This window comes from Serratia sp. JSRIV002, assembly GCF_019968725.1.
GTDB lineage: Bacteria > Pseudomonadota > Gammaproteobacteria > Enterobacterales > Enterobacteriaceae > Chania > Chania fonticola_B.
Genome location: NZ_CP074143.1, coordinates 5,517,915 through 5,630,214, shown reverse-complemented (window position 1 = coordinate 5,630,214; position 112,300 = coordinate 5,517,915). Strand labels below are relative to the sequence as shown.

The following is a 112,300-nucleotide window of genomic DNA, read 5'->3' as shown; positions in this document are numbered from 1 at the left end:
TATGACCGATACCGCTCAGGGTATAGGCTTCGCTGTGGTGGCCGAACCAGGACAGGGCAAACAGCGTCATGTTAGCCACCGAGTGCTCGTAACCGGAAGCGATAAACGCCAGCAAACACCACCAGATGGCGATGAATTTGGCCGCGCCTTCAACGCGCAGTGCCATCCAGATCGCCAGGCAAACCAGCCAGTTACACAGCACGCCTTTGAAGAACAGCACTTCTGCCGGGGCGGTGGTTTTGGCCAGCGCCACGGTATGCACCAGGCTGGTATCCATCGGCAGCAGGCTACCGCCGCCGTAATAATACATCAGCGCGACCAGCACCGAACCGAGCAGGTTACCCAACCAGGTTTGTGGCAGCACGGCCCACATCTGGCGGTGCTTGATGGTACCGGCTTTGACGCCCAGCATCAGAAACATGGTGTGGCCAGTGAACAGCTCTGAACCGGCGATAATCACCAGCGTCAGTGCGATCCCGAAGGTGGCACCCATGACCAACGGACGGATAGACGGATCCACCAGGTTGCCGAGGGTAAAGATCAGGATGATGCCAAGGCCGACATAGGCCCCGGCCATAGCGGAACTGATCCAGAAGCCGAGCGGACTCTCTTTGGCCAGTTTGACGATGCGTGCCGCGTTGGCAGCACATTTGTTGATGGTGTCGGTGAACATAAATTTCCCTGGGAAGTAATAAAAATTGGTGCCGTGCCCCTTGGTTAACCTTAACCAAGGGGCATCGTGTTTTATTGCATTGCCACCTGAACCAGGCCGTCGACTACCCGGCTGGTGAAGCTGGCCACGGAGTGGCTCTCATCTTCCAGACAGAAACCGTCGCGCAGGCGGAAATGCTGTTTTTTCAGCGGGCTGGCGACCCACAATTCACCCTGATGCTCGGCAATCAGGCCGCGAGAAAGCACGCTGGCCTGGGCAAACGGGTCGATATTGCTGATGGCAAACAGCCGTTCGTCGGCATAGGGGCGGAATATCGCCACCTGCTGGGTACCGATCAGCGCACACACGCCGGTCGCGGGCAGAATATCGGCGATGGGGCAAACGGTGATCCACTGGCTCATGCGTTGTTCTCCTCGGTTTCCAGCAAGGTGACGGGAATGCGTTCATCCGGGCGAGCTGGGCGATGTTGCTCGCGCTCGGCCACGACCTGCACGTTAGGATCGCGCTGGCTGTTGTTAATAAAGTGAGCGAAACGCACCTGCGATGCAGGATTTTCGACAGTTGCTTTCCATTCGCAGATCACTGCTTCGCGCAGGCGGGCAATTTCGGTTTCCAGCTGTGCGTTGATGCCCAGCTTGTCGTCGATAATCACCTTGCGCAGATAATCGATGCCGCCTTCCAGACTTTCCAGCCAGACCGAGGTACGCTGCAGCTTATCGCCGGTGCGGATGTAGAACATCATGAAACGGTCGAGGTAACGCATCAGCGTTTCGTTGTCGAGATCGGCGGCCAGCAAATCGGCATGGCGTGGTTTCATCCCGCCGTTGCCACAGACGTACAGGTTCCAGCCGTTCTCGGTGGCAATAATGCCGACGTCTTTCCCCTGCGCCTCGGCACACTCGCGGGTACAGCCGGAAACGCCAAACTTCATCTTGTGCGGGGTACGGATGCCTTTGTAACGGTGTTCAAGCTGCACGCCGAAGCCAACGCTGTCACCCACGCCATAACGGCACCAGGTGCTGCCGACGCAGGTTTTCGCCATCCGCAGCGCTTTGGCGTAGGCGTGGCCGGTTTCGAAACCGGCGGCGATCAGCTTGCTCCAGATGGCGGGCAGATCGTCTTTCTGCGCACCGAACATGCCGATACGCATCGAGCCGGTCATCTTGGTGTACAGGTTGTATTCTTTGGCAATCTGGCCGACGGCGATCAGACCTTCCGGCGTGATTTCACCACCGGCAGAGCGTGGGATCACCGAGTAAGTGCCGTCTTTCTGGATGTTGCCCAGGAAGTTGTCGTTGGTGTCTTGCAGCGGCGTGTGCTGCGGTTTGAGCACATACTCGTTCCAGCAGGAGGCCAGCAGTGAACCGACGGTCGGTTTACACACTTCGCAGCCGTAACCCTTACCGTATTTCGCCAACAGCTCGTCGAAGGTCTTGATGCCTTCAACCCGGATCAGGTGGTACAGCTCCTGGCGGGAATAGGCAAAGTGTTCGCATAGGTGATGGTTAACCTCGATGCCCTGTTTGCTCAGTTCGGCATTCAGCACCTGGGTGATCAGTGGAATACAGCCGCCGCAGCCGGTACCGGCCTTGGTCTCGGACTTGATCGCCGCCACGGTATGGCAGCCCATATTCACCGCTTTGATGATATCGCCCTTGCTGACGTCGAAGCAGGAACAGATCTGTGCGGTTTCTGGCAGCGAATCTACGCCGATGGCAGGCTTGCTGCCGGCATGGGCTGGCAGGATCAGGCTGTCCGGGTTTTCCGGCAGTTCGATATTATTCAGTGCTAGCTGCAGCAGGTTGCCGTAGTCGCTGGTATCGCCGACCAACACCGCGCCGAGCAACGTTTTGTTGTCCGCGCTGACGACCAGACGCTTGTAAACCTCTTTGCTTTCATCCAGATAGACGTAGCTGCGGGCGCCTTCGGTACGCGCATGCGCATCGCCAATGCCCCCAACATCGACCCCCAGCAGCTTCAGTTTGGCGCTCATATCGGCACCCTGGAAGCTGTTTTCACGGCTCAGCAGATGGTCGGCGGTGACCTGAGCCATCTTGTAGCCCGGCGCGACCAAGCCGAAAGTGCGCTGCTGCCAGGAGGCGCATTCGCCAATGGCGTAAACGTCCGGATCGGAGGTCTGGCAGTTATCGTTAATCGCAATGCCACCGCGTGGGGCGGTAGCCAGCCCGCATTGGTGAGCCAGTTTGTCCTGCGGGCGGATGCCGGTGGAGAAGACGATAAAGTCGACTTCCAGCTCGCTGCCGTCGGCAAAGTGCATGGTTTTGCGTGCGCTTTTGCCGCCGTTGATAATTTCGGTGGTGTTCTTGCCGGTGTGGACTTTGACACCCATGCGCTCGATCTTGCGGCGCAGCTGGTCGCCGCCCATTGGATCGAGCTGTTCTGCCATCAACATCGGCGCGAACTCGATCACGTGGGTTTCCACGCCCAGGCTTTTCAGTGCGCCAGCCGCTTCCAGGCCGAGCAGGCCACCGCCTACTACCGCGCCACGTTTACTGCGGCGGGCGCAGGATTCGATAGCGTTGAGATCTTCAATGGTGCGGTAAACGAAGCAGTCCTGAGTCTCTGAACCTTTGATCGGCGGGATCCACGGGTAGGAGCCGGTCGCCATGATCAGCTTGTCGTAATACACCGTGCGGCCGGTATTGGAGTGGATCACTTTCTCTGCGCGGTTAATGGTGATCGCGCGCTCGCCTACCAGCACTTTGACGCCCTGTTTTTCGTAGAAGCCTTCGCGGACCAGCGAAAGCTCTTCGGCAGTGTGGTGGGAGAAATAGGAGGAGAGATGCACGCGGTCGTAGGCGATGCGTGGCTCTTCACAAAAGATGGTGATGTCGAACTGGTCTTTGTCTGCCTTTTCCAGCAGATCTTCGATAAAGCGGTGGCCGACCATGCCGTTGCCGATAACCGCGAGTTGGACTCTGCTCATTATTGCCTCAAAATTCTGATTTCCTGGATGTACCTTATTCCTCCCAGAAGGCAATTTATTGATACAGGTCAAGCTAGCCCCTATATACCTCTAAGGTGGTATATCTATGATTTTTATCGATATTTGATAAGTTGCGGTTTTTACTCAACTTTAGCTGAATCGAGCCAGTTAATGGAAAAAATACTCCTTGGGGAGTAGCGAAAGGGGAGAGGCACCAAGCGGCGATTTTGTCAGCTCGTCATTGCCCAGTATGATGAAAGAAATGGTGAGCCGAGCAGAGGAAAAAAATGGCGAACAATCCGGTCAAGTTTATCGATAACCTGCGCCTGAGCGGGCATGAAGGGCTATGGCAACTGGCTATTGAGCAGGGGCGGATCGCGCATATCATTCCACAGCCTGAGGGGCTGGAGTGGCGCAGCGACGTGTTGGATGCCGAAGGCGGGCTGGCGCTGCCGCCGTTTATCGAGCCGCATATCCACCTGGATACCACGCAAACCGCCGGGCAGCCCGCATGGAACCAGTCCGGCACGCTGTTTGAAGGTATTGAGCGCTGGGCGGAGCGTAAAGCACTGCTCACCCATGAGGACGTGAAACAGCGCGCCTGGCAGACGCTGAAATGGCAAATCGCCAACGGCGTGCAGCATGTGCGCACCCATGTCGACGTCTCCGATCCTACGCTGACCGCGCTGCGCGCCATGCTGGAGGTCAAGCAGGAGGTCGCTCCTTGGATCACGCTGCAGATCGTGGCCTTCCCTCAGGAAGGGATCATGTCGTATCCCAATGGGGAAGCCCTGCTGGAGGAGGGGTTACGGCTCGGGGCGGATGTGGTCGGGGCTATCCCGCATTTTGAATTCACCCGCGAATACGGCGTAGAGTCGCTGCACAAGGCCTTTGCTCTGGCACAGAAATACGATCGGCTGGTGGACGTGCACTGCGACGAGATTGACGACGAGCAGTCCCGTTTTGTGGAGACCGTGGCCGCGCTGGCATTGAAGCTGGAGATGGGCGCCAAGGTCACCGCCAGCCACACCACCGCGATGCATTCCTACAATGGGGCCTATACCTCAAGGCTGTTCCGGCTGCTGAAAATGTCCGGTATCAACTTCGTGGCCAACCCGTTGGTGAATATTCACCTGCAAGGGCGTTTCGATACCTATCCTAAACGGCGTGGCATCACACGGGTGAAGGAGATGCTGGAGGCGGGCATCAACGTCTGCTTTGGTCATGACGACGTGTTTGACCCCTGGTATCCGCTGGGCACCGCCAATATGTTGCAGGTGCTGCATATGGGGCTCCACGTCTGCCAACTGATGGGTTATGGCCAGATCGATGACGGTTTGAATCTGATCACCACCCACAGCGCACGAACTTTGAACCTGACGGATTACGGTTTGCGTGCAGGCAATAGTGCCGATTTGGTGATCTTACCCGCAGACAGCGTTTTTGACGCAGTACGCCGCCAGACGCCGGTACGCTATTCGATCCGTGCGGGTGCGGTCATCGCGGCCACCCAGCCTGCGCAAACCACGCTGTATCTGGAGCAGGAAGAGCAGGTCGACTTCAGGCGTTAGACATAAAAAAAGGGTTCTGCGTTGGCAGAACCCTGATGGGGAAAACTAGCAACAGTTAGTGCGTGGTATGCCCATGGTTACGGTGCTTGGTCACAAAACCGAGCAGCAGACACATCACAAACACGGCCAGATACAGGCCGTTGGCCGTAGTCAGTGCGGCATGGACCCCGCTGCTGGCAACGATCGGGCCGGTGACCACGAAGGTCAGCATGGTACCGATGGTGCCGCAGGTCAGGATAAAGTTGACCAGTTTCGGTGAGGAAACCTTGGTTTGCTGCGAACCGAGTGTGATCAGCGTGGTGTAGATCGCGCTGGAGACGAAGCCCAGAGCCATGATGTAGTAGCTCAGGTACTCAGGATTATCGGTGCTGATAAACAGGTACATGGCACCCGTTGCCAGCGCGGCCAGCACGGTGACGATGCGTTGCAGGTCAAAGAAGCGCAGCACGAAGCTGAACACCCACATACCGATCATGTAAGAAGTCCAGAAGTTGCTGACTACCTTGCCCGCCTGATCGATATTCATGCCGAAGGTTTTGGTGGCGTATTCCGGCACCCATTGGATAAAGCCCAACTGGCCAAGGATGTAGCACAGCGCGGCGATAGCCAGGAACAGCACGCCGATGCCCCATTTCTCTTTCACCACCGGCTCGCTGCTTTTCTCCCCTTTGTCACCCAGAACCGGGAACTCGGAACACAGCGTCAGCACGAAGATGGCCAGGTACAGCACCCCAATGCAGGCGTAAACCCAGTACCAGCCAATGCTGCGCGCCAGCAGCATTGCGGCGATGATTGGGAAGATCATCCCGGCCATGCTGAAGAAGGAGTCGGTAAACAGCAAGCGTGAACCACGTTGGCGGCCCGCATACATATGGGTGATCAGGAAGGTGCCGATCGACATGGTGATACCGCTGACCACACCGAGCACAAACATGCACAGCGAGAACAGGGTCAGGCTTTTGCCCACCATCAGCCCGGCGATGGCCAGCAGCATCAGGATAAAGCCAAAGATCAGCTGACGTTTCAGCGGAATGATTTCCATCAGCCAGGCATTGAGGAAGATTGAAATCAAAATACCCGCGTTAAGGAAGGTAAAGGTATTGCTCATGCTGGAAACCGGCAGATTGAAATACTCTGCGATGTTTCCCATCACCATCCCTGTGACGATCACTAATGCACCGGTCAGCGCATAAGAGAAGAAGCTGATCCAGGTTAGCCGGATGCGGTTGCTGTCATTCATGTATATAGGCCTGATTATCTTTGTTGTGGTTTATACCCGTGGGCTGTCAGGACGTAACCTGAGATCCCTGGGGTTTAAAGCTGGCATAAGGCCGCAGGTTTTTCCTGCTAAAAACTGGAAAAGATCCCGATCAGGCCACCAGGAGGCGGATCCTAGCATAGACAACGGGAGTTTATGTGACGAGCATCGATTTTTTGATGCAAGGGATGAAAGGTTTTTAGATTTTTATGTGATCAGCTACCGGGTGTGGCGATCGAATCGCGCTGGATGATGGTCGGCTCAAAGCTCACCGGTGCGGTCAGTGGATCTATCAGCAGACGAGCGGCATATTGCGCCATTTCGGTAATAGGGAAATGCACGCTGGTGAGCGCCGGGCGGACAAAAGGCGCTCGCTCGCCGCTGTCATAGCAGATCAATGAGATATCCTGCGGTACACGCAGATGCCGTTCATTAATCGCCAGCAAGGCACCAATCGCCATTTCTTCGTTGCAGCAGTAGATCGCCGTAGGCAGCGCTTTGCTGCGCAGCAACTGGTCAGCGCACTGGTAGCCGCTTTCCAGGTCATAGACCCCTTCCGGGCAGCCCAGCGGTTGCAGGTTGGCGGCCTGCATCGCATTGAGGAACCCTTGTAACCGCTGTTGGCTGGAGGCTCGTTGGGCTGGGCCACTGATACAGGCAATGCGCCGATGGCCGGCATCGATGAGCTGCTGGGTAGCAAGCTGGCTGGCATAAACGTGATCGAAGGTGACACAGCGATCTTCCAGGCCAGGGACCAGGCGATCCAGCAGCACAAAGGAGCGCTGTTCGGCCGCCAACTGACGCAGCCGATCGTCGTTGAGGCAGCGCACGTGGAGGATCACTCCGTCGCAACGCAGGCTGAACAGGCGTTGGATCGCCAGCAGTTCATTTTCCGCACTGTTGCGGCCTTGGGTTACCAGCAGCTGTTTACCGTTGGACTCGGCTTCGGTTTGGACGAAATCCATCAGGGCACCAAAGAAGCCCCCTCGGTATGAGGTGGTGACCAGGCCCAAGGTATTGCTTTGGCTGGATGCCAACGCCCTGGCCGCGGGGTTGGGGGTATAGCCCAGTTCGGCCACCGCCCGTTTGACCTTCTCGCGGGTGAGCGCTTTGACCTTGTTGTCGCCGTTGACCACGCGTGACACAGTCGCGCGGGATACGCCCGCTATCGCTGCGACATCTTCCAGTGTCACCATTTTACTGCTCCTGATTACGGGCTTATCTCCCCACTTGATCAGATTACAGGAGATAAGTGGGTCCGGCGAGCCGAACCCAATGTTGATGGTTATGCGTTAAACTGCGGCAAATAGGCTTTATTCACCTCCAGCACTTCTTCCAGCAGCGGCTGGGCAATTTGGGCGTTGGCGACCAGAGGATTGGTGACCAGTGCCAGCAGCCCACTGCGGCGATCGCCATGCACGGCGGCCTCTATCGTCAGGCGTTCATAGGCTTTAACCTGCTGGGTCAGCGCATGCATCGAATCCGGCAGTTGGCCAAACGTCAGCGGATGGGCACCCTGAGCATCGACGATACAGTTGGTTTCTATCACAGCATCGTCTGGCAAACCGCGAATAGCGCCACGATTTGCGGTATTGACCACTAATTGCGTACCGAGATTATTGTGAATGGCACGGATCAGCTCTAACGCCACTTCGGAATAGAAGGAACCACCACGGAAACTGAGCTGCTCGGGCTTGCTGTCGAGATGTGGGTCTGCATACAGCTCGAACAATTCCTTCTCTACTTTCATCACCTGTTCGGCACGGGTACCGCGTTCGGCTGCGGCGGAAATCTCCTCTGCCAGCATCTCTTTGGTCTGGTAGAAATAGCGGTGATAAGGGCAGGGGATCGCCCCTACGGCGCGCAGGAACTCTGGTGGCCAAGGCTCTTCCTTGATGTTGTTCATGGTCAGCGCGGCACCGTCACACAGCATGTCGAGTACCTTGTCGGTCACGTCCTTGCCGTTTTGCAGCACCTGGTGGACCCACACCATGTGGTTCAACCCGGCAAATTGCAGCTGTACCTCGGCGTAAGGGGCCTGCAGCATATTGGCGATCATGTGATGCATGCTGATCGGCACGTTACACAGGCCGATAATTTTCGCCTTGGTATAACGCGAAACGGCTTCGGTCACGATACCAGCCGGGTTGGTAAAGTTGATGATCCAGGCATCGGGTGCCAGTTGTTCTACCTTGCGGGCGATATTCAGCATCACCGGAATGGTGCGCAGCGCCTTGGCAAAGCCGCCAACGCCGGTAGTTTCCTGGCCGATCAGTTGGTATTTCAGGCCCAGGCGCTCGTCGGCTGCCCTGGCAGGCAACTGACCCACGCGGAACTGGGTGAGAACGAAACTGGCACCGCGAATGGCCTCGTCCAGATCGAAATGCACGCTGACCTTCACCTGCTCCAGGCCGTTACGGGCCAGCATACGCTGGGTTAATGCGGCAATGATCTCGACCTTCTCCCGGCCAGGCTCAACGTCCACCAACGCCAGTTCGGTCACCGGCAACTCTTCAATTCGCAGGATCAGGCCTTCCACCAGCTCCGGCGTGTAGCTGCTACCGCCGCCAATAATGGCGATTTTTAATGCGCTCATGAGCGGGACTCCGATTGTACCTGACGGCGATAAAGTTCGATCATGTCGTCGGCCAGATCCTGAATGACCATGGCGTTCATCAAGTGATCCTGTGCGTGTACGGTGATCAGGGTGATGGCCAGTTTGCCGCAGCCTTCGTCCATGCCGATCAGTTGGGTTTGAATGCGGTGGGCCTGTTTCACCGCCTGCTTGGATTCGGCCATATGCTCGGCGGAACCGGTGAAATCACCGGCACGGGCCTGTTGCAAAGCCATCAGCGCGCTGCTGCGGGCGCTACCGGCAAATACCAGCAGCTCCATAATGGTGCTTTCAAAATCCTGGCTGACTTCAGCCATCAGTTCAGTCACGTTATCTCTCCTGTTACTGTGCGGTGGCGGCGTTGCTGGCTTCACGTTCAGCCTCGGCCTGCTCGTGTTCCTGCGCCAGTAGTTGTTTTTCATACACCTTGAAGAACGGCAGCCAGATCGCCAGGTCAATCACCATCAGCACCAGCACCAATACGGCGGCACGGATATCCCAGGAGGCGGAGATCATCGCTCCCAGCGGTGCCGGGGCGGTCCAGGGGGCCATCGCCACCATTTTCTCCACCATGTCCCAGTGCAGGGCGAAATAAGCCAGAGTGGCGTTAACCATCGGCACCACAATCAATGGGATAAACAGCGTTGGGTTCATCACCACCGGCGAACCGAACAGCAGCGGTTCATTGATATTGAAGGCCGCCGGGACCACGCTTAGCTTGCCGATGGTGCGTAGATGAATGGAACGGCTGCGCAGATAAAGGAAGGCCAACACCAGCGTGGAGCCTGAGCCGCCGATACAGACATAGAATGACCAAAATGGCGCGGTCAGCGTTTGGGTCATGGCTGCACCGTTGGCGACCAGCGCGGCGTTAGTGGCCAGGTTAGCCATAAAGATCGGATTCAGCAGGCCGGTCACGATGTTGTCGCCGTGAATACCGGCAAACCACAGCAGGTTGGCAATCAGCACCGCCAAAAGGATGGCTGGCAGCGTATCGCCGACGGAAATCAGCGGCTGGAACACCTGCATAATCGCAGCGGGCAGCAGCAGTTGGAATTCGCTCTGCATCAGGAGGCTGATGGGGTAGACCGTCAACAGAATGCCAACCACTGGGTACAGCAGTTCAAACGAGCGGGCAATGGCAGGGGGAACCTGCTCTGGCATGCGAATGGTGATGTTGTACTTTTTCAGCAGGCGGATCAGTTCGACCGACCAAATGGCGCAGATCAGAGCGGTGAATACCCCCTGGCCACCCAGAAAATCGAGGGACATCTTGTTGTCGACCTGTGGCGCGGAGGCCAGCAGGAATGCCATCAGCGACAGCAGCGCAGCGGTCAGCGCATCCATTTTGTAGTGCTTTGCCAGACTGTAGGCGGTACCAATAGAGACAAATACGCTCATCAACCCCATGGTCATAAAGAACGGCATGGTGATGGTGTCCCAGTGCTTCTTGGCGAACCCTAACCAGGCTTGCCCAAAGCTGGAGGTGGTGGTCGCGTCAAACGGCGGGTTGGCGACGATCAGCATGATACTGCCGACGATCAAAAATGGCATAGCGCTGATAAAACCGTCACGAATGGCAATAATATGGCGCTGGCTACCGATCCGGCCAGCCAGTGGCGCGATATGGCTTTCGACCACGCGCATCAGGGAAGCGTATAGGCTCATAGGGTTCTCCGCGGCGTCAGGCGATCAGGCTGAGGGCTTGGTCTAATACCTTGTCACCGCGCAGGGTGCCGTAATCCATCATGTCGATGACGGCAACCGGCAGGCCATGCGGCCCGGCAAGCTGGCTGAAGCGGGCCAGTTCGTACTTTACCTGTGGCCCCAACAGCACCACGCTGGCAGTTGGCAACTCAGCTTCGAAATCCGCAGCCGGTACCGCCACAATCTCCACGGCCAGTTCGCGCTTTTGCGCTTCGGTTTGCATGCGTTTGACCAGCATGCTGGTGGACATCCCCGCGGCACAGCACAGCACTATCTTTTTCATCATTGCTCTCCAGTATTATTATGGTTATCAGCGCAAATGAGAGCGCTCTCATTTATTTAGCCTAGCTGGATTGCAGAACCAAACCGGGATTTGTGTCGCAAAAACCGATGAAGGGCGAAAATCGGCAAATAATGCGTGATCGGCTTGGCAAAAATCAGTACGGGGATCATACTGTCGGCAGGAAAAAACCGAGCGCACTCAGAAACGTCCGGCAATTGAGTAAATATAGGTAAATGGCTGGCGCTGCCGGGCGCAGCTCTTTAGAATCAAAGCGCTTTCCGTTGTTTGTATCTCAAAGAAAGGACCCGTTCATGTTCAAACGTACTTTAGTGACCTTCGTTGCGCTGTGTTCACTGACAGCCATGGCACCCGCCGCATTAGCCGCCGGTGAAACCCACGTCATGCTGACCACCTCGGCAGGGAATATCGAATTGGCGCTCGACAGTCAGAAGGCACCGGTCTCAACCAAGAACTTCATTGACTACGTGAACAGCGGTTACTACAACAACACCGTTTTCCACCGCGTGATCCCTGGTTTCATGGTTCAGGGTGGCGGTTTTACTGCGGATATGCAGCAGAAAACCACCAATGCACCGATCAAAAACGAAGCCGACAACGGCCTGCGTAACCTGCGTGGCACCATTTCCATGGCGCGTACCGCCGATAAAGACAGCGCCACCAGCCAGTTCTTCCTGAACGTGGCAGACAATGCGTTCCTCGATCATGGCCAGCGTGATTTTGGCTACGCGGTATTTGGCAAAATCGTTAAAGGTATGGACGTAGTAGATAAAATCTCCCAGGTACCCACTGGCAACGTCGGTCCTTACCAGAATGTCCCGAGTAAACCTATCGTGATCCTGTCGGCCAAAGTGCTGCCATAAATCACCCAAGCCGGTCTCTAGCTGGGGGCCGGCCTGCTTTTCCCTCCTGAATGTTTGCCTGCATCACTGTTTTTTTCGATCCCACGTGATTTAATTGCCCGCCTAAAACCAGACCGGATACCCGGCACTTTTTTGATCGCCCCCGTTGTTCAGGATGAGCCGTTTTTATGTACGAATTTAACCAGGTGTTACTGCTGCTACAGCAGATGTGCGTGTATCTCGTCATTGCCTATCTGCTGAGCAAGACGCCGCTGTTTATTCCGTTGATGCAGGTGACCATTCGCCTGCCGCACAAGTTGCTGTGCTACGTCATTTTCTCGGTGTTCTGCATTATGGGCACCTATTTTGGCCTGCATATTCAAGACTCCATCGCCAATACCCGCGCTATCGGTGCCGTGTTGGGCGGGCTGCTGGGTGGGCCCTCCGTCGGTTTCCTGGTTGGCCTAACGGGCGGCTTGCATCGTTATACATTGGGGGGCATGACAGACGTCGCCTGTGCGATCTCCACGGTGGCCGAAGGTCTGGTTGGCGGTATTGTGCACAGCATTGCCATGCGGCGCGGGCGTATCGATCTGCTGTTCAACCCGCTGTTTGTCGCCGGGATTGCGTTGGTGGCAGAAGTGCTGCAAATGGCGATTATCCTGATCGTCGCGCGTCCGTTCCCCGAAGCGGTGCTGCTGGTGGAGCACATCGTCCTGCCGATGCTGATCGCCAATACCATCGGTGCCGCCATGTTTATGCAGATCCTGCTTGATCGGCGGGCGATGTTTGAGAAATACACCAGCGCCTTCTCCTCCAAGGCGTTGAAGATTGCCGAACGTACCGAGGGTATTCTGCGCCAGGGGTTTGACCAGGAAAACAGCATGAAGGTGGCGCGGGTGGTCTATCAGGAGCTGGGTATCGGCGCCGTGGCGATCACCGATCGTGACAAGCTGCTGGCCTTTATCGGCATTGGTGACGACCACCATCTGCCGGGCACGCCGATCTCCTCGGTCCACTCCCATCGCGCCATCGATAACAACGAGGTGGTGTATGCCGACGGCAATGAGCTGTCTTACTGCTGCTCCATCAACGGCAATTGCAAACTAGGTTCGACACTGGTGATCCCGCTGCGTGGTGAAAACCAGCGAGTGATTGGCACCATCAAACTGTATGAACCCAAGACCAAGCTGTTTAGCACCATCAACCGCACGCTGGGGGAAGGGATTGCCAGCCTGCTGTCGGCGCAAATCATGGCCGGGCAATATGAGCGCCATAAACAGCTGCTGGCCCAGTCGGAAATCAAACTGCTGCATGCGCAGGTGAACCCGCATTTCCTGTTCAACGCCCTGAATACGCTGGTGGCGGTGATCCGCCGCGATGGCGACCGGGCCTGCGAACTGGTGCAGTATCTGTCGACCTTTTTCCGTAAAAACCTCAAGCGCTCCGACGATGAGGTGAGCCTGGCGGACGAGATCGAACATGTGAACGCCTATCTGCAGATCGAAAAGGCCCGTTTTGCCGATCGGCTGGAGATCACCGTTTCGCTGCCGGAAGAGTTGCTGGCAGTGCGTTTACCGGCGTTCTCGCTGCAGCCGATTGTGGAAAATGCCATTAAGCACGGTACTTCCCATCTGTTGGGGATTGGCCGTGTCGATATTGGTGCTCGTCTGGAGGGCGATCACTTGCTGTTGCAGGTGACGGATAACGCCGGGCTGTTCCGTCAGCAGACTGGTGGCAGCGGGTTGGGGATGAACCTGGTCGATCGGCGTATCCGCGTGCGCTATGGTGAAGATTATGGCGTGCAGGTCACCTGCGAACCTGAAGCCTATACTTGCATCACCCTTAACGTTCCCTTGGCGAGGGCTGCTTGATGTTGAACGTACTGATTGTCGATGACGAGCCCTTTGCCCGCGATAACCTGCGCCACCTGCTGGAAGAGGAAGAGGGCATTACCATTATTGGTGAATGCGCCAATGCCATTGAGGCCATCAGCCAAATCCACCGCTTGCAACCGGACGTGGTATTCCTGGACATCCAGATGCCGCGTATCAGCGGATTGGAAATGGTTGGCATGCTCGATCCGAACCGTATGCCCTACATCGTGTTTCTGACGGCCTATGACGAATACGCAGTGCAGGCCTTTGAGCAGCATGCGTTTGATTACCTGCTGAAACCGGCGGAGCCGAATCGGCTGAATAAAACCCTGCAGCGCCTGCATCAGCGCCGTGCTCCGCAGAATATTGCGGCGTTGGATGAAAGCGCGGGCTACCTGAAATACATTCCCTGCACCGGCCACAGCCGGATTTACCTGCTGCGTTTCGACGAGGTGATCGCTATCCGCTCACGCTCGACCGGGGTGTATGTGGTACGCAATGACGGCATGGAGTGTTTTACCGAACTGACGCTTCGCACGTTGGAAAGCCGCACGCCATTGGTGCGCTGCCACCGGCAATATCTGGTGAACCTTGAGCAGGTCAAAGAGATCCGTTTTGAAGAAAGTGGCACGGCGGAAATGATTATGTCGGTGGGGGAGCCGGTACCGGTCAGCCGCCGTTATCTCAAATCGCTGAAAGAAGAGCTGGGGTTACGCGGATAACGTTAAGCGACTCGGTTTGGCATGAGAGACTCTAATGTGCCACAGATTGACTCCTACGATTGATGTCGGTTCCGCATCAGCTCCCTCTTACTAAAGGAAGGGCTGGTTGCACGTCCCGCGATACGGTTTGGCATGAGGGACCCTAATGTGCCACAGATTGACTCCTACGATTGATATCGGCTCCGCATCAGCTCCCTCTCCCTAAAGGAAGGACTGGTTGCACGTCCCGCTATACGGTTTGGCATGAGGGACCCTAACGTGCCACAGATTAACTCCTACGATTGATATCGGCTCTGCATCAGCTCCCTCTCACAAAAGGAAGGACTGGGTGCACGTCCCGCGATACGGTTTGGCATGAGGGACCCTAATGTGCCGCAGATTGACTCCTACGATTGATATCGGCTTGAAGAGTTTGTTGAGGTGACCTCTTTCACTTGCAAAAGAGCAGGGGCTAATAGCTCCCTCTCCCTGTGGGAGAGATACCGTCTTGTCGGCTATCCGGCAAGCGGTATTTCCGCATTAAATGTCTTTCCTGATTTCACCACACCATAGGCCAGTTGCAGCAACTTTCGCATCGCCGCACACACTCTTTCTTTGCCCGACTTCCCACGCAACTTCAGCCTTTCTGTTAAGTCTTTAACCACAACATTGTATTGGCCTGCCACTACCGCGGGCATGTATAACGCACTTCGCAGCTCACCGTGCCCCACTTTCGATAACCGGCTTTTCCCTTTAAACATCCCCGACTCACATCGCTGTGGATTCAGTCCTGCGTACGCTACCAGGGCCTTGCTACTGGTGAACCGACGCAGGTTTCCTGCGAAGGCCAGCAGGCTGGAGCTCAGCATCTCTCCCACTCCAGGGATACTTTTTAGCAACTCGCTGTCCCGTTTCAGGTCAGGGTTATCATCGATGTGCTGACTGATTTTCTTTTTCGTTTCTCGTATCAGTTCATCCAACGTGGCGATGTGCTCATTGAGTGAAGGGACGATGACTGCTTCGGCCACCTCCAGGCGATTTTCTTCCATCTGACGCATCTCTTCCAGGTTCTTAAGATGCCTGACCAACGCGGTCAACTGGCGCTCGCTCAACGGGGCTGGGAACCACGGGGCAGGCTGATGCAGTGCGCAGTAGCGGGCTATCATCGCTGCATCGCTTTTGTCCGTTTTGTTCCGGGCCAGTTCTGTATTGCCGAAGGAATGGATACACGCCGGGTTCATCAGACTGACGTGGTAGTTGTTGTCTGCCAGATAAGTGGCCAGTTCCGTGCTGTAGCTCCCGGTGGCTTCCATACAGACATGACAGTCGCCAAAGCGGCTCAACCAGGCTGCGAACTCGCGGCATCCAGAAGGGGTATTGGCAAACTTTTTGGTTTTATACTTCTGATTGTCCAGCAGTACGGCGACATCAAATTTGTGTTTAGCGATATCAACGCCGACAGGGGTTCTACGCATTATGGCACTCCATAACCATGTCTGAAATTTATCGCCGGACCATCCTTATATGTAGGTGCTCATAGGCACAGGATACCGTTCGGTCTACAAGGCGACAGGGAAATAGACAGCCGGGGCACAATCTCTCCCACGGGCTCATAGGCACTAGGGTTAGGGGGAGCTCACCGGCTATCTCCCGATGATCAGTCGGGGATCTTCTCCGCTAAGGCGGAGAAGATCAAGACATAAGGGTTGGGGTGAGGGGCCCTTTTGTTTGTCCTTGACGGGTTTACGTCTCGCTTATAGCCTTGATGTTATCAACGGGCGCATTCGCGCCGTACAGGGTTATAGGAACAGAAAATGAGCGAAGCACGGATTATTGCCAAAGCGATGAAAGACGGGAAACCGGCGCAGGAACTGGTCATTTTGCCTGCCCTGGCTAACCGCCACGGGTTGATCACCGGGGCGACCGGTACGGGCAAAACGGTCACCCTGCAAAAGATGGCGGAGCAGTTCTCGCGCATCGGCATTCCGGTATTCCTGGCGGACGTTAAAGGCGATCTGTCGGGCATTGCGGCCGAAGGTGTTCCCTCCGAGAAGTTGCAGGCGCGGTTGGCGGCAATTGGCGTTACCGACTGGCAACCCCAAGCCTGTTCAATGATCCCTTGGGATATTTTTGGTGAAAAGGGCCATCCTATCCGCGCCACTATTTCCGATCTTGGCCCGCTGCTGCTAGGCCGCCTGTTGGATCTGAATGAGGTGCAGAGCGGCGTGTTGCAGTTGGTGTTCAAGATCGCCGATGACAACGCCTTACTGTTGCTGGATATGAAAGACCTGCGTGCGATGGTGCAGTACGTCGGGGATAACGCCAAACAGTTCCAAACCCAGTACGGCAACATCTCTTCGGCCTCGATCGGGGCGATCCAGCGTGGTTTGCTGACGCTGGAACAGCAGGGTGCCAATCAGTTCTTTGGTGAGCCGATGTTGGATATCAACGATCTGATGAGAACCGATGCCAACGGGCACGGCATCATCAACCTGCTGGCGGCGGATAAGCTGATTAACCAGCCGAAGCTGTATGCGGTGTTTTTGCTGTGGCTACTGGCGGAGCTGTTTGAGCATTTGCCGGAAGTGGGCGATCCGGAACAGCCAAAGCTGGTGTTTTTCTTCGACGAAGCCCACCTGCTGTTTAACGATGCGCCACCGGCATTGCTGACCAAAATTGAACAGGTGGTGCGCCTGATCCGTTCCAAAGGTGTGGGCATCTACTTTGTCACCCAGAATCCGTTGGATATCCCGGACAGTGTCTTGGGCCAGCTGGGTAACCGTGTCCAGCACGCGCTGCGGGCCTTTACACCACGCGATCAGAAAGCGGTGAAGGCGGCGGCACAAACCATGCGCGCCAATCCAGACTTTGATGCGGAAACGGCAATCACTGAGCTAGGCGTGGGCGAGGCACTAGTCTCCTTCCTGGATGAGAAAGGGCGGCCGAACGTGGTGGAGCGTGCGATGGTGATCGCTCCGGAATCGAAAATGGGCATGCTGGGGGCCGAAGGGATGAACAGCGCCATCAATAAATCCCCGCTCTACGGACGTTATGAGGATATGGTGGATCGTGAATCTGCCTATGAAAAACTGGCCGCAGGTGGTTTTGCCACTGTGGGTACGCCGCAGCCTGGGCAACCGGCTCAGAAACCGGCCGCAGGGCAGGAAAGCGGCGGTGGCTTGATGGGCGGCTTGAACGAGATCCTGTTTGGTTCCACTGGTCCACGCGGCGGTAAACACGACGGCATCGTACAGACCGCCGCCAAGAGCATGGCGCGCGATCTGGGCCGCCAGATCCTGCGCGGCGTTTTAGGCTCGATCATGGGGGGCCGCAAAAAGTAGGCCTGTGAACTCTAACCTAGGGGCGCTGCATGCAGCGTCCGTTTAGCTTTGCCAGCGGTTTCAGAGTTGGCGGACTTTATTAATCTTCCTGTGAAACTCACTCGCTGTTGCTGAACTATATGCGTTTATCTTCAGTGGGGTAAGTGACACTATTATCAATCCTTTCATATTTGGCCGGGATTACCGCAGTAATAGTGAAGTGAATGCCTACTATGTTCTGCATATTGATCTTATCCAGCGTTTCAGCAGTCATAATACGCAATCCATTGATCTGGGGATCACCAATTATTTCCTCAAGCAGAACTTTGGTGCACGTTTGCAGCGCAACGATATTTATCTGAAATTGAGTAACCCATTACTCAATGAGCTGTTTGGCCGTCCCCTAGCCAAACAGTTTTCCATTCCCCAACCCGAAGAGCGAAACGTTTTCAAATATGACTACCAAGGCTAATAATCTCGTGGAGGCTCAGTTACAGCAGCGCATTGATACTTTTACTGACAATTCACAGCGCTTACGCCGCCGACAACGTTATGTGGAGCTTGGCCGGTTGTTGGTGTCGCTAGTTTTGCTGGCGCCGATCAGCGGTCTGTGGTCAGACCCAAAACAGGGTTTTTGGTGGGGGTTGTTGGGTATGGGGGCCGGGATATTCGTTGCCTTGGTGATCTGGCACCGTCGGTTGGCGGCTCAATTACAGCACTGCCTCACTTTGGTTACTCTAAATCAAGAGAGCCTGGCTCGCGTTAGGCGGGACTTTTCGGTGCTGCTACCTTGCCCTGCCAACCTCGCCGACTCTTTCAGTGAGCAAGACCGGGATCTGAATCTGTATGGACATGCATCACTTGGACAACTCCTGTTCAACCTGTCCACCAGCTTAGGCGATAAGCGGCTGGCCGAGTGGCTGAGCCGGGGAAGTCCGATGCTCGAACAACATCAACTAGCGGTTCGGGAACTGGCTCCTCAGTTGGACTTACGCCAGCGGCTGTATGCTTACGCACGGGACCAGCAAAATATGGCTGGTCATCGGCTAGAGCAGTTCCGAGCCTGGGCAACGGATACTTCAGAACCTCTTGTAACGCCAATTAAGCAACGGATCGGTTGGCTTCTAAACGTTATATTCATTATCTGTCTGCTACTGGTGGTGAGCAAACTCGTGGCCGTATGGATCCTCGCCTTGCCGCTCTTGTTGAATCTGGTGTTTCTTGGTTTTAACGCTCAACGGTTTAGGCACTGTTTCGAACAGGCAGATTTGCAATCCGAGGCATTGAACAGCTTGTCACGAATAGTCGAACTCATCGGTAGCGACGAGTTTCAGTCTCAACCTTTACAGCAGATCCGTGAGTCGTTATTGCAGTCGCCGCAACGGCCAGGGGCCGCTCTGCGCCAGTTGTCGGCCATAGTGCATCATTCGCGACTACGTTTTAATCCGGTGCCCTATATGTTCCTGCAGCTCTGCTTGTTGTGGGATTTTCATGTGGCTTTCAAACTACAGCAGTGGCGTAGACAGTTCGCTGTGCATGTGGCCGATTGGTTGGAAGCTATCTCGCATTTTGAAGCCATTAGCGCCTTAGCCAATTTGAGCTTCGAAAACCCGACCTGGGGCTTCCCCGTTTGTAGCAAGGAGCCTGGGATGTCTGCCCGCCAAGCTGTTCACCCGTTGCTACCACCTGGCATAGCGGTAGCCAATGATATTGTGTTGGCTCCCGCACAGGTGACTATTATTACCGGTTCTAATATGTCGGGTAAAACCACCTACATGCGCACGCTGGGTCTCAACCTTAAACTGGCCATGGCCGGGGGGCCTGTGGCCTGTGCTGAAATGCGTTTCCCTCCCTGCGAGTTATATACGGCTATCTCCAGCCGTGATTCGTTGGAGCAGGGGATATCGTACTTTATGAGTGAGGTCGTGCAGATCAAGCACGTGCTGGAAGGTGTCGAACAATGTCATCTACAGCCAGTATTTCTGCTGGATGAACTGCTTAAGGGAACGAATGAACGGGAGCGCAACCTCGCCATTGTTGCACTACTTAAAAAGCTCTGCACCCAACAAGCGATGGGGCTGATGACGACACATAATGTCGCCCTTGCGACGCATCCAGAGCTGCAATCGTTATGTAAAACCATCTATTTTGAGGAGGATATAGATGAACAACTGCCGGAAAAAGTGGTGTTCAACTACCGCCTCAAAGAGGGAGTCTCCACTCAGACCAATGCCCTAAAATTGCTAAGAATGCTGGGTGTAAGTCTATATGATTAAGTATCCCTGTGAGGACCTTCAGTATTGCACTGCGACCGCAGAATATGCTGAGCAGGTCGTTGGCTTGTTGGGCAACATCGATCCGCACACCCAACGTTATATATATGGTCCCAAGGGGCAGCGCAATGCTTACTTGAAGCATGCCTTTCGCTGTGACCTAGGATATTTCGGCTATTCAAGACATCGTCTAGCGCTCCTTGGAAACCGTTGCATCGGTATGGTTGCCGCTTTTGAACGGCGGGAGCACTGGCTGTTGGATATTTACACTCTGAGATCACTTTTTCATGTCTATCCTCTGTTTCAAGCTTTGAAGTGTCTATATCGGCTGTTGGTCTCCACCGCAGCCAGTCCTAAACCACACCGAGGTATTTACTTTCTTTACAATTTTTCCATCGACCAGACATTGGCCGGTCAAGGGGTAGGTTCTTGGTTATTGCAGCAGGAAATTATTCGGGCACGACAACGTGGTTGCCATTACATTGAATTGGATGTTGCTACGACTAATCACCGGGCCATCCGCTTCTATGAACACAATGGTTTCGTGGTCAGTCAACACATTACCAATCGACACTGTATAAAGGGATTTCATTTCGATGAGTATTGGCGCATGTCTCTTGGGCTATAGTCTGAAGCCTACTTACCGTTTGTGGGCCAGAAGCTAGTCGAGAGGTGCTCGGGGACCTCCAGCCTCGTAATCAACTATCGCAGAGAGTTCGAATGTGGCTATAGGTGTAACGGCGAAGTATCGCTGATTGAGTCCGCTGGGCTCACATTTCGCAGGCAGTGTCTGCGAAATGTTGCCTCAGAGAATTCATTCGACTTCGCAGTATTAACCAAAGGCTTTCCGTTGTCTTGGTCGGCTGATGCGAACCATTGCCGGTTAAAACCCTGCTGGGTGTGAGCTTGGATGACTGAATGTTACATTTGCGTTATCAGGTATTAAATCAACACCTTAAGCCCATGTTTCAGGACCACGGTAAGTAACTTCAACGACAGGCCACTGGGGCGTTTTGCGCCGCTTTCCCATTTTTGGACTGTAGAAACGCTGGTGTTCAGATAACGGGCAAAGACTGGCTGGCTGACATTGAGCTTTTCTCGCAATGCTTTGATTTCAAGTGGTTGAAGATCTTTGACGCTGCTGATGCAGGCTTGATCGAAGCTACGCATCGTCTCCTGCGGGATGGCATCGACGCTGAATAACCCAGAAGCTGCACTATGGATGGCTTCAAACGCAGGACTTTTGAATTTACTTTTTACGGTCATGACAAATCTCCACCAGCTCTTTATTTGTAATCAATGCCATAATCTTTTCATCTGCAAGTACCGCATAGTACTTTGCTAACTCTCGAAATCCAGCAAGTTCACGTTTATCGATGTTGGCCATATCCTGTTTAGCATACAGGAACGTGTAAAACCAATGCACTCCGCCTTTGGCTAATATTATGGCGCGATCACGATTCTCCCTTAGGCGCTTCTTGTATACTCCGCCTCCGAGGTCATCGGCCTTCCCTTCTATCACTGCGTCAATAGCCCGGCATAATTCCCTATCTTTGATGCCATGAGATTCGGCCGTTTTGGCAAACCATTTGGTTTTAAATACGCGCATTAGGTTGACATCCTGTTACCTTAACTATAGCACTTAGTGCTAAATTACTCTCTTTTTTGGCTGATTCAACGTTTTCAAATCAGCAAAACTGTCCGTCTTTATGGAGTACTGTTCGTACGTGGCTATAGGTGTAATGGCGAAGGTTAGATAAACTCGGCTATCTAGCTATTTGATACGGGCGACCGTAACGATCCTTCATACTAAGTTCATTTAAACATGCTGCTGCTGATCGATAACTACGACTCTTTTACCTACAACCTCTATCAGTACTTCTGCGAACTGGGTGCAGAAGTGCTGGTGAAGCGTAACGATGAACTGCAACTGGCCGATATTGAGCGGCTGGCACCGCAACATCTGGTGATCTCCCCTGGCCCCTGTACGCCGAACGAGGCGGGCATCTCGCTGGCCGCGATCCGCCATTTTGCCGGCAAGTTGCCGATCCTTGGGGTTTGCCTTGGGCATCAGGCGTTGGGCCAGGCGTTTGGCGCCGACGTGGTTCGCGCTCGAGAGGTGATGCACGGCAAAACCTCAGCTATCCGCCATCAAAATCTCGGCGTGTTCAAGGGATTGAATAATCCACTGACCGTCACCCGCTACCATTCACTGATCCTGGACGCGGCGACGTTGCCGGAGTGCTTTGAGGTGACCGCCTGGAGCGAACGTGACGGCGAACGGGATGAGATCATGGGGATCCGCCACCGGACGCTGGCGCTGGAAGGCGTACAGTTCCATCCAGAGAGCATTCTCAGCGAACAGGGGCACCAACTGCTGGGTAATTTCCTTGGAAGTTAGCCGTTAGTGGTTTTTTAAGCTTGCCCTTGATTGGTTTTTTATGCATATTTTGTGATTATATTTTCACTTGATAGTTAGCCGCCTGGAGCCAGTAATGACCGAAAAAACCGCAGTTACCCGCAGCACCTTTGATCAGGTTATCCTGCCTGTTTATGCACCCGCCCAGTTTGTGCCGGTGAAGGGCAAGGGGAGCCGCGTATGGGACCAGCAGGGGAAAGAGTATATCGACTTCTCTGGTGGCATCGCGGTGACTGCGTTGGGGCACTGCCATCCGGCACTGGTTGAGGCTCTAAAGCAGCAGGGCGAAACCTTGTGGCATACCAGCAACGTATTCACCAATGAGCCCGCGCTGCGCCTGGCCAGTAAATTGATCGCTGCCACCTTCGCCGACCGGGTGTTTTTCGCCAACTCGGGTGCGGAGGCTAACGAAGCGGCTTTCAAGCTCGCTCGTCATTACGCCATCACCCGTCATAGCCCGTATAAAACCAAGATTATCGCGTTTAATAACGCTTTCCATGGCCGTACGCTGTTCACCGTTTCCGTGGGCGGGCAGCCAAAATATTCCGACGGCTTTGGGCCGAAACCGGCCGATATCGTGCATGTACCTTTCAACGATCTGGCCGCGGTGAAAGCGGTGATGGACGATCACACCTGTGCGGTAGTGATGGAGCCTATTCAGGGTGAAGGGGGCATTACCGCCGCCGATCCTGTCTTCCTCAAGGGCGTACGTGAACTTTGCGACCAACATCAGGCGCTGCTGGTGTTTGATGAAGTGCAAAGCGGTATGGGCCGTAGCGGCAAGCTGTTTACCTATATGCATTACGGCATTACGCCAGACATCCTCACCACCGCCAAAGCGCTGGGCGGCGGTTTCCCGGTGAGCGCGATGCTGACCACCGAAGAGATCGCCTCGGTGATGCAGGTTGGCACCCACGGCACCACCTACGGCGGCAACCCACTGGCCTGTGCAGTGGCAGAGGCAGCGTTGGACGTGATCAACACGCCAGAGGTGCTAAGCGGGATTGAGCAGCGTCGTGGGCTGTTTGTTCAGGCTTTGCAGGAGATCGGTAAGAAATACGATGTGTTCAGCGATATTCGTGGCATGGGGCTGTTGATTGGCGCGGAACTGAAGGCGGGCTATCACGGCAAAGCGCGTGATTTCCTCACTGCCGCTGCTGCACGTGGTTTGATGATCCTCAATGCCGGGCCAAATGTGATCCGTTTTGCCCCTTCGTTGGTGGTTGAGCTGAAAGATATCGACGAGGGCATGGCGCTGTTCGAATTGGCCGTACAGGATGTGATTAACGGCTGATCAAGTTAGCGGGGCTGCGGTCCCGCTAGTCTCAGCTTTCCCGCAATTTGCGCTTCAGCCAGATCCCATGATGTGGGCGCTGGCGCCATGCCAATGACGAAATGGTATGCATCACGGTCAGGTGAGAAAGGATCCGCCTCAAGTGGCGTTCCATCTCGGTGATCGGCATATCTGGATGCAGGTCCGGCGGCTGCATGATGCTGTTGCTGGTACTCGGGCCGTCATATTCCAACCGCTGCTGACAGCTCTGTAAGGCGATCTCACAGGTTTGCAGATACTCCTGAGCCAGCTTTGGCGTCAGCATATAGTGCTCGCGCGCCAGAATGGTCATCGCATTCAGGTGTTCAACAATAAACTGGTTATGGGTGATCCACAGCCGCATATCAGCCAGATAATTCGATTCAAACCCCGGTTCCTGCATCGCCTGATTGAGGGAGGTAAACAGGGCGTTATGCGCCTGATTGACCTGCATGCGTGTGTAGGCCAGTTCGCTGGGGTCGGGTTCCTGTTCTTCCAGCAATAAACGCAGTGCAGTCTGATCGTGCTCCAGAGCCTGATGGGCGTTTTTACGCAGCATGCCGCTCTGCCACTGCGGCCATAGCCAGATCGTGCCACCAAACACCAGTACGCAGCCGATAAGGGTATCGATCAGGCGGGGGACCAGGAAATGGGTACCGTTCAGCGCCAGGAGCTGCAAGGTGTAGACGGCGGTCACGGTGAAGCCCATCACCGCCAGCCCGTAGTTTTTCCGCAGGATCAGATAGGCCGCCAGGGTGATGGCCAACATGATGCTCAGCGTCACGTTCTCCGGCATCTGTAGTTGCAACAGTCCAGCGGCAATCACCAGCCCGGCCAACGTGCCGAGGGCACGGTGCTGGATCCTCACCCGCGTGGCGTTATAGCCGTTTTGGCTGACCAGCATGATGGTCAGCAAGATCCAGTAGGGTTTTGGCAGATTGAACAGCATGCCAAGGCTGCTGCCTGCCGCCAGAATGACCCCCAGTCTGGCGGCGTTACGCAAGGCGTTGGATTTGAACGATAGATAGCTCACCACTGCAGGCCAGAACGGCAGGCGTGACTGATTGGCCATCAGATTACGGCGGTAAAGTGGGTGCTGAGTGCGCAGCAGGCGTGCGATGCGACTGAAGTGGTAATAGCAGAACTGGCCAACCGGATTATCGGCGTGCTGTGAGGCCACTTTTTCCAGCGCCGCCAGCTCATTCTTCATGCTGAAACGCGAAGAGTGCCGATGATAGAGAATATCGTCGGCCACCACCCGCAGGCGCGTGGCGATCACCTGGGCGTTGCGGCGGATGATCGCTTCGGCCTGGCTTTGCTCCACCAGCTTTTGCACTTCTTCCGGCAGATGCAGGCTGACGGTGATGTGCTCTTGCAAATCGAGCGCCACCTGAAACGTACGCCGCAGGCGCTTTTGCTCCAGGTTATTGGCATGGGGCAGGAAATTAAGCTGTTGGTATAGCAGACTGATCAGATCCATGACTTTCTGCTGGCGTTGCAACAGCGGCGGCAGGGCAGTTTCAGGATCGGTATGCTGCGTCAGTAATGAGTATTTGGCTTCAAAATAGTCGGCCAGCTGCATATACAGCTGGCTTAGAGATTCGCGCATCGGCTGCTCTTTCCACAGCTTGAACCAGGCCCAGGTAAACAGCCCGTACCAGGCGGTGCCGACGATATACAGCAAAGGGGCATGCCAGATTGGCACGGTGCCTACCATGCTGAGGGAAAAGATGGCGGCGACCAATGCGGCTGGTAGCAGGCGTGCGTGCAGCGGGCTGATCTCACCGCTGACGCCGAGCAACAGCGCCATTGCCAGCATCAGCAAGGGTAACGGCAGATCCCACAGCAGGGCTTGTTGCAGCAGAAGGCTGCTGAGTGCGAACAGGGAGCCGCCTACGACCAGGCGTTTGAAAAAGCGTTTGTGCGGCGTATCCAGCCCGGCAATGTTGCAGCAGGCGGGCACCAACGAGAACAGCATGCCGAGTTGCAGGTTGCCAATCAGTAAACCAAACGCCACCGGCAGGCACAACACCAGCGTTTGCCGCAGTGCGTAGTTGACTTCCGGGTGGTAGATCAGGCGGCGCCACATGGTTGGCTATTCAGCAGGTAAAGAAACGGCGCATTGCTGCACCGTTTCCCTGGGGATTAACGCGTACCGTACACGACAATGGTTTTGCCGTGCGCGGAGATCAGGTTTTGATCTTCGAGCATTTTCAAAATACGACCGACGGTTTCACGTGAGCAACCGACGATTTGGCCAATTTCCTGGCGGGTGATTTTGATCTGCATGCCGTCTGGGTGAGTCATGGCATCAGGCTGTTTTGCCAGGTTCAGCAAGGTCTGTGCAATGCGGCCGGTTACGTCAAGGAAGGCGAGGTTACCCACTTTCTCTGAGGTGACTTGCAGGCGGTTAGCCATCTGTGCGGACAGGCGCATCAGGATATCCGGGTTAACCTGGATCAACTGGCGGAATTTCTTGTAGGAAATTTCAGCCACTTCACAGGCGGTTTTGGCCCGTACCCAGGCGCTACGCTCCTGGCCTTCTTCAAATAATCCTAGCTCGCCGATGAAATCCCCCTGGTTAAGGTAGGACAGGATCATCTCTTTGCCTTCTTCATCTTTAATCAGCACCGCGACGGAGCCTTTGACGATGTAGTAAAGCGTTTCGGCCTTTTCACCTTGGTGAATAAGCGTACTCTTCGATGGATATTTGTGGATATGGCAATGAGACAGGAACCATTCGAGAGTCGGGTCTGTTTGCGGTTTGCCGAGAACCATTCGCTGTTATCCTCTGTTGTTATCGCTGCCTTGTATCACAGGGGTCAGAGTTCCCTGTAAAACGTGCTTATAGCCCGGTGTTTTAATTGTGGCTATCAACAGGTTTTGAGGCGTGTTATAGAAATACGCTTGTGCTCTAGCATATTAACTTGCAGGGAGAGCTGCAAGCTACATTCTGTTAACAAACCAATATAGGGGCCTTTCCTTGGACATATCCCTGAAATCGGTGACCTGGAAAGAGTTATTGCGGCTCTGTTTGTAGCACAGAGTGAGGCGGGTGTCTTGTGTTGTCTCGCTTCAGCATGATTAGCGTCAGGTTACGTTGCCAGAATGTATGCGAAAGCGTACCCTGTTTTTAAGAAATTAACCGGAGTGTGTAACATGCAGGCAAGAGTTAAGTGGGTAGAAGGGCTGACATTCCTGGGTGAGTCTGCGTCTGGTCACCAGGTTTTGATGGATGGCAACGCTGGCGATAAAGCGCCAAGCCCGATGGAAATGGTGTTGATGTCCGTCGGCGGCTGTAGCGCCATCGACGTAGTGTCGATCCTGCAAAAAGGGCGTAACGATGTGCGTGACTGTGAGGTAAAACTGACCTCCGAGCGTCGTGAAGAAGCACCGCGTCTGTTTACCCATATCAATCTGCATTTTATCGTCACCGGCAAAGGGCTGACCGATAAGATCGTCGAGCGTGCGGTGGATCTTTCCGCCGAGAAATACTGCTCCGTCTCCTTGATGCTGGGTAAAGCCGCCAGCATTACCCACAGCTTCGAAATCCGCGAAGTGGCCTGATCCTACCAAGGGTAGCGCAGGCAGTGGGCACGCAATAAATCAAGAAATCGCCGTGCCGTCACGGTTAGCGGCGATTTCTGTGAATACAGCACGCAATATTGCGCTTGTGGCAACGTGTCGATAGGCAATGCCACCAGCCGACGCTGCAAATAGAACGGTGCACTCATCGCCCGCGCCACGATAGTCAAATAATCCGCCTCCAGCACCATATTCAAGCCACAGGTCACAGAGTCCGAGCGAATGGGCGAACGACTCAATTGCTGATAGAAGGTGCCTAACACCGCACGCAACTGCTGGTAGTAACCCATATCGGTTTCCGGTAATAACCACTTGGCCTCACGCAATTCGTCCAACGAGGTGGCCTGCGCCAGTGGGTGCCCCTGGCGTGCGATAATGCAAAAAGAGGCGTTGAACAGCGGTTCACGCACCAGATCCTCCAGCGGAAGTTCCGGGCTGACGGTACCCACGGCAAAATCCAGGCGGCCTTCGCGCAATGCTGGCAGTAGCGTAGAAAGCTGCGCCTCGCGGATCAGCAGATTGGCCTGTGGAAACGGCTGTTTGAAGGCCTCGACCAGTTCCGGTAATACCGTCAGGGCGAGTAGCGAAGAGCAACCAATGGCGACGTTACCTTGCGAATGCTGATTCAACTGCTGGATCTCGTCGGCGGCGCGCTGCAATTCCTCCAGGATCAACTGCATTCGCAGGGCGAAGGCGCGGCCGGTTTCGGTCAGCGTCATTCCCTGACTGCTGCGATTGATCAACTGGGTTTCCAGGATCTGTTCCAGTTCACGGATGGTGCGGCTCACCGCCGGTTGAGATTGCTCAAGCGCGCGTGCCGCCCCGCGAATACTGCCGCTGCGGATCACCTGCTGGAAGACTTTCAACTGTTGTAACTTCGGTAAATAGCGCATTCCCCACCCTATCAATAAAAAGCATCACCCCTTACAAAATTGTATCTTATGCCGCTCGGCAAAAGGCGATAATTTCAGCATGTTGCTGTAAGTGACTGTTATTAAAACTATAAAGTGACCTGGATCACATTATTAAACTACGCCCCTCACGCTGGTGGGCAGCCTGGGTGATAACTTAAAGGAATATCGGCGATGAAAAATCGTTCGCTAATGATTTTTTTGCTGTTTGTGGGCTATGTCGTGGTGTACATCGATAAAACCGTGATGGGTTTTGCGCTGTTACCTATCGAACGCGAGTTCAATCTACAGCCGGAACAACTGGGCTACATTACCGGGATGTTTTTCCTGGCGTATTCCCTGTTCCAGATACCGGCGGGCTGGCTCAATGACCGCTTTGGCTTTAAGAAAGTGCTGTGCAGTTCGTTACTGCTGCTGGGGGGATTCGCCCTGTGCTTCGGCATTCTGGGGTTCGGCCTGGGCCTGCTGGTGACGTTCCGCTTCCTGTCCGGCATTGGCCACTCCGGCTATCCGTGTTCCTGCGCCAAGGCGGTGGTGGCGAATTTCCCACTGGAACAGCGCACCTTCGCGCAGTCCATTCTGCTGTCCTCCGCCGGGTTGGCGATGACCGTCGGGCCGCTGGTCGCGGTCTATTGCCTGGATCACATCGGCTGGCGTGGGTCGTTCTCTGCGCTTGGCCTGTTGGCATTCGTGATTGCCGCCTGCATCTTGTGGCTGGTTCCCAATCCACCACAGGCAGCATCCGCCAAAGCTGGGGCAGCCGCTGCCAACTATAAGGCCTTGCTGAAAAACCCAATTGTGTTGCTGCTGTTTGTGGCGATCTTCTGTATCAACATCCCGTCGTACGGCCTGATGGCCTGGCTGCCGAAATTCCTGGTACAGCAGCGCGGAATGCCGCTTGACGTCTCCAGCATGGTGGTGGCCGCCGGCGGTCTGGGGATCTGGATCTCCTCACTCGGCACCGGCTGGCTGGTCGGGCGCTACCTGCAAGGGCATGAGCCGTGGGTGATCTTCTTCAGTTCCCTGCTCAGCGCCTTGTGCATCTGGCTGGTGTTTACCAGCGAATCGGCGCTCACGGCCAGCCTGTTCTTGTTCCTGGGTTATATCTTCCTGATGGCCTCGTTCGTCACGGTGTTTACCTTGCCTATGAAGCGCTTGCCTACGGAAGTGATGGGGGCAGCGATGGGGCTGATTAACACCGGCGGCACCTTGGGTGGCTTTGTGGCCCCTATTGCCATGGGGTATCTGATCACCATCAGCCACAACTACATGACGACGTTTATCTTTTTGGCATTGGCTATGGTGGTTTCCGGGCTGGTGATCCTGCCATTGGCGGGTAGAGCACGCCAACCGGCACTGAATTAAGGAGTATGAACATGAACATTGAACAGCTGATTGACGGTGTGGAACAACAGGTATTGCAGTGGCGGCGTCATATACATGCGAATCCTGAGTTGTCATTTCAAGAGGCGCAGACGGCAGCTTACATAGCCGGACAACTAGCCAGCCTTGGTCCGTTGAAGATCACCCGTCCTACGCCGAATAGCGTGGTTGCCGAATTACAGGGCGCAGCGCCGGGGCCGTGCTATGCCTTGCGCGCCGATATTGACGCCTTGCCGATCCAGGAGGAAAGCGACGAGCCTTTCTGCTCGACCCGGCCAGGGGTGATGCATGCCTGCGGCCATGATGCCCACAGCGCGATGTTGCTGGGCGCGGCCAGCGTGTTGTGCCAGTTGCAGGCGCAGCTGCAAGGCTCGGTGCGTTTTATCTTCCAGCATGCCGAAGAAGTGCCACCGGGCGGAGCCCAACAGCTGGTAGACCTGGGTGTTCTGGATGGCGTGAAGATGATCTTCGGCCTGCATGTCATGCCCAACTTCCCGACCGGTGAGGTGGGCTTGAAGCAGGGCGTGTTCAGTGGCTCCAGCGATAACTTCGACATCGTGCTGCAGGGTAAGGGTGGACATGGCTCGATGCCGCATCTGTGTATCGATCCGGTGCCGATTGGTGCGGAGATCGTTAGCGCATTACAGCAGATCGTGGCACGTAAACTTGATCCGTTAAATGCCCCGGTGTTGACGGTGGCAACCTTCCAGGCAGGAGACAGCTATAACGTCATTCCAGACACTGCCCGGTTGGCAGGAACGTTACGTACTCATAATCAGGAAGTCCGTGATCGGGTGCCGCTGTTGGTAGAGCAAACCGTTGCTGGGATCAGCCAGGCGCACGGTGCCAGCTACAAGGTTGACTGGACGCGTGGCTATACCATCGGTAATAACCACCCTGATGCCTGCGTTATTGCGCGCGAGGTGGTGGCCGAAGCCGTGGGGCCACAGGCGTTGCGGGAATTGACTACCGCGATGTTTGGCAGCGAAGATTTCTCCTCCTATCAGGAGAAAGTGCCGGGGTGCTTCCTGTTTATCGGCAGCGGTAACGAGGCGATCGGTGCCACCTACGGCGTGCATAATCCCCGTTTTAAACTGGACGAGGCGGCGATGCAGATTGGGGTGAAACTGCACGTCGGTTTTATCCGCCATCTGTTGATGCATTAACAACGGTGGGCGCGGAGATTAGCCGCGCCCGATAACTTATTCGATCTTCTTGCCTTCCATCAACCGCTGCACCAGCGGTGCCATAATCAGTTCCATTGCCAGCCCCATCTTGCCACCCGGTACCACCAGCGTATTGATATGCGAGATAAACGATCCTTGCAGCATTGCCAGCAGGTAGGGGAAATCGATCTGATCCAGGCCCCGGAAGTGGATCACCACCAAGCTTTCGTCGAGTGAGGGGATTGCCTTGGCGGCAAACGGGTTGGAGGTATCTACCGTCGGGACGCGTTGGAAGTTGATATGGGTGCGCGAGAACTGTGGCGTGATGTAGCTGATGTAATCCTCCATCGAACGGACTACCGAGTCCATCACCGCCTCACGGGAATGGCCACGCTCGCCGGTATCGCGGATCAGCTTCTGGATCCACTCCAGGTTGACGATCGGCACCACGCCGACCAGCAGATCGACATGTTTGGCTACGTCGATCTGATCGGCCACTACGCCGCCGTGCAGCCCTTCGTAGAACAGGACATCCGTGGGGGCGGGCAGTGGCTCCCAAGGCGTGAACGTGCCAGGAACCTGGTTGTAAGGCACCGCCTCGTCGTAGGTATGCAGATATTTACGTGAGCGGCCGGTGCCGTTCTTGCCGTATTCGATAAAGCTTTGCTCAAGCAGGCCAAAGTCGTTGGCTTCCGGGCCGAAGTAGCTGATATGGCGCCCCATATCGCGGGCTTTACGAATTGCCGCATCCATTTCCGGCCGGGTGTAACGGTGGAAGCTGTCGCCTTCCAGCTGGGCGGCGCGCAGGTTTAGCTGCTGAAAAATCTTGCGGAACGCCAGGCTGGTGGTGGTGGTGCCGGCTCCGCTGGAACCGGTCACCGCGATAACGGGATGTTTGGCAGACATGGTCGAGGGTCACTCCGTATTAAATGCGCAGGCTCAGAATGAGATTTTTAGTATGGCTGATACCCTTTCGCCCAAGGCGAAATTGTGCGCGTTGGTTTGCAATACTGCATTGTTACCTGATTTTTTCCCTCAGTCATAGCGCGCAATAAGACTAAATTTCCTCCTGCCCGGCGCGGATCTGCCCGCGAGGCATGATGTTGACGGTTTCATGTAGTTCTGACCACACCAGCACCACTTCGCCGCTTTTCAACTGGCGGCGCACGTCGTCGACCTTCTGTTCCAGCGAACGTTCGTGCTCGCCGTAGTCGGTTCCTTCGCGTAATACAAAGGATTCGATCAGGCTGTTGAGAGTCTCTTGTTCAATTTCTTGCCAGGGAATAATCACTTGGTGGGTTCCAAAAAAGAAGAAAGCCAGGCCGGGATTCGTTGCTCCAGCCACATTTGTGGTTTTTTCAAGGTGCCGCCGACAAAACCGACGTGGCCACCGCACTCCGTCAGCTGATATTCGATATTAGGCGGCAGGCTGGCGAGATCGGGTATCACCGCATCGGTCATAAACGGATCGTCTTTAGCGTGAATGATCAGCAGTGGCGTGGTGATCTGCGGCAACAGCGGTAGGGCGCTGCAACGGCGATAGTAATCGACCGCGTCGCTGAAGCCGTGAATGCGCGAGGTGATCACATCATCAAACTCACGAATGCGCCGCAGCTTGTTCAGTTGCGACAGATCCAACGGCAAGGTGCCTGGATAGTGCAGCAGCTTGCGGGTGGCATTTTGCTTGAGTTGGCCCAATAGGTAGCGCTGATAAACGCGGGAGAATCCCTGCTCCATGCGGATTGAGCATGGCTCCAGCATCAGCGGGGCAGAAACGACCACTGCCGCTTGTAGCAGGCTGTCATTGCCCTGCTGGGCCAGATAATAGGCCAGCATATTGCCGCCAAGGGAAATCCCAACCGCTGCCGTTGGCACTTCGCCAAAGCTGTCACGCAACCAGCGCAGGAAGAAGCGGGCATCTTCCGTTTCGCCGGAATGATAGATGCGTTGCTTACGGTTAGGCACGCCGCTGCAACCACGGAAATGCATCACCACGCCCAACCAACCTTGCTCGCGCCAGGCATTAAGCAGCCCATGTGCGTAAGGGCTGTAGAAATTACCCTCTAATCCATGGAACAGCACCACGCGCGGTTTATCGCGCGCCAGTTGCGGATCTTCACTCCAGGCCAGATCGACGAAATCGCCGTCCGGCAACTCCAGCCGCTGCCAATGGGGTTGTAGCCGTATGCGGCGGCGCACCAGCCGTGGCAGCAGGGTTTGCAGGTGTGGATTACTGGCCCCGGTCAGAGGGCGAAAGGATTCATACATAATGAATAAAATTCTTGTTGGCGGCTATTGTGTGATCCGAACCGCACTGTTAGCTTCAAACACATGTATTAGCAATCATACTGCAAAAAAGTCATTTGGGTGAGGAGCACCCGCTTCATGGAACTGAGTTTATTTCTTTCGATGCTAGGCTTCCTGTGGGTGGCCGCGATCACCCCTGGCCCCAATAATATGTTGCTCACCACCTCAGGGGCCAATTTCGGCTTTATGCGTTCATTATGGCTGATGATCGGCATCATGCTGGGTATGCAAAGTATCTTGGTGCTGGTGGCATTTGGCGTTGGTGGGTTGATCCTGATTTATCCTTCATTGCACCTGATCCTGAAAATCCTCGGTAGCCTTTATCTGTTGTGGCTGGCGTGGAAAGTGGCGACGGCGGCCTATGAAAAGCTGGAAACCGACGCGCCGCCACCAAAGCCGGTGCGCCTGTACCAAGGCTGGCTGTTGCAATTCCTCAACCCCAAGGCCTGGCTGATGGCGCTTGGGGCAGTGGCGAGCTTTAGCCTGGCGGGAGATAAATACAACCACTCGATTCTGGCCATCGCCTTCGGTATCTTTGCCGTCAACATCGTTGCCGGGATCATCTGGTTGGGTTTTGGTACGGTGATTGGCCGCCTGCTGCGCAGCAAGAAAGCCTGGATAATCTTTAACGTGTCGATGGGGTTGTTAACCGCCGCCTGTGTATTACTGATTTGGCATTGAGGGAACGCTGATGAACGAAAACTATTTCCATGTGGATGCCTTTATCGGCGAGGGACTGCGGGGCAACCCGGCCGGTGTCTGCCTGCTGCCACAACCGCTGGAGGCAGCGCAGATGCAGGCCATCGCCAATGAACTGAACCTGCCGGAAACCAGCTTTGTCTGGCAGGATGGCGACATGTATGCGATCCGCTGGTTCACGCCGACGCGGGAAGTGGATCTGTGCGGGCATGCTACTTTGGCTTCGGCGCACGTGTTGTTAAACGTGGTCAACCCGGGGTTGAGCGATATCCGTTTCCGTTCCGCCAGCGGTGAACTGTATGTCAAACGTGATGCGGCCGACGGTGAACGGCTGATCCTGGATTTCCCTTCTCGCCCACCACAGAAAATTGCTGAACCGCCACAGTTGGCTGCTTTGCTCGGTGTGCAACCGCAGGAAGTGTGGCGAGCCCAGTCGCTGATGGCGGTATTGGCCGATGAATCGCAGGTCAGGGCGGTGCAGCCTGCGATCGCCGAGCTGATCGACCATCTCGGTTGCGGCGTGATCGTCACGGCTCCGGGTGATGAGGTGGATTTTGTCTCGCGCTATTTCTCAATGGATCGCAGCGAAGATCCGGTCACCGGCTCCGCCCATTGCATACTGATGCCTTACTGGACGGCGCGCCTTGGCCGCCACGTATTGCATGCTAAGCAGCTGTCATCACGCGGCGGCGAGTTGTTCTGCGAGCAGCAAGGAGAACGTACGTTGCTGGGTGGCTACGCGCGCATCTTCTTGCGTGGTTCTCTTTCAGGTTGAACTCCGTTCCAGCAGTTGCCAATCCAGCACGTCGTGGCAAGGGGGCAACTGCTGGCCCTGAATTTTCTCCAGCAGCAACTGCACGCTACGCACGCCGAACTGATGCATGGGCTGTACGATGGTGGTTAGCGGCGGAGTGGTGATGCTGCCAAACGGTACACCGTCAAATCCCATCACCGCGATATCTTCTGGAATACGCAAGCCCTGCTGGTGCAAGGCACTCATCGCGCCTCCGGCAATTACATCCGAAATGGCAAATACCGCATCTGGCCGTGGCCCGTCTGCCAGCAAATCACTCATCGCCTTGGCTCCAGCGGCGTAATCCAGCCCTTCGACGTATTCCACCCGGCAATAGTCCAGCCCCAGCTCGGCCAACGCCTGCCGGTAGCCCTGTTCCCGCTGCTGTGAATACAGATAACGCATATCGCCGTTGAGCAACGCGATCCGCTGGCGGCCTTTGGCTGCCAGGTGCTGCACACCGGCCATGGCGGCCCGGTGATTATCGATGGTGACGGAGGAGGCGCGGAATTGGGTATCCCCTTCGCCGCATTGCACCCAGGGGAAATCACCGATCATGGCGGTCAGCCCCGGCAAACAGCTGATGGCATCCATGGTGATCACGCCGTCGACTACCTTGCCACTTAGCAGGCTGAGGTAAGCGGATTCACGGGTGGGGTTGGATTCCGAGTTACACAGCAAAATATGGTAACCGTGGCGTTCGGCTTCTTCTTCGATACCGCGTACCACCAGGGAGCAAAAGGGGTTGGTGATATTGGACACCAGCACCAGCAGCATCCCGCTGCGGGCAGTGCGCAACTGGCGTGCCAGCAGGTTGGGTTGATAGTCACATGCGCGGATCGCCGCCAGGACCTTATCGCGAGTGGCTGGTTTGACGATCTGTTGGCCGTTCAACACCCGTGAGACGGTGGCCGCTGAGACGCCAGCGATTTTCGCCACCTTTGCTATCGACATGGTTTGCTTTTCCTTCTGCCCTTTTGCCTCGCACAGTATGCGGCAAAAAGTACGATCACTACGAAGAGTTTGTGACAGCGATTACAAATTCATCTTCTCCCTACTTTTAATCATATCAATCCGGTTGCCGAAAAAAAGAAATCGATTACATTTTATTTATTGCAAAATGAAATCGATTACATTTCAAATTTAGACCGAAATTACCCCGAATGGCGACGCAATAGGAGGTGGCAGATGGAGATACAGCTTCAGTTAGCGCAAGCAGAGGATCGCAGCGAGATTGCCGCTTTGATCCATTGCTCAACTAATGCTTGGTATCAGCGCCACGGGCTGGGCAACATCTTCTATGCCGGGCCGGAAAGCTGTGGACTGTTTGTTGATGTTTACCAGCAGTTGGATAACGGCTACCACTGGATTGCGCGCGATCAACAAGGGGCGATCTGTGGCTCCTGTTTCTTCCACCCACGTGAAACTCATTTGGGGTTGGGCATCATGAATGTTCATCCCGATTATTTTGGCCGCAGGATTGCCAGCCGTTTGTTGGCCAAGGCCGATGAACTGGCGGGTGGCTTACCGGTTCGTTTGCTTTCCAGCGCGCTGAACCTGGATTCCTATTCGCTCTACCAGCGTGGGGGATTTACCCCGTATGCCCTCTATCAGGATATGGCGATCCCGGTGCCGAGCCAGGGATTTGCTTACCCACGCCTGACTCGCGGCCAGGTACGGGCAGCCCGGCTTGACGACCTACCCGCCATCCTGGAGTTGGAGCGCGAAATACTGGGCATCGAACGTCAGCGCGATATCGATTACTTCCTCAATGACACCAGTGGACTGTGGCGGGTTGCCGTCTGGGAGTTGGACGATCGCATCGGCGGTTATCTGGCCTCGGTGGCGCATCCGGCCTCCCGTATGTTGGGGCCGGGGTGCTGCCATAGCGAAGAGATCGCCCTGGAGTTACTTGGCTGGATGCTCGATCGCCATCATCGCGGTACGACACCGGTGGTATTGGTACCCGCAGAGCGTTCCGCGCTTAGCCAGGTTTTGCTGCGCTGGGGAGGGCGAATTTGTGAATTACATGTCGCGCAGGTGAAAGGCCAGGCGCAACAACCCGGCGGCGTGGTGATGCCGTCCTTTTTGCCGGAAAGCGGTTAGCACCGGCGTCATTGCCGTAATAACCAACCAACACCGATGGGGGAGTTATGCAAACAGATAGCCTGGCCCAGGGGGCCAAAAGCACCACGTTCAAATGGGTGGTGCCACGATTGGCACTGATGATGTTCCTGCAGTTTTTTGTCTGGGGAGCCTGGTACGTCACGCTCGGCGTGGTGATGGGCAAATATGGTCTGGCCGCGATCATAGGCGATGCCTATTCCACCGGGCCAATTGCCTCCATCCTGTCGCCTTTTGTGTTGGGTATGGTGGTCGATCGCTTCTTTGCCTCGCAAAAAGTGTTGGCCGTGCTGCACCTGATTGGGGCTGGCCTGCTGTGGATGATGCCTGGATTCTTTGCCGAAGGGCAGGGCAGCGGCCTGCTGTGGATTATCTTCGGTTATATGCTGTGCTACATGCCCACCATTGCCCTGAGCAATAACGTGGCGTTTTACAGCCTGAGTAACAGCGAGAAAGCCTTCCCGGTAGTGCGGGCGTTCGGCACCTTTGGTTGGATTGTCGCCGGACTGATTGTCGGCACCAGCGGCCTGTCGGACAGTACCGATATCTTCATGCTGGCTGCCGTAGCTTCGTTGGTATTGGCGATTTACAGCTTTACGCTGCCGCATACCCCTGCACCGGAGCGCGGCAAGCCAGTAAAAATGCGCGATCTGCTGTGTGCGGATGCTTTCGCAATGCTCAAGCAGCGCCATTTCCTGGTATTTATCATCTGTGCCACGCTGATCTCCATCCCGTTGGCGGCGTATTACGCCTATGCCGCGCCGTTCGTTGCCGCGGCCGGTTTCACCAACGTGGGTGGCGTGATGTCGCTGGGGCAAATGTCTGAGCTGTTATTCATGCTGCTGATCCCGTTCCTGTTTGCCCGGTTGGGGATCAAGTACATGCTGATGATCGGCATGCTTTCCTGGTTCCTGCGCTATGTGATGTTTGCACTGGGCATTACCGAAGAAATGCGCTGGATGATCTACCTCGGCATCATCCTGCATGGCATGTGCTATGACTTCTTCTTCGTTATCGGCTTTATCTATACCGATAAAGTGGCGGGCGACAAAGTGAAAGGCCAGGCACAAAGCCTGCTGGTGCTGTTCACCTACGGCATCGGTATGTTGATTGGTTCGCAGATCAGCGGTGCGCTGTTTAACCATATGGTGACGGCGGACGGCGCTGCGGCGTTGCCGCAATGGCAGCACTTCTGGTGGTACCCGGCCTTCGGCGCATTAGCGATCGCCGCGCTGTTCTTCTTCACCTTCAACTACCGGGATGTTCCAGCAGGGGAGAAACGTGATGGCTGATTTGCGGGTGCTGGTGGTGGGCTGCGGCAATATGGGGGCATCCCATGCCGAGGCTTACCACGCTATGGAAGGGGTGACAATCTGCGGGCTGGTGGCACGGGGTGAATCGCGTGAGCTGCTCAATCAACGTTTGGGGGGCGGTTATCCCACTTTTAGTGACTTTGAGTTGGCGCTGGCGCAAACCCGGCCTGATGCCGTGTGCCTGACCACTTATCCGGATACCCACGAAGCCTACGCCTTGGCGGCGCTGGCGGCGGGATGTCATCTGTTTATCGAAAAGCCGCTCGCCACCACGGTAGCAGGGGCCGAAAGGGTGATTGCTGCTGCTCATCAGGCACAACGACAGGTGGTGGTGGGCTATATCCTGCGCCATCACCCCTCCTGGCAGCAGTTTGTGGAGCTCGCTCGGGGTTTGGGTAAGCCCTTGGTGATGCGGATGAACCTCAACCAGCAAAGCCACGGGCAGATGTGGAATGTGCATCGCAACCTGATGCAGTCACTGTCGCCAATTGTCGATTGCGGCGTACATTATCTGGACGTGATGTGCCAGATGGCCCAGGCCGAACCGATCAGCGTGAGCGCTATCGGCGCCCGGCTGAGCGATGACCTGCCGCAGGGGATGTATAACTACGGCCAGCTACAGGTGCGTTTTGCCGATGGCTCGGTCGGTTGGTACGAAGCTGGCTGGGGGCCGATGGTCAGTGAAACGGCCTACTTTGTGAAAGACGTCATTGGGCCGCGTGGCGCGGTTTCGATCGTAGTCCATCATCAGGAAAGGGCTTCTGACGATGTGGGGGGGCATACCAAAACCGAATCATTGCGGGTGCATTACGCCGAATTAGACGATGAGAACCGCTTTAAGCAGCCGGATCGCTGGATCGACTGCCAGGATGAGCCAGATCATTTGGCGCTCTGCCTGAGTGAACAGCGTTACTTTTTACGGGCAATTCGTGAGGGCCTGGATCTCGATCAGCATCTTCAGGATGCATTGAACAGCTTACGGGTGGTGCTGGCGGCGGACGAAGCGGTTCGCAGCCAACGTACGGTGATATTAGGGAGAGAAGCATGAAGACGATGCAGGGGCCAGGGCTGTTTCTGGCGCAGTTTATCGCCGAGCAGGCCCCGTTTAATACGCTGGATGGCTTGGCGGAGTGGGCTGCCGGGCTGGGCTTCACCAATATCCAGATCCCCACGTTGGAGCCAGCCATTTTCGATTTGGCGCTGGCGGCGCGTAGCCAGGATTATTGCGATGAGATCGTCGCCCGGCTTGGGCGGCACGGTATTCGCATCAGCGAGCTGTCGACGCATTTGCAAGGACAACTGGTCGCCGTCCATCCAGCCTACGATCTGGCCTTTGACGGTTTTGCTCCGTCAGAAATCCGGGGCAAACCTCAGCAGCGGCAGGCCTGGGCAACGGAACAGTTATTGCTGGCGGCGCAGGCTTCGCAGCGCTTGGGGCTAACTGCCCATGCGACCTTCTCTGGTGCGCTGGCGTGGCCCTATTTCTATCCGTGGCCGCCGCATAATGCGTTATTACTGGAGGAGGCCTTCGAACAGTTGGCCAAGTGCTGGCTGCCGATCCTGGACGCCTTCGATCGGGCTGGTGTAGATGTGTGCTATGAGCTGCATCCGGGGGAGGATTTACATGACGGCGTGACCTTTGAACGCTTTCTGGCCAAGGTCGGCAACCATCCCCGCTGCCATATTCTCTATGATCCGAGCCATCTGCATTTGCAGCAGATGGACTATCTCGGCTTTATCGATTGTTATCACCCACGTATCCGCGCATTTCACGTCAAAGATGCCGAGTACCGCCCCAACGCCCGCAGCGGAGTTTATGGGGGCTACCAACCGTGGTTGGAAAGACCTGGGCGCTTCCGTTCTCTGGGGGACGGGCAGATCGACTTCCCGGCCATTTTCAGCAAGCTGACGCAGTACGGCTTCCCAGGCGTCGCTACGTTGGAATGGGAGTGCTGCCTTAAGTCGCCGGAGGCCGGAGCACGCGAAGGTGCCGCCTTTATCGCCCGCCATATTATTCCGGTAGCGGAACGGGCTTTTGATGATTTTGCCGCGGTGGATACCGTTCGGGAGCGAGTCAGATCCATGCTGGGCGTGGAGGATGCATCATGAGATTAAAGCTGGGAATGGTAGGTGGCGGTGAAGGCGCGTTTATTGGCGCGGTGCATCGGTTGGCGGCGCGGATGGATGATGAGTTTGAACTGGTCGCCGGGGCTTTCTCCTCCGATAGGCAAAACTGTCTGCGCACCGGGGAGTTACTGCATCTGCAACCGGATCGCTGCTATGCCGATTTTAACCAGATGGCGCAGGCAGAAGCGGCACGAGAGGATGGGATTGATGTTATCGCGATCGTGACCCCGAATCATTTGCACGCTCCAGTCGCCAGCGCTTTTCTCAACGCCGGGATTGATGTGATCTGCGATAAGCCCCTATGCACCTCTTACTCCGAGGCTTTGCAACTGGCACAAACGGTCCGCCTAAGCGGCAGACAACTGATCCTGACCCATAACTACAGCGCCTACCCGCTGGTGCGTGAGGCACGTAGCCGCGTGTTGGCGGGGGTGTTGGGCGAGATCCGCTTCGTCGAGGTGGAATATCTGCAACAGTGGCTGGCGAAACCGCTGGAGCTGACCGACAACAAGCAGGCCGGTTGGCGTGCGCAGCCGGAAAAAGCCGGATCCGGCTGCATTGGTGACGTAGGTACCCACGCCTGGCAGTTGGCTGAGTTTGTCAGCGGCATGTTGCCTGAGGCGATCAGCGCGGAGCTGACGTCATTCATCGCGGGGCGCAAGCTGGACGATGATGTGCGGGTGCAGATGCGTTATGCCAACGGTGCCAAAGGTCGGCTCTGGGCCAGCCAGGTGGCCTGTGGTCATGAGAATGGGTTGAAGTTGCGAGTTTACGGCAGTGAGGGCAGCCTCGAGTTTTGCCAGGAAAACCCGAACCAGCTGTGGATAAGGCCTTTTGACGCACCCGCCTATTGCATCACCCGTGCTTCGGCATTTCAGCATGCAGAAAACCGCCTGCTGGCCCGCGTACCCGCAGGGCATCCTGAAGGCTATTTAGAAGGGTTTGGCCAGATTTACCGTGAAGCGGCCCGCTGTTTGCGTGATGGCCCTTCGGCGGCACCGTTGTTACCAGGGATTGAAACCGGCGTGCAAGGGATGGCGTTTATTGATGCCGCTCAGCGCAGTAGCCGTGCCGGGGGAGAATGGGTGGAGTTGATATCGCCATAAGTAATAAAGAAGATTTTTTTATTCTTTTATTGCCGGGCGCCGCTCAGATAAAACTGTTGGTCACAGCACAGAATTTTATCAACGGAGCGGATCATGGCGAGCAAACTTTTCTCATTACGCAGTGCAGTATTGTTGGCTTTATCGCTCGGTGCGGCCAGTGTCCAGGCAGTGGACGTCACCGTGGCGTACCAGACCTCCGCCGAACCCGCCAAGGTGGCGCAGGCGGAAAACAGCTTTGCCAAACAGTCTGGCGCGACCGTTGACTGGCGCAAGTTCGACAGCGGCTCCAGCGTGTTGCGTGCGCTGGCCTCTGGCGACGTGCAGATTGGCAATATCGGCTCCAGCCCACTGGCCGTGGCCGCCAGCCAGAAGCTCCCTATCGAAGTGTTCCTGATCGCCTCGCAGTTGGGTAGTTCCGAAGCGCTGGTGGTGAAAAAGGACATTAAATCTCCCCAGGATCTGATCGGTAAGCGCATTGCGGTACCGTTCATTTCCACCACTCACTACAGCCTGCTGGCCTCTCTGAAACACTGGGGCATCAAACCTGACCAGGTGCAAATTCTCAACCTGCAACCGCCAGCCATTGCGGCGGCCTGGCAGCGTGGGGATATCGACGGGGCTTACGTATGGGCTCCGGTGGTCAATGAACTCGCCAAACAAGGCAAGGTGCTGACCGATTCCGAGCAGGTTGGCCAGTGGGGCTCACCAACGCTGGACGTGTGGGTAGTGCGTAAAGACTTTGCCAAGCAGCATCCTGAGGTCGTCACCGCGTTTGCTGCCAGCGCCCTGCAAGCACAGAAGGCCTACCTGGCACAGCCGGAGCAGTGGCTGAAAGACCCAAGTAACCTGAGTACGCTAGCTCGCCTGAGTGGAGTGCCGGCAGAGCAGGTACCGGAACTGGTGAAGGGTAACCGTTACCTGCCGGTCGCCGATCAGATCACTCAACTGGGCCAGCCGGTAGATAAAGCTATTCGCGATACCGCCGAGTTCCTTAAGCAACAAGGCAAGATCCCGCAGGCGGACAGTGATTACAGCGCCTATGTGACCGACCGCTTTGTCAAACAGGTGCAGGCTGCACCGCAGTCGTAAGGGATCCACCATGCTAAACGTTAACCATCTTTCGGCCGATTATCAGGGGCGTGCGGCGCTGCGCGATGTGTCGTTCCAGATCGCCGGCGGGCAACTGGTGGTGGTGTTGGGGCCTTCTGGCTGTGGCAAGACCACGTTGCTGAATTTGATCGCCGGGTTTATTGAGCCAACGGCAGGCAGCATTACGCTGGATGATGTCCCCGTCAAAGGCCCGGGTGCCGAGCGGGGCGTGGTCTTCCAGCATGAAGGCTTACTGCCGTGGCGCAACGTGGTGGATAACGTGGAGTTTGGCTTGCAACTGGCCGGTGTGGCCAAACTGCAGCGCCGCAAGGTGGCGCAGCAGATGTTGCAACGCGTTGGGCTGGCCGGCTATGAGCAACACTTCATCTGGCAACTGTCCGGTGGGATGCGTCAGCGGGTGGGTATTGCTCGCGCCTTGGCAGCCGACCCTCGGCTGTTGCTGCTGGATGAGCCTTTCGGGGCACTGGACGCATTCACTCGCGAACAGATGCAGGAACTGCTGTTAAATATTTGGCGTGATACCGGCAAGCAGGTGCTGTTGATCACCCATGACATCGAAGAAGCGGTATTCCTGGCCAGCGAGCTGTTACTGCTTTCTCCTGGTCCTGGGCAGGTGGTGGAGCGTTTATCGCTGAATTTTGGCCAGCGCTATGCCGCCGGAGAGGCTTGCCGCGCCATCAAGTCCGATCCTGAGTTTATCGCCCTGCGTGAATACGTGCTGGGCCGGGTGTTCCAACAGCGCGAGGCCTTGCTATGAGCCTGCATTCTGTTCTGAAAGCCGCAGTACCGACAGCGGTGCGCCAATCTCGTTTCACGCTGCCGCGCAGCCTCAAGCTGAGCACGGCAACCTTGCTGGTGGTGTTGGCGGTTTGGTGGGCAGTAACTACCTTGCAGCTGATCAGCCCGTTATTTCTGCCCGCACCGCAGCAGGTATTGCATCAGTTGGTGGTCATTGCCAGCCCACAAGGCTTTATGGATGCCACGCTATGGCAACACCTGGCCGCGAGTCTTGGGCGGATCCTGGTGGCATTACTGGCTGCTGTGGTCATCGGCGTCCCGGTGGGCATTGCGATGGGGCTGAGTGAGACCGTGCGCGGCCTGCTTGATCCCCTGATTGAAATTTATCGTCCGGTGCCGCCGCTGGCCTATCTGCCGCTGATGGTGATCTGGTTTGGCATCGGTGAAACCTCGAAAATCCTGCTGATCTACCTGGCGATTTTTGCCCCGGTGACGCTTTCGACCGTGGCAGGTGTACGCAGCGTAGCGCAGGTGCGCATTCGTGCTGCACAAGCTTTGGGGGCCAACCGCTGGCAACTGCTGCGCTTTGTGGTGTTGCCCAGCGCGCTTCCGGAAATTCTGACCGGCATCCGTATTGGCCTGGGCGTCGGCTGGTCTACGCTGGTGGCCGCTGAACTGATTGCTGCCACGCGCGGTCTGGGATTTATGGTGCAGTCCGCCGGTGAGTTTTTGGCGACCGACGTGGTCATCGCCGGTATCAGCGTGATTGCGATAATTGCATTTGGTCTGGAGCTGGGGCTGCGTGCCTTACAGCGCCGTTTGACCCCCTGGCATGGAGTACAGCAATGAACGAACGTTTAGCAATTACCCCGTTGGGGCCTTATATCGGCGCGCTGGTGGAAAACGTCAATCTGGCGCGGCCATTGGGCGACGGCCAGTTTGAACAGCTTTACCATGCTTTGCTCAAGCATCAGGTGCTGTTCCTGCGCGATCAGCCCATCACGCCATTACAACAGCGCGAGCTGGCAGGGCGTTTCGGCGATCTGCATATTCACCCGGTGTATCCGCATGCTCCCGATGTGGAGGAGATCATCGTGCTGGATACCCATGACGATAATCCGCCGGATAACGACAACTGGCATACCGACGTCACCTTTATCGAAAACCCGCCGCAGGGGGCGATTTTAGCCGCCAAGCAGCTGCCGACGACCGGTGGCGACACGCTGTGGGCCAGCGGGATTGCCGCGTATGAGGCGTTGTCCTCACCGCTGAAAAAGTTGTTGGCCGGGTTGCAGGCGGAGCATGACTTCACCAAGTCGTTCCCCGAATATAAACATCGTGGCAGTGAGGAAGAGCATCAGCGCTGGCAGTTGGCCGTGCAGAAAAATCCACCGTTATTGCATCCGGTGATCCGCACCCATCCGGTGACCGGCAAGCAGGCGCTGTTCGTTAATGAAGGATTTACTACGCGGATTGTCGATCTGGCGGCGAAGGAGAGTGATGCTCTGCTGAACTTCCTGTTTGCGCATATCACCAAGCCGGAGTTTCAGGTGCGCTGGCGCTGGCAGGCCAATGATATTGCCATCTGGGATAACCGGGTGACGCAGCATTACGCCAATGCGGATTACCTGCCGCAGCGGCGCATTATGCACCGTGCGACCATTTTGGGGGATAAGCCGTTCTATCGCGCCTGAGGATCACTCCACCATCAGGTTTCTGGAAAAGTTTCTCATATCTACCCCCGCTTTCCTACGGTACAGGCGTGCCTTGCGTGCGCCTGTTGCCACTCTCTCACCGGTTTCCTCAAACATTTCCGAAGCGTCAAAACGCCGCATCAGGCTTTTGCGCTGCACCGTATGCGACAAAATGATCTCAATCACTTCCTGCAATTGGGAAAGTGTGAACTCCGCTGGCAGGCAATAGACCGGCAGCATGGAGTAAGCCGTTTTTTGCCGTAGCCGCTGAAGTGCCGCTTCCACGATCGTTTGATGGTCGAAAGCTAACTGCTGTGTTTGCAGGTTGTCCAATGGCACCCAGGCGACGTCATTCACGTCGGCGATATGCGGCTGGCAATCGGCATGGGCGATCAGAGCAAAGTAGACCGTGGTCAGGCTCCAGCCACGCGGATCCCTTTCCGGGCCAGAAAAACTGGCCAACTGCGCCAGATAGGGCGGTACCACACCGGTTTTTTCCCTCAGTTTACGTTCGGCCGTCGCTTGCGTTGAGGTGTCGCGCTGCAAATCGATAAACCCGCCGGGCAATCCCCATTGATTGAGGAAAGGGTGATTAGCGCGCTTGGCCAACAGCACGCACAGTTTCCCGCCGTGCACGGTAAACAGCACGCTGTCGACGGTGACAAGCGGTGAGGGGAAGAGGCGCGGATCGTAGTTTTTCAGGTACTCGGCTTGGGTGGTCATGCTGGCGCTCGGCTAAAAAGGTCTTTGGGACAATATAACAATAGCTGCCGGCTAATGATAATTATTAAAAGCTCAAATAAACAAATGGTTAAGCGAATTTGCTGCGATTAAGACATTTTTTTGCTTGCCAATAACTGTCTCTTGGACAATTATATAAGTGTCCCAGGGACAGTTATTGATGGAGGGAAGAATATGAGCGCACAACTGCAGTTGTTTTTGAACGACATTGAAGTGAAGGTGACAACCGGACAGTTTCCCGATGGGGCGGTGTATGCCCGGTTTGCACAGCCTGAAACAACGGGGACTTCGCAGATGCGTATTCGTGCCAGCGCAATGCGCAGCATGGATGACTTCATGCTGTTGGCACAGTTGACGCAGGCGGTACGCCACCAGTTTCTGATCAAAGAAAGCCTGCTTGAGCTGCCTTATCTGCCCTACGCCCGCCAGGATCGCCATATGGCCTCCGGCGATAGCTTTGCGCTCAAGGTTTTCGGCCAATTACTCAACACCTTGGCGTTTGACCGTGTGACGGTGCTGGATCCACACAGTGAAGTAGCTGCCGCTGTGATCGACAACATGCACATCATTACTCAGCAGCAGTGTATGCAGCACAACCGCAGACTGGCCAATTTACTGACCCAGCAGCAACTGTTCCTGGTGGCTCCGGATGCCGGAGCGCTGAAAAAAATTCACGCGGTGGCGGCCCACTTTGGCATTGCGCAATACGGCATCCTGACCAAACACCGGAACGTGTTCAGTGGCGAACTGACGGGCTTTGAACTGCTGGCTGGTGATGTGCAGGGCAAAGATGTGCTGATTGTGGATGACCTGTGCGACGGTGGCGGCACCTTTATCGGCTCGGCCCAGGTTTTACGCCAGGCGGGGGCACGTACGGTCAGCCTATATGTCACCCACGGGGTATTTTCCAAAGGTACCGCGGCTTTGCTGAATCAAGGCATTGATAACATCTATACCACCACTTCCTATGCTGCGGCGGAACTCGCTGAGCAACGTGTTGAACTGATTGATATTGCGCGTATCTACGCTCACTAAGGAACCGACTATGTTAACCAATCCTATTCTGGCGATTGATGGCTACAAAGTGTCACACCGTGAGCAATATCCGCTGGGTACTACGCGGATCTATTCCAACTTTACGCCGCGCAGCGATCGGTTCTTTGCCTCCCCGCTGCCAGACGGCCAACTGGTGTTCTTTGGTTTACAGGGGTTTTTGCAGTGGTTCATGGTGGATTTATTTAATCAGCAATTCTTTGCCCAACCGGAGGAGCAGGTAGTGGGGGAATATAAAACGCTGATGGATAGCTACATTGGTCAGGACCGGGTCTGCGTGGAGCATATTCGCGCCCTGCATCGGTTGGGTTATCTACCGCTGCATATCAAAGGGTTGGACGAAGGCAGCAAGGTGAGGATGAAGGTACCAGTGCTGACCATTACCAATACGCGTGAGGAGTTCTTCTGGCTGGTCAACTACCTGGAAACGGTGATCTCGGCCGAACTGTGGAAGGCTTCCACCAATGCCACCCTTGCCCATCATTATCGCAAGATCTGCCAGATGTGGGCGGATAAAACCTGCGATGACCTGGCGCATCTGGATTTCCAATGCCACGATTTTTCCTTCCGCGGCATGTCAGGGATGCATGATGTCGCGCAGGCCGGTACCGGGCATTTGCTCAGCTTCAAGGGCACCGACAACATTCCGGCGGTGCTGTACGCACAGAGGTATTATCCAACCGCAGAAGATTACTTCGTGGCTGGCAGCATCCCCGCCACCGAACATAGCGTGATGTGCATGGGAGAGCAGGCAACGGAGATCGAAACGTTCCGCCGTTTGATTGAAGATCTCTACCCAAATGGATTGGTTTCCATCGTGTCGGATACCTGGGATTACTGGCAGGTGCTAACGGAGTTTACCCGTGAGTTGCACAGCAAAATCATGGCGCGCGATGGCAGGGTAGTCTTCCGCCCAGACAGTGGCGATCCGGTGGCTATTCTTTGTGGAACCGGCAACGACAGCGATCGCAGTGCGCAACGCAGCGCCGAAGAGAAAGGCTCGGTGGAAGTGTTGTGGGAAATCTTTGGCGGCACGGTTAACAGCAAGGGCTACAAAGTGTTGGATCCCCATGTCGGGCTGATTTATGGCGACTCCATTACTCTGGAACGCGCCCAGGAAATCCTGCAACGCCTGGAAGCGAAAGGTTTTGCCAGCTCTAACGTAGTGTTTGGCGTGGGTTCCTTTACTTATCAGTATAATACCCGCGATACCTTTGGTTTCGCGATGAAGGCCACCTACGGTGAGGTGAACGGGGTGGGGCGTCCCATCTTCAAACAACCGAAGACCGACAGCGGCCTGAAACAATCTGCACGCGGTTTGTTGCGGGTGATCCGCGATGGGGAAGGAGAATATCAACTGCTGGATAATCAGGACTGGCAGCAGGAGCAGCAGGGTGAACTGAAAACGCGCTTCCTGGATGGCAAACTCTATAACCGGGACTCACTGGAACAGATCCGCCAGCGCATTGCCTGCTACAGATAAAGGTTGCCCCCTCTCAGTAGAAAAGGGGGCAACTATGATTAACTCTCCGACTCAAACGCCTGGGTCAGATTTTCCAGCTGTTCCTGGGCATCCAGCCAGGTCATTTCCGTTTCTTCCAGAGCGGATTTGGCCTGGCTTTGCTTTTGCAGGCAGGCGGTCAGATCGGTTTTGCGGCTGATGTCGTACAGCGCCGAGTCTGCCAGCTGTTCTTCCACCGCGGCCAATTCTGCACCCAGCTTATCCATCTGTTGTTCCAGCTTGGCGATCTGCTTACGCAGTGGTTGGGTTTGCGTACGGAATTCGGCTTCACGGCGCTTTTGGTCTTTACGCGCCTGGGCGCTGTTGCCGTTATCCTGCTTTGGTGCGGCATCCTGCTGTGCCTGCTGCTTTTGCAGATCGCTAAGCCACTGCTGGTAATCGTCCAGATCGCCCTCGAACTGTTCCACCTGGCCGTCGTGCACCAGATACAGATCGTCGGTGGTAGAACGCAAAAGGTGACGGTCGTGCGAAACCACCACCAACGCCCCCTCGAAATCGATCAGCGCTTCAGTCAACGCCTGGCGCATATCCAGATCCAGGTGGTTGGTCGGTTCATCGAGCAGCAGCAGGTTAGGGCGCTGCCAGACGATCAGCGCCAGCACCAGCCGTGCCTTTTCACCGCCGGAGAAACGTTCGGTGATTTCGGTGACCTTATCGCCCTGGAAGCCGAAGCCGCCAAGATAATCGCGTAACTGCTGTTCTAACACGCGAGGGGCGATGCGGCTCAGATGCTGCAGTGGCGACTCATCGGCGCGCAGGAACTCCAACTGATGCTGGGCGAAGTAACCCAGTTTGATGCCCTTTGCCAGCCCGATCTCTCCGCTGAGGGGCTCCAGCGTGCCAGCCAGCATTTTGATCAGCGTTGATTTACCGGCACCGTTACGCCCCAACAGGCCAATACGTGAGCCGGGTACCAGGTTGAGCTTGATTGACTGCAAGATCACTTTGTCGCCATAGCCTGCGCTGACTTTTTCCATCCGCAGCAATGGATTCGGCAGGCTTTCGGGTTGGCGGAAGCTAAACGTGAACGGGTTATCGACGTGCGCAGGGGCAATCAGCTCCATCCGCTCCAGCATCTTGATGCGGCTCTGTGCCTGTTTGGCCTTGGTGGCCTGAGCACGGAAACGGTCAATGTAGCTTTGCAGATGTGCCACTTTCTCCTGTTGGCTCTGATACAGCGACTGCTGCTGTGCCAGTTTGGTGACGCGCTGGCGCTCGAAGGAGGAATAGTTGCCGGTATATTCGTTGATGGTCTCATTTTCGATGTGCAGGATCTTGTCGACGATAGGGTCGAGGAAATCACGGTCATGCGAAATCAGCACCAGGGTACCCTGATAGCTTTTCAGCCAGCGTTCCAGCCAGATCACTGCATCCAGATCCAGGTGGTTGGTGGGTTCGTCCAGCAACAGCAGATCGGAACGGCAAACCAAAGCCTGCGCCAGGTTGAGGCGCATGCGCCATCCGCCGGAGAAGGCGCGCACCGGGCTTTGCAGCTGTTCGTTGGAAAAGCCTAAACCGTGCAACAGGCTGGCGGCACGGGAACGGATGGTCCAGGCATCCAGAGCATCGAGCTTGCCGTGCAGCGTGGCGATGGCGTGGCCGTCGTTGTTATCGTTTGCCACCTGTAATTCGGCTTCCAACTGGCGGAATTCCCGATCGCCATCGATAACATACTCAATGGCAGGCACTTCCAGTGCCGGTGTTTCCTGATTCACCCAGGCCAGCGCCCAGTTGTTTGGAAAGGTGTAGCTACCACCGTCTGCGGCGATCTCACCTTTCAAAAGGGCCAGCAGCGTGGATTTCCCACAGCCGTTCTTACCCACCAGGCCGACCTTCTGACCTGGATTAACCGTCGCCGTGGCGTTGTCCAACAGGACGCGGGTGCCGCGTCGGATTTGTAGCGAGGAGAAAACAATCATAAAGCGCCGTTTGTTCAGAGTATGTTAAATTGAATTGAGTTTACGTTAACAGGACGCGTAGCAGTCCTATTATTAGTCTTTGCGTTGCATGGTAACGGAAATCCGCCACCCTGACGACGCTTTGGAGGGGAATGATGTCACAGCCGCCGAAGGTTTTGCTGCTGTATGCCCATCCGGAATCCCAGGACTCGGTAGCGAACCGGGTTTTGTTACAACCGGCACAGCAGTTGGAACATGTCACCGTGCACGATTTATACGCGCACTATCCGGATTTCTTTATTGATATCCATCACGAACAACAACTGCTCCGCGACCATCAGGTCATCGTTTTCCAACACCCCTTATATACCTATAGCTGCCCGGCGTTGCTGAAAGAATGGCTGGACCGTGTGCTGTCCCGCGGGTTTGCCAGTGGTATCGGCGGTAATGCGCTGGCGGGCAAATACTGGCGTTCGGTGATCACCACTGGGGAACCGGAAGGTGCCTATCGCACTGGCGGTTACAATCGTTATGCGATCGAGGATATTCTGCGCCCTTTTGAGCTGACCGCGGCCATGTGCCATATGCACTGGCTGACGCCGATGATCGTTTACTGGGCGCGCCGTCAGAAACCGGAAGTGCTGAGCAGTCACGCCAGCGCTTATGGCGACTGGCTGCGTAACCCGTTGCCGCACACCGGGAGGCACTGATGGAAGGTTCCTCGCTATTAACCGCCATATTGCTGTTCCTGTTTGCTGCGGTGTTGACGGTGCCGATCGCCCGCCGTCTTGGGATCGGAGCTGTTTTAGGCTATCTGATCGCCGGTATTGCCATTGGCCCGTGGGGATTGGGATTCATCCGGGATGTGGATGAAATTCTGCACTTCTCCGAGTTGGGCGTGGTGTTCCTGATGTTTATCATCGGGCTGGAACTGAACCCGGCCAAACTGTGGGAACTGCGTCGCTCGATCTTTGGTGTCGGTGCCGGGCAGGTATTGGTCACGGCGGCCGTGCTCGGTGCGCTGCTTTACTTCAGCCATTTTGCCTGGCAGGCGGCGGTGATAGGTGGCATTGGTCTAGCCATGTCATCGACAGCCATGGCGCTGCAACTGATGCGTGAAAAAGGCATGAACCGCAACGAAGGGGGGCAGTTAGGCTTCTCGGTGCTGCTGTTTCAGGATATGGCGGTGATCCCGGCGCTGGCGTTGATCCCGATCCTGTCCGGGGGAGCGGGTACCAGCGACGATTGGGCGAAAATCGCCATGAAGGTCGCGGCCTTCGGCGGCATGCTGATCGGGGGGCGCTTCCTGTTACGCCCGTTATTCCGTTATATCGCCTCATCTGGGGTGCGTGAAATATTTACCGCCGCCGCGCTGTTGGTGGTGCTGGGGGCTGCGCTGTTTATGGATGCCCTTGGCCTGTCGATGGCATTGGGGACCTTTATCGCCGGGGTGCTGCTGGCAGAGAGCGAATATCGCCATGAACTGGAAATCGCCATAGAGCCTTTCAAAGGGCTGCTGCTCGGGTTGTTCTTCATCTCGGTAGGCATGGCGCTGAATATGGGGGTGTTGTATACCCATCTGCTGGAAGTACTGCTGGGCGTGGTGATCCTGGTGGCGGTGAAATCGGGTGTGTTGTACTCGCTGGCGCGTATCTTTGGCCTGCGGCGCTCGGTACGTCTGCAATTTTCCGGGGTGCTGAGCCAAGGCGGTGAGTTTGCCTTCGTGCTGTTCTCGGCGGCTTCGACGCAGCATATTTTCGACGACGATCAACTGGCCTTGCTGCTGGTCGTGGTGACGCTCTCAATGATGACCACGCCGCTGCTGATGCAGATTATCGATCGCATTCTGGCCCGCCGCTATAACGCCAAAGATGAGGATGAAGAGGCGCCCTACGTGGCAGATGACGATCCGCAGGTCATTATCGTCGGTTTCGGCCGCTTCGGGCAGGTGATTGGCCGCTTACTGATGGCTAATAAGAAGCGTATCACCGTGCTTGAGCGGGACGTTAGCGCGGTTGGCGTATTGCGCCGATACGGTTACAAGGTTTACTACGGAGATGCCACGGAACTGGAGTTGCTGCGGGCAGCCGGTGCGGCAAAGGCCAAATCTATCGTCATTACCTGTAATGAGCCGGAAGATACCATGGCCATCGTCCATCTGTGCCAGCAGCACTTCCCCAACCTGTCCATTTTGGCGCGGGCGCGGGGGCGTGTGGAGGCGCACGAGTTGTTGCAGGCTGGCGTAAAACAGTTTAGTCGTGAAACCTTCTCCAGCGCCCTGGAGCTAGGGCGCAAGGCGTTAACGGAGTTGGGGATGCACCCGCATCAGGCTTATCGCGCTCAGCAGCATTTTCGCCGTCTGGATATGCGCATGCTGCGCGAATTGATGCCACCGCATCTGGGGGACGTGGCTCAGATTTCCCGCGTGAAAGAAGCCCGGCGCGAGCTGGAAGAACTTTTCCACCGCGAAATGCAAAAAGAAAAACGGCAGTTCGACGGCTGGGATGATGAATACGAATAATTCGGAGCACAATGATGTCTGCAACTCGTAAAAGATTTATCGCCGGGGCGGTTTGCCCAAGCTGTAACGCTATGGATACGCTGGCGGTTTGGCGTGAAGACCAGGTTGAAGTAGTGGAGTGTGTCAAGTGTGGCCACCATCAGCGCCAGACCGAGCAACAGGTGGAAAAACACGTTCGCCCGCAGGAGCAGGTGATCGGTATTTTTCACCCAGAGTAGCGTTATCTGCCGTGATTTTTTATGCTGAAGGGTACAGCGCTGGAGATTTCCGCTACAATCTCCACCGATTTAGTTTCCAACGGTAGGAGATATCATGAAAGTAACAAAAGACTTGGTGGTCAGCCTGGCTTACCAAGTACGTACAGAAGACGGTGTTTTGGTTGATGAGTCTCCGGTGAGTGCACCGTTGGACTATCTGCACGGGCATGGCTCTCTGATCGCAGGTCTGGAAAAAGCACTCGAAGGTCACGAAGCGGGTGATCGTTTCGACGTTCATGTCGCCGCTAACGAAGCTTACGGCAACTACGATGAAAACCTGGTGCAGCGCGTTCCTAAAGACGTCTTTATGGGCGTTGATGAACTGCAGGTAGGCATGCGCTTCCTGGCTGATACCGATCAGGGCCCGGTTCCGGTTGAAATCACCGAAGTTGATGGTGACCACGTAGTGGTTGATGGTAACCACATGCTGGCTGGCCAAGACCTGAACTTCCACGTAGAAGTTGTGGCGCTGCGTGAAGCGACCGAAGAAGAACTGGCCCACGGCCACGTTCACGGTGAGCACGATCATCACCATGAACACGGTGACGGCTGCTGTGGCGGTCATGGCCACGATCACGACCACGATCATGACCACGGCAAGAAAGGCGGCTGTGGTGGCAACGGTGGTTGCGGCTGCCACTAATCCTGGTGCTGTAACTGCAACAAAAGGTCGCTTCGGCGGCCTTTTTTAGTAATGCGGGGGAGGTGTCTCTTCCGACTGCGAGGCGATCATCGAAGGTTGGCTGGCGCGCAGTTTGTCGGTCAGCAGCCGCAGATGTTCTTGTATCTTCAGCATTTCAAGCTGATGCTGTACCACGGTTTGATTGAGTTCCTCAATCGTCACTTCCTGAAAGGCCTGGCGGCTTTCCATCTCTTCCAACCGCTGCAGCAGGCTGTCGTAGTTTTGCTCGTGCATGATGTTACCTCTGGCACTGTTAAATCCGGGATTCTGGCACTATGTTATCAGTAGCGCTCGGCTTTGTGCCTGCCAATTTCGGCAAGCGGTTTATCACTGCTGCAAGGCGGGCAATTCAACTCGCAAGGCCGTCAAATAAAGGTGTTAATTATCAATGCGATAATTATTTTTCTTGAACTTTGCTACCAATATGAGGTCACATCTTGACTCGATTGGTTACCTGTGTGACTGTTTTGTTTTGTTTCAGGCAGCTATAGTAGCCCGGTTAACTTACTTAATGATGGTTTGAGGCACCGCTTCAGACACTGGAGAAATGGATGAAATCTTTGTTTAAAGTCACGCTTCTGGCAACCACTATGGCGCTTGCTCTGAATGCGACCCAAGTTATGGCAGCTGATGCAGCCAAACCTGCTGATGCAGCTACCGTTACCACTACCGGTGAGGTTGCGCCTGCTGCTGAAGCGGCTAAACCTGCAGAAGCACCAAGCACCGGTAAGTTCAAGAATGACGATGAGCAGGTTGCTTACGCACTGGGTGTTCAACTCGGCCGCTACATGGAAAACTCGCTGGATGAACAGGAAAAGCTGGGCATCAAGCTGGACAAAGACGTGATGCTCGGGGCTGTTAAGGACGCGTTTGCCAAGCAGAGCAAGCTGAATGACTCTGACATCGAAAAAACCCTGCAAGGTTTTGAAGTGCGCGTGAAGGCTTCTGCTCAGGCGAAGATGGAGCAGGACGCGAAAGAAAACGAAGCGAAAGGCGTTAAATACGCTGAAACCTTCGCCAAAGAAAAAGGCGCGAAGAAAACCGAATCTGGCCTGCTGTACAAAGTAGAGAAAGAAGGGACCGGTGAAGCACCGAAAGACAGCGATACCGTAGTGGTAAACTACAAAGGTACCCTGACCGACGGCACCGTGTTTGACAACTCCTACGATCGCGGCGAGCCATTGTCATTCCGTCTGGACGGCGTGATCCCTGGCTGGACCGAAGGCCTGAAGCACATCAAGAAAGGCGGCAAGATCAAACTGGTTATCCCACCGGCACTGGCCTACGGTAAAAATGGCGTTCCAGGGATCCCTGCCAACTCCACGTTGGTGTTTGATGTTGAACTGTTGGATGTGAAACCAGCAGCCAAGGCTGACGACAAAACAGAAAAAGCGGCTGATGAAGCTGCTGCAGACGCTAAAGCCAAATAAGTCTGAGATTTTCCCAACCGCCGCGAATGTCCTTCGCGGCGGTTTTCATTTCTGCGTACCAAGAATGCAAAATATCCTGCAACTTTACCCCCTGTTTTTACTGATCGCTTGACGCCTGCCGGGCATCGGGCTTAACGTCAATATCACGCGCAAATGTAAGAACCAGCATCTGACCGTTTTGCTAGACTCTGGGTCTGAACTTATGAATCATGCGCCTGCCCCTTAGGGCGTGTACCTAAAACTGCTCCCGGCAGCGATTGTCTCCTGCACGAGCCGTTTTAGTTGCGTCCCCTGGCACAGGCGATCTATGTAGGTGGTATCTTCGATGTCAAATTCGCTTTTATCCAGCGAAGCCAGCGAACTTGATTTGCTGAATGAGCGTCCGTTTAGTCAGACGGACCATGAAATCCTGAAGTCGTATGAAGCCGTGGTCGATGGGCTGGCGATGCTGATTGGTGGGCACTGCGAAATCGTGCTGCATTCCCTGGAGGATCTGAAATGCTCCGCCGTGCGTATTGCCAATGGTGAACACACCGGGCGTAAAATCGGTTCGCCGATCACCGATCTGGCACTGCGTATGCTGCATGATATGGCGGGCGATGACAGCAGCGTCTCCAAAGCCTATTTCACCCGGGCCAAAAGTGGCGTGTTGATGAAGTCGGTAACGATTGCCATCCGCAATCGCGAACAGCGGGTGATCGGCCTGCTGTGTATCAACATGAATCTCGATGTGCCGTTCTCGCAGATTATCCAGACCTTTATGCCGCCGGAAACGCAGGAGGTGGCTTCCTCGGTCAACTTCGCCTCCTCGGTTGACGATCTGGTGGCGCAGACGTTGGAGTTCACCATCGAAGAGGTGAATGCCGATCGCAACGTGTCCAATAACGCCAAAAATCGCCAGATCGTACTCAACCTGTACGAGAAAGGCATTTTTGATATCAAAGACGCGATCAATCAGGTTGCCGATCGCCTGAATATCTCCAAGCATACCGTCTACCTGTATATCCGCCAGTTCAAGAGTGGCGATTTGCTGGGCAATGAGCGCTGATGCTTAACTACTGCCTATTGGTCACCGGCCCGGCTTATGGTACTCAGCAAGCGAGCAGCGCCTGGCAATTCGCCCAGGCCCTGTTGGCGGCAGGCCACCGCATTACCAGCGTTTTTTTCTATCGTGAAGGGGTGCTGAATGCCAACCAACTGACCTCTCCAGCCAGCGATGAATTCGATCTGGTGCGGGCGTGGGTGGCTCTGGCGCAGCAACATGGCGTGGAGCTTAATGTCTGTGTGGCGGCAGCTTTGCGCCGTGGCGTGACCGATGAGCAAGAAGCCGCACAGTTGGCGTTGGTGGCTGCCAACCTGCAGCCGGGGTTTACCCTCAGCGGTTTGGGCTCATTGGCCGAAGCGGCGCTGAGCAACGATCGCCTGGTACAGTTTTAAGTGAGCAGAATGAAGCGAGTTGCGTTTGTATTTACCCAAGGGCCACATGGCAGTGCGGCTGGCAGGGAAGGGCTGGATGCGGTACTGGCGACGTCGGCACTGAGCGAGGATATCGGCGTATTTTTTGTCGGCGATGGCGTGTTGCAACTGCTGCCGGGCCAACAACCCGAAAAGATCCTGGCCCGCAATTACATCGCCACTTTTGGCGTATTGCCGCTGTATGACGTTGAAAACTGCTATCTCTGCGCAACGGCCATCCAGGAGCGCGGCCTGCAACAGGTCACCGACTGGGTGCTGAAGGCCGAAACTCTGCCGCCAGATACTCTGCGCCAGAAACTGGCCACTTACGATGTGGTCATGACTTTCTAGGATACTTTGATGCTGTATACCCTCAGCCATTCCCCAACCCGTTGCGACCTGCCTGCGTTGTTAAGGCTCACCAGAGAAGGTGATGCTCTGTTGTTGTTGCAAGACGGCGTACTGGCCGGCCTGTCCGGTAGCGCCAGCCTTGATTTATTGCTCAATGCCCCCATATCCCTTTATGCGCTGCAGGACGATCTGGAAGCCAGAGGCCTGTCTGTTCATTTTTCACCCAAAATCACGCTAATCGGTTATACTGACTTCGTTGTGTTAACCGAGAAACACCACAGCCAAATGGCATGGTAATGCGGGTGATGTTGTATATTTCTTGACACCTCTACCAGTCAGCCATAAAATTCTGCGTCCTCGTACTGTGCCAAAAGTGCATACGGGGGATTTATCACATGTTTACGAAGCAAAAAACGAAGCAAAACCCAGGAGCTTTTTTTAATGACTACGATTAATCAGCTGGTTCGCAAACCACGCTCTGTGAAGGCTGCTAAAAGCAACGTTCCAGCGCTGGAAGCCTGCCCGCAGAAACGTGGTGTATGTACTCGCGTATATACCACCACCCCGAAAAAACCAAACTCCGCACTGCGTAAAGTTTGCCGTGTGCGTTTGACTAACGGTTTCGAAGTGAGTTCTTACATCGGTGGCGAAGGCCACAACCTGCAGGAACACTCCGTAATCCTGATCCGTGGCGGTCGTGTTAAAGACTTGCCAGGTGTGCGTTACCACACCGTTCGTGGTGCACTTGACTGCTCCGGCGTTAAAGACCGTAAGCAAGCTCGTTCCAAGTACGGCGTGAAGAAGCCAAAGGCTTAATGGTTCTCCGTTAAGTAAGGCCAAACATTTTAATGTCAAAATAAACTCGTAGAGTTTTGGACAATCCTGAAATTTTCAACGGAGTATTTCCATGCCACGTCGTCGCGTAATAGGCCAACGTAAAATCCTGCCAGATCCTAAGTTCGGATCCGAGCTGTTGGCTAAATTTGTAAACATTCTGATGGTAGATGGTAAGAAATCTACTGCAGAAGCAATCGTCTATACCGCGCTGGAGACCCTGGCTCAGCGTTCTGGTAAAGGTCACCTGGAAGCTTTCGAAGTCGCTCTCGACAACGTGCGCCCGACTGTAGAAGTTAAGTCTCGCCGCGTTGGTGGTTCTACTTACCAGGTACCAGTTGAAGTTCGTCCGGTTCGTCGTAATGCCCTGGCAATGCGTTGGATCGTTGATGCAGCTCGTAAACGTGGTGATAAATCCATGGCTCTGCGCCTGGCGAACGAACTGTCTGATGCAGCAGAGAACAAAGGTTCTGCTGTTAAGAAGCGTGAAGACGTTCACCGTATGGCAGAAGCCAACAAGGCGTTCGCCCACTACCGCTGGTAATCCACGCAGTAGTTATGCTAACCAAGTGGGCGCTTCAAGAAGCCAACCCGCTTGGTTTCACCGAACCGCCTAAGGCAATAGAGGAATCAAATGGCTCGTACAACACCCATTGAGCGCTACCGTAATATCGGTATCAGTGCTCACATCGACGCCGGTAAGACCACAACTACCGAACGTATCCTGTTCTACACCGGTGTAAACCACAAAATCGGTGAAGTTCATGACGGCGCCGCCACCATGGACTGGATGGAACAAGAGCAGGAGCGTGGTATTACCATTACTTCTGCAGCGACAACTGCTTTCTGGTCTGGTATGGCCAAGCAGTTTGAGCCGCACCGTGTAAACATCATCGACACCCCAGGGCACGTTGACTTCACCATCGAAGTAGAACGTTCCATGCGTGTGCTTGATGGCGCGGTAATGGTTTACTGTGCTGTTGGTGGTGTTCAGCCACAGTCTGAGACCGTATGGCGTCAGGCTAACAAATATAAAGTGCCACGCATCGCGTTCGTTAACAAAATGGACCGTATGGGTGCCAACTTCTTGAAAGTTGTTGGTCAGCTTAAATCTCGTCTGGGCGCAAACCCGGTTCCATTGCAGCTGGCAATTGGCGCAGAAGAGAAATTCACCGGTGTTGTTGACCTGGTGAAAATGAAAGCCATCAACTGGAACGAAGCTGATGCAGGCGTGACCTTCGAATACGAAGAGATCCCAGCTGACATGCAAGAACTGGCTGCTGAATGGCACCAGAATCTGGTTGAGTCTGCAGCTGAAGCCTCAGATGAGCTGATGGACAAATACCTGGGCGGCGAAGAGCTGACCGAGGAAGAAATCAAGAAAGCTCTGCGTCAGCGCGTGCTGAACAACGAAGTGATTCTGGTAACCTGTGGTTCTGCCTTTAAAAACAAAGGCGTACAGGCAATGCTGGATGCGGTTATCGAATACCTGCCAGCGCCAAATGACGTTGAAGCTATCAACGGTATTCTGGACGACGGTAAAGATACCCCGGCTGTGCGTCATTCTGACGACTCAGAGCCGTTCTCTGCACTGGCGTTCAAAATCGCTACCGATCCATTCGTGGGTAACCTGACGTTCTTCCGTGTGTACTCTGGCGTTGTTAACTCCGGTGACACAGTTCTGAACTCCGTTAAGGCCGCGCGTGAGCGTCTGGGCCGTATCGTTCAGATGCACGCTAACAAGCGTGAAGAGATTAAAGAAGTTCGTGCAGGCGACATCGCTGCAGCAATCGGTCTGAAAGACGTAACTACCGGTGATACGCTGTGTGATCCTGCTAGCCCGATCATTCTTGAGCGTATGGAGTTCCCTGAGCCGGTAATCTCCGTAGCGGTAGAACCAAAAACCAAAGCTGACCAGGAAAAAATGGGTCTGGCTCTGGGCCGTCTGGCGAAGGAAGACCCATCATTCCGCGTATGGACTGACGAAGAATCAGGTCAGACCATCATCGCAGGTATGGGTGAACTTCACCTGGATATCCTGGTTGACCGTATGCGTCGTGAATTTAACGTTGAAGCGAACGTGGGTAAACCACAGGTTGCTTACCGTGAAGCGATTCGCGCGAAAGTTACTGACATCGAAGGTAAACACGCCAAGCAGTCTGGTGGTCGTGGTCAGTATGGTCATGTTGTTATCGACATGTACCCACTGGAGCCGGGCTCAAATCCGAAAGGTTACGAGTTCATCAATGACATTAAAGGCGGTGTGATCCCAACGGAATACATCCCTGCCATTGATAAAGGCCTCCAGGAGCAACTTAAGTCTGGTCCACTGGCCGGTTATCCGGTAGTTGATCTCGGTGTGCGTCTGCATTTCGGTTCTTTCCACGATGTTGACTCCTCCGAATTGGCGTTTAAACTGGCCGCGTCTATCGCCTTTAAAGATGGCTTTAAGAAAGCAAAACCTGTTTTGCTTGAGCCTATCATGAAGGTTGAAGTTGAAACGCCGGAAGAGAACACTGGTGACGTCATCGGTGACCTTAGCCGTCGTCGTGGTCAACTGAAAGGTCAGGAATCCAACGCTACTGGCGTTCAGATTCACGCTGAAGTTCCGTTGTCCGAGATGTTTGGATACGCAACTCAACTGCGTTCTCTGACCAAAGGCCGTGCTTCTTACTCCATGGAGTTCCTGAAGTACGATGATGCGCCGAACAACGTCGCTCAGGCCGTTATTGAAGCCCGTGGTAAATAAGCTTTCGGGTTTAACACATTGATCAGTGCTCCCTCCATGAGGGGGGAGCAAAAGAGTTAAGGAATATAGCCGTGTCTAAAGAAAAATTTGAACGTTCCAAACCGCACGTTAACGTTGGTACTATCGGCCACGTTGACCACGGTAAAACTACCCTGACCGCTGCAATCACTACCGTTCTGGCTAAAACCTACGGTGGTTCTGCACGTGCTTTCGACCAGATCGATAACGCGCCAGAAGAAAAAGCTCGTGGTATCACCATCAACACTTCTCACGTTGAATATGACACCCCGACTCGTCACTACGCGCACGTTGACTGCCCAGGGCACGCCGACTACGTGAAAAACATGATCACCGGTGCTGCTCAGATGGACGGCGCTATCCTGGTTGTAGCTGCGACTGACGGCCCTATGCCTCAGACTCGTGAGCACATCCTGCTGGGTCGTCAGGTTGGCGTTCCTTACATCATCGTATTCATGAACAAATGCGACATGGTTGATGATGAAGAGCTGCTGGAACTGGTAGAAATGGAAGTTCGTGAACTTCTGTCTGCTTATGACTTCCCTGGTGATGACCTGCCGGTTGTTCGTGGTTCAGCGCTGAAAGCACTGGAAGGCGAAGCTGAGTGGGAAGCTAAAATCATCGAGCTGGCCGGTCACCTGGATTCTTACATCCCAGAACCAGAGCGTGCTATCGACCAGCCGTTCCTGCTGCCAATCGAAGACGTCTTCTCCATCTCCGGTCGTGGTACCGTAGTTACCGGTCGTGTTGAGCGCGGTATCGTTAAAGTTGGCGAAGAAGTTGAAATCGTTGGTATCAAAGACACCGTTAAGTCTACCTGTACCGGCGTTGAAATGTTCCGCAAACTGCTGGACGAAGGCCGTGCTGGTGAGAACGTTGGTGTTCTGCTGCGTGGTATCAAGCGTGAAGACATCGAACGTGGTCAGGTACTGGCTAAACCAGGTTCCATCAAGCCACACACTCAGTTCGATTCAGAAGTGTATATCCTGAGCAAAGAAGAAGGTGGTCGTCATACTCCATTCTTCAAAGGCTACCGTCCACAGTTCTACTTCCGTACAACTGACGTGACCGGTACCATCGAACTGCCAGAAGGCGTAGAGATGGTAATGCCAGGCGATAACGTGAACATGGTTGTTACCCTGATCCACCCAATCGCTATGGACCAAGGCTTGCGTTTCGCAATCCGTGAAGGCGGCCGTACTGTAGGTGCGGGCGTTGTTGCTAAAGTTATCGCTTAATCGCGAATAATTTATAAGCACTAAAAGAGGGCACTTCGGTGCCCTTTTTTTATACAATTTTTTACCAATCTTAATTGAAATAAAAACGATTCTTATTTAGACTTACTGCATTGGTTAAGAAGTGAGTCTCTCTATGTACGTATGTTTGTGTAATGCTGTGTCCGACAAAGCGATCCGCAAAGCGGTGCGTCAGCACAATCCCCATACCATGAAGCAACTGCGTGAGCTGGTGCAGATTGGAACCGACTGCGGTAAATGCATTCGTCAGGCAAGGCAAATTATGGTGGAGGAACGCGCAACCCTGATTCATATGCACGAAGTCGCCTAATAAATAGTAGGGTTATTTTTTTGACTCTTGGCCCGCAGCTTCTACACTTTTAGAACTGCCCAGGAGGATTTACCTATGAAAGGCGATAAAAAGATCATTGCTCACCTCAACAAGCTGCTCGGTAACGAGCTGGTTGCCATCAATCAATACTTCCTGCACGCGCGTATGTTCAAAAATTGGGGCCTGATGCGTCTCAATGAGAAGGAATATCACGAGTCGATCGATGAGATGAAACATGCCGATCGCTACATCGAGCGTATTCTGTTCCTTGAAGGGCTACCGAACCTGCAAGATCTTGGCAAGCTGAATATCGGCGAAGATGTCGAAGAGATGCTGAGGTCCGATTTGGCTCTGGAACTGGATGGTGCCAAGAACCTACGGGAAGGTATCGCCTATGCCGACTCTATCCATGATTACGTCAGCCGCGATCTGATGAAAGAGGTGTTGGCCGATGAGGAAGGGCATATCGACTGGTTGGAGACTGAGCTGAGCCTGATCGAGCGGCTTGGCATCCAAAACTATTGCCAGGCGCAAGTGCTGGAACGTAAAGACTGACATCACGGCCCCCTCACCCTAGCCCTCTCCCACAGGGAGAGGGGACAGCCCGTACCACAACTTAACTACGATATTCATCCTTTACATACCAGCTTTAACCCCATACCAGTCCTCACATTCCCCTGTTACAGACGCCATAACAACCCTCAATATCCCTCTGTTACAGACGATCTCCTGTACTTGCCAATAATGCCGATCGGCTCCCTCTCACTAAAGGAGAGGGTTGGGGTGAGGGGTAAAACGCATTAAATACCGCTCATTCTGAGCATATTTCCATCCGTGGCTTGCAACCTGGCCTGGTTTGCGTATAATGCGCGGGCTTACCTAATCTTGGTAAGCCTGATTTTAGCGAATCAGTCGATTGGCAAGAACGTTTTGCCCTTCGAACAATACTCCCGATATGGGGGTTATATGTTGACGATTACACTCCCCCATCAATCGAAATGGGTGTGAGGAGTAATTATTTACGTTTATAAATAATTGGAGCTCTGGTCTCATGCAGAACCAAAGAATCCGTATCCGCCTGAAAGCGTTTGATCATCGTCTGATCGATCAATCAACTGCGGAAATCGTCGAGACTGCCAAGCGCACTGGTGCGCAAGTCCGTGGTCCGATCCCGCTGCCAACTCGCAAAGAGCGCTTTACCGTTCTGATCTCGCCGCACGTCAACAAAGACGCGCGTGATCAGTACGAGATCCGCACTCACAAGCGTCTGGTTGACATCGTTGAGCCAACTGAGAAAACCGTTGATGCTCTGATGCGTCTGGATCTGGCTGCCGGTGTAGACGTGCAGATCAGCCTGGGTTAATCAGGTCATTGACGATTGAGAGGTTGAAACAATGATTGGTTTAGTCGGTAAAAAAGTGGGCATGACTCGTATCTTCACTGAAGATGGCGTTTCTATCCCAGTAACCGTGATTGAAATTGAAGCGAACCGCGTGACTCAGGTTAAAGACCTGGACAACGACGGATACCGTGCCATTCAGGTCACTACCGGTAGCAAAAAAGCTAACCGTGTGACCAAACCGGAAGCGGGTCATTTCGCTAAAGCTGGCGTCGAAGCTGGCCGTGGTCTGTGGGAATTCCGCCTTGAAGAAGGTCAAGAGTTCGCTGCAGGTCAAGAAATCAGCGTAGAAATCTTCGCTGACGTTAAAAAAGTCGATGTTACCGGTACTTCCAAAGGTAAAGGTTTTGCTGGCACTGTAAAGCGCTGGAACTTCCGTACTCAGGATGCAACCCACGGTAACTCCTTGTCTCACCGCGTTCCGGGTTCTATCGGTCAGAACCAGACTCCGGGCAAAGTGTTCAAAGGCAAGAAAATGGCTGGCCACCTGGGTGACGAGCGTGTAACCGTTCAAAGCCTGGACGTAGTACGTGTTGACGCTGAGCGCAACCTGCTGCTGGTTAAGGGTGCTGTACCGGGCGCAACCGGTGGCAACCTGATCGTTAAACCAGCTGTGAAGGCGTAAGGGGATAGCAATGGAATTAGTATTGAAAGACGCGCAAAGCGCGCTGACTGTTTCCGAAACTACCTTCGGTCGTGATTTCAACGAAGCGCTGGTACACCAGGTTGTTGTTGCTTATGCAGCAGGTGCCCGTCAAGGTACCCGTGCTCAGAAGACCCGTGCTGAAGTGACTGGTTCCGGTAAAAAACCGTGGCGCCAGAAAGGTACTGGCCGTGCGCGTTCAGGCACTGTAAAGAGCCCGATCTGGCGTTCTGGTGGTGTAACCTTCGCTGCGAAGCCACAAGACCACAGTCAGAAAGTAAACAAAAAGATGTACCGCGGCGCGCTGAAAAGCATCCTGTCCGAACTGGTACGTCAAGATCGTCTGATCGTTGTCGAGAAGTTCTCTGTAGAAGCGCCTAAAACTAAGCTGCTGGCACAGAAACTGAAAGATATGGCCCTGGAAGATGTGCTGATCGTGACCGGTGAACTGGATGAGAATCTGTTCCTGGCAGCTCGTAACCTGTACAAGGTTGACGTGCGCGATGTAGCAGGTATCGACCCAGTTAGCCTGATCGCCTTCGACAAAGTGGTTATGACTGCTGATGCTGTGAAGCAAGTTGAGGAGATGCTGGCATGATCCGTGAAGAACGTTTGCTGAAAGTGCTGCGTGCACCGCACGTATCTGAAAAAGCATCCGCTGCGATGGAAAAAAGCAACACCATCGTACTCAAAGTTGCCAAAGACGCGACCAAAGCAGAAATCAAAGCTGCAGTGCAGAAACTGTTTGAAGTCGAAGTCGAAGACGTTAACACCCTGGTAGTAAAAGGGAAAGTGAAGCGTCAAGGTCAGCGTGTTGGTCGTCGTAGCGACTGGAAAAAAGCTTACGTCACCCTGAAGGAAGGCCAGAACTTGGACTTCATCGGCGGCGCAGAGTAAGTCGGAGGAGTAAGAACAATGGCAATTGTTAAATGTAAACCTACATCTCCGGGTCGTCGCCACGTTGTTAAAGTGGTTAACCCTGAGCTGCACAAGGGTAAACCTTATGCCCCGCTGCTTGAGAAACTGAGCAAAAGCGGTGGTCGTAACAACAATGGCCGTATCACCACCCGTCATATCGGTGGTGGCCACAAGCAACATTATCGTCTGGTTGACTTCAAACGCAACAAAGATGGTATCCCTGCTGTGGTTGAGCGTCTGGAGTACGATCCGAACCGTTCCGCGAACATCGCGCTGGTTCTGTACAAAGACGGCGAACGCCGTTACATCCTGGCGCCGAAAGGCCTGAAAGCTGGTGACCAGATCCAATCTGGTGTTGATGCTGCAATCAAAGCGGGTAACACCCTGCCTATGCGCAACATCCCAGTAGGTTCAACGGTTCATAACGTAGAAATGAAACCAGGTAAAGGCGGCCAGCTGGCTCGTTCTGCTGGTGCCTACGTTCAGATCGTCGCACGTGATGGTTCCTACGTAACTCTGCGTCTGCGCTCTGGCGAAATGCGTAAAGTTCCAGTTGATTGCCGCGCCACCCTGGGTGAAGTCGGTAACGCTGAACATATGCTTCGCGTTCTGGGTAAAGCAGGTGCTGCACGTTGGCGTGGTATTCGTCCTACCGTTCGCGGTACGGCGATGAACCCAGTCGATCACCCGCACGGTGGTGGTGAAGGTCGTAACTTTGGTAAGCACCCGGTAACTCCGTGGGGCGTTCAGACCAAAGGTAAGAAGACCCGTAGCAACAAGCGTACTGACAAGTTCATCGTACGTCGCCGTAGTAAAAAATAATTAGAGGATAAGCCATGCCACGTTCTCTCAAGAAAGGTCCTTTTATTGACCTGCACTTGCTGAAGAAGGTAGAGAAAGCGGTGGAAAGCGGTGACAAGAAGCCTTTGCGCACTTGGTCCCGTCGTTCAACGATCTTTCCTAACATGATCGGTTTGACCATCGCTGTCCATAATGGTCGTCAGCACGTACCAGTATTTGTTTCCGATGAAATGGTCGGTCACAAACTGGGTGAATTCGCGCCGACTCGTACTTATCGCGGCCATGCGGCTGATAAAAAAGCTAAAAAGCGCTAAGGTAGGAGGAAGAGATGGAAACTATCGCTAAACATCGCCACGCTCGTTCTTCTGCTCAGAAGGTTCGCCTTGTTGCAGACCTGATCCGCGGTAAGAAAGTGTCGCAAGCTCTGGAAACTCTGGCCTACACCAACAAGAAAGCTGCTGGTCTGGTCAAGAAAGTGCTGGAGTCTGCCATTGCTAACGCAGAACACAACGATGGCGCTGACATCGATGATCTGAAAGTCACGAAAATCTTCGTAGACGAAGGCCCAAGCATGAAGCGCATTATGCCTCGTGCAAAAGGTCGTGCAGATCGCATCCTGAAGCGCACCAGCCACATTACTGTGGTTGTGTCCGATCGCTGAGACTCTGGAGACTAGCAATGGGTCAGAAAGTACATCCTAATGGTATTCGCCTGGGTATTGTCAAACCTTGGAACTCTACTTGGTATGCGAATACCAAAGAATTCGCTGACAACCTGGACAGCGACTTTAAAGTTCGCCAATTCTTGACTAAAGAACTGGCGAAAGCTTCCGTTTCTCGCATCGTTATCGAGCGTCCAGCGAAGAGCATCCGTGTGACTATTCACACCGCTCGTCCTGGCATCGTTATCGGCAAGAAAGGTGAAGATGTCGAAAAACTGCGTAAGGTCGTAGCGGATATCGCTGGCGTTCCTGCGCAAATTAACATCGCCGAAGTCCGTAAACCGGAACTGGACGCAAAATTGGTTGCTGACAGCATCACTTCACAGCTGGAACGTCGCGTTATGTTCCGTCGTGCTATGAAGCGTGCTGTACAGAACGCAATGCGTCTTGGCGCTAAAGGTATCAAAGTTGAAGTAAGCGGCCGTCTTGGCGGTGCTGAAATCGCGCGTACCGAATGGTACCGTGAAGGTCGTGTTCCGTTGCATACACTGCGTGCGGATATCGATTACAACACATCTGAAGCGCACACCACTTATGGTGTAATCGGCGTTAAGGTATGGATCTTCAAAGGTGAGATCCTGGGTGGTATGGCTGCAGTTGAACAACCGGAACCGGCTGCTCAACCTAAAAAGCAGCAGCGTAAAGGCCGCAAGTAAGGAGAGTCGCTGATGTTACAACCAAAGCGTACAAAATTCCGTAAGGTGCACAAGGGCCGCAACCGTGGTCTGGCGCAAGGTACGGATGTTAGCTTCGGCACTTTCGGTCTGAAAGCTGTTGGCCGTGGCCGTCTGACTGCTCGTCAAATCGAAGCAGCTCGTCGTGCAATGACTCGTGCAGTGAAGCGTCAAGGTAAGATTTGGATCCGTGTATTCCCGGACAAACCAATCACCGAGAAGCCTCTTGAAGTGCGTATGGGTAAAGGTAAGGGTAACGTGGAGTATTGGGTTGCCCTGATCCAACCTGGCAAAGTCCTGTACGAAATGGACGGCGTTCCAGAAGAAGTCGCCCGTGAAGCGTTCAAGCTGGCAGCAGCTAAACTGCCGATCAAAACCACCTTTGTAACTAAGACGGTGATGTAATGAAAGCACAAGAGCTGCGTGAAAAAAGTGTTGAAGAGCTGAACACTGAGCTGCTCAACCTGCTGCGTGAGCAATTCAACTTACGCATGCAGGCGGCGAGTGGCCAACTGCAACAAACTCACCTGTTGAAACAAGTGCGTCGTAATGTCGCACGCGTTAAGACTTTACTGACTGAAAAGGCGGGTGCGTAAAATGACTGATATTATCCGTACTCTGCAAGGTCGTGTTGTTAGTGACAAAATGGAGAAATCCATGGTTGTTGCTATCGAACGTACGGTGAAGCACCCGATCTACGGGAAATTCATCAAGCGTACGACTAAGCTGCATGTACATGATGAGAACAACGAATGTGGTATCGGTGACGTGGTAGAAATCCGCGAATGCCGTCCACTGTCCAAGACTAAGTCATGGACGTTGGTTCGCATTGTAGATAAAGCGATTCTGTAATAGAGTAGCTGACTCTAACTTAATAAACGGCTCAGAAAGTGAGCCGTTTATTTTTTCTACCCATACTCTGGAAGCGGTGTTATAATGCTGCGCCCTCGGTTATGGGGCTTTTCAACGACCTAGTAATAGGTCCTAAAGTTGTAGTTGACATTAGCGGAGCACTAACATGATCCAAGAACAGACTATGCTGAACGTGGCCGACAACTCCGGTGCACGTCGCGTAATGTGTATCAAGGTTCTAGGTGGCTCGCACCGTCGCTACGCAGGCATCGGCGACGTCATCAAAATTACCATCAAGGAAGCAATTCCGCGCGGTAAGGTGAAGAAAGGCGATGTGCTGAAGGCGGTAGTGGTGCGCACCAAGAAGGGTGTACGTCGCCCGGACGGTTCTGTCATTCGCTTCGATGGTAATGCATGCGTTATTTTAAACAATAACAGCGAGCAACCTATCGGTACGCGTATTTTTGGGCCGGTAACTCGTGAACTGCGTAATGAGAAGTTCATGAAAATTATCTCTCTGGCACCAGAAGTACTCTAAGGAGCGAACCATGGCAGCGAAAATCCGTCGTGATGACGAAGTTATCGTGCTTACCGGGAAAGACAAAGGTAAACGCGGTAAAGTAAAAAATGTCCTGTCTGCTGGTAAGGTCATTGTTGAAGGTATCAACCTGGTTAAGAAACATCAGAAGCCGGTCCCGGCCCTGAACCAACCAGGTGGCATTGTTGAAAAAGAAGCTGCTATTCAGGTTTCCAACATTGCGCTGTTCAACTCGGCTACCGGTAAGGCTGACCGTGTAGGCTTTAGATTCGAAGACGGCAAAAAAGTCCGTTTCTTCAAATCAAATAGCGAAACTATCAAGTAATTTGGAGTATGACGATGGCGAAACTGCATGATTACTACAAAGACGAGGTAGTCAAACAACTGATGTCTCAGTTTGATTACAACTCTGTCATGCAAGTCCCTCGGGTCGAGAAGATCACCCTGAATATGGGTGTTGGTGAAGCGATCGCTGACAAGAAACTGCTGGATAATGCAGCAGCTGACTTGGCAGCAATCTCCGGTCAAAAGCCGTTCATCACCAAAGCACGCAAATCTGTTGCAGGCTTCAAAATCCGCCAGGGCTATCCGATCGGCTGTAAAGTAACTCTGCGTGGCGAACGCATGTGGGAGTTCTTTGAGCGTCTGATTTCCATTGCTGTTCCACGTATCCGTGACTTCCGTGGCTTGTCCGCTAAGTCATTCGATGGCCGTGGTAACTACAGCATGGGTGTGCGTGAGCAAATCATCTTCCCAGAAATCGACTACGACAAAGTCGATCGCGTTCGTGGTTTGGATATTACCATTACCACTTCTGCGAAATCTGATGATGAAGGCCGCGCGCTGTTGGCTGCTTTTAACTTCCCGTTCCGCAAGTAAGGCAGGGTTACTAATGGCTAAGCAATCAATGAAAGCACGCGAAGTCGTTCGCGTGAAACTGGCTGACAAGTACCGCGCTAAACGCGAGGAATTGAAAGCTATCATTTCTGGTGTGAACTCTTCTGACGAAGATCGTTGGGATGCTGTTCTCAAGCTCCAGTCTCTGCCGCGTGATTCCAGCCCGTCTCGTCAGCGTAAACGCTGCCGTCAAACTGGCCGTCCACATGGTTATGTGGGCAAATTCGGGTTGAGCCGTATCAAGCTACGTGAAGCCGCTATGCGCGGTGAAGTACCAGGCTTGAAAAAGGCTAGCTGGTAATTACCAATTGAATCACGGGAGTAAAGACAGATGAGCATGCAAGATCCGATCGCGGATATGCTGACCCGTATCCGTAACGGTCAAGCCGCGAACAAAGTTGCGGTCACCATGCCTTCCTCCAAGCTGAAAGTGGCAATTGCCAACGTGCTGAAGGAAGAAGGTTTTATTGAAGATTTCAAAATTGAAGGCGACACCAAGCCTGTTCTGGAACTGGTACTGAAGTACTTCCAGGGCAAGGCAGTGGTAGAAAGCATTCAGCGTATCAGTCGTCCAGGTCTGCGCATCTATAAGAAAAAAGATGCACTGCCAAAAGTTATGGCCGGTCTGGGTATCGCTGTTATTTCTACCTCTAAAGGTGTTATGACCGATCGTGCAGCTCGCCAAGCTGGTCTTGGTGGCGAGATTATCTGCTACGTAGCTTAATTCGGGAGGAAAGAATGTCTCGTGTTGCAAAAGCACCCGTCGTCATTCCTGCCGGCGTAGAGGTAAAACTCAACGGTCAGGTTATTTCGGTTAAGGGTAAGAACGGCGAGCTGACTCGTACAGTCCATGACGCCGTTGAAGTGAAGCAAGAAGCTAACGCACTGACTTTCGCCCCGCGCGAAGGTTTTGCTAACGCATGGGCCCAAGCGGGTACCACGCGCGCTCTGCTGAACGCAATGGTTGTCGGTGTTACCGAAGGTTTCACCAAGAAGCTTCAACTGGTAGGTGTTGGTTATCGTGCTGCTGTTAAAGGCAACGTGGTGAATTTAGCCCTGGGCTTCTCTCACCCAATCGATCACCAGCTGCCAGCAGGTATTACTGCTGAATGCCCAAGCCAAACTGAAATCGTGCTGAAAGGCGCTGATAAGCAGGTTATTGGCCAGGTTGCTGCAGATCTGCGTGCCTACCGCCGTCCTGAGCCTTATAAAGGCAAGGGTGTCCGTTACGCCGACGAAGTCGTGCGTACCAAAGAGGCTAAGAAGAAGTAAGGTAACACTATGGATAAGAAATCTGCTCGTATCCGTCGTGCGACCCGCGCACGCCGTAAGCTCAAAGAACTGGGTGCAACCCGCCTGGTGGTACATCGTACCCCGCGTCACATTTACGCACAGGTCATTGCTCCTAATGGTTCTGAAGTTCTGGTAGCCGCTTCTACTTTAGAAAAAGCTATCACTGAGCAATTGAAGTACTCCGGTAACAAAGACGCAGCAGCAGCCGTAGGTAAAGCTCTGGCTGAGCGCGCGTTGGAAAAAGGGATTGCGAAAGTCTCCTTTGACCGTTCCGGTTTCCAATATCATGGTCGAGTCCAGGCACTGGCAGATGCTGCCCGTGAAGCTGGCCTTCAGTTCTAAGGAAGAGGTTTAAGATGGCTCACATCGAAAAACAAGCTGGCGAACTGCAGGAAAAGCTGATCGCGGTAAACCGCGTATCTAAAACCGTAAAAGGTGGCCGTATTTTCAGCTTTACCGCACTGACAGTAGTTGGTGATGGTAACGGTCGCGTTGGTTTTGGCTACGGCAAAGCACGCGAAGTTCCAGCAGCGATCCAGAAAGCGATGGAAAAAGCCCGTCGCAACATGATGAATGTCGCGCTGAACGGCGGCACCCTGCAGCACCCTGTTAAAGGTGCTCATACGGGTTCCCGTGTGTTCATGCAGCCAGCTCATGAAGGTACCGGTATCATCGCGGGTGGTGCAATGCGCGCCGTTCTCGAAGTTGCTGGGGTGCACAACGTACTGGCTAAAGCTTATGGTTCCACCAACCCGATCAACGTGGTTCGTGCAACTATCGACGCTTTGGCTAATATGAAGTCTCCTGAAATGGTCGCTGCCAAGCGTGGTAAATCCGTTGCAGACATTCTGGGGTAATTGACCATGGCTAAGACTATCAAAGTTACACAAGTTCGCAGCTCCATTGGCCGTCTGCCGAAGCATAAAGCTACACTGCTCGGTCTGGGTCTGCGTCGTATTGGTCACACCGTAGAGCGCGAGGATACTCCTGCTGTACGCGGTATGATCAACCTGGTTTCCTACATGGTTAAGGTTGAGGAGTAACAGATGCGTTTAAATACTCTGTCTCCGGCTGAAGGTGCCAAGCATGCGCCTAAGCGTGTAGGTCGTGGTATTGGTTCTGGCCTGGGTAAAACCGCCGGTCGTGGTCACAAAGGTCAGAACTCACGTTCTGGCGGTGGCGTACGTCGTGGGTTTGAAGGTGGTCAGATGCCTTTATATCGTCGTTTGCCGAAATTCGGCTTCACCTCTCGCAAAGCTATGATCACGGCAGAAGTTCGTCTGTCTGAACTGGCTCTTGTTGAAGGCGACGTAATCGACCTGAACACGCTGAAAGCCGCTAACGTTGTTGGTACCCAGATCGAGTTCGCGAAAGTTATGCTTTCTGGCGAAATCACTCGTCCGGTTACCCTGCGTGGTCTGCGTGTCACCAAAGGCGCTCGTGTTGCTATCGAGGCTGCTGGCGGTAAAATTGAGGAATAAGTAAGCTGATGGCTAAGCAACCAGGATTAGATTTTCAAAGTGCTAAAGGCGGACTCGGCGAGCTGAAGCGCAGACTTTTGTTTGTTATCGGCGCGCTGATTGTTTTCCGCATTGGCTCTTTCATTCCGATTCCTGGTATCGATGCCACTGTGCTTGCCAAACTGCTCGAACAGCAGAGAGGCACCATCATTGAAATGTTTAACATGTTCTCTGGTGGTGCTCTCAGCCGTGCTTCTATTTTTGCTCTGGGGATCATGCCGTACATTTCGGCCTCGATCATTATCCAGTTACTGACGGTGGTTCACCCAGCGTTGGCGGAAATCAAGAAAGAAGGGGAGGCTGGCCGTCGCAAGATTAGCCAGTACACCCGCTACGGTACGCTGGTGTTGGCCATATTCCAGTCGATCGGTATTGCTACCGGTCTGCCGAATATGCCTGGTATGCAGGGCCTGGTGTTAAACCCAGGCTTTGCGTTCTACTTTACTGCGGTTGTGAGTCTGGTTACCGGGACAATGTTCCTGATGTGGCTGGGCGAGCAGATTACTGAACGTGGTATCGGTAACGGTATCTCAATCATTATCTTCGCGGGTATTGTGGCGGGTCTTCCGCCGGCAGTTGGCCATACTATTGAGCAAGCTCGGCAAGGCGACCTGCACTTCCTCTTGTTGCTGTTGGTTGCAGTATTAGTGTTTGCAGTAACCTTCTTCGTTGTTTTCATTGAACGTGGTCAACGTCGTATCGTCGTTAACTATGCGAAACGTCAACAGGGTCGTCGTGTTTACGCAGCACAGAGCACACACTTACCGTTGAAAGTGAATATGGCAGGGGTAATCCCGGCAATCTTCGCTTCCAGCATTATTCTGTTCCCTGCCACGATTGCATCATGGTTTGGGGGCGGTACCGGTTGGAACTGGCTGACAACGATTTCGCTGTATTTGCAGCCTGGACAACCGCTTTATGTGTTACTCTATGCGTCTGCAATCATCTTCTTCTGTTTCTTCTACACGGCGTTGGTTTTCAACCCGCGTGAAACAGCAGATAACCTGAAGAAGTCCGGTGCCTTCGTACCAGGAATTCGTCCGGGAGAGCAAACGGCGAAATATATCGATAAAGTGATGACGCGTTTAACCCTGGTGGGCGCGATGTACATTACTTTCATCTGCCTGATCCCGGAGTTCATGCGTGATGCAATGAAAGTACCATTCTACTTTGGTGGTACCTCGCTACTGATCGTGGTTGTCGTCATCATGGACTTTATGGCTCAAGTGCAAACTCTGATGATGTCAAGTCAGTACGAGTCTGCATTGAAGAAAGCAAACCTGAAAGGCTATAACCGCTAATCTGGTGCGTTTGAGAAGTTACGGAGAGTAAAAATGAAAGTTCGTGCTTCCGTCAAGAAATTATGTCGTAACTGCAAAATCGTTAAGCGTAACGGTGTCGTTCGTGTGATTTGCAGCGCCGAGCCGAAGCATAAACAGCGTCAAGGCTGATTATCTCGCATATTTTTCTTGCAAAGTTGGGTTGAGCTGGCTAGATTAGCCAGCCAATCTTTTGTATGTAGCTGCAACATTATTTGAGTATCCTGAAAACGGGCTTTTCAGAATGGTGTTGCCGTAAAAATTAGTAGGAGTGCATAGTGGCCCGTATAGCAGGCATTAACATTCCTGATCATAAACATACCGTTATCGCGTTAACGTCGATCTTCGGAATCGGCAAAACTCGTTCACAGTCTATCTGTGCTGAGACGGGTATTGCTGAAAATGTTAAGATCAGTGAGCTGTCTGAAGAGCAAATTGAACAACTGCGTGAAGCAGTTGCCAAATTCACTGTTGAAGGTGATTTGCGTCGTGAAGTTACCCTGAGCATCAAGCGTCTGATGGATCTTGGTACATACCGTGGTTTACGCCATCGTCGTGGTCTGCCAGTTCGCGGTCAGCGTACTAAGACCAACGCACGTACCCGTAAGGGTCCGCGTAAACCGATCAAGAAATAATCGGGGTGATTGAATAATGGCAAAGGCACCTGTTCGTACACGTAAGCGTGTAAGAAAACAAGTCTCTGACGGCGTGGCTCATATCCATGCTTCTTTCAACAACACCATTGTGACTATTACCGATCGTCAGGGTAATGCTTTGGGTTGGGCAACAGCCGGTGGTTCCGGTTTCCGTGGTTCTCGTAAGTCAACTCCGTTTGCAGCTCAGGTTGCAGCCGAGCGTTGTGCTGACGCAGTTAAAGAATACGGTATCAAGAACCTGGAAGTTATGGTTAAAGGACCTGGTCCTGGTCGTGAGTCTACTATCCGCGCTCTGAACGCGGCTGGTTTCCGCATCACTAATATTACCGATGTGACTCCGATTCCTCATAACGGTTGTCGTCCACCGAAAAAGCGTCGCGTGTAACGCCCCTGCTTTTCGGATTGTTGGAGAAAGAAAATGGCAAGATATTTGGGTCCTAAGCTCAAGCTTAGCCGCCGCGAGGGCACAGACCTGTTCCTGAAGTCTGGCGTTCGCGCGATAGATTCAAAGTGCAAAATTGAACAGCCACCTGGTCAACACGGTGCGCGTAAACCGCGTCTGTCTGACTACGGTGTACAGTTACGTGAAAAGCAAAAAGTTCGCCGTATGTACGGTGTTCTGGAGCGTCAGTTCCGTAACTATTACAAAGCAGCAACCCGCCTGAAAGGCAACACCGGTGAAAACCTGTTGACCCTTCTGGAAGGTCGTCTGGACAACGTAGTTTACCGTATGGGCTTCGGCGCCACTCGTGCAGAATCACGTCAGCTGGTTAGCCATAAAGCCGTTATGGTAAATGGTCGCGTTGTTAACATCGCTTCTTATCAGGTATCTCCGAATGACGTAGTCAGCATCCGCGAGAAAGCTAAAAAGCAGTCTCGTGTTAAGGCTTCTCTGGAGCTGGCTGAGCAGCGTGAAAAGCCGACTTGGCTGGAAGTTGATGCTGCGAAGATGGAAGGTGTGTTCAAACGTATTCCTGAACGTACCGATCTGTCCGCCGACATTAACGAACACCTGATCGTCGAGCTTTACTCCAAGTAAGGCTTGAGTTTCAAAGAGAGGACACAATGCAGGGTTCTGTGACAGAGTTTCTAAAACCGCGCCTGGTAGATATCGAGCAAGTCAGTTCGACGCACGCCAAGGTGACCCTTGAGCCGTTAGAGCGTGGCTTTGGCCATACTCTTGGCAACGCACTGCGCCGTATTCTGCTTTCATCTATGCCGGGTTGCGCGGTGACCGAGGTTGAGATTGATGGTGTACTACATGAGTACAGCACCAAAGAAGGCGTACAGGAAGATATCCTGGAGATCTTGCTCAACCTGAAAGGGCTGGCGGTGAGAGTTCAAGGGAAAGATGAAGTTATTCTTACCCTGAATAAATCTGGCATTGGCCCTGTGACCGCTGCCGACATTACCCATGATGGTGATGTCGAAATCGTCAAGCCGCAGCACGTTATCTGCCACCTGACCGATGAGAACGCTGCTATCAGCATGCGTATCAAAGTTCAGCGCGGTCGTGGTTATGTGCCGGCTTCTGCCCGAATTCATTCGGAAGAAGATGAGCGCCCGATTGGTCGTCTGTTGGTTGACGCCTGCTATAGCCCTGTAGAGCGTATTGCCTACAATGTTGAAGCAGCGCGTGTAGAACAGCGTACTGACCTGGACAAGCTGGTCATCGAGATGGAAACCAATGGTACGATCGATCCTGAAGAGGCGATCCGCCGTGCGGCCACCATTCTGGCTGAACAACTGGAAGCTTTCGTTGACCTACGTGATGTACGTCAGCCGGAAGTGAAAGAAGAGAAACCAGAATTCGATCCGATCCTGCTGCGCCCTGTTGACGATCTGGAATTGACTGTCCGCTCTGCTAACTGCCTTAAGGCAGAAGCTATCCACTACATCGGTGATCTGGTACAGCGTACCGAGGTTGAGCTGTTGAAAACGCCTAACCTGGGTAAAAAATCTCTTACTGAGATTAAAGACGTGCTGGCTTCCCGTGGACTTTCTCTGGGCATGCGCCTGGAAAATTGGCCACCGGCTAGCATTGCTGACGAGTAACCGGATCACAGGTTAAGGTTTTACTGAGAAGGATAAGGTCATGCGCCATCGTAAGAGTGGTCGTCAACTGAACCGTAACAGCAGCCATCGCCAGGCTATGTTCCGTAACATGGCCGGCTCTTTGGTTCGTCATGAGATCATCAAGACGACCCTGCCAAAAGCGAAAGAGCTGCGTCGCGTTGTTGAGCCGCTGATTACTCTTGCCAAGACCGACAGCGTTGCTAATCGTCGTCTGGCATTCGCCCGTACTCGTGATAACGAGATCGTGGCAAAACTGTTTAACGAGCTAGGCCCGCGTTTTGCGAGCCGTGCCGGTGGTTACACTCGCATTCTGAAGTGTGGCTTCCGCGCAGGCGACAACGCGCCGATGGCATACATCGAGCTGGTTGATCGTGCTGAGTCTCAAGCAGAAGTAGCAACTGCAGAGTAATCTGTGGAAGCGTAAAAAAACCGGGCTTGCCCGGTTTTTTTACGTCTGTAGCTCGCCAAACGTGCTCTTCCCTCCCGGCAATGCTTAAGATCCCTCCCCATATTCGCTATGCTCAGGCTATCAGTGATAAGTGCAACACGGAGAAGTCATGATGTTCAAGATTGGGCAATTAGCCAAGCTGGCTGGCGTAACGCCAGATACTGTGCGCTATTACGAGAAGCAAGGCATGATGGATCATCATGTTCGTACCGAGGGCGGCTACCGGCTGTATAGCGATCAGGACTTACAGCGTCTGCGTTTTATCCGCTACGCAAAACAGCTGGGCTTTACGCTGGAAACTATTGCCGAGTTGCTGTCTATCCGTGTAGATCCAGAGCATCACACCTGCGAAGAGTCGAAGTCCATCGTTGATGCGCGCCTGCATGAGGTTGAAAGCAAGCTGATCGAGTTAACCAGAATGCGTGAGTCGCTGAAAAGGCTCAGCGATGCCTGCTGTGGTAGCGAACACACCAGCAATTATTGTTCGATCCTGGAGGCTTTGGAGCAGGGAGCCAGCGAAGAGAAAGCTAAAAGTGCGGTTTAACGGCGTATGGGCCTTTAATTTTTATCTGGCCAGCAGTATTATCGGCGCGTTTATTATCACCAACTAACAGGAAGACCATGATGACTCAATATCGTCATACCAAAGGCAAGATCCAGGACAATGCTATTGAGGCGTTGCTACATGACCCTCTTTTCCGCCAACGGGTAGAGAAGAACAGTAAAGGGAAAGGCAGCTACCGGCGTAAAGACAAACATGCAAAAGGCGGTAACTGGGAGGCCAGTGGTAAATTGCCCAACGACAATTTACCACTGGCCTTCTGGTTTTAACCCACAAAAAAGCCATCTCGTAAGATGGCTTTTAGCGTTATAAGCGGTGAATTACAGCTTCGGCTGCTGTTGCTGACTCAGCAGATCGCGGATTTCTGTCAGCAGCTTCTCTTCTGCGGTTGGCGCTGGCGGTGCGGCCGGCTCTTCAACTTCTTTACGGCGCATTTTGTTCATCAATTTGATGGCCATAAAGATCGCAAAGGCGACGATCACGAAATCAAAGATATTCTGCAGGAAGGAGCCATAGTTCATCACTACCGCTGGGACATTGTCTTTGGCTTCACGCAGTACCAGATGGAACTGTTTGAAATCAACGCCACCGATCAGCAGCCCCAAAGGTGGCATGATGATGTCGGCAACCAGGGAAGACACAATTTTACCGAATGCCGCACCAATGATCACACCTACTGCCAGATCGACCACGTTGCCACGCATGGCAAATTCGCGGAACTCTTTTAACATACCCATCAAAACACCCCTCAAAAAATTAGTAACGCAATTTTAACAAAGCAATTCCCCTTTGACACAATCAGTATAGGAAAATTTTTTGTTTTTCCTAATCCTCGACTTGGGATGTGTCAAAAAATCATTCGCATGATTTAAGTATCTATAAGAAGAACGGGCTTGGTTGGAACAGGCGTTCAACGTCTGGCACAAATTTCTTATCGGTAATAAACATGATCACGTGGTCGCCTTGCTGGATCCGGCTGTTGCCGTTGGCAATGATCACATCATCGCCGCGCACGATCGCGCCAATGGTGGTACCTGGCGGCAGCTTAATCTCTTCGACCATACGGCCTACGACCTTGGAGGTGCTTTCATCGCCATGGGCAATCGCTTCAATGGCTTCGGCAACGCCGCGGCGCAGTGAGGAGACGCTGACAATATCGGCTTTACGCACGTGGCCCAGCAGCGCGGAGATGGTGGCCTGCTGCGGTGAAATTGCGATATCAATCACGCTGCCCTGGACCAGATCGACATAGGCACGGCGCTGGATCAATACCATCACCTTTTTGGCCCCCATGCGCTTGGCCAGCATGGCAGACATGATATTGGCTTCGTCATCGTTGGTAATGGCAATAAATACGTCTACCTGCTCGACATGCTCTTCGGCCAGCAGTTCCTGATCGGAGGCATCGCCGTAAAACACGATGGTATCGTGCAGTTGCTCTGCCAGTTCGGCGGCACGTTGCTGGTTTTTCTCAATCAGCTTTACGTTGTACGATTTTTCCAGCCGATGCGCCAGTCCGGCACCTACGTTACCACCGCCGACGATCATGATGCGTTTATAGGGCTTTTCGAGCCGTTGCAGCTCACTCATTACTGCGCGGATATGCTGTGATGCGGCAACGAAGAACACCTCATCGCCTGCTTCGATTATGGTCGAGCCTTGCGGGCGTATCGGGCGGTCATGGCGGAAAATAGCCGCCACGCGAGTATCGATATGTGGCATATGCTCACGCATGGCAGACAGAGCATTCCCCACCAGTGGGCCGCCATAATAGGCCTTCACAGCGGCGATGCTGACCTTGCCGTCGGCAAAGTTCACCACCTGCAAGGCGCCAGGGTATTCGATCAGCTTGTAGATGTAATCGATAACCAACTGCTCGGGTGAGATCAGGTGGTCGATGGGCACCGCCTCCGGATGGAATAGCTTCTCGGACTCACGGATATAATCTGGCGCCCGGATCCGTGCAATACGGTTCGGGGTATTAAACAGCGTATAAGCGATCTGACAGGCGACCATATTGGTTTCGTCAGAGTTGGTGACGGCAACCAGCATATCGGCATCTTCGGCACCAGCTTCGCGTAATACGCGCGGATGGGAACCGTGCCCCTGGACGACGCGCAGGTCAAACTTGTCCTGCAACTGGCGTAGGCGCCCGGTATCGGTATCGACCACGGTGATATCGTTATTTTCACCCACCAGGTTTTCAGCCAGTGTTCCGCCTACTTGTCCTGCGCCAAGAATAATTATTTTCATCGATTTCTCTGCTCGATCTGCGACGGCCGTAGCCGATAGTTGAGAATGCCCGCGGGCGCTCCCTGAACAGTTATATTTTAATCAGCTTAGCGTAAAAGAAACCATCGCCATCCTCAGGATGAGGAAGATTCTGTTTACCTGGTGATTGTACATCGCCGGTTTCAACCAGCTTGGCATCGCCGTGACGTTGCAGGAACGCGGCTATCTGCTCACTATTTTCCTGCGGCAGAATAGAGCAGGTGGCATAGACCATCACGCCGCCGGGTTTCAGGCGTGGCCAGATGGCTTCCAAAATCTCACTCTGTAAGGCGGCCAGTTCGGCGATATCGCTGTCACGACGCAGCCATTTGATATCCGGGTGGCGGCGAATAACGCCGGTGGCGGAACAAGGGGCATCTAACAGGATACGATCGAACTGTTGGTCACCGCACCATTCCTGCGGGGTGCGGCCATCACCTTGGCGAACTTCTGCATGTTGGCGCAGGCGCAGCAGGTTTTCTTTCACCCGGCTTAAACGCTGTTCGTCGATATCCACGGCCAGCACGTGAGCTTTGGGAGCGACTTCCAGAATATGGGTCGTTTTGCCGCCGGGGGCTGCGCAAAGATCGAGGATCTGTTCGCCGTTTTGCGGATCCAGCAGATCAACGCAACCTTGAGCGGAGGCGTCTTGTACCGTTACCCAGCCCTCGGAGAAGCCGGGCAAGTCCGTTACTGGGCACGGGGCCAACAAGCGCACTGCGTCGCGATACTCCGCATGAGGCTCGGCAGCAATGCCGGCCTGCTGCATAAGCTGCAGATAATCTTCACGGGTATGGTGCAGACGATTAACGCGCAGCCACATTGGCGGCTTCTGATTATTGGCATCAACGATCTGTTCCCACTGTGCCGGATAAGCCAGTTTGATGCGTTTAAGCAACCAGCTAGGGTGCAGATAGCGGCTTTCGTTATTGGCTGCACGTGCCAGCAGTTCTTCTTGCTGGCGTTGGAACTGGCGCAGTACACCGTTAATCAATCCTTTCAGCTGTGGGCGCTTCAAGGCGACCGCGCCTTCAACCGTTTCGGCTAACACTGCGTGCGGTGGAATACGGGTATACAGCAACTGATACAGGCCAACCATCAGCAAATAGTGCAGTGGGCGCTGTTTACCGGTCATAGGCTTTGCCATTAACTGCTGGATGCACCATTCGAGCTGCGGCAGCACCCGCAGCGTACCAAAGCAGAGCTCCTGCAATAGCCCACGGTCTTTATCAGAAATATTTTTTTGTAATGCGGGCAAAATGGTGCTGAGCGACTGCCCTTGATCCAGTACCTGGCCGATGGCCTTGGCAGCAATGCTTCGGAGATTGTAATTGTTTTTCATAGGCTAAGGCGGATTACGATCGGCATTAAGAAACGAACAGCCCGGCAACAATGGCCGGGCAATGGGAGTGGCTTATAACCGGTTGCCCGGCGTGAACCATTCGCGGCGAGAATTCAGTAAATCTTGTGCCGACATCGGTTTTTTACCGGCAGGCTGGAGCTGCGTGAGGTTGAGAATACCTTGCGCGGTAGCCACCTGAATGCCGTGCTTGTCGGCGTGCACGATAGTACCCGGTTCTGCGTTGGCGGTTTCCGCCAGCACGGTTGCCTGCCAGACTTTCACCGGTTGATCGTCGATGGTGAAATAGCTGATTGGCCAAGGGTTGAAAGCACGAATACAGCGTTCCAACTGTTCGGCAGAAAGGCTCCAATCCAGGCGTGCCTCTTCCTTGCTCAGCTTTTCTGCGTAGGTCACCAGCGCTTCGTCTTGAACTTCTCGCTGCACCGTACCCGCCGCCAATTGCTGCAAGGTAATCAACAGCCCTTGTGGCCCCAGTTCTGCCAGCTTGTTGTACAGGCTGGCACTGGTATCCGTGGCTTTGATCGAGCAAGCGATCTTGTGCATCATGTCGCCGGTATCGAGACCCACGTCCATTTGCATGATGGTTACGCCAGTTTCGCTATCGCCAGCCCACAAAGCGCGTTGGATCGGTGCCGCACCGCGCCAGCGTGGCAGCAGAGAACCATGAACGTTGATACAGCCCAGGCGAGGCATATCCAGCACGGCTTTCGGCAGGATCAGGCCATAGGCTACCACCACCATCACGTCCGCATTCAGGTCGGCAACCAGATGCTGATTCTCTTGCGGGCGCAGTGACTTAGGCTGGAAAACGGGGATTTGATGCTGTTCGGCCAGCACCTTGACCGGGCTTGGCGTCAGTTTGTTACCGCGGCCTGCGGGGCGATCGGGCTGGGTGAAGACGCCGACCACCTGGTGCCCAGATGACAACAGCGCGTCTAGGTGACGCGCTGCAAAGTCTGGAGTTCCGGCAAAAATAATCCGTAAAGAGTCAGACACGTTGATTTCCTGATCGGTTAGGCGCGAGCTTCAAGCTTGGCCATTTTTTCCAGTTTCTGACGGATACGTTGGCGTTTCAACGGCGACAGGTAATCGACAAACAGTTTGCCAACCAGATGATCCATTTCGTGCTGGATACAGATTGCCAGCAGGTCATCGGCCTCAAGCTCAAAAGGTTGTCCTTCACGATTGAGGGCGCGGATCTTCACTTTCTCTGCGCGTGGCACCAGGGCGCGTTGCTCAGGGATGGAAAGGCAGCCTTCTTCGATACCGGTTTCACCGCTTTTTTCCAGCAGTTCCGGGTTGATCAACACCAGGCGTTGATCGCGGTTTTCAGAAATGTCGATGACGATAATGCGCTGATGAATATCGACCTGTGTCGCAGCCAGGCCAATGCCTTCCTCTGCGTACATGGTTTCAAACATATCATCCACGATGCGCTGGATATCTGCATTGACTTCTTTTACCGGGGCCGCAATTTTGCGTAGCCGCTCGTCTGGGAAATGTAATACCTGCAAGACTGACATATATCTTAAGATCTGTATCCGAGTGATGAACAGTGATTAGCTTCTATTCTAGACATTTCTTGGCCTGATTGACAGCATCCCAGACCAATTGCACGAATTGGTAATCCCCTAATTGCAGCGAGGGAATGCTCCATGCGGCCAGAAGAAATCGCTCTACGTATGCATGCGGTGACAAAGATCGACGTCCCGCAGGCCAGCCAGATTATCGATCGCCTGATTGCCGAAGGCGGCGATCCTTATCGGTTGCTTAAGCCCCTGGGGCTGAATGACCAGCAGCAAAGGCAGTTTCGGCGGGGGCATGGGCAATATCTCAAGGCAACGCTCAACTGGCTGGAGCAGCCGGGCAATCAGATGGTGCGATACGGTGAGCCAGCGTATCCCGAACTCTTGGCGCATATCGATGACGCGCCGTTATTACTGATGGTGCAGGGCGATATAGAGGTTTTGCAACAGCCGCAAATCGCTATGGTGGGTAGCCGTCAGTTCAGCCACTATGGCGAGCAGTGGGGCAGTTACTTTGCCAGCGGGTTGGTGCATTGCGGTTTCGCCATCACCAGCGGCTTGGCGATTGGCATTGACGGGATCTGTCACCGTGCCACTTTGGAGGCTGAAGGGGTCACCATTGCGGTATTGGGTAGCGGTCTGGCAAATATCTACCCACGCCGCCATCGCCGGCTGGCGGAGCAAATCATTGAGCAGGGTGGCGCTGTGATTTCCGAGCATCTGGCTACCGATTTGCCGCTGGCGGCTCATTTCCCGCGTCGTAACCGTATTATTAGTGGATTAAGCGCGGGTGTGGTGGTCATAGAGGCTTCATTGCGTAGCGGGTCGCTGATCACCGCGCGCTATGCGTTAGAACAGGGGCGCGAAGTGTTTGCCCTGCCGGGAGCATTGGGTAACCCGATGAGCGAGGGAACTCATTGGCTGATCCAGCAGGGGGCCAGCCTGGTCACCGGCCCAAAAGATATCGCAGAACAGCTGGGAAGTGGGCTGCAATGGCTGTCCGTGAGCGAAAATACAACTATTTCTGCATCAGAGGCCGAAGTTGAATTGCCATTTGCCGATGTGTTGGCTAACGTAGGAGATGAGGTGACACCTGTTGACGTCGTCGCTGAACGTGCCGGCCAACCTGTGCCAGAGGTAGTAATCAAATTACTCGATCTGGAGTTAGCAGGTTGGATCGCAGCTGTACCCGGCGGCTATGTCCGAATAAGGAGGGCATGCCATGTTCGACGTACTCATGTATTTGTTTGAGACCTATATCCACAATGAGCCAGAGATGCACGTTGATCAGGATACCTTGACCGACGATCTTACCGAAGCAGGATTTGATCGTGATGATATCTTCAACGCGTTGAATTGGCTCGAAAAGCTTGCAGACCTCCAGGAAGGCGAGAATGCCCCTTATTTTATGGATGCCGATCCGCTGGCTATGCGGATCTACACCGAAGAAGAGAGCGTGCGTTTAGATGCCGGTTGCCGTGGTTTTCTCCTGTTCCTAGAACAGATCCAGGTATTGAACCTCGAAACCCGTGAAATGGTTATCGATCGTGTTATGGCTTTGGATAATACGGAATTTGATCTCGAAGATCTGAAATGGGTAGTGCTGATGGTGTTGTTCAATATCCCCGGATATGAGAGCGCCTATCAGCAGATGGAAGAACTGTTATTTGAAGTAAACGAAGGTTACCTGCACTGAGTAGGTAACAGGCATAGAAGACGTTATGACAAAACCAGCGATTTTTGCCGCGAGGCAAAATGAACCCTGTCCGGAATGCGGGGCCGAGTTGGTGATCCGCAGTGGTCGCCACGGCCCCTTCCTCGGCTGTTCTCAATATCCGCAGTGCGAGTATATCCGGCCTTTGAAAGCGCAGGCGGATGGCCATATCGTCAAAGTGCTGGAGGGCCAGCAATGCCCGAAATGCCAGGCAACGCTGGTGTTGCGCCAGGGACGTTATGGCATGTTTATCGGTTGCAGCCATTATCCCGACTGCGATCATACTGAAGTGATCGACAAACCGGATGAAACCAGCATCGCCTGCCCTCAGTGTGGCCAAGGCCAACTGCTGCAGCGCAAATCTCGCTATGGCAAGGTGTTCCATTCCTGCGATCGCTATCCGGAATGTCAGTTTGTACTCAATTTTAAACCCGTCGCCGGTGAGTGTGCTTACTGCCACTATCCATTACTGATGGAAAAGCGCACGGCAAAAGGCCCAACGCTTTGCTGCGCCAGTAAACTGTGCGGAAAACCCGTCGCTATCTCAGAATAATCAAGCTATGAACCCAGAACAAACTTCCGCATTCGCGCCTATTATTGCCGCGCTGGAAAACCAGCAGGTAATCGCTTATCCAACAGAAGCGGTATTCGGTCTGGGGTGTGACCCAGATAGCGAACAGGCCGTCAGACAGCTGTTGGCCTTGAAACAACGTCCGTGGGAAAAAGGCTTGATCCTGATCGCTGCCGATTATGCTCAGCTAGCGCCGTATATTGATGATGGCGCATTGAACGAGCAGCAGCGTGCCACGATCTTTGCCAGTTGGCCTGGCCCGGTAACCTGGGTGATCCCGGCAAAACCGCAAACGCCAGCCCTGCTGACAGGCCGCTTTAGTTCGTTGGCCGTGCGCGTTAGCGATCATCCTTTGGTGCAACAGCTGTGCCGCCAGTTCGGTAAGCCGCTGGTGTCAACCAGTGCCAACTTAAGCGGTGAGGAGCCGTGCCGCACCGTAGCCGAAGTGATACAGCAGTTTGGTGACGCTTTCCCGGTGCTGGCAGGTAACGTGGGTGGCCGGTTAAACCCTTCTGAAATCAGAGATGCTTTGACCGGTGAGCAGATCCGTCAGGGCTAGAGGCTAGATCTATGGAGAAGTTCGCGGTATTCGGTAACCCGATTGCTCACAGTAAATCCCCACGCATCCACGCGCTGTTTGCGCAGCAAACCGGGATCGAACACCCCTACGGCACGGTACTGGCTCCGTTGGACGGATTTGTACCCACCTTGCAGCAGTTTATTGCTGCTGGTGGCCAAGGGGCCAACGTCACCGTCCCTTTTAAAGAATGTGCCTATGAGGCAGCAAGCGAACTTAGCGAAAGGGCGGCAATGGCCGGTGCGGTGAATACGCTAAAGGTATTGCCCGATGGAAAGCTGCTGGGGGATAACACCGACGGTATCGGTTTGCTGTCTGATCTTGAACGCCAACGTTTGATTCTGCCAAGTGACCGCGTGTTGCTGGTTGGAGCCGGTGGTGCTGCGCGCGGCGTGATCCTGCCATTGCTCTCTTTTGGTTGTGAAGTGGTGTTGACCAACCGCACCTTCAGCCGTGCCGAGGAGTTGGCAGCGGCGTTCCGGCATCTGGGGGAGATCGCTGCCTTGCCGCTGGATCGGCTGGATCAACAGCATTTTGATTTAGTGATCAACGCGACTGCTTCAGGATTCAAGGGGGAGATCCCGGCACTGCCTGACAGTATTATCCACAGCACGACCCGGTGCTATGACATGTTCTACCAACAGGGCAGCACCCCATTCCTGGCCTGGGCTCAGCAGTTGGGGGCGCAACATTATGCGGACGGTTTAGGCATGCTGGTGGGGCAGGCTGCCCATGCTTTCTTTTTATGGCATGGCGTGATGCCGGAGATCGAACCGGTATTGCAGCAATTACGTCAGGAAATGGCGGTGTGAGGGGGCCCCGCTCTGGCAAGCAGGGCGGGGCAGTTAGATATCTTCACTGAGATATTCGTCTTTCCAACGTACATAGTTATTGGCCGAATAGCGTAGCCCTTCCAGTTCCGCCGGGGTCAAGGCTCTAACCCGGCGTGCAGGGCTGCCTACATATAAGTAGCCACTTTCCAGATGCTTGCCGGGTGCGACCAGGCTACCTGCACCAATCATCACATCATCTTCTATTACGGCACCGTCGAGCAGAATGGAGCCCATCCCCACCAAAACGCGATTACCGATGGTACAACCATGCAGCATGGCTTTATGCCCAACGGTGACATCCTCGCCGATCAGTAAAGGGTAACCCGCCGGATTATAATCGGATTGATGGGTGACATGCAGAATGCTGCCATCCTGGATATTACTGCGTGCGCCGATCTTTACCGCGTTGACATCACCGCGGATGGCAACCAAGGGCCAAACGCTGACGTCATCAGCCAGATCAACGTTGCCGATCACTACGCTGGAAGGATCGATCATGACGCGTTGGCCAATTTGAGGGGAGTAATGCAGATAAGGACGCACTGAATTGGACATGGGATTGCCTCGTATAAGGATCTTATTACCGGCAATACTAGACTTTGACGGTGGAATTACAACCAGTTAACACGGGGGATCGTCGGTAAAACGACCTTGATCGGGCAAGATCCGTGCGAAAGGGCGGAAAAGTGCGCAGTCGGTAAGAAAAGATCTAAAAAGGGGTTGTGGAAAAAAATGGGATCCCTATAATGCGCCTCCATCGACACGGAACATGTGAACAACTTCACAGAGTCTCCGGGGTCGCAGAGAAAAAACCTGAAATTAAGGTTGACTCTGAAAGAGGAAAGCGTAATATACGCCACCTCGAGTTAGCAAGCGAAAGCGCGTAACTCACTGCTCTTTAACAATTTATCAGACAATCTGTGTGGGCACTCACAAGACGATATCCAGCTACTTCGGTAGCAAAAAAATATCAAGTCTTGAAGAGTGACCAAGCAGTCATTCATGCGAATGAATGATTACGAAAGTTAATTTTCGAGCATCGCTGCACGAGTTGCAGCAAATCAAGCTTTTAATTGAAGAGTTTGATCATGGCTCAGATTGAACGCTGGCGGCAGGCCTAACACATGCAAGTCGAGCGGTAGCACAAGGAGCTTGCTCCTGGGTGACGAGCGGCGGACGGGTGAGTAATGTCTGGGAAACTGCCCGATGGAGGGGGATAACTACTGGAAACGGTAGCTAATACCGCATAACGTCTTCGGACCAAAGTGGGGGACCTTCGGGCCTCACACCATCGGATGTGCCCAGATGGGATTAGCTAGTAGGTGAGGTAATGGCTCACCTAGGCGACGATCCCTAGCTGGTCTGAGAGGATGACCAGCCACACTGGAACTGAGACACGGTCCAGACTCCTACGGGAGGCAGCAGTGGGGAATATTGCACAATGGGCGCAAGCCTGATGCAGCCATGCCGCGTGTGTGAAGAAGGCCTTCGGGTTGTAAAGCACTTTCAGCGAGGAGGAAGGGTTCGGTGTTAATAGCACTGTTCATTGACGTTACTCGCAGAAGAAGCACCGGCTAACTCCGTGCCAGCAGCCGCGGTAATACGGAGGGTGCAAGCGTTAATCGGAATTACTGGGCGTAAAGCGCACGCAGGCGGTTTGTTAAGTCAGATGTGAAATCCCCGAGCTTAACTTGGGAACTGCATTTGAAACTGGCAAGCTAGAGTCTTGTAGAGGGGGGTAGAATTCCAGGTGTAGCGGTGAAATGCGTAGAGATCTGGAGGAATACCGGTGGCGAAGGCGGCCCCCTGGACAAAGACTGACGCTCAGGTGCGAAAGCGTGGGGAGCAAACAGGATTAGATACCCTGGTAGTCCACGCTGTAAACGATGTCGACTTGGAGGTTGTGCCCTTGAGGCGTGGCTTCCGGAGCTAACGCGTTAAGTCGACCGCCTGGGGAGTACGGCCGCAAGGTTAAAACTCAAATGAATTGACGGGGGCCCGCACAAGCGGTGGAGCATGTGGTTTAATTCGATGCAACGCGAAGAACCTTACCTACTCTTGACATCCACAGAACTTTCCAGAGATGGATTGGTGCCTTCGGGAACTGTGAGACAGGTGCTGCATGGCTGTCGTCAGCTCGTGTTGTGAAATGTTGGGTTAAGTCCCGCAACGAGCGCAACCCTTATCCTTTGTTGCCAGCGCGTAATGGCGGGAACTCAAAGGAGACTGCCGGTGATAAACCGGAGGAAGGTGGGGATGACGTCAAGTCATCATGGCCCTTACGAGTAGGGCTACACACGTGCTACAATGGCATATACAAAGAGAAGCGAACTCGCGAGAGCAAGCGGACCTCATAAAGTATGTCGTAGTCCGGATCGGAGTCTGCAACTCGACTCCGTGAAGTCGGAATCGCTAGTAATCGTAGATCAGAATGCTACGGTGAATACGTTCCCGGGCCTTGTACACACCGCCCGTCACACCATGGGAGTGGGTTGCAAAAGAAGTAGGTAGCTTAACCTTCGGGAGGGCGCTTACCACTTTGTGATTCATGACTGGGGTGAAGTCGTAACAAGGTAACCGTAGGGGAACCTGCGGTTGGATCACCTCCTTACCTAAAGATATGCAGTTGAGTGCAGTGTCCACACAGATTGTCTGATGAAAAGTAATGAGCAAAGCGCTACCTGTTGATGTAATGAGTCTTCTGGACTCATGCTGATACGAGAAATGGTTAAACCCTGGGTTTAATCGGATTTTGTGTCCCCATCGTCTAGAGGCCTAGGACACTGCCCTTTCACGGCTGTAACAGGGGTTCGAATCCCCTTGGGGACGCCATCCGATAATGAGTGAAAGACATTATCACCGGTCATTCGTGACTGATTATCTTAAAGATGACTCTTGCGAGTCGTGTTTAAGATATTGCTCTTTAACAATCTGGAACAAGCTGAAAATTGAAACATGACAGCTGAAACTTATCCCTCCGTAGATGTACTGGGGTAAGGATTAACCTGTCATAGAGTCTCTCAAATAAACAGCACGACAGTGTCTCTGTTTACAGAAACACCTTCGGGTTGTGAGGTTAAGTGACTAAGCGTACACGGTGGATGCCTAGGCAGTCAGAGGCGATGAAGGGCGTGCTAATCTGCGAAAAGTGTCGGTAAGGTGATATGAACCGTTATAACCGGCAATACCCGAATGGGGAAACCCAGTGTGTTTCGACACACTATCGTATGGTGAATACATAGCCATACGAGGCGAACCGGGGGAACTGAAACATCTAAGTACCCCGAGGAAAAGAAATCAACCGAGATTCCCCTAGTAGCGGCGAGCGAACGGGGAACAGCCCAGAACCTGAATCAGTTCTTGTGTTAGTGGAAGCGTCTGGAAAGTCGCGCAGCAAAGGGTGATAGCCCCGTACACTAAAATGCATTAATTGTGAGTTCGATGAGTAGGGCGGGACACGTGACATCCTGTCTGAATATGGGGGGACCATCCTCCAAGGCTAAATACTCCTGACTGACCGATAGTGAACCAGTACCGTGAGGGAAAGGCGAAAAGAACCCCGGCGAGGGGAGTGAAATAGAACCTGAAACCGTGTACGTACAAGCAGTGGGAGCACCTTCGTGGTGTGACTGCGTACCTTTTGTATAATGGGTCAGCGACTTATATTTTGTAGCAAGGTTAACCGTATAGGGGAGCCGTAGGGAAACCGAGTCTTAACTGGGCGAATAGTTGCAAGGTATAGACCCGAAACCCGGTGATCTAGCCATGGGCAGGTTGAAGGTTGGGTAACACTAACTGGAGGACCGAACCGACTAATGTTGAAAAATTAGCGGATGACTTGTGGCTGGGGGTGAAAGGCCAATCAAACCGGGAGATAGCTGGTTCTCCCCGAAAGCTATTTAGGTAGCGCCTCGTGAACTCATCTTCGGGGGTAGAGCACTGTTTCGGCTAGGGGGCCATCCCGGCTTACCAAACCGATGCAAACTCCGAATACCGAAGAATGTTATCACGGGAGACACACGGCGGGTGCTAACGTCCGTCGTGAAGAGGGAAACAACCCAGACCGCCAGCTAAGGTCCCAAAGTCATGGTTAAGTGGGAAACGATGTGGGAAGGCATAGACAGCCAGGATGTTGGCTTAGAAGCAGCCATCATTTAAAGAAAGCGTAATAGCTCACTGGTCGAGTCGGCCTGCGCGGAAGATGTAACGGGGCTAAACCATGCACCGAAGCTGCGGCAGCGACGCTCAGGCGTTGTTGGGTAGGGGAGCGTTCTGTAAGCCGTTGAAGGTGAACTGTGAGGTTTGCTGGAGGTATCAGAAGTGCGAATGCTGACATAAGTAACGATAAAGCGGGTGAAAAACCCGCTCGCCGGAAGACCAAGGGTTCCTGTCCAACGTTAATCGGGGCAGGGTGAGTCGACCCCTAAGGCGAGGCCGAAAGGCGTAGTCGATGGGAAACAGGTTAATATTCCTGTACTCGGTGTTACTGCGAAGGGGGGACGGAGAAGGCTAGGCTAGCCGGGCGACGGTTGTCCCGGTTTAAGCGTGTAGGGGGGTGTTCCTGGTAAATCCGGAACGCTACCAACCCTGAGGCGTGATGACGATGCACTACGGTGCAGAAGTAGTTGATGCCCTGCTTCCAGGAAAAGCCTCTAAGCATCAGGTAACATCAAATCGTACCCCAAACCGACACAGGTGGTCAGGTAGAGAATACCAAGGCGCTTGAGAGAACTCGGGTGAAGGAACTAGGCAAAATGGTGCCGTAACTTCGGGAGAAGGCACGCTGGCGCGTAGGTGAAGAGACTTGCTCTCGGAGCTGAAGCCAGTCGCAGATACCAGCTGGCTGCAACTGTTTAATAAAAACACAGCACTGTGCAAACACGAAAGTGGACGTATACGGTGTGACGCCTGCCCGGTGCTGGAAGGTTAATTGATGGGGTCAGCCGCAAGGCGAAGCTCTTGATCGAAGCCCCAGTAAACGGCGGCCGTAACTATAACGGTCCTAAGGTAGCGAAATTCCTTGTCGGGTAAGTTCCGACCTGCACGAATGGCGTAATGATGGCCAGGCTGTCTCCACCCGAGACTCAGTGAAATTGAACTCGCTGTGAAGATGCAGTGTACCCGCGGCAAGACGGAAAGACCCCGTGAACCTTTACTATAGCTTGACACTGAACATTGAGCCTTGATGTGTAGGATAGGTGGGAGGCTTTGAAGTGTGGACGCCAGTCTGCATGGAGCCAACCTTGAAATACCACCCTTTAATGTTTGATGTTCTAACTCGGCCCCGTGATCCGGGGTGAGGACAGTGTCTGGTGGGTAGTTTGACTGGGGCGGTCTCCTCCCAAAGAGTAACGGAGGAGCACGAAGGTTAGCTAATCACGGTCGGACATCGTGAGGTTAGTGCAAAGGCATAAGCTAGCTTGACTGCGAGAGTGACGGCTCGAGCAGGTACGAAAGTAGGTCTTAGTGATCCGGTGGTTCTGAATGGAAGGGCCATCGCTCAACGGATAAAAGGTACTCCGGGGATAACAGGCTGATACCGCCCAAGAGTTCATATCGACGGCGGTGTTTGGCACCTCGATGTCGGCTCATCACATCCTGGGGCTGAAGTAGGTCCCAAGGGTATGGCTGTTCGCCATTTAAAGTGGTACGCGAGCTGGGTTTAGAACGTCGTGAGACAGTTCGGTCCCTATCTGCCGTGGGCGTTGGAAGATTGAGAGGGGTTGCTCCTAGTACGAGAGGACCGGAGTGAACGCACCACTGGTGTTCGGGTTGTCATGCCAATGGCACTGCCCGGTAGCTAAGTGCGGAAAAGATAAGCGCTGAAAGCATCTAAGCGCGAAACTTGCCTCGAGATGAGTCTTCCCTGGGCCTTTAAGGCCCCTGAAGGAACGTTTAAGACTAAGACGTTGATAGGCTGGGTGTGTAAGTGCAGCGATGCATTGAGCTAACCAGTACTAATGATCCGTGAGGCTTAACCTTACAACACCGAAGGTGTTTTAGAGTAGACGACAATTTTCAGCGAAGTTCCGAGATTGGTTCTGGTGGTTACGTGAGTAACGGCCAAGAATGAAACAGAATTTGCCTGGCGGCAATAGCGCGGTGGTCCCACCTGACCCCATGCCGAACTCAGAAGTGAAACGCCGTAGCGCCGATGGTAGTGTGGGGTCTCCCCATGCGAGAGTAGGACACTGCCAGGCATCAAATTAGCGTGCTGATATGGCTCAGTTGGTAGAGCGCACCCTTGGTAAGGGTGAGGTCCCCAGTTCGACTCTGGGTATCAGCACCACTTTATTTAAGTGGTTTAGAAGTTCGGCAGAAAAAAGAATCAAAAGAATTTGCTTGGCGGCAATAGCGCGGTGGTCCCACCTGACCCCATGCCGAACTCAGAAGTGAAACGCCGTAGCGCCGATGGTAGTGTGGGGTCTCCCCATGCGAGAGTAGGACACTGCCAAGCATCAATTAAGCCAAGAGGCCATCCGCAAGGATGGCCTTTTTGCTTTTGTGCGGTTTGAAATTCCCCATACTGGCTGACAGCCTGGCGATGAAACATTTTCACCTTCCCGTTGAATCCTCGACATGACGCTAAAAAAGCGCTATCTTCGGGCATCTAGAAGTCTAAACGTATAAACGGATGTGTGAGGGGTAAGCAATGCCGATTCGTGTTCCTGATGAGTTACCTGCGGTCAATTTCTTGCGTAATGAGAACGTGTTTGTCATGACATCCTCACGCGCAAAAACACAGGAAATCAGGCCGTTAAAGGTACTTATCCTCAACCTGATGCCGAAAAAGATCGAAACGGAAAACCAGTTTCTGCGTTTGCTTTCCAACTCGCCATTGCAGATCGATATTCAGCTACTGCGCATCGATAGCCGTGAGTCGAAGAATACGCCCACGGAGCACCTGAATAATTTCTACTGTAACTTTGAAGATATCCAGAATGAGAACTTTGACGGGCTGATCGTCACCGGCGCTCCGCTGGGCCTGGTGGACTTCTGTGATGTTGCCTATTGGCCGCAGATCGAGCGAGTGATCGAGTGGGCCAAGGATCATGTGACTTCAACCCTGTTTGTCTGCTGGGCAGTGCAGGCCGCGCTAAACATCCTGTACGGCATTCCAAAGAAGACGCGTGAGGTGAAGCTCTCCGGAGTGTACCAGCATCGTACGCTGCACCAACATGCCTTGCTGACCCGAGGTTTTGATGAAACCTTCCTGGCTCCTCACTCCCGCTATGCTGATTTCCCAACCGAGATCCTGCGGCAGTACACCGATCTGGATATCCTGGCTGAATCAGAACTGGCTGGCGCCTATCTGTTCGCTACCAAGGATAAGCGCATGGCCTTTGTCACCGGGCATCCGGAATATGACGCCCTGACGCTAGCGGGTGAGTATTGTCGTGATAACGATGCAGGCCTCAATCCTACCGTACCGCTAAATTATTTCCCCGATGACAACCCCGAATTGCCCCCCGCAGCTTCATGGCGAAGCCATGGTCACCTGCTGTTTTCCAACTGGTTGAACTACTACGTTTACCAGATCACGCCGTTCGATCTGCGTCATATGAATCCTACCCTCGAGTAACATTTTTCTCTGCACCGGGTGGCTGAATCGAGGCCGCCCTGGTTTACCCTGCCGTTTTTCCTGCCAAACCTGCAACGTTTCAGCATCGATAACTTATTTAAAAACAATGTATTACCGGCATTCCTTTATCGTAATGGAACCGGTTTCCTGGTTAGCTATAAATGATAAATAATCTAATCAATTGATAATAAAAGGTTAATAAAATATTTATTAAAAAAATGGAAATCGTTTTTGATTTTTAATTTTTGTTGGTTATTCTAGGATCCTGCGGGATGACATCTGACCAGTTGGCGGTCTTTTTTTCACCCGATTTCCGACAACAATGCTTCGCCTGGCCTGCAATGGCGGCGTGGAATGATGGAAAGGATCAAGACAATGACGCAACAGATGGTAGGCACAGAATTAGCGTTTACACAGGCTTTCGGCTCTGCAGAGCGGCAGATACTGACGGATGACGCGGTCGAGTTCCTGGCTGAACTGGTGGGGAAATTTACGCCGCAACGCAACAAACTGTTGGCGGCACGCGCCAGCTGGCAAGAGAAAATCGATCGCGGCGAGCTGCCTGGCTTTATTTCGGAAACGGATTCCATTCGGCAGGGTGACTGGCAGATCCGCGGCGTTCCCGCTGACTTGCGCGACCGTCGGGTTGAGATTACCGGTCCGGTTGAACGCAAAATGGTGATCAATGCCCTCAATGCCAACGTCAAAGTGTTTATGGCCGACTTTGAAGACTCACTGGCACCCAGCTGGGACAAGGTTATCGACGGGCAGATCAACCTGCATGATGCGGTCAACGGCACCATCTCTTACACCAATGAAGCCGGCAAGATTTACCAGCTCAAACCCAACCCGGCGGTGTTGATTGCCCGCGTACGTGGCCTGCATTTGCCGGAAAAACACGTGCAGTGGCAGGGGGAAGCGATCCCTGGCGGGTTGTTCGATTTTGCACTCTATTTCTTCCATAACTATCGCCAACTGCTGGCAAAAGGCAGCGGCCCGTATTTCTACCTGCCGAAAACCCAGTCCTGGCAGGAGGCTGCCTGGTGGAGTGAAGTCTTTAGCTTTACCGAGGATCGCTTCGGGTTGCCGCGCGGCACCATCAAGGCCACGGTATTGATTGAAACCCTGCCTGCGGTATTCCAGATGGACGAGATCCTGTATCACCTGCGCGATCATATCGTCGGGCTGAACTGTGGCCGTTGGGACTACATCTTCAGCTATATCAAAACGCTGAAGAACCATGGCGATCGGGTGCTACCGGACCGTCAGTCCGTCACTATGACCCAGCCTTTCCTCAGTGCTTATTCTCGCTTGCTGATCAAGACCTGCCACCGCCGCGGTGCTTTTGCGATGGGGGGGATGGCGGCGTTTATCCCCAGCAAAGACGCCGAGCAAAACGCGGTGGTGTTGGGCAAGGTGCGTGCGGATAAAGAACTGGAAGCGACCAATGGCCATGACGGGACTTGGGTGGCACATCCAGGTTTGGCCGATACGGTGATGGAAGTGTTCAACCGCATCCTGGGGGAGCGGCAGAATCAACTAGAGGTGCTGCGTGAGAATGATGCACCTATCACGGCGGCGCAACTGCTGGAACCGTGTGACGGTGAGCGTACCGAAATCGGCATGCGCGCCAATATCCGCGTAGCGGTGCAATACATTGAAGCCTGGATCTCCGGCAATGGCTGCGTACCGATTTATGGCCTGATGGAAGATGCCGCTACTGCCGAGATTTCACGTACCTCAATTTGGCAGTGGATCCATCACGAGAAAAGCCTCAGCAATGGCCAACAGGTAACCAAGGCCCTGTTCCGCCAGATGCTGCAGGAAGAGATGCAGGTCGTTCGTAAAGAACTGGGTGAAGCGCGTTATCACGCAGGCCGCTTCGAAGAGGCGGCACAGCTGATGGAACGTATCACCACGCAAGATGAATTAATCGATTTCCTGACCTTACCCGGCTACGAATTACTGGCCTGAAACCGTTCCTGACCTTTAACCCTACAGTATTGAAAAGGATAAAAATATGACGACCTCTCGTACCCAACAGATCCAACAGCTGGAACAGGAATGGAAATCAGCACGCTGGGAGGGCATCACCCGCCCTTACAGCGCCGAAGACGTGATCAACCTGCGTGGCTCGGTCAATCCGGTTTGCACGTTGGCGCAAAACGGTGCAGCGAAACTCTGGGAACTGCTGCATGGCAAATCCCGCAAAGGGTACGTGAACAGCCTTGGGGCGCTGACCGGTGGCCAGGCGCTGCAACAGGCGAAAGCCGGTGTCGAAGCGATCTATCTGTCCGGTTGGCAGGTAGCGGCTGATGCCAATACCGCTGCTGCCATGTATCCCGATCAATCACTGTATCCGGTCGACTCTGTCCCGACGGTGGTTGAGCGCATCAATAATACCTTCCGTCGGGCGGATCAGATCCAGTGGGCAAACCAGATTGAACCCGGCAGCAAAGGCTATACCGATTACTTCCTGCCGATCGTGGCGGATGCTGAAGCCGGATTTGGCGGCGTGCTGAATGCCTTTGAACTGATGAAGGCGATGATCGAAGCCGGTGCGGCCGGGGTACATTTTGAAGACCAACTGGCGGCAGTGAAGAAGTGTGGCCATATGGGCGGCAAGGTCTTGGTACCGACCCAGGAAGCTATCCAGAAGCTGGTTGCGGCGCGCTTGGCGGCTGACGTTCTCGGTGTGCCAACCCTGTTGATTGCCCGTACCGATGCCGATGCGGCGGATTTGCTGACCTCCGACTGCGATCCGTATGACAGTGCCTTTGTGTCTGGCGAACGCACCGCCGAAGGTTTCTACCGCACCCATGCTGGTATTGAGCAGGCCATCAGTCGTGGCTTGGCTTATGCCCCTTATGCCGATCTGGTGTGGTGCGAAACCTCAACGCCGGATCTTGAAGCAGCTCAACGCTTTGCCGATGCGATCCATGCCAAGTTCCCGGGCAAGCTGTTGGCCTATAACTGCTCACCGTCGTTCAACTGGAAAAAGAACCTGGACGATCAGACTATCGCCCGCTTCCAGGATGCACTGTCCGCCATGGGCTACAAATACCAGTTCATCACGCTGGCCGGTATCCACAGCATGTGGTTCAACATGTTCGATCTGGCACATGCTTATGCGCGTGGCGAAGGCATGAAGCACTATGTTGAAAAAGTGCAGCAGCCGGAATTTGCCGCAGTCGAGCGTGGCTACACCTTTGCTTCGCATCAGCAGGAGGTGGGGACCGGCTACTTCGATAAGGTAACCACCATTATTCAGGGGGGAGCTTCCTCGGTAACGGCACTGACCGGTTCCACCGAAGAACAGCAGTTCTGATCCCCAAGGGGCCTGGCATGGCGCCAGGCTCTGGTTTCATTCCTGAATGGCAGCAGAGGCAAAGATGGCGGAAAAACTGGAGCTGTTGATTGCACAGACGATCCTGCAGGGCTTTGATGCGCAATATGGCCGCTTTCTTGAAGTCACGGCCGGAGCGCAGCAGCGTTTTGAGCAGGCAGACTGGCCCGCCGTACAACAGGCGATGAAACGACGTATCCATCTTTACGATCACCACGTCGGTCTGGTGGTAGAGCAACTGAAATGCATCACCGGGCAGAAATATTACGATGCGGATTTCCCTAATAGGGTGAAGGCGGTTTATACCGAACTGTTGCCCGACTACCCGCGTTTTGAGATTGCCGAAAGCTTCTTTAATTCGGTTTACTGTCGGCTGTTCAAACATCGGGATTTAACCCCGGACAAGCTGTTCGTTTTCAGCTCGCAACCCGAACGGCGCTTTCGCGATATTCCCAGGCCGTTGGCACGTGATTTTACCCCCAACGGTGATTTGGCCGCCATGCTGCATAGCCTGTTGACCGACTTGCCTTTGCGCCTGCCGTGGGAAGATCTGCCACGTGATATTCGTTATATCACCCAAGCCTTACTACAGACCTTCAGCTCCCATCAGCTAGCTGCAGCAACGTTTCAAATCGGCAATGAGCTGTTCTACCGTAATAAGGCGGCCTGGTTGGTCGGTAAGCTGCGGGTGGCCGACGGGGTTTACCCGTTCCTGTTGCCGATCCACCACAGCGAGTCTGGCGCGTTATTTATTGATACCTGCCTGACCAGCAAGGCCGAAGCCAGCATCGTGTTTGGCTTCGCCCGTTCCTACTTTATGGTGTATGCCCCGTTGCCAGCGGCGATGGTTGAGTGGCTGCGGGAGATCCTGCCGGGCAAGACCACCGCCGAACTGTATATGGCGATCGGCTGCCAGAAGCATGGTAAAACCGAATGCTACCGTGAATACCTGAATTTTATGGCGCAGTCGCAGGAGCAATTCATTATTGCGCCGGGCGTGAAAGGCATGGTGATGCTGGTGTTTACGCTGCCGTCGTTTGATCGGGTATTCAAAGTGATCAAAGACGAATTCGCGCCGCAGAAAGAGGTTACGCAGGCGCAGGTGATGGCCTGCTACCAACTGGTAAAAGAGCACGATCGCGTCGGGCGGATGGCCGATACCCAGGAATATGAGAATTTTGTGGTGGACAAGGCACGCATCAGCCCGCAATTGCTCGCGGAGTTGCAGCGCGAGGTGCCGGAAAAGCTGGAAGATCTCGGCGATCGGGTGGTCATCAAGCACTTGTATATGGAACGGCGGATGACGCCGTTAAATCTGTATCTTGAGCAGGCAGACGAACGGCAAATGCATGACGCCATTGAAGAATATGGTAATGCGATCAAACAGCTGGCTGCGGCCAATATCTTCCCTGGCGATATGCTGTTCAAAAACTTCGGCGTGACGCGCCATGGGCGCGTGGTGTTTTACGACTACGACGAGATTTGCTACATGACCGAGGTGAACTTCCGTAATATCCCGCCGCCGCGCTACCCGGAAGATGAACTGGCCAGCGAACCCTGGTACAGCATTTCACCTAACGATGTTTTCCCCGAAGAGTTCCGCCATTTCCTGTGTGGCGACCGGCGCATCCGCAAGGTCTTTGAGGAGATGCACAGCGATCTGTTTGAAGCGGACTACTGGCGAGGGTTGCAGCAGCGTATCAAGGAGGGGCACGTCGAGGATGTGTTTGCCTACCGTAAAAAGCGGCGTTTCAGCCAGAGGCTACCTTCGGGGTACGCGCAGGCTGGCTGATAGCAGGCCCAGCAGGCTGGGCCATGGTCAGGATTAAAACGTGATGCAGCAGGCGCCCTGTTCGGCCCCGGAAAGCTGGCTGCGTAACGCGCTGAACAGCTCACGGCCACAGCCGTTCCTTTCACCGCTCAGATCGGGTTGATAGGGAATGCGCTGGGCCAGCTCTGCTTCCGCAACCAGCAGTTGCAGCTCGCCGGTGTGTCCATTCACCCGGATCATATCGCCGCTTTGTACTTTGGCCAGCATACCGCCGGTGTACGCCTCCGGGGTGACATGGATCGCCGAAGGAACCTTGCCGGAAGCGCCGGACAGGCGGCCATCGGTCACCAACGCCACCTTGAAGCCGCGATCCATCAATACCCCAAGCGGTGGCATCAGCTTATGCAGTTCAGGCATGCCATTGGCCTGTGGCCCCTGGAAACGCACGACCACCACGCAGTCCCGATCCAGTTTGCCTGCTTCGAAGGCGGGGACGATATCGTGCTGGCTTTCGAATACGACCGCCGGGGCTTCGATAATCTGATTTTCGGCAGGCACCGCAGACGTCTTCATCACCGCACGGCCCAGATTACCGGCCAGCACCTTGGTGCCGCCATGGTGCTCGAACGGTTTGGCTATGCTGGCAATCACGTTAGCGTCCAGCGAACTTGCTGCCCCGTTGCGCCAGGCCAACTGGCCATTGTCCAGCCAAGGCTCCTGAGTGTAGCGCTCCAGGCCGAAACCGGCGACGGTATGCACATCCTGATGCAACAGGCCGTTGTTCAACAGCTCACGCACGACCAATTGCACACCGCCCGCCGCCTGGAACTGGTTGATATCCGCCGGGCCGTTGGGGTAGATGCGGCATAGCAGTGGCACTGCATCGGAAAGCTCAGAGAAGTCGTCCCAGTTGATGATGATGCCCGCTGCGCGAGCCATGGCTACCATATGCATCGTCAGGTTGGTGGAGCCCCCGGTGGCCAGGAGCGATACGATGCCGTTAACCACCACTTTTTCATCCACCAATTGGCCTATCGGCAGGTAATTACCGGCGGTTTCTGTCAGGCGGGTGACTTGGCGAGCGGCGGCATCATTGAGCGCATCGCGCAGTGGCGTGTCTGGATGAATGAAAGAGGCTCCGGGCAGATGCAGGCCCATCACTTCCATCACCATCTGGTTGGTGTTGGCCGTGCCGTAGAAGGTGCAGGTACCAACGCCATGATAAGAGGCGGCCTCGGCTTCCAGCAGCGCGTGGCGATCGGCTTTGCCCTCGGCATACAGCTGGCGCACACGTACTTTCTCTTTATTAGGTAGGCCGCTGCTCATCGGCCCGGCAGGCACAAATACGGCAGGCAAATGGCCGAAGGACAAGGCGGACATTACCAGCCCTGGCACAATCTTGTCACAGATACCCAGAAACAATGCGCCGTCGAACATGTTATGGGAAAGGCCGATGGCTGCGGACATGGCTATCACATCGCGGCTCATCAAAGACAGCTCCATGCCGTCCTGTCCCTGTGTCACGCCGTCGCACATTGCTGGCACACCACCTGCGACCTGGCCAACGGCGCCAACGCTGTGTAACGCCTGCTTTAGCCGCTGTGGATAGCTTTCATAAGGCTGGTGGGCAGAGAGCATATCGTTGTAGGCGGTGATGATGGCGATATCGCTGCGCACCATGTTTTTCAGGGCGGCTTTATCGTCGGGCTGGCAGGCGGCAAAACCGTGGGCCAGGTTGCCACAGGCTAGCTGCGAGCGGTGTACCGTCTGCGTGCGGGCTGCGCTAATACGTGCCAGATAGGCAGCTCGGCTCTCTTTTGAACGTTCAATAATGCGTTGTGTTACACGTGCCAGGGTGCTGTTAATCATATCATCCTCACAATGCAGCCCTAATGCGCGCGGCGAGGGCCAGTTATGTCGTTCAGAACATCTCGTTATGCGCAGGCTTCTTGTGGTTGGAAACTCTGGATATGCCGCACAGTGTCGGCAATCACTGCATCCAGTGGCTGATCGATATCGATGGCCTGGACGTCAATTTCATCTTGGCCCGGCTGCTCCAGCGTGGCGAACTGGGTGACCAGCATTTGGGGTTTGAAGAAATGCCCCTTGCGGGCAGCCAGCCGAGCCTCGATCACCGGGAAGTCGCCGTGCAGATAGATGAATGACAGATTGTCATTACCGGCACGCAGCCGATCGCGATAATGTTTTTTCAGTGCAGAGCAGACGATGATCGAGACCGCATTGGTACGCTGCATAGCGAAAGCCGCGTCGTTCAGGGCGGCCAACCATGGTGCGCGATCGTCGTCATTGAGCGGTTCGCCTGAGGCCATTTTCTGGATATTGCAGCGTGGATGGAGAAAGTCACCGTCCAGAAAGTTGGCGGATAGCCGTTGGGCTACGGCATTGGCGACGGCGGACTTGCCGCTGCCGGATACGCCCATAATGACGTAAACACGATTCTGATTATTGATCATGGTTTGGTTCCCCCACCTGCGAGTCATAGTCTGCAGCGGCTATATTATTATACGAATGATTGTTACCGGTAACATGTTATCGGTAACATTGTCAGGGGAAGCGCCAAAGGTTGCAATCGGCTTTCGGTGGCAAAATCGCTAATTGTGATCGAATTCATACTTTTCGCGGGAGGCGAAACAAAGTCTCTACAGCGCGATACAGAAAAATAACAGCGGGAATTTGCTCAGGGCTTAGGGCGCAATGCTGCGCCCGTCTAATCACCGTACGCCGCCGTACTCCAGGCTGATTTCTTTTGCCGCATGGATCACTAGCGCACCCAGTTCGGTAACGCGATCGTCGGTAATGCGTGATACCGGGCCGGAGATGGAGATGGCGGCAAAGGCTTCGCGGTGTTCATCAAAGATGCAGGCGGCCAGACAGCGTAGGCCCAGGGCATGCTCTTCATCGTCGAACGAGAACCCCTGCTTGCGGATCACCGCCAACCCTTCTTTCAGGTTATGTGGCGTTAGCGTGTGTGGGGTATAGGTGTGCATGCCTTTTTTATGCAGCAGCCGGGTTACCTCATCGTCCTGCATGCTGGCCAGAAAGGCTTTGCCTGCGCCAGAGGCGTGCATCGGCAGCTTGCCGCCAATCGGGGCTGACATGCGCATCAACGCGGTGCATTGAACCTGATCGATAATCACCGCCTGATCCTCGGCTTTGTCCATCACCGCCAGATTGACCGTTTCCCCCGACTCTTCCATCAGGCGGCGCAGCGTTGGGTGCACCATCGCCAGCAGGTTACGGCTTTGCAGGAAGCTGCTGCCCACCACAAACGCATGTGCTCCCATGGTCCACAGTCCAAGATCGCCCACCTGACGGACAAACCCCTGCTGTTGCATGGTCGTCAGCAGGCGATGGGTGGTGGAGTTGGGCAACCCGGCTTGCTGGGCCAGATCGGTTAGCGCTACGTTGCCCTGCGCTTCGGCAATATATTCCAATAGCTTCAGGCCACGGGTCAATGACTGGACCTGGCCGGACGCCGTGCTGGTAGCGGGTGCGGCGGCGCGGGGTTTTTTACCGCGTTTGGCGGGAACGGGAGTGGCCATGATTCACCTTGTGCTTTCCGTATGATGGAATTCATTTTCGTTTTTTGAGTATGAATTGCAAGTTGCTTCTCCGCTCATCGGATCTGTTGTTCGGCGAACCTGAAAAACTCTCAATACCCGCTCGCATCTTTGCCGCCATAACCTGTGCTAGGATGTCAGACCCTCCATCTTTCAAGTTGCAGGATGCATGACGGGCGCAGCGTGCCGCGCCGCTACAACATTGGGATGTGGGGTAATAAGTCGTCGGGCGGATAATCGGGTGTGAAGGGGCTACAGTGACAAATCGAGTGGAACAACTGCGTCAGCAGCTATCGCAGCGTATTTTAGTGTTGGACGGCGGTATGGGCACCATGATCCAGAGCTATCGGCTGGAGGAGGCAGACTACCGCGGTGAGCGTTTTGCCGATTGGCAAAGCGATCTGAAAGGCAATAACGACCTGCTGGTATTAAGCAAGCCGGAGGTGATCACTGCGATCCACAACGGTTACCTGGAGGCGGGGGCCGATATCCTCGAAACCAACACCTTCAACTCGACCACTATCGCGATGGCCGACTACCATATGGAGTCGCTGTCCGCCGAAATTAACTACCAGGCCGCTTTGCTGGCGCGCGCTTGTGCTGATGAATGGACGGCACGCACCCCGGAAAAACCGCGCTACGTTGCTGGCGTACTGGGCCCAACCAACCGTACCGCCTCCATTTCCCCTGACGTTAACGATCCGGCCTTCCGTAATGTCTCTTTTGACCAATTGGTAGAGGCCTATCGCGAATCAACCCGCGCGCTGGTGGAAGGGGGCGTCGATCTGATCATGATCGAAACCATCTTCGATACCCTGAATGCCAAAGCGGCGGCCTTTGCGGTCGAAACCGAATTTGAAGCGCTGGGCGTGACCTTACCGATCATGATTTCCGGCACCATCACCGACGCCTCTGGCCGCACCCTTTCCGGCCAGACTACGGAAGCGTTTTACAACTCGCTACGTCACGTTAAGCCGCTGACCTTTGGCCTGAACTGTGCGCTCGGCCCGGATGAGTTACGCCAATACGTGGCGGAGTTGTCTCGCATCTCTGAAAGCTATGTTACTGCTCACCCAAACGCCGGTTTACCCAATGCCTTTGGTGAATACGATCTCGATGCCGAAGAGATGGCCAAACAGGTGGGCGAATGGGCGCACGCCGGTTTCCTCAATATCATCGGTGGCTGCTGTGGCACCACTCCGGCGCATATCGCCGCAATGGCTAAAGCGGTTGAGGGCGTACCGCCACGGCAGTTGCCAGAGTTACCGGTAGCTTGCCGCCTGTCCGGCCTGGAACCGCTGAATATTGATGCCAAATCGCTGTTCGTCAACGTGGGGGAGCGTACTAACGTTACCGGCTCGGCCCGATTCAAGCGGTTGATTAAAGAAGAAAAGTATAACGAGGCGCTGGCCGTGGCCCGCCAACAGGTGGAGAGCGGCGCCCAGATCATCGACATCAACATGGATGAAGGGATGCTCGACGCCGAAGCGGCGATGGTGCGTTTCCTCAGCCTGATCGCCGGTGAGCCGGATATCGCCCGTGTTCCGATCATGATCGACTCCTCCAAATGGAGCGTGATCGAAAAGGGCCTGAAATGCATTCAGGGTAAAGGCATCGTCAACTCGATCTCGATGAAAGAGGGCGAAGAAGCCTTTATCCACCATGCCAAACTGGTGCGCCGCTACGGTGCCGCCGTGGTGGTGATGGCCTTCGATGAAGTTGGTCAGGCAGATACTCGCCAACGCAAATTTGAGATTTGCCGCCGTGCTTACCAGATCCTGACCGAGCGCGTGGGTTTCCCGCCGGAAGATATCATTTTTGACCCGAACATTTTTGCCGTTGCCACCGGTATCGAAGAGCATAACAACTATGCCGTCGACTTTATTGAAGCCTGTGCCGACATCAAAACCCACCTGCCGCATGCGATGATTTCCGGCGGCGTGTCCAACGTCTCCTTCTCGTTCCGTGGCAACGATCCGGTGCGTGAAGCGATCCACGCGGTGTTCCTGTATCACGCCATTCGCAACGGCATGGATATGGGGATCGTCAACGCCGGGCAGTTGGCGATCTATGACGATCTCAGCACTGAACTGCGTGAAGCCGTTGAGGATGTGGTGCTCAATCGCCGTCAGGACGGCACCGAGCGTCTGCTGGAACTGGCGGAAAAATACCGGGGCAGCAAAGACAATGAAGTGGCGGTGCAGCAGGCCGAATGGCGCGGCTGGCCGGTAGTGAAGCGCCTGGAGTATTCGCTGGTTAAAGGTATTACCGAATTTATCGAGTTAGACACCGAAGAAGCGCGCCAGCAGGCGGATCGCCCGATCGAAGTGATCGAAGGGCCGCTGATGGCTGGCATGAACGTGGTTGGTGACCTGTTCGGCGAGGGCAAAATGTTCCTGCCGCAGGTAGTGAAATCGGCCCGCGTGATGAAGCAGGCGGTGGCCTATCTCGAACCTTACATTGAGGCCAGCAAACAGAAAGGCACCACCGCCGGGAAAATTCTGCTGGCGACGGTGAAGGGCGACGTGCACGACATCGGCAAAAACATCGTCGGCGTGGTGCTGCAATGTAACAACTACGAAATTATCGATCTGGGCGTGATGGTGCCGACGGACAAGATCCTGAAAACCGCCCGCGAACAGAACGTGGATATTATCGGTCTGTCTGGCCTGATCACCCCGTCACTGGACGAAATGGTCAACGTGGCAAAAGAGATGGAGCGCCAAGGCTTTACCCTACCGCTGCTGATCGGCGGGGCGACCACCTCCAAGGCCCATACCGCGGTGAAGATTGAGCAGAACTACAGCGGCCCGACTACCTACGTGCAGAACGCCTCGCGTACCGTTGGCGTGGTTGCTGCGCTGCTGTCAGACACTCAGCGGGACGAGTTTGTCGCCCGCACCCGCAAAGAGTACGAAACCGTACGTATCCAGCACGGGCGTAAAAAGCCGCGTACGCCGCCGGTCAGCCTGCAACAGGCACGGGATAACGCTATGGTGCTGGATTGGGAAAACTACCAGCCTCCGGTGCCGAACAAACTTGGTGTGTTCCCGGTTGAGGCCAGCATTGACACGCTGCGTCACTATATCGACTGGACGCCGTTCTTTATGACCTGGTCACTGGCGGGCAAGTATCCGCGCATTCTGGAGGATGAAGTGGTAGGGGAAGAGGCCAAGCGCCTGTTCCAAGATGCCAACGAAATGCTGGATATGCTGGCCGCTAACGGTAGCCTCAACCCGCGTGGCGTCTATGGTTTGTTCCCGGCCAACCGCGTCGGGGATGATGTGGAAGTCTACCGGGATGAAAGCCGTGAAGAGGTGCTGGTGGTCAGCCGTCATCTGCGTCAGCAAACGGAAAAGACCGATTTCCCTAACTACTGTCTGGCCGACTTTGTGGCCCCGAAAAGCAGCGGCAAAGCCGACTATTTTGGCGCATTCGCAGTCACGGGCGGCTTGGAAGAGGATGCTTTGGCGGCGGCTTATGATGCCAAGCATGACGACTACAACAAGATCATGGTCAAAGCGTTATCCGATCGTCTGGCAGAGGCCTTTGCCGAATATCTCCACGAGCAGGTGCGCAAGCTGCACTGGGGCTTTGCCGCAGATGAAAACCTGAGTAACGAAGAGCTGATCCGTGAGAATTATCAAGGTATTCGCCCGGCCCCCGGCTATCCTGCTTGTCCAGAACATACCGAAAAAGCGGAGATCTGGCAGTTGCTGGACGTTAACCGCCATACCGGCATGGAACTGACCGAATCCTTCGCCATGTGGCCTGGGGCAGCGGTATCCGGCTGGTATTTCAGCCATCCGCAAAGTAAGTACTTTGCCGTGGCCCAGATCCAGCGCGATCAGGTCGAAGACTACGCGCAGCGTAAGGGGATGAAGATCGGTGACGTAGAGCGCTGGCTGGCCCCGAATCTGGGATACGATGCAGATTAATTTTCAGCCAGCAGGCTGAAAGAGACAGGGGAATAATGTGTCGATCGAAGAACTGTTAAAGCTGCACCCGGTGATCGCAGCGGTAAAAGATAATGAAAGCCTGCAGATCGCGGTCAAGTCGGACTGCCAGATCATCTCGGTACTATATGGCAACATCTGCAATATTGGCCGCATCGTGCAGCAGGTGAAGGAGGCTGGCAAATATGCTTTTGTGCATGTTGATTTGCTGGAAGGCAGCTCCAACAAGGAGATCGTGATTAATTTCCTGAAAATCGTCACGGCGGCGGATGGCATTATCAGCACCAAGGCCTCGATGGTGAAAGCGGCGCGTCAGCAAGGCTTCTACACCATTCACCGGCTGTTTATTATGGACTCGATTTCCTTCCACAATATCGACAAGCAGGTGGCGCAATCGACGCCGGACTGCATCGAAATCCTGCCGGGTTGCATGCCTAAGGTGCTCGGTTGGGTGGCAGAAAAGATCGACTTGCCGATTATTGCCGGTGGCTTGGTGTGTGATGAGGATGATGCGCAAACCGCGCTGAATGCCGGGGCCATCGCTGTTGCCACCACCAATCACGACGTATGGAAGTTGAAATTGTAATGATAAGGGCACCGAAGGCCGGTGCCCCTGCCTGTTAGTCGACCAACGGACTGAGTGCCTGTAGCAGCGGGTCCAGATGTTGGTTTACCCGTTGATACACCTGCTGATTCAACTGATTGTAGAACCGATGATTAGCCATATTCGGTGTAAAACTGTCCCCCATTCGTACCAGCTTCTGCGCGGCCTGTTCGTAATCGCTAAAGACGTTCACCGCCATCCCGGCGTTGATGGCACAGCCCACCGCTGCCGAACCTTTCATCATGTTACGGCTGGTGGGGATGCCAAACACGTCGGCAAAGATCTGCATAAACAGATCGCTGTTGGCCCCGCCGCCGGAAATAATCAGGTGCTTGAACGGGGTTTTCAGCTCCAGCGCCATCTTGTCCATATGGTTTTTCATGGTGAAGGCGATGCCCTCCAGCACCGAACGGTACATATGGGCACGGGTATGGCGGCCATCGAAGCCAATCATGGCCCCTTTACGGAATTCCGCTTCTGACGGTGGTGCCCAGTCGTGTACGGTGATCAGGCCTTCACAACCCGCAGGAACGCGCTCTGCTTCCTGATTTAGTAACTCCTCAATGCTGGTTCCGGCGTCATGGGCATCCGACAGTGCGGCCGCGCCAAACTGATCGCGGAACCAACTGATGGTCCACATGCCACGGCGCACGCCCATGCACTCATACAGGTAACGCCCAGGGATCGAAGCCTGGAACGGCCAGAAGTTTTGCGCGTCCTTCACGTTGGCATGGCCGTGTACCATGGCACCGATATAGGTACCGAGGGAAATCAGCGCGACGCCTTCATCCAGTGAACCGGCACCCAGTGCTTCCACCGCTTTGTCATGTGCGGTAGCCACCACCGGAATACCTGCGGGGATGCCAAGCTGCTGCGCTACCTGCTGGGTGATATGGCCGAGGATTTCACCGGGTTTCACCACGTCCAGTACCATGTCGCGCGTCAGGTTGCAGCTTTGCCAGGCGGCGGGATCGGTGCTCCAATCGAGGCTGTCATTGTCCATCGGCCACCAACCGATGTAGTTGGCACAGGTGTCTTTGAACTCACCGGTCAGGCGATGGGTGATGTAACCCGAGGTGGTCGTCACATAACGTACGCCCTGATAGGCATCGATATATTCGTAAGGTTTGTTCAGGCGCTTATCCATCCAGTTGATTACCGGATAGGCCAGCTCACCATTGTCCTTCAGCAGCACCCGGCAACAGCGGACGATGCAAATGCCCATCGCCAGAATGTCCTGCGGCTTGCCACCACGTTCGCCAAAACGCTGCATGGCGCGGCGGAAAGCCACCTTAAGTGAATCCCATAGATCGTCGTCCGGGTGTTCTGCCAGCAGCGGGGCTGGGATATCCATCTTGCGTAACTGCTGTTTCCCTTCGCAAATGGCGTTGCCGTCCAGATCAAAAATCACCACTTTGGCGCTCTGGGTGCCCACGTCCACACCCATCAGGTACTTGCTCTTCATGTCGCAACTCCTTGAGATAATTAATCGGTGACCGGCTGTGTTGTTGTGTTTTTGGCGCCGGCGCGCTTGATGTTGTTAAACAGCAGGAAGGTGAACACCACGACCAGGCAGGTTGCCCCTAACCCCATCAGCCACATATTGTGATAAGCCTCGGCGGCGGGCAGCGTGTCCTGCCAATGGCCGATAACCGGGTAAACAAACACGTCGGGCAGGAAGCCGATCACCGAGCAGATCCCCACGGTGGTGCCCATAATGTATTTTGGCGTTCTGGCTTCGCCGATACAGGCAAAGTACAGCCCACGTGACGCGTAGCAGGTGAAGGCCAGCAACAGGATCAGGCCAATCCCCACGGCGACCGAGGTCGGGTTCTGGTTGGTGATCAGCAAGAAGGCCAGGGTGGCCAGGCTGACTAACGCCAGTAACTGAATAGCTCGCGTGGGTGATTTCAGCCGGGTGTAAGTGGTGATGATCCCACCGAGTGGCCCGCACATGGCCCGGAAGATTTTGTTGATCACAATCCCCATATAGCTGGCGGCGACCAGGGTCATACCGTACATTTCGGTCAGGTAGTTGGTGGAGTAGCTGAGGATGGCGTAGATGGTATAGACGCCAAAGATAATCATGCTGCAATACCAGGTGGTGCTGATTTTGAGCACCGAGAGAATATCCCCCAGGCTGAATTTATGCGGTTTTTCGCTCTCGTCACTGGTGACAAAGCCGTCTGTAACAAAGAACCAGCAGAGAATGCCCAACAGGATATATACGCCGCTGTAGATCAGGATCACCGCCTTCAGGCTGTTGGGGTTTTCCGGCGCGAACAGCGAGAAGATCCACATGGTGAATACGGCCAGGGCCATCACACCCACGCCGCGTAGCCCCTCCATCCAACCCATGATTTTGCCCTGCTCTTCATGGTTGCCGAGCAGCGAGGCCGCCTTGATCGAAACCGACCACAACAGCAGGATAGTGGTGATCGCGAAGGCGACCTGGATCAGGATCATCACCCAGAACGGTGGATAGACTGCCATCAGCAACCCCAGCAGGCCGGTGGCGATCATCGCGAAAGTCATCATCTTTCTATGAGAGAACTTATCGGCAACGATCCCGCTAGGGGCATACAGAATAATCGCGGTGATGCCGAAAGTGCTCATAATCAAGCCGATCTCGGTATTGGAGAACCCCATAAACTTGGCCATCGGGATTTGGTAAATATAACGCAGATAGGCGAGATCGAAACTTACTCCGCCGCTGATACTTATTATTGCCAGCGTTAACCAACGGTGGGAATTGTTTTTTTCCATGGTGAAGTTCCGCATAAATACACCCATTAATGGTTAATGTTTGGAGTGACTCCCTTCTTTTAACCGTTATTGGGTACATCGCGTTAAACAAAAAAAGAGAAAAGCAAGCTTCCCGCAGTGCAGGAAGTTACTTTTCTCTTCGTCTCTTTCAGTAACTGCGGTAATAAATAGCACGGCAACCTATAATTCATCTGTGAGAGTTATCACAAAACCGAAGTAGGGAACATTAGACGGGATCTGATTGCATAGTAATTCACCGAGTTAGTGCGAAATAAATAAGTTTTAATATCAATCCGACCTGACAAGAAATGAAACTGTGATAGGCATCACGGAATAGCCTTGACCCTATGTGTTACTTTTTTTGCCAGTTACTAGAGATGAAGAGAAAAGTAACTTCTCTGCCAAGCGCAGGGAGGTTGCTTTTCTCTTTTTTTTGCGTTTTTTCCAGACCAAGGGGCAAAATCATGTCAATAAACGCGTTAAATGAGTTCTCGTTAGATTTCTTCTCGCTAAAAGGCAAAACCGCCATCGTCACCGGTGGCAACAGCGGTCTGGGGCAGGCATTTGCCATGGCGTTGGCCAAAGCCGGTGCCAACCTGTTCATCCCAAGCTTTATCATGGATAAGGGCGAAACCCGCGAAATGATTGAGCGGCAAGGGGTGAAGGTTGAGTTTATGCAGGTGGACATTACTGAGAAAGGCGCGCCTGCCAGAGTGATTGCCCAGTGTCTGGAGACCTTCGGTTCGGTGGATATCTTGGTGAACAACGCCGGTATCTGTAAGCTGAATAAGGTACTGGATTTCGGCCGCGAAGACTGGGATCCGATGATCGATATTAACCTGACCGCAGCCTTTGAATTGAGCTATGAAGCAGCAAAAATCATGATCCCGAAAAAACAGGGGAAAATCATTAATATCTGTTCCCTGTTCTCTTATTTGGGCGGCCAATGGTCACCGGCGTACTCGGCCACTAAACATGCGTTGGCCGGTTTTACCAAGGCCTATTGCGATGAATTAGGGCAATACAATATTCAGGTTAATGGTATTGCGCCAGGCTATTATGCGACAGATATTACGATCGAAACGCGTAAAAACCCAGAAACCAATAAGCGCGTTCTTGACCATATTCCGGCTAATCGTTGGGGTGAAACGCAGGATCTGATGGGCGCGATGGTATTTTTAGCCAGTCGAGCCTCTGATTATGTTAATGGCCATTTATTGGTTGTCGATGGTGGTTATTTGGTTCGCTAAATTAATGGGTGGTTCCTTTTAATTTTACTTAAGCCGATTTTATCTATTCTTAATTTAGGAAGGGTTATTTATGTCTCTGTCCCGTGAAGAAATTGTCGTTCAGTTAAAAGAACTTGTTGGCCCAGAGCGGGTGATTACTGACGAAAAAGTGCTGCAGAAAAACAGCGTAGACCGTTTCCGCAAATATGCCGATATTCATGGCGTGTTTACCCAGCCGCTGCCTGCCGCCGTGGTGAAATTGGCCGACACCCAGCAGGTGTCCGATGTGCTGGCGTTCATGAATAAGCACGGCATTACTGGCGTACCGCGCACCGGGGCTTCGGCCACCGAGGGCGGGTTGGAAACGGTAGTGAAGAATTCCGTGGTGCTGGATGGCTCGGGAATGAATAAGGTCATCAACATTGATATCCGTAATATGCAGGCCACGGCGCAGTGCGGCGTACCGCTGGAAGTGCTGGAAAATCAATTGCGTGCCCAGGGTTATACGACCGGCCACTCTCCGCAATCCAAGCCGTTGGCCCAGATGGGAGGCCTGGTGGCAACACGTAGTATCGGTCAGTTCTCTACGCTGTACGGCGCGATTGAAGACATGGTGGTTGGGCTGGAAGCGGTGTTCCCGAACGGCAACATCACCCGCATTAAAAACGTACCGCGCCGTGCCGCTGGCCCGGATATCCGCCACGTGATTATCGGTAACGAAGGGGCGCTGTGTTTTATCACCGAAGTGACGGTGAAAATCTTCAAATACATGCCGGAAAACAACCTGTTCTACGGTTACATCCTCGATAACATGGCAACCGGTTTCGACATCCTGCGGGAAGTGATGGTCGAAGGCTATCGCCCTTCCATTGCCCGCTTGTATGACGCGGAAGACGGGACCCAGCATTTTACCCACTTTGCCGAAGGCAAATGCGTGCTGATCTTTATGGCCGAAGGGGCAAAAGGGATCGCGCAGGCGACCGGCGCGGGGATTGATGAGATCGTTAAACGCTATCCGGAATGTAAAAAGGTCGACAGCAAGCTGATTGAAACCTGGTTCAACAATCTGAACTGGGGCCCGGAAAAAGTGGCGGCAGAACGTGTACAGATCATGAAGACCAACAATATGGGCTTCACCACCGAGGTTTCCGGCGACTGGGGCTGCATCAATGCGATTTACGAGAATGTGATCCGCCGCATCCGCGATGAGTTCCCACATGCCGGTGATATCACTATGCTGGGCGGCCACTCGTCACACAGCTATATCAACGGCACCAATATGTACTTTGTGTACGACTACAACGTGGTGGACTGCAAGCCGGAAGAAGAGATCGACAAGTATCAC

The 112,300-nt window shown here is 54.1% G+C and carries 117 protein-coding genes, 2 tRNA genes and 4 rRNA genes (2 of these 123 only partly in view); 90 read left to right on the top strand and 33 right to left on the bottom strand.

The window, feature by feature from the left end; translation table 11 throughout:
- From nirC to nirB, 3 genes are all read right to left on the bottom strand, one after another.
- On the bottom strand, positions 1–673 hold the 5' portion of the coding sequence (nirC, locus tag KGP26_RS26435; protein ID WP_021807475.1) for a nitrite transporter NirC. 128 nt of this gene lie to the left of the window's left edge; only the first 673 of its 801 coding nucleotides appear in the window; the start codon lies at positions 671–673; the stop codon falls past the left edge of the window.
- 71 nt (positions 674–744) lie between these two features.
- Positions 745–1,074, bottom strand: coding sequence for a nitrite reductase small subunit NirD (nirD, locus tag KGP26_RS26430; RefSeq protein WP_115159411.1), 330 nt, complete (start codon positions 1,072–1,074; stop codon positions 745–747).
- Positions 1,071–3,620 carry a nitrite reductase large subunit NirB gene (nirB, locus tag KGP26_RS26425; protein WP_021807477.1) on the bottom strand — a complete coding sequence of 850 codons (2,550 nt, stop codon included), beginning with the start codon at positions 3,618–3,620 and terminating at the stop codon, positions 1,071–1,073. Before nirB ends, nirD begins: the two co-directional genes overlap by 4 nt.
- A gap of 287 nt (positions 3,621–3,907) precedes the next feature.
- Between nirB and KGP26_RS26420 the strand changes: the two genes are divergently transcribed.
- Positions 3,908–5,191, top strand: a complete 1,284-nt coding sequence (locus KGP26_RS26420; protein ID WP_223664773.1) for a cytosine deaminase — start codon at positions 3,908–3,910, stop codon at positions 5,189–5,191.
- A gap of 55 nt (positions 5,192–5,246) precedes the next feature.
- Here the strand turns inward: KGP26_RS26420 and tsgA are convergent, their stop codons facing one another.
- The 6 genes from tsgA to KGP26_RS26390 all read right to left on the bottom strand — a co-directional run bounded on the left by tsgA (position 5,247) and on the right by KGP26_RS26390 (position 11,053).
- Complete coding sequence (tsgA, locus tag KGP26_RS26415; protein ID WP_021181688.1) at positions 5,247–6,431, bottom strand: MFS transporter TsgA; 1,185 nt, start codon at positions 6,429–6,431, stop codon at positions 5,247–5,249.
- Between the two features lie 233 nt (positions 6,432–6,664).
- Entirely contained in the window at positions 6,665–7,645 is a 981-nt protein-coding gene (locus KGP26_RS26410) for a LacI family DNA-binding transcriptional regulator (protein WP_223664772.1), read from the bottom strand.
- Between the two features lie 89 nt (positions 7,646–7,734).
- Positions 7,735–9,045 (bottom strand): 6-phospho-beta-glucosidase, encoded by a 1,311-nt coding sequence (locus KGP26_RS26405; RefSeq protein WP_223664771.1) that lies wholly within the window; start codon positions 9,043–9,045, stop codon positions 7,735–7,737.
- The gene (locus KGP26_RS26400; protein WP_094981676.1) at positions 9,042–9,380 is read right to left on the bottom strand and encodes a PTS lactose/cellobiose transporter subunit IIA; all 339 of its coding nucleotides are present in this window, start codon (positions 9,378–9,380) and stop codon (positions 9,042–9,044) included. Before KGP26_RS26400 ends, KGP26_RS26405 begins: the two co-directional genes overlap by 4 nt.
- Positions 9,381–9,405: 25 nt before the next feature.
- On the bottom strand, positions 9,406–10,731 hold the full coding sequence (locus KGP26_RS26395; RefSeq protein WP_094981654.1) for a PTS sugar transporter subunit IIC: 1,326 nt from the start codon (positions 10,729–10,731) through the stop codon (positions 9,406–9,408).
- A 16-nt stretch (positions 10,732–10,747) separates the two neighbouring features.
- Positions 10,748–11,053, bottom strand: a complete 306-nt coding sequence (locus tag KGP26_RS26390; RefSeq protein ID WP_037376515.1) for a PTS sugar transporter subunit IIB — start codon at positions 11,051–11,053, stop codon at positions 10,748–10,750.
- Positions 11,054–11,364: 311 nt separating this feature from the next.
- Between KGP26_RS26390 and ppiA the strand changes: the two genes are divergently transcribed.
- From ppiA to btsR, 3 genes are all read left to right on the top strand, one after another.
- On the top strand, positions 11,365–11,934 hold the full coding sequence (gene ppiA / locus KGP26_RS26385) for a peptidylprolyl isomerase A (protein ID WP_021181682.1): 570 nt from the start codon (positions 11,365–11,367) through the stop codon (positions 11,932–11,934).
- Between the two features lie 167 nt (positions 11,935–12,101).
- The gene (locus tag KGP26_RS26380) at positions 12,102–13,787 is read left to right on the top strand and encodes a sensor histidine kinase (RefSeq protein WP_021807483.1); all 1,686 of its coding nucleotides are present in this window, start codon (positions 12,102–12,104) and stop codon (positions 13,785–13,787) included.
- Complete coding sequence (btsR, locus tag KGP26_RS26375) at positions 13,787–14,512, top strand: two-component system response regulator BtsR (RefSeq protein WP_021181680.1); 726 nt, start codon at positions 13,787–13,789, stop codon at positions 14,510–14,512. The genes KGP26_RS26380 and btsR overlap by 1 nt, the downstream gene beginning before the upstream one ends.
- A gap of 494 nt (positions 14,513–15,006) precedes the next feature.
- Here the strand turns inward: btsR and KGP26_RS26370 are convergent, their stop codons facing one another.
- Positions 15,007–15,966, bottom strand: a complete 960-nt coding sequence (locus KGP26_RS26370; RefSeq protein WP_059199085.1) for an IS110 family transposase — start codon at positions 15,964–15,966, stop codon at positions 15,007–15,009.
- Between the two features lie 339 nt (positions 15,967–16,305).
- Between KGP26_RS26370 and KGP26_RS26365 the strand changes: the two genes are divergently transcribed.
- The 4 genes from KGP26_RS26365 to KGP26_RS26350 all read left to right on the top strand — a co-directional run bounded on the left by KGP26_RS26365 (position 16,306) and on the right by KGP26_RS26350 (position 20,712).
- Positions 16,306–17,832: a helicase HerA-like C-terminal domain-containing protein gene (locus KGP26_RS26365; protein WP_223664770.1), complete on the top strand. Its 1,527-nt coding sequence runs from the start codon at positions 16,306–16,308 to the stop codon at positions 17,830–17,832.
- Positions 17,833–18,031: 199 nt separating this feature from the next.
- Positions 18,032–18,283 (top strand): hypothetical protein, encoded by a 252-nt coding sequence (locus KGP26_RS26360; RefSeq protein ID WP_223664769.1) that lies wholly within the window; start codon positions 18,032–18,034, stop codon positions 18,281–18,283.
- A complete protein-coding gene (locus tag KGP26_RS26355) occupies positions 18,267–20,087 on the top strand; it encodes a hypothetical protein (RefSeq protein ID WP_223664768.1) in 1,821 nt (606 codons plus the stop codon). The genes KGP26_RS26360 and KGP26_RS26355 overlap by 17 nt, the downstream gene beginning before the upstream one ends.
- Positions 20,080–20,712: an N-acetyltransferase gene (locus KGP26_RS26350; protein WP_223664767.1), complete on the top strand. Its 633-nt coding sequence runs from the start codon at positions 20,080–20,082 to the stop codon at positions 20,710–20,712. Before KGP26_RS26355 ends, KGP26_RS26350 begins: the two co-directional genes overlap by 8 nt.
- A gap of 314 nt (positions 20,713–21,026) precedes the next feature.
- On the opposite strand, the gene KGP26_RS26345 is transcribed toward KGP26_RS26350, so the two are convergent.
- The gene (locus KGP26_RS26345; RefSeq protein WP_223664766.1) at positions 21,027–21,350 is read right to left on the bottom strand and encodes a DNA-binding transcriptional regulator; all 324 of its coding nucleotides are present in this window, start codon (positions 21,348–21,350) and stop codon (positions 21,027–21,029) included.
- On the bottom strand, positions 21,334–21,693 hold the full coding sequence (locus tag KGP26_RS26340; protein WP_223500490.1) for a type II toxin-antitoxin system RelE/ParE family toxin: 360 nt from the start codon (positions 21,691–21,693) through the stop codon (positions 21,334–21,336). The genes KGP26_RS26345 and KGP26_RS26340 overlap by 17 nt, the downstream gene beginning before the upstream one ends.
- Positions 21,694–21,909: 216 nt before the next feature.
- Between KGP26_RS26340 and KGP26_RS26335 the strand changes: the two genes are divergently transcribed.
- Both KGP26_RS26335 and KGP26_RS26330 read left to right on the top strand, forming a co-directional pair.
- The gene (locus KGP26_RS26335) at positions 21,910–22,485 is read left to right on the top strand and encodes an aminodeoxychorismate synthase component II (protein WP_059199470.1); all 576 of its coding nucleotides are present in this window, start codon (positions 21,910–21,912) and stop codon (positions 22,483–22,485) included.
- A gap of 94 nt (positions 22,486–22,579) precedes the next feature.
- Positions 22,580–23,797, top strand: coding sequence for an aspartate aminotransferase family protein (locus KGP26_RS26330; RefSeq protein WP_024482717.1), 1,218 nt, complete (start codon positions 22,580–22,582; stop codon positions 23,795–23,797).
- Positions 23,798–23,828: 31 nt separating this feature from the next.
- Here KGP26_RS26330 and KGP26_RS26325 read toward each other — a convergent pair whose 3' ends face one another.
- Positions 23,829–25,904 (bottom strand): YccS/YhfK family putative transporter, encoded by a 2,076-nt coding sequence (locus tag KGP26_RS26325; RefSeq protein WP_223500489.1) that lies wholly within the window; start codon positions 25,902–25,904, stop codon positions 23,829–23,831.
- A gap of 56 nt (positions 25,905–25,960) precedes the next feature.
- Entirely contained in the window at positions 25,961–26,593 is a 633-nt protein-coding gene (gene crp / locus KGP26_RS26320; protein WP_005969523.1) for a cAMP-activated global transcriptional regulator CRP, read from the bottom strand.
- A 381-nt stretch (positions 26,594–26,974) separates the two neighbouring features.
- On the opposite strand from crp, the gene KGP26_RS26315 reads away from it, so the two are divergent.
- Complete coding sequence (locus KGP26_RS26315) at positions 26,975–27,382, top strand: OsmC family protein (RefSeq protein WP_021181673.1); 408 nt, start codon at positions 26,975–26,977, stop codon at positions 27,380–27,382.
- Positions 27,383–27,384: 2 nt separating this feature from the next.
- Here KGP26_RS26315 and KGP26_RS26310 read toward each other — a convergent pair whose 3' ends face one another.
- Positions 27,385–28,293, bottom strand: a complete 909-nt coding sequence (locus KGP26_RS26310; protein WP_021808048.1) for a LysR substrate-binding domain-containing protein — start codon at positions 28,291–28,293, stop codon at positions 27,385–27,387.
- A 192-nt stretch (positions 28,294–28,485) separates the two neighbouring features.
- Between KGP26_RS26310 and KGP26_RS26305 the strand changes: the two genes are divergently transcribed.
- Entirely contained in the window at positions 28,486–29,676 is a 1,191-nt protein-coding gene (locus KGP26_RS26305) for an MFS transporter (RefSeq protein ID WP_223664765.1), read from the top strand.
- Between the two features lie 5 nt (positions 29,677–29,681).
- Entirely contained in the window at positions 29,682–30,860 is a 1,179-nt protein-coding gene (locus tag KGP26_RS26300) for an amidohydrolase (RefSeq protein ID WP_223664764.1), read from the top strand.
- 36 nt (positions 30,861–30,896) lie between these two features.
- On the opposite strand, the gene KGP26_RS26295 is transcribed toward KGP26_RS26300, so the two are convergent.
- The 3 genes from KGP26_RS26295 to KGP26_RS26285 form a co-directional block, all read right to left on the bottom strand.
- Entirely contained in the window at positions 30,897–31,766 is an 870-nt protein-coding gene (locus tag KGP26_RS26295; RefSeq protein WP_021808045.1) for a phosphoribulokinase, read from the bottom strand.
- A 151-nt stretch (positions 31,767–31,917) separates the two neighbouring features.
- A complete protein-coding gene (locus tag KGP26_RS26290) occupies positions 31,918–32,151 on the bottom strand; it encodes a YheU family protein (protein WP_021808044.1) in 234 nt (77 codons plus the stop codon).
- A complete protein-coding gene (locus tag KGP26_RS26285; RefSeq protein WP_021808043.1) occupies positions 32,148–33,128 on the bottom strand; it encodes a hydrolase in 981 nt (326 codons plus the stop codon). Before KGP26_RS26285 ends, KGP26_RS26290 begins: the two co-directional genes overlap by 4 nt.
- Before the next feature lie 117 nt (positions 33,129–33,245).
- Here KGP26_RS26285 and KGP26_RS26280 point away from each other — a divergent pair, with 117 nt between their 5' ends.
- Together KGP26_RS26280 and KGP26_RS26275 are read left to right on the top strand one after the other, a co-directional pair.
- Positions 33,246–33,848, top strand: a complete 603-nt coding sequence (locus KGP26_RS26280; protein WP_021808042.1) for a LysE family translocator — start codon at positions 33,246–33,248, stop codon at positions 33,846–33,848.
- Positions 33,849–33,858: 10 nt separating this feature from the next.
- Positions 33,859–34,641 (top strand): PhzF family phenazine biosynthesis protein, encoded by a 783-nt coding sequence (locus KGP26_RS26275; protein ID WP_223664763.1) that lies wholly within the window; start codon positions 33,859–33,861, stop codon positions 34,639–34,641.
- On the opposite strand, the gene KGP26_RS26270 is transcribed toward KGP26_RS26275, so the two are convergent.
- Positions 34,633–35,613, bottom strand: coding sequence for a LacI family DNA-binding transcriptional regulator (locus tag KGP26_RS26270; RefSeq protein WP_223536559.1), 981 nt, complete (start codon positions 35,611–35,613; stop codon positions 34,633–34,635). The genes KGP26_RS26275 and KGP26_RS26270 overlap by 9 nt on opposite strands.
- A 234-nt stretch (positions 35,614–35,847) precedes the next feature.
- On the opposite strand from KGP26_RS26270, the gene KGP26_RS26265 reads away from it, so the two are divergent.
- The 9 genes from KGP26_RS26265 (at position 35,848) to tauD (ending at position 44,871) form a co-directional block, all read left to right on the top strand.
- Positions 35,848–36,765: a GNAT family N-acetyltransferase gene (locus KGP26_RS26265; protein ID WP_223536557.1), complete on the top strand. Its 918-nt coding sequence runs from the start codon at positions 35,848–35,850 to the stop codon at positions 36,763–36,765.
- A gap of 47 nt (positions 36,766–36,812) precedes the next feature.
- A complete protein-coding gene (locus KGP26_RS26260; protein ID WP_223536555.1) occupies positions 36,813–38,075 on the top strand; it encodes an MFS transporter in 1,263 nt (420 codons plus the stop codon).
- Entirely contained in the window at positions 38,068–39,144 is a 1,077-nt protein-coding gene (locus KGP26_RS26255; protein ID WP_223664762.1) for a Gfo/Idh/MocA family protein, read from the top strand. Before KGP26_RS26260 ends, KGP26_RS26255 begins: the two co-directional genes overlap by 8 nt.
- On the top strand, positions 39,141–40,205 hold the full coding sequence (locus tag KGP26_RS26250; protein WP_223664761.1) for a sugar phosphate isomerase/epimerase: 1,065 nt from the start codon (positions 39,141–39,143) through the stop codon (positions 40,203–40,205). The genes KGP26_RS26255 and KGP26_RS26250 overlap by 4 nt, the downstream gene beginning before the upstream one ends.
- Entirely contained in the window at positions 40,202–41,329 is a 1,128-nt protein-coding gene (locus KGP26_RS26245) for a Gfo/Idh/MocA family protein (protein WP_223664760.1), read from the top strand. The genes KGP26_RS26250 and KGP26_RS26245 overlap by 4 nt, the downstream gene beginning before the upstream one ends.
- 93 nt (positions 41,330–41,422) lie before the next feature.
- Complete coding sequence (gene tauA / locus KGP26_RS26240) at positions 41,423–42,418, top strand: taurine ABC transporter substrate-binding protein (protein ID WP_223664759.1); 996 nt, start codon at positions 41,423–41,425, stop codon at positions 42,416–42,418.
- 10 nt (positions 42,419–42,428) lie between these two features.
- A complete protein-coding gene (tauB, locus tag KGP26_RS26235) occupies positions 42,429–43,196 on the top strand; it encodes a taurine ABC transporter ATP-binding subunit (protein ID WP_223498570.1) in 768 nt (255 codons plus the stop codon).
- On the top strand, positions 43,193–44,026 hold the full coding sequence (gene tauC, locus KGP26_RS26230) for a taurine ABC transporter permease TauC (protein WP_021181658.1): 834 nt from the start codon (positions 43,193–43,195) through the stop codon (positions 44,024–44,026). Before tauB ends, tauC begins: the two co-directional genes overlap by 4 nt.
- On the top strand, positions 44,023–44,871 hold the full coding sequence (gene tauD / locus KGP26_RS26225; protein WP_071681300.1) for a taurine dioxygenase: 849 nt from the start codon (positions 44,023–44,025) through the stop codon (positions 44,869–44,871). Before tauC ends, tauD begins: the two co-directional genes overlap by 4 nt.
- Before the next feature lie 3 nt (positions 44,872–44,874).
- Here tauD and KGP26_RS26220 read toward each other — a convergent pair whose 3' ends face one another.
- Positions 44,875–45,594, bottom strand: a complete 720-nt coding sequence (locus tag KGP26_RS26220; RefSeq protein ID WP_021808033.1) for an NUDIX domain-containing protein — start codon at positions 45,592–45,594, stop codon at positions 44,875–44,877.
- 192 nt (positions 45,595–45,786) lie between these two features.
- On the opposite strand from KGP26_RS26220, the gene prs reads away from it, so the two are divergent.
- Together prs and KGP26_RS26210 are read left to right on the top strand one after the other, a co-directional pair.
- Positions 45,787–46,647 (top strand): ribose-phosphate diphosphokinase, encoded by an 861-nt coding sequence (gene prs / locus KGP26_RS26215; RefSeq protein ID WP_021808032.1) that lies wholly within the window; start codon positions 45,787–45,789, stop codon positions 46,645–46,647.
- A gap of 10 nt (positions 46,648–46,657) precedes the next feature.
- Positions 46,658–48,148 carry a nicotinate phosphoribosyltransferase gene (locus tag KGP26_RS26210; protein ID WP_094981638.1) on the top strand — a complete coding sequence of 497 codons (1,491 nt, stop codon included), beginning with the start codon at positions 46,658–46,660 and terminating at the stop codon, positions 48,146–48,148.
- Between the two features lie 38 nt (positions 48,149–48,186).
- Here KGP26_RS26210 and KGP26_RS26205 read toward each other — a convergent pair whose 3' ends face one another.
- Positions 48,187–50,106 (bottom strand): ABC transporter ATP-binding protein, encoded by a 1,920-nt coding sequence (locus tag KGP26_RS26205; RefSeq protein ID WP_094981637.1) that lies wholly within the window; start codon positions 50,104–50,106, stop codon positions 48,187–48,189.
- Between the two features lie 134 nt (positions 50,107–50,240).
- On the opposite strand from KGP26_RS26205, the gene kefG reads away from it, so the two are divergent.
- From kefG to slyD, 4 genes are all read left to right on the top strand, one after another.
- Entirely contained in the window at positions 50,241–50,795 is a 555-nt protein-coding gene (gene kefG, locus KGP26_RS26200; RefSeq protein ID WP_071681295.1) for a glutathione-regulated potassium-efflux system ancillary protein KefG, read from the top strand.
- The gene (gene kefB / locus KGP26_RS26195; protein WP_021808028.1) at positions 50,795–52,606 is read left to right on the top strand and encodes a glutathione-regulated potassium-efflux system protein KefB; all 1,812 of its coding nucleotides are present in this window, start codon (positions 50,795–50,797) and stop codon (positions 52,604–52,606) included. The genes kefG and kefB overlap by 1 nt, the downstream gene beginning before the upstream one ends.
- A 14-nt stretch (positions 52,607–52,620) precedes the next feature.
- The gene (locus KGP26_RS26190) at positions 52,621–52,824 is read left to right on the top strand and encodes a YheV family putative zinc ribbon protein (protein WP_037376686.1); all 204 of its coding nucleotides are present in this window, start codon (positions 52,621–52,623) and stop codon (positions 52,822–52,824) included.
- A gap of 94 nt (positions 52,825–52,918) precedes the next feature.
- Entirely contained in the window at positions 52,919–53,506 is a 588-nt protein-coding gene (gene slyD, locus KGP26_RS26185; RefSeq protein ID WP_021181645.1) for a peptidylprolyl isomerase, read from the top strand.
- A gap of 45 nt (positions 53,507–53,551) precedes the next feature.
- On the opposite strand, the gene KGP26_RS26180 is transcribed toward slyD, so the two are convergent.
- Positions 53,552–53,779, bottom strand: a complete 228-nt coding sequence (locus tag KGP26_RS26180) for a SlyX family protein (RefSeq protein WP_021808027.1) — start codon at positions 53,777–53,779, stop codon at positions 53,552–53,554.
- Positions 53,780–54,096: 317 nt separating this feature from the next.
- Between KGP26_RS26180 and fkpA the strand changes: the two genes are divergently transcribed.
- The 41 genes from fkpA to KGP26_RS25975 all read left to right on the top strand — a co-directional run bounded on the left by fkpA (position 54,097) and on the right by KGP26_RS25975 (position 77,534).
- The gene (gene fkpA / locus KGP26_RS26175; RefSeq protein WP_121608460.1) at positions 54,097–54,975 is read left to right on the top strand and encodes an FKBP-type peptidyl-prolyl cis-trans isomerase; all 879 of its coding nucleotides are present in this window, start codon (positions 54,097–54,099) and stop codon (positions 54,973–54,975) included.
- A 325-nt stretch (positions 54,976–55,300) separates the two neighbouring features.
- Positions 55,301–56,023: a transcriptional regulator gene (locus KGP26_RS26170; protein ID WP_021181642.1), complete on the top strand. Its 723-nt coding sequence runs from the start codon at positions 55,301–55,303 to the stop codon at positions 56,021–56,023.
- On the top strand, positions 56,023–56,412 hold the full coding sequence (tusD, locus tag KGP26_RS26165) for a sulfurtransferase complex subunit TusD (RefSeq protein ID WP_094981632.1): 390 nt from the start codon (positions 56,023–56,025) through the stop codon (positions 56,410–56,412). Before KGP26_RS26170 ends, tusD begins: the two co-directional genes overlap by 1 nt.
- Before the next feature lie 9 nt (positions 56,413–56,421).
- Entirely contained in the window at positions 56,422–56,781 is a 360-nt protein-coding gene (gene tusC / locus KGP26_RS26160) for a sulfurtransferase complex subunit TusC (protein WP_021808024.1), read from the top strand.
- Between the two features lie 9 nt (positions 56,782–56,790).
- The gene (gene tusB / locus KGP26_RS26155) at positions 56,791–57,078 is read left to right on the top strand and encodes a sulfurtransferase complex subunit TusB (protein ID WP_021181639.1); all 288 of its coding nucleotides are present in this window, start codon (positions 56,791–56,793) and stop codon (positions 57,076–57,078) included.
- A 144-nt stretch (positions 57,079–57,222) separates the two neighbouring features.
- On the top strand, positions 57,223–57,597 hold the full coding sequence (gene rpsL, locus KGP26_RS26150) for a 30S ribosomal protein S12 (protein WP_021181638.1): 375 nt from the start codon (positions 57,223–57,225) through the stop codon (positions 57,595–57,597).
- A gap of 91 nt (positions 57,598–57,688) precedes the next feature.
- Positions 57,689–58,159 (top strand): 30S ribosomal protein S7, encoded by a 471-nt coding sequence (rpsG, locus tag KGP26_RS26145; RefSeq protein WP_021181637.1) that lies wholly within the window; start codon positions 57,689–57,691, stop codon positions 58,157–58,159.
- Positions 58,160–58,249: 90 nt separating this feature from the next.
- On the top strand, positions 58,250–60,364 hold the full coding sequence (gene fusA / locus KGP26_RS26140) for an elongation factor G (protein WP_021181636.1): 2,115 nt from the start codon (positions 58,250–58,252) through the stop codon (positions 60,362–60,364).
- Positions 60,365–60,435: 71 nt separating this feature from the next.
- A complete protein-coding gene (gene tuf / locus KGP26_RS26135) occupies positions 60,436–61,620 on the top strand; it encodes an elongation factor Tu (RefSeq protein WP_046808053.1) in 1,185 nt (394 codons plus the stop codon).
- A 133-nt stretch (positions 61,621–61,753) separates the two neighbouring features.
- Entirely contained in the window at positions 61,754–61,948 is a 195-nt protein-coding gene (gene bfd, locus KGP26_RS26130) for a bacterioferritin-associated ferredoxin (protein WP_223664758.1), read from the top strand.
- 75 nt (positions 61,949–62,023) lie between these two features.
- Positions 62,024–62,503, top strand: coding sequence for a bacterioferritin (bfr, locus tag KGP26_RS26125; RefSeq protein WP_021182231.1), 480 nt, complete (start codon positions 62,024–62,026; stop codon positions 62,501–62,503).
- A gap of 496 nt (positions 62,504–62,999) precedes the next feature.
- A complete protein-coding gene (rpsJ, locus tag KGP26_RS26120; RefSeq protein ID WP_001181005.1) occupies positions 63,000–63,311 on the top strand; it encodes a 30S ribosomal protein S10 in 312 nt (103 codons plus the stop codon).
- A 31-nt stretch (positions 63,312–63,342) separates the two neighbouring features.
- Positions 63,343–63,972, top strand: a complete 630-nt coding sequence (rplC, locus tag KGP26_RS26115) for a 50S ribosomal protein L3 (protein WP_004956193.1) — start codon at positions 63,343–63,345, stop codon at positions 63,970–63,972.
- 10 nt (positions 63,973–63,982) lie between these two features.
- Positions 63,983–64,588, top strand: coding sequence for a 50S ribosomal protein L4 (rplD, locus tag KGP26_RS26110; protein WP_021182230.1), 606 nt, complete (start codon positions 63,983–63,985; stop codon positions 64,586–64,588).
- The gene (rplW, locus tag KGP26_RS26105; protein WP_021182229.1) at positions 64,585–64,887 is read left to right on the top strand and encodes a 50S ribosomal protein L23; all 303 of its coding nucleotides are present in this window, start codon (positions 64,585–64,587) and stop codon (positions 64,885–64,887) included. The genes rplD and rplW overlap by 4 nt, the downstream gene beginning before the upstream one ends.
- A gap of 18 nt (positions 64,888–64,905) precedes the next feature.
- Positions 64,906–65,730, top strand: a complete 825-nt coding sequence (gene rplB, locus KGP26_RS26100) for a 50S ribosomal protein L2 (RefSeq protein ID WP_021182228.1) — start codon at positions 64,906–64,908, stop codon at positions 65,728–65,730.
- Positions 65,731–65,744: 14 nt separating this feature from the next.
- Positions 65,745–66,023, top strand: coding sequence for a 30S ribosomal protein S19 (gene rpsS / locus KGP26_RS26095; RefSeq protein ID WP_004929772.1), 279 nt, complete (start codon positions 65,745–65,747; stop codon positions 66,021–66,023).
- A gap of 14 nt (positions 66,024–66,037) precedes the next feature.
- Positions 66,038–66,370, top strand: a complete 333-nt coding sequence (rplV, locus tag KGP26_RS26090; RefSeq protein WP_004391423.1) for a 50S ribosomal protein L22 — start codon at positions 66,038–66,040, stop codon at positions 66,368–66,370.
- Positions 66,371–66,387: 17 nt separating this feature from the next.
- Positions 66,388–67,086 (top strand): 30S ribosomal protein S3, encoded by a 699-nt coding sequence (gene rpsC / locus KGP26_RS26085; RefSeq protein WP_004956187.1) that lies wholly within the window; start codon positions 66,388–66,390, stop codon positions 67,084–67,086.
- Positions 67,087–67,098: 12 nt separating this feature from the next.
- A complete protein-coding gene (rplP, locus tag KGP26_RS26080; protein ID WP_004929764.1) occupies positions 67,099–67,509 on the top strand; it encodes a 50S ribosomal protein L16 in 411 nt (136 codons plus the stop codon).
- Entirely contained in the window at positions 67,509–67,700 is a 192-nt protein-coding gene (rpmC, locus tag KGP26_RS26075; protein ID WP_002218942.1) for a 50S ribosomal protein L29, read from the top strand. Before rplP ends, rpmC begins: the two co-directional genes overlap by 1 nt.
- A 1-nt stretch (position 67,701) precedes the next feature.
- The gene (gene rpsQ, locus KGP26_RS26070) at positions 67,702–67,956 is read left to right on the top strand and encodes a 30S ribosomal protein S17 (protein WP_021182227.1); all 255 of its coding nucleotides are present in this window, start codon (positions 67,702–67,704) and stop codon (positions 67,954–67,956) included.
- Between the two features lie 166 nt (positions 67,957–68,122).
- Complete coding sequence (rplN, locus tag KGP26_RS26065; RefSeq protein WP_020837240.1) at positions 68,123–68,494, top strand: 50S ribosomal protein L14; 372 nt, start codon at positions 68,123–68,125, stop codon at positions 68,492–68,494.
- A 10-nt stretch (positions 68,495–68,504) separates the two neighbouring features.
- A complete protein-coding gene (gene rplX / locus KGP26_RS26060; protein ID WP_021808126.1) occupies positions 68,505–68,819 on the top strand; it encodes a 50S ribosomal protein L24 in 315 nt (104 codons plus the stop codon).
- A 14-nt stretch (positions 68,820–68,833) separates the two neighbouring features.
- Complete coding sequence (gene rplE / locus KGP26_RS26055) at positions 68,834–69,373, top strand: 50S ribosomal protein L5 (protein WP_021808125.1); 540 nt, start codon at positions 68,834–68,836, stop codon at positions 69,371–69,373.
- A 13-nt stretch (positions 69,374–69,386) separates the two neighbouring features.
- Positions 69,387–69,692 carry a 30S ribosomal protein S14 gene (gene rpsN, locus KGP26_RS26050; RefSeq protein ID WP_021182224.1) on the top strand — a complete coding sequence of 102 codons (306 nt, stop codon included), beginning with the start codon at positions 69,387–69,389 and terminating at the stop codon, positions 69,690–69,692.
- A 30-nt stretch (positions 69,693–69,722) separates the two neighbouring features.
- Positions 69,723–70,115 carry a 30S ribosomal protein S8 gene (gene rpsH, locus KGP26_RS26045; RefSeq protein WP_021182223.1) on the top strand — a complete coding sequence of 131 codons (393 nt, stop codon included), beginning with the start codon at positions 69,723–69,725 and terminating at the stop codon, positions 70,113–70,115.
- 14 nt (positions 70,116–70,129) lie between these two features.
- Positions 70,130–70,663 carry a 50S ribosomal protein L6 gene (gene rplF, locus KGP26_RS26040; RefSeq protein ID WP_021182222.1) on the top strand — a complete coding sequence of 178 codons (534 nt, stop codon included), beginning with the start codon at positions 70,130–70,132 and terminating at the stop codon, positions 70,661–70,663.
- A 9-nt stretch (positions 70,664–70,672) separates the two neighbouring features.
- A complete protein-coding gene (rplR, locus tag KGP26_RS26035) occupies positions 70,673–71,026 on the top strand; it encodes a 50S ribosomal protein L18 (protein ID WP_021182221.1) in 354 nt (117 codons plus the stop codon).
- A gap of 14 nt (positions 71,027–71,040) precedes the next feature.
- On the top strand, positions 71,041–71,541 hold the full coding sequence (gene rpsE / locus KGP26_RS26030) for a 30S ribosomal protein S5 (RefSeq protein ID WP_021182220.1): 501 nt from the start codon (positions 71,041–71,043) through the stop codon (positions 71,539–71,541).
- A gap of 6 nt (positions 71,542–71,547) precedes the next feature.
- Positions 71,548–71,727 (top strand): 50S ribosomal protein L30, encoded by a 180-nt coding sequence (rpmD, locus tag KGP26_RS26025; protein ID WP_004956161.1) that lies wholly within the window; start codon positions 71,548–71,550, stop codon positions 71,725–71,727.
- Positions 71,728–71,730: 3 nt separating this feature from the next.
- Positions 71,731–72,165, top strand: coding sequence for a 50S ribosomal protein L15 (gene rplO, locus KGP26_RS26020; RefSeq protein ID WP_021182219.1), 435 nt, complete (start codon positions 71,731–71,733; stop codon positions 72,163–72,165).
- An 8-nt stretch (positions 72,166–72,173) separates the two neighbouring features.
- Complete coding sequence (secY, locus tag KGP26_RS26015; RefSeq protein ID WP_021182218.1) at positions 72,174–73,505, top strand: preprotein translocase subunit SecY; 1,332 nt, start codon at positions 72,174–72,176, stop codon at positions 73,503–73,505.
- Positions 73,506–73,538: 33 nt separating this feature from the next.
- Positions 73,539–73,655 (top strand): 50S ribosomal protein L36, encoded by a 117-nt coding sequence (gene rpmJ / locus KGP26_RS26010; RefSeq protein WP_002227352.1) that lies wholly within the window; start codon positions 73,539–73,541, stop codon positions 73,653–73,655.
- A 146-nt stretch (positions 73,656–73,801) separates the two neighbouring features.
- Positions 73,802–74,158: a 30S ribosomal protein S13 gene (gene rpsM / locus KGP26_RS26005; RefSeq protein ID WP_021182217.1), complete on the top strand. Its 357-nt coding sequence runs from the start codon at positions 73,802–73,804 to the stop codon at positions 74,156–74,158.
- Between the two features lie 16 nt (positions 74,159–74,174).
- On the top strand, positions 74,175–74,564 hold the full coding sequence (rpsK, locus tag KGP26_RS26000) for a 30S ribosomal protein S11 (RefSeq protein WP_004929731.1): 390 nt from the start codon (positions 74,175–74,177) through the stop codon (positions 74,562–74,564).
- A gap of 33 nt (positions 74,565–74,597) precedes the next feature.
- Complete coding sequence (gene rpsD / locus KGP26_RS25995) at positions 74,598–75,218, top strand: 30S ribosomal protein S4 (protein ID WP_021182216.1); 621 nt, start codon at positions 74,598–74,600, stop codon at positions 75,216–75,218.
- Positions 75,219–75,244: 26 nt separating this feature from the next.
- Positions 75,245–76,234 (top strand): DNA-directed RNA polymerase subunit alpha, encoded by a 990-nt coding sequence (gene rpoA, locus KGP26_RS25990; RefSeq protein ID WP_002919219.1) that lies wholly within the window; start codon positions 75,245–75,247, stop codon positions 76,232–76,234.
- 40 nt (positions 76,235–76,274) lie between these two features.
- Positions 76,275–76,664, top strand: a complete 390-nt coding sequence (gene rplQ, locus KGP26_RS25985) for a 50S ribosomal protein L17 (protein ID WP_004929726.1) — start codon at positions 76,275–76,277, stop codon at positions 76,662–76,664.
- A 151-nt stretch (positions 76,665–76,815) separates the two neighbouring features.
- Entirely contained in the window at positions 76,816–77,247 is a 432-nt protein-coding gene (gene zntR / locus KGP26_RS25980) for a Zn(2+)-responsive transcriptional regulator (protein WP_223665693.1), read from the top strand.
- Positions 77,248–77,327: 80 nt separating this feature from the next.
- Positions 77,328–77,534 carry an alternative ribosome-rescue factor A gene (locus tag KGP26_RS25975; protein ID WP_021808122.1) on the top strand — a complete coding sequence of 69 codons (207 nt, stop codon included), beginning with the start codon at positions 77,328–77,330 and terminating at the stop codon, positions 77,532–77,534.
- A gap of 51 nt (positions 77,535–77,585) precedes the next feature.
- Here the strand turns inward: KGP26_RS25975 and mscL are convergent, their stop codons facing one another.
- The 5 genes from mscL to def form a co-directional block, all read right to left on the bottom strand.
- Positions 77,586–78,002, bottom strand: a complete 417-nt coding sequence (mscL, locus tag KGP26_RS25970; RefSeq protein WP_021808121.1) for a large-conductance mechanosensitive channel protein MscL — start codon at positions 78,000–78,002, stop codon at positions 77,586–77,588.
- 139 nt (positions 78,003–78,141) lie between these two features.
- Positions 78,142–79,518, bottom strand: a complete 1,377-nt coding sequence (gene trkA, locus KGP26_RS25965; RefSeq protein WP_021182211.1) for a Trk system potassium transporter TrkA — start codon at positions 79,516–79,518, stop codon at positions 78,142–78,144.
- A 70-nt stretch (positions 79,519–79,588) separates the two neighbouring features.
- Positions 79,589–80,878: a 16S rRNA (cytosine(967)-C(5))-methyltransferase RsmB gene (gene rsmB, locus KGP26_RS25960; RefSeq protein WP_223664757.1), complete on the bottom strand. Its 1,290-nt coding sequence runs from the start codon at positions 80,876–80,878 to the stop codon at positions 79,589–79,591.
- Positions 80,879–80,950: 72 nt separating this feature from the next.
- Complete coding sequence (gene fmt / locus KGP26_RS25955; RefSeq protein WP_223664756.1) at positions 80,951–81,895, bottom strand: methionyl-tRNA formyltransferase; 945 nt, start codon at positions 81,893–81,895, stop codon at positions 80,951–80,953.
- Positions 81,896–81,912: 17 nt separating this feature from the next.
- Positions 81,913–82,422 carry a peptide deformylase gene (gene def, locus KGP26_RS25950; RefSeq protein WP_223664755.1) on the bottom strand — a complete coding sequence of 170 codons (510 nt, stop codon included), beginning with the start codon at positions 82,420–82,422 and terminating at the stop codon, positions 81,913–81,915.
- A 132-nt stretch (positions 82,423–82,554) separates the two neighbouring features.
- On the opposite strand from def, the gene dprA reads away from it, so the two are divergent.
- From dprA to aroE, 5 genes are read left to right on the top strand one after another with little or no spacing between them, the layout of a single operon-like run.
- Positions 82,555–83,676, top strand: a complete 1,122-nt coding sequence (gene dprA / locus KGP26_RS25945; protein ID WP_223664754.1) for a DNA-protecting protein DprA — start codon at positions 82,555–82,557, stop codon at positions 83,674–83,676.
- Positions 83,648–84,121: a DUF494 family protein gene (locus tag KGP26_RS25940; protein WP_021182206.1), complete on the top strand. Its 474-nt coding sequence runs from the start codon at positions 83,648–83,650 to the stop codon at positions 84,119–84,121. The genes dprA and KGP26_RS25940 overlap by 29 nt, the downstream gene beginning before the upstream one ends.
- A 25-nt stretch (positions 84,122–84,146) precedes the next feature.
- Positions 84,147–84,692, top strand: coding sequence for a type I DNA topoisomerase (locus KGP26_RS25935; RefSeq protein ID WP_021182205.1), 546 nt, complete (start codon positions 84,147–84,149; stop codon positions 84,690–84,692).
- A gap of 7 nt (positions 84,693–84,699) precedes the next feature.
- Positions 84,700–85,269, top strand: coding sequence for an L-threonylcarbamoyladenylate synthase type 1 TsaC (gene tsaC, locus KGP26_RS25930; RefSeq protein ID WP_021808117.1), 570 nt, complete (start codon positions 84,700–84,702; stop codon positions 85,267–85,269).
- Between the two features lie 11 nt (positions 85,270–85,280).
- Entirely contained in the window at positions 85,281–86,099 is an 819-nt protein-coding gene (gene aroE / locus KGP26_RS25925; RefSeq protein ID WP_094983208.1) for a shikimate dehydrogenase, read from the top strand.
- 33 nt (positions 86,100–86,132) lie between these two features.
- Here the strand turns inward: aroE and KGP26_RS25920 are convergent, their stop codons facing one another.
- A complete protein-coding gene (locus tag KGP26_RS25920) occupies positions 86,133–86,675 on the bottom strand; it encodes a gamma carbonic anhydrase family protein (protein WP_021808115.1) in 543 nt (180 codons plus the stop codon).
- 515 nt (positions 86,676–87,190) lie between these two features.
- On the opposite strand from KGP26_RS25920, the gene KGP26_RS25915 reads away from it, so the two are divergent.
- The 10 genes from KGP26_RS25915 to aceK all read left to right on the top strand — a co-directional run bounded on the left by KGP26_RS25915 (position 87,191) and on the right by aceK (position 98,840).
- Positions 87,191–88,731, top strand: a 16S ribosomal RNA gene (locus KGP26_RS25915).
- Between the two features lie 145 nt (positions 88,732–88,876).
- Positions 88,877–88,952 (top strand) — tRNA-Glu (locus KGP26_RS25910).
- A 242-nt stretch (positions 88,953–89,194) separates the two neighbouring features.
- Positions 89,195–92,102 (top strand): 23S ribosomal RNA (locus KGP26_RS25905).
- Positions 92,103–92,204: 102 nt separating this feature from the next.
- A 5S ribosomal RNA gene (gene rrf / locus KGP26_RS25900) occupies positions 92,205–92,320 on the top strand.
- A 13-nt stretch (positions 92,321–92,333) separates the two neighbouring features.
- Positions 92,334–92,409 (top strand) — tRNA-Thr (locus tag KGP26_RS25895).
- Positions 92,410–92,461: 52 nt separating this feature from the next.
- Positions 92,462–92,577, top strand: a 5S ribosomal RNA gene (gene rrf / locus KGP26_RS25890).
- The 16S, 23S and 5S rRNA genes sit together here with 2 tRNA genes alongside, the layout of an rRNA operon.
- A 195-nt stretch (positions 92,578–92,772) precedes the next feature.
- On the top strand, positions 92,773–93,702 hold the full coding sequence (gene metA, locus KGP26_RS25885) for a homoserine O-succinyltransferase (protein ID WP_094982863.1): 930 nt from the start codon (positions 92,773–92,775) through the stop codon (positions 93,700–93,702).
- A 375-nt stretch (positions 93,703–94,077) separates the two neighbouring features.
- Positions 94,078–95,676 (top strand): malate synthase A, encoded by a 1,599-nt coding sequence (gene aceB / locus KGP26_RS25880; RefSeq protein ID WP_223664753.1) that lies wholly within the window; start codon positions 94,078–94,080, stop codon positions 95,674–95,676.
- Between the two features lie 46 nt (positions 95,677–95,722).
- Positions 95,723–97,030, top strand: a complete 1,308-nt coding sequence (aceA, locus tag KGP26_RS25875; RefSeq protein ID WP_021180852.1) for an isocitrate lyase — start codon at positions 95,723–95,725, stop codon at positions 97,028–97,030.
- Between the two features lie 64 nt (positions 97,031–97,094).
- Positions 97,095–98,840, top strand: a complete 1,746-nt coding sequence (gene aceK, locus KGP26_RS25870; RefSeq protein ID WP_059201908.1) for a bifunctional isocitrate dehydrogenase kinase/phosphatase — start codon at positions 97,095–97,097, stop codon at positions 98,838–98,840.
- Positions 98,841–98,873: 33 nt separating this feature from the next.
- Here the strand turns inward: aceK and edd are convergent, their stop codons facing one another.
- The 3 genes from edd to iclR all read right to left on the bottom strand — a co-directional run bounded on the left by edd (position 98,874) and on the right by iclR (position 102,382).
- Positions 98,874–100,688 carry a phosphogluconate dehydratase gene (edd, locus tag KGP26_RS25865; protein WP_115159959.1) on the bottom strand — a complete coding sequence of 605 codons (1,815 nt, stop codon included), beginning with the start codon at positions 100,686–100,688 and terminating at the stop codon, positions 98,874–98,876.
- A gap of 65 nt (positions 100,689–100,753) precedes the next feature.
- A complete protein-coding gene (gntK, locus tag KGP26_RS25860; RefSeq protein WP_179253874.1) occupies positions 100,754–101,293 on the bottom strand; it encodes a gluconokinase in 540 nt (179 codons plus the stop codon).
- 258 nt (positions 101,294–101,551) lie between these two features.
- A complete protein-coding gene (gene iclR / locus KGP26_RS25855; RefSeq protein WP_223664752.1) occupies positions 101,552–102,382 on the bottom strand; it encodes a glyoxylate bypass operon transcriptional repressor IclR in 831 nt (276 codons plus the stop codon).
- A gap of 275 nt (positions 102,383–102,657) precedes the next feature.
- On the opposite strand from iclR, the gene metH reads away from it, so the two are divergent.
- A complete protein-coding gene (metH, locus tag KGP26_RS25850) occupies positions 102,658–106,338 on the top strand; it encodes a methionine synthase (RefSeq protein WP_186486646.1) in 3,681 nt (1,226 codons plus the stop codon).
- Positions 106,339–106,375: 37 nt separating this feature from the next.
- Positions 106,376–106,942, top strand: coding sequence for a glycerol-3-phosphate responsive antiterminator (locus tag KGP26_RS25845; RefSeq protein ID WP_021180847.1), 567 nt, complete (start codon positions 106,376–106,378; stop codon positions 106,940–106,942).
- A gap of 34 nt (positions 106,943–106,976) precedes the next feature.
- On the opposite strand, the gene KGP26_RS25840 is transcribed toward KGP26_RS25845, so the two are convergent.
- Both KGP26_RS25840 and KGP26_RS25835 read right to left on the bottom strand, forming a co-directional pair.
- A complete protein-coding gene (locus KGP26_RS25840) occupies positions 106,977–108,425 on the bottom strand; it encodes an FGGY-family carbohydrate kinase (RefSeq protein WP_223664751.1) in 1,449 nt (482 codons plus the stop codon).
- 20 nt (positions 108,426–108,445) lie between these two features.
- On the bottom strand, positions 108,446–109,726 hold the full coding sequence (locus KGP26_RS25835; RefSeq protein ID WP_179253871.1) for a nitrate/nitrite transporter: 1,281 nt from the start codon (positions 109,724–109,726) through the stop codon (positions 108,446–108,448).
- 464 nt (positions 109,727–110,190) lie between these two features.
- Here KGP26_RS25835 and KGP26_RS25830 point away from each other — a divergent pair, with 464 nt between their 5' ends.
- Both KGP26_RS25830 and KGP26_RS25825 read left to right on the top strand, forming a co-directional pair.
- Positions 110,191–110,976, top strand: coding sequence for an SDR family oxidoreductase (locus tag KGP26_RS25830; protein ID WP_071681636.1), 786 nt, complete (start codon positions 110,191–110,193; stop codon positions 110,974–110,976).
- A 70-nt stretch (positions 110,977–111,046) separates the two neighbouring features.
- Positions 111,047–112,300, top strand: partial view of an FAD-binding oxidoreductase gene (locus KGP26_RS25825; protein ID WP_094982857.1) — the 5' portion only. Its footprint extends 201 nt past the window's final position; the window shows 1,254 of its 1,455 coding nt (coding positions 1–1,254); its start codon is at positions 111,047–111,049; its stop codon lies off the right edge, out of view.

What these genes read in the sequence shown, in the direction of transcription:
- rpsK (WP_004929731.1), top strand. Translation starts at nt 74,175, where the DNA reads ATGGCAAAGGCACCTGTTCGTACACGTAAGCGTGTAAGAAAACAAGTC.
- metA (WP_094982863.1), top strand. Translation starts at nt 92,773, where the DNA reads ATGCCGATTCGTGTTCCTGATGAGTTACCTGCGGTCAATTTCTTGCGT.
- KGP26_RS26265 (WP_223536557.1), top strand. Translation starts at nt 35,848, where the DNA reads ATGGAGATACAGCTTCAGTTAGCGCAAGCAGAGGATCGCAGCGAGATT.
- KGP26_RS25840 (WP_223664751.1), bottom strand. Translation starts at nt 108,425, where the DNA reads ATGAAGAGCAAGTACCTGATGGGTGTGGACGTGGGCACCCAGAGCGCC.
- rpmC (WP_002218942.1), top strand. Translation starts at nt 67,509, where the DNA reads ATGAAAGCACAAGAGCTGCGTGAAAAAAGTGTTGAAGAGCTGAACACT.
- nirB (WP_021807477.1), bottom strand. Translation starts at nt 3,620, where the DNA reads ATGAGCAGAGTCCAACTCGCGGTTATCGGCAACGGCATGGTCGGCCAC.
- rplO (WP_021182219.1), top strand. Translation starts at nt 71,731, where the DNA reads ATGCGTTTAAATACTCTGTCTCCGGCTGAAGGTGCCAAGCATGCGCCT.
- KGP26_RS26190 (WP_037376686.1), top strand. Translation starts at nt 52,621, where the DNA reads ATGTCTGCAACTCGTAAAAGATTTATCGCCGGGGCGGTTTGCCCAAGC.
- tusC (WP_021808024.1), top strand. Translation starts at nt 56,422, where the DNA reads ATGAAGCGAGTTGCGTTTGTATTTACCCAAGGGCCACATGGCAGTGCG.
- aceB (WP_223664753.1), top strand. Translation starts at nt 94,078, where the DNA reads ATGACGCAACAGATGGTAGGCACAGAATTAGCGTTTACACAGGCTTTC.
- tsaC (WP_021808117.1), top strand. Translation starts at nt 84,700, where the DNA reads ATGAACCCAGAACAAACTTCCGCATTCGCGCCTATTATTGCCGCGCTG.
- rpsS (WP_004929772.1), top strand. Translation starts at nt 65,745, where the DNA reads ATGCCACGTTCTCTCAAGAAAGGTCCTTTTATTGACCTGCACTTGCTG.
- gntK (WP_179253874.1), bottom strand. Translation starts at nt 101,293, where the DNA reads ATGATCAATAATCAGAATCGTGTTTACGTCATTATGGGCGTATCCGGC.
- rpsL (WP_021181638.1), top strand. Translation starts at nt 57,223, where the DNA reads ATGACTACGATTAATCAGCTGGTTCGCAAACCACGCTCTGTGAAGGCT.
- fusA (WP_021181636.1), top strand. Translation starts at nt 58,250, where the DNA reads ATGGCTCGTACAACACCCATTGAGCGCTACCGTAATATCGGTATCAGT.
- KGP26_RS26405 (WP_223664771.1), bottom strand. Translation starts at nt 9,045, where the DNA reads ATGAGCGCATTAAAAATCGCCATTATTGGCGGCGGTAGCAGCTACACG.
- rplC (WP_004956193.1), top strand. Translation starts at nt 63,343, where the DNA reads ATGATTGGTTTAGTCGGTAAAAAAGTGGGCATGACTCGTATCTTCACT.
- rplN (WP_020837240.1), top strand. Translation starts at nt 68,123, where the DNA reads ATGATCCAAGAACAGACTATGCTGAACGTGGCCGACAACTCCGGTGCA.
- def (WP_223664755.1), bottom strand. Translation starts at nt 82,422, where the DNA reads ATGTCAGTCTTGCAGGTATTACATTTCCCAGACGAGCGGCTACGCAAA.
- KGP26_RS26350 (WP_223664767.1), top strand. Translation starts at nt 20,080, where the DNA reads ATGATTAAGTATCCCTGTGAGGACCTTCAGTATTGCACTGCGACCGCA.
- ppiA (WP_021181682.1), top strand. Translation starts at nt 11,365, where the DNA reads ATGTTCAAACGTACTTTAGTGACCTTCGTTGCGCTGTGTTCACTGACA.
- rplQ (WP_004929726.1), top strand. Translation starts at nt 76,275, where the DNA reads ATGCGCCATCGTAAGAGTGGTCGTCAACTGAACCGTAACAGCAGCCAT.
- KGP26_RS26250 (WP_223664761.1), top strand. Translation starts at nt 39,141, where the DNA reads ATGAAGACGATGCAGGGGCCAGGGCTGTTTCTGGCGCAGTTTATCGCC.
- KGP26_RS26335 (WP_059199470.1), top strand. Translation starts at nt 21,910, where the DNA reads ATGCTGCTGCTGATCGATAACTACGACTCTTTTACCTACAACCTCTAT.
- KGP26_RS26280 (WP_021808042.1), top strand. Translation starts at nt 33,246, where the DNA reads ATGGAACTGAGTTTATTTCTTTCGATGCTAGGCTTCCTGTGGGTGGCC.
- rpoA (WP_002919219.1), top strand. Translation starts at nt 75,245, where the DNA reads ATGCAGGGTTCTGTGACAGAGTTTCTAAAACCGCGCCTGGTAGATATC.
- nirD (WP_115159411.1), bottom strand. Translation starts at nt 1,074, where the DNA reads ATGAGCCAGTGGATCACCGTTTGCCCCATCGCCGATATTCTGCCCGCG.
- btsR (WP_021181680.1), top strand. Translation starts at nt 13,787, where the DNA reads ATGTTGAACGTACTGATTGTCGATGACGAGCCCTTTGCCCGCGATAAC.
- KGP26_RS25920 (WP_021808115.1), bottom strand. Translation starts at nt 86,675, where the DNA reads ATGTCCAATTCAGTGCGTCCTTATCTGCATTACTCCCCTCAAATTGGC.
- rplW (WP_021182229.1), top strand. Translation starts at nt 64,585, where the DNA reads ATGATCCGTGAAGAACGTTTGCTGAAAGTGCTGCGTGCACCGCACGTA.
- KGP26_RS26295 (WP_021808045.1), bottom strand. Translation starts at nt 31,766, where the DNA reads ATGTCTGCCAAACATCCCGTTATCGCGGTGACCGGTTCCAGCGGAGCC.
- tauD (WP_071681300.1), top strand. Translation starts at nt 44,023, where the DNA reads ATGAACGAACGTTTAGCAATTACCCCGTTGGGGCCTTATATCGGCGCG.
- secY (WP_021182218.1), top strand. Translation starts at nt 72,174, where the DNA reads ATGGCTAAGCAACCAGGATTAGATTTTCAAAGTGCTAAAGGCGGACTC.
- aroE (WP_094983208.1), top strand. Translation starts at nt 85,281, where the DNA reads ATGGAGAAGTTCGCGGTATTCGGTAACCCGATTGCTCACAGTAAATCC.
- rplB (WP_021182228.1), top strand. Translation starts at nt 64,906, where the DNA reads ATGGCAATTGTTAAATGTAAACCTACATCTCCGGGTCGTCGCCACGTT.
- bfr (WP_021182231.1), top strand. Translation starts at nt 62,024, where the DNA reads ATGAAAGGCGATAAAAAGATCATTGCTCACCTCAACAAGCTGCTCGGT.
- KGP26_RS26395 (WP_094981654.1), bottom strand. Translation starts at nt 10,731, where the DNA reads ATGAGCCTATACGCTTCCCTGATGCGCGTGGTCGAAAGCCATATCGCG.
- KGP26_RS26180 (WP_021808027.1), bottom strand. Translation starts at nt 53,779, where the DNA reads ATGCACGAGCAAAACTACGACAGCCTGCTGCAGCGGTTGGAAGAGATG.
- tauC (WP_021181658.1), top strand. Translation starts at nt 43,193, where the DNA reads ATGAGCCTGCATTCTGTTCTGAAAGCCGCAGTACCGACAGCGGTGCGC.
- aceK (WP_059201908.1), top strand. Translation starts at nt 97,095, where the DNA reads ATGGCGGAAAAACTGGAGCTGTTGATTGCACAGACGATCCTGCAGGGC.
- tauB (WP_223498570.1), top strand. Translation starts at nt 42,429, where the DNA reads ATGCTAAACGTTAACCATCTTTCGGCCGATTATCAGGGGCGTGCGGCG.
- crp (WP_005969523.1), bottom strand. Translation starts at nt 26,593, where the DNA reads ATGGTTCTCGGCAAACCGCAAACAGACCCGACTCTCGAATGGTTCCTG.
- rsmB (WP_223664757.1), bottom strand. Translation starts at nt 80,878, where the DNA reads ATGAAAAACAATTACAATCTCCGAAGCATTGCTGCCAAGGCCATCGGC.
- KGP26_RS26390 (WP_037376515.1), bottom strand. Translation starts at nt 11,053, where the DNA reads ATGAAAAAGATAGTGCTGTGCTGTGCCGCGGGGATGTCCACCAGCATG.
- rpsQ (WP_021182227.1), top strand. Translation starts at nt 67,702, where the DNA reads ATGACTGATATTATCCGTACTCTGCAAGGTCGTGTTGTTAGTGACAAA.
- rplP (WP_004929764.1), top strand. Translation starts at nt 67,099, where the DNA reads ATGTTACAACCAAAGCGTACAAAATTCCGTAAGGTGCACAAGGGCCGC.
- KGP26_RS26275 (WP_223664763.1), top strand. Translation starts at nt 33,859, where the DNA reads ATGAACGAAAACTATTTCCATGTGGATGCCTTTATCGGCGAGGGACTG.
- KGP26_RS26220 (WP_021808033.1), bottom strand. Translation starts at nt 45,594, where the DNA reads ATGACCACCCAAGCCGAGTACCTGAAAAACTACGATCCGCGCCTCTTC.
- KGP26_RS26325 (WP_223500489.1), bottom strand. Translation starts at nt 25,904, where the DNA reads ATGTGGCGCCGCCTGATCTACCACCCGGAAGTCAACTACGCACTGCGG.
- mscL (WP_021808121.1), bottom strand. Translation starts at nt 78,002, where the DNA reads ATGGGTATGTTAAAAGAGTTCCGCGAATTTGCCATGCGTGGCAACGTG.
- slyD (WP_021181645.1), top strand. Translation starts at nt 52,919, where the DNA reads ATGAAAGTAACAAAAGACTTGGTGGTCAGCCTGGCTTACCAAGTACGT.
- trkA (WP_021182211.1), bottom strand. Translation starts at nt 79,518, where the DNA reads ATGAAAATAATTATTCTTGGCGCAGGACAAGTAGGCGGAACACTGGCT.
- zntR (WP_223665693.1), top strand. Translation starts at nt 76,816, where the DNA reads ATGTTCAAGATTGGGCAATTAGCCAAGCTGGCTGGCGTAACGCCAGAT.
- tauA (WP_223664759.1), top strand. Translation starts at nt 41,423, where the DNA reads ATGGCGAGCAAACTTTTCTCATTACGCAGTGCAGTATTGTTGGCTTTA.
- KGP26_RS26370 (WP_059199085.1), bottom strand. Translation starts at nt 15,966, where the DNA reads ATGCGTAGAACCCCTGTCGGCGTTGATATCGCTAAACACAAATTTGAT.
- KGP26_RS26210 (WP_094981638.1), top strand. Translation starts at nt 46,658, where the DNA reads ATGTTAACCAATCCTATTCTGGCGATTGATGGCTACAAAGTGTCACAC.
- KGP26_RS26245 (WP_223664760.1), top strand. Translation starts at nt 40,202, where the DNA reads ATGAGATTAAAGCTGGGAATGGTAGGTGGCGGTGAAGGCGCGTTTATT.
- tusB (WP_021181639.1), top strand. Translation starts at nt 56,791, where the DNA reads ATGCTGTATACCCTCAGCCATTCCCCAACCCGTTGCGACCTGCCTGCG.
- fkpA (WP_121608460.1), top strand. Translation starts at nt 54,097, where the DNA reads ATGAAATCTTTGTTTAAAGTCACGCTTCTGGCAACCACTATGGCGCTT.
- KGP26_RS26285 (WP_021808043.1), bottom strand. Translation starts at nt 33,128, where the DNA reads ATGTATGAATCCTTTCGCCCTCTGACCGGGGCCAGTAATCCACACCTG.
- KGP26_RS26330 (WP_024482717.1), top strand. Translation starts at nt 22,580, where the DNA reads ATGACCGAAAAAACCGCAGTTACCCGCAGCACCTTTGATCAGGTTATC.
- rplD (WP_021182230.1), top strand. Translation starts at nt 63,983, where the DNA reads ATGGAATTAGTATTGAAAGACGCGCAAAGCGCGCTGACTGTTTCCGAA.
- rplX (WP_021808126.1), top strand. Translation starts at nt 68,505, where the DNA reads ATGGCAGCGAAAATCCGTCGTGATGACGAAGTTATCGTGCTTACCGGG.
- KGP26_RS26420 (WP_223664773.1), top strand. Translation starts at nt 3,908, where the DNA reads ATGGCGAACAATCCGGTCAAGTTTATCGATAACCTGCGCCTGAGCGGG.
- KGP26_RS25975 (WP_021808122.1), top strand. Translation starts at nt 77,328, where the DNA reads ATGACTCAATATCGTCATACCAAAGGCAAGATCCAGGACAATGCTATT.
- KGP26_RS26380 (WP_021807483.1), top strand. Translation starts at nt 12,102, where the DNA reads ATGTACGAATTTAACCAGGTGTTACTGCTGCTACAGCAGATGTGCGTG.
- rpmD (WP_004956161.1), top strand. Translation starts at nt 71,548, where the DNA reads ATGGCTAAGACTATCAAAGTTACACAAGTTCGCAGCTCCATTGGCCGT.
- KGP26_RS26400 (WP_094981676.1), bottom strand. Translation starts at nt 9,380, where the DNA reads ATGGCTGAAGTCAGCCAGGATTTTGAAAGCACCATTATGGAGCTGCTG.
- rpsC (WP_004956187.1), top strand. Translation starts at nt 66,388, where the DNA reads ATGGGTCAGAAAGTACATCCTAATGGTATTCGCCTGGGTATTGTCAAA.
- KGP26_RS26255 (WP_223664762.1), top strand. Translation starts at nt 38,068, where the DNA reads ATGGCTGATTTGCGGGTGCTGGTGGTGGGCTGCGGCAATATGGGGGCA.
- kefG (WP_071681295.1), top strand. Translation starts at nt 50,241, where the DNA reads ATGTCACAGCCGCCGAAGGTTTTGCTGCTGTATGCCCATCCGGAATCC.
- KGP26_RS25835 (WP_179253871.1), bottom strand. Translation starts at nt 109,726, where the DNA reads ATGGAAAAAAACAATTCCCACCGTTGGTTAACGCTGGCAATAATAAGT.
- bfd (WP_223664758.1), top strand. Translation starts at nt 61,754, where the DNA reads ATGTACGTATGTTTGTGTAATGCTGTGTCCGACAAAGCGATCCGCAAA.
- rpmJ (WP_002227352.1), top strand. Translation starts at nt 73,539, where the DNA reads ATGAAAGTTCGTGCTTCCGTCAAGAAATTATGTCGTAACTGCAAAATC.
- KGP26_RS26365 (WP_223664770.1), top strand. Translation starts at nt 16,306, where the DNA reads ATGAGCGAAGCACGGATTATTGCCAAAGCGATGAAAGACGGGAAACCG.
- KGP26_RS26345 (WP_223664766.1), bottom strand. Translation starts at nt 21,350, where the DNA reads ATGACCGTAAAAAGTAAATTCAAAAGTCCTGCGTTTGAAGCCATCCAT.
- KGP26_RS26355 (WP_223664768.1), top strand. Translation starts at nt 18,267, where the DNA reads ATGACTACCAAGGCTAATAATCTCGTGGAGGCTCAGTTACAGCAGCGC.
- prs (WP_021808032.1), top strand. Translation starts at nt 45,787, where the DNA reads ATGAGCGCACAACTGCAGTTGTTTTTGAACGACATTGAAGTGAAGGTG.
- KGP26_RS26315 (WP_021181673.1), top strand. Translation starts at nt 26,975, where the DNA reads ATGCAGGCAAGAGTTAAGTGGGTAGAAGGGCTGACATTCCTGGGTGAG.
- KGP26_RS26300 (WP_223664764.1), top strand. Translation starts at nt 29,682, where the DNA reads ATGAACATGAACATTGAACAGCTGATTGACGGTGTGGAACAACAGGTA.
- kefB (WP_021808028.1), top strand. Translation starts at nt 50,795, where the DNA reads ATGGAAGGTTCCTCGCTATTAACCGCCATATTGCTGTTCCTGTTTGCT.
- KGP26_RS26270 (WP_223536559.1), bottom strand. Translation starts at nt 35,613, where the DNA reads ATGTCGATAGCAAAGGTGGCGAAAATCGCTGGCGTCTCAGCGGCCACC.
- KGP26_RS25830 (WP_071681636.1), top strand. Translation starts at nt 110,191, where the DNA reads ATGTCAATAAACGCGTTAAATGAGTTCTCGTTAGATTTCTTCTCGCTA.
- KGP26_RS26260 (WP_223536555.1), top strand. Translation starts at nt 36,813, where the DNA reads ATGCAAACAGATAGCCTGGCCCAGGGGGCCAAAAGCACCACGTTCAAA.
- rplV (WP_004391423.1), top strand. Translation starts at nt 66,038, where the DNA reads ATGGAAACTATCGCTAAACATCGCCACGCTCGTTCTTCTGCTCAGAAG.
- iclR (WP_223664752.1), bottom strand. Translation starts at nt 102,382, where the DNA reads ATGGCCACTCCCGTTCCCGCCAAACGCGGTAAAAAACCCCGCGCCGCC.
- rpsN (WP_021182224.1), top strand. Translation starts at nt 69,387, where the DNA reads ATGGCTAAGCAATCAATGAAAGCACGCGAAGTCGTTCGCGTGAAACTG.
- rpsJ (WP_001181005.1), top strand. Translation starts at nt 63,000, where the DNA reads ATGCAGAACCAAAGAATCCGTATCCGCCTGAAAGCGTTTGATCATCGT.
- KGP26_RS26310 (WP_021808048.1), bottom strand. Translation starts at nt 28,293, where the DNA reads ATGCGCTATTTACCGAAGTTACAACAGTTGAAAGTCTTCCAGCAGGTG.
- tusD (WP_094981632.1), top strand. Translation starts at nt 56,023, where the DNA reads ATGCTTAACTACTGCCTATTGGTCACCGGCCCGGCTTATGGTACTCAG.
- KGP26_RS26305 (WP_223664765.1), top strand. Translation starts at nt 28,486, where the DNA reads ATGAAAAATCGTTCGCTAATGATTTTTTTGCTGTTTGTGGGCTATGTC.
- KGP26_RS25940 (WP_021182206.1), top strand. Translation starts at nt 83,648, where the DNA reads ATGTTCGACGTACTCATGTATTTGTTTGAGACCTATATCCACAATGAG.
- dprA (WP_223664754.1), top strand. Translation starts at nt 82,555, where the DNA reads ATGCGGCCAGAAGAAATCGCTCTACGTATGCATGCGGTGACAAAGATC.
- rpsH (WP_021182223.1), top strand. Translation starts at nt 69,723, where the DNA reads ATGAGCATGCAAGATCCGATCGCGGATATGCTGACCCGTATCCGTAAC.
- rpsE (WP_021182220.1), top strand. Translation starts at nt 71,041, where the DNA reads ATGGCTCACATCGAAAAACAAGCTGGCGAACTGCAGGAAAAGCTGATC.
- rpsG (WP_021181637.1), top strand. Translation starts at nt 57,689, where the DNA reads ATGCCACGTCGTCGCGTAATAGGCCAACGTAAAATCCTGCCAGATCCT.
- KGP26_RS26340 (WP_223500490.1), bottom strand. Translation starts at nt 21,693, where the DNA reads ATGCGCGTATTTAAAACCAAATGGTTTGCCAAAACGGCCGAATCTCAT.
- KGP26_RS26170 (WP_021181642.1), top strand. Translation starts at nt 55,301, where the DNA reads ATGTCAAATTCGCTTTTATCCAGCGAAGCCAGCGAACTTGATTTGCTG.
- edd (WP_115159959.1), bottom strand. Translation starts at nt 100,688, where the DNA reads ATGATTAACAGCACCCTGGCACGTGTAACACAACGCATTATTGAACGT.
- tsgA (WP_021181688.1), bottom strand. Translation starts at nt 6,431, where the DNA reads ATGAATGACAGCAACCGCATCCGGCTAACCTGGATCAGCTTCTTCTCT.
- KGP26_RS26205 (WP_094981637.1), bottom strand. Translation starts at nt 50,106, where the DNA reads ATGATTGTTTTCTCCTCGCTACAAATCCGACGCGGCACCCGCGTCCTG.
- aceA (WP_021180852.1), top strand. Translation starts at nt 95,723, where the DNA reads ATGACGACCTCTCGTACCCAACAGATCCAACAGCTGGAACAGGAATGG.
- KGP26_RS26410 (WP_223664772.1), bottom strand. Translation starts at nt 7,645, where the DNA reads ATGGTGACACTGGAAGATGTCGCAGCGATAGCGGGCGTATCCCGCGCG.
- rplE (WP_021808125.1), top strand. Translation starts at nt 68,834, where the DNA reads ATGGCGAAACTGCATGATTACTACAAAGACGAGGTAGTCAAACAACTG.
- KGP26_RS25935 (WP_021182205.1), top strand. Translation starts at nt 84,147, where the DNA reads ATGACAAAACCAGCGATTTTTGCCGCGAGGCAAAATGAACCCTGTCCG.
- rpsD (WP_021182216.1), top strand. Translation starts at nt 74,598, where the DNA reads ATGGCAAGATATTTGGGTCCTAAGCTCAAGCTTAGCCGCCGCGAGGGC.
- rplF (WP_021182222.1), top strand. Translation starts at nt 70,130, where the DNA reads ATGTCTCGTGTTGCAAAAGCACCCGTCGTCATTCCTGCCGGCGTAGAG.
- rplR (WP_021182221.1), top strand. Translation starts at nt 70,673, where the DNA reads ATGGATAAGAAATCTGCTCGTATCCGTCGTGCGACCCGCGCACGCCGT.